76 protein-coding genes, 1 tRNA gene and 2 pseudogenes (1 of these 79 cut by a window edge) are annotated in these 82,068 nt (G+C 72.2%); 33 read left to right on the top strand and 46 right to left on the bottom strand.

Annotated elements, in window-relative coordinates; translation table 11 throughout:
* A pseudogene (locus AB0I83_RS21855) lies at positions 1 to 486 on the bottom strand (PucR family transcriptional regulator); the annotation flags it as partial.
* 90 nt (positions 487 to 576) lie between these two features.
* On the opposite strand from AB0I83_RS21855, the gene AB0I83_RS21850 reads away from it, so the two are divergent.
* Positions 577 to 1,248, top strand: coding sequence for a pirin family protein (locus AB0I83_RS21850; protein WP_125497615.1), 672 nt, complete (start codon positions 577 to 579; stop codon positions 1,246 to 1,248).
* A 4-nt stretch (positions 1,249 to 1,252) separates the two neighbouring features.
* Here AB0I83_RS21850 and AB0I83_RS21845 read toward each other — a convergent pair whose 3' ends face one another.
* From AB0I83_RS21845 to AB0I83_RS21825, 5 genes are all read right to left on the bottom strand, one after another.
* Complete coding sequence (locus tag AB0I83_RS21845; RefSeq protein WP_168131080.1) at positions 1,253 to 2,077, bottom strand: serine hydrolase domain-containing protein; 825 nt, start codon at positions 2,075 to 2,077, stop codon at positions 1,253 to 1,255.
* Between the two features lie 10 nt (positions 2,078 to 2,087).
* Entirely contained in the window at positions 2,088 to 2,567 is a 480-nt protein-coding gene (locus AB0I83_RS21840; RefSeq protein WP_356847015.1) for a GNAT family N-acetyltransferase, read from the bottom strand.
* 136 nt (positions 2,568 to 2,703) lie between these two features.
* Positions 2,704 to 3,627 carry a DUF4429 domain-containing protein gene (locus AB0I83_RS21835; RefSeq protein ID WP_363305804.1) on the bottom strand — a complete coding sequence of 308 codons (924 nt, stop codon included), beginning with the start codon at positions 3,625 to 3,627 and terminating at the stop codon, positions 2,704 to 2,706.
* Between the two features lie 97 nt (positions 3,628 to 3,724).
* On the bottom strand, positions 3,725 to 4,945 hold the full coding sequence (locus AB0I83_RS21830) for an alpha/beta hydrolase (RefSeq protein ID WP_363305803.1): 1,221 nt from the start codon (positions 4,943 to 4,945) through the stop codon (positions 3,725 to 3,727).
* 236 nt (positions 4,946 to 5,181) lie between these two features.
* A complete protein-coding gene (locus AB0I83_RS21825; protein WP_356533328.1) occupies positions 5,182 to 5,799 on the bottom strand; it encodes a TetR family transcriptional regulator in 618 nt (205 codons plus the stop codon).
* A 166-nt stretch (positions 5,800 to 5,965) separates the two neighbouring features.
* On the opposite strand from AB0I83_RS21825, the gene AB0I83_RS21820 reads away from it, so the two are divergent.
* Both AB0I83_RS21820 and AB0I83_RS21815 read left to right on the top strand, forming a co-directional pair.
* On the top strand, positions 5,966 to 7,576 hold the full coding sequence (locus tag AB0I83_RS21820) for an MFS transporter (RefSeq protein WP_363305802.1): 1,611 nt from the start codon (positions 5,966 to 5,968) through the stop codon (positions 7,574 to 7,576).
* Between the two features lie 208 nt (positions 7,577 to 7,784).
* Positions 7,785 to 8,213, top strand: coding sequence for a peptidase inhibitor family I36 protein (locus AB0I83_RS21815; RefSeq protein WP_363305801.1), 429 nt, complete (start codon positions 7,785 to 7,787; stop codon positions 8,211 to 8,213).
* A 141-nt stretch (positions 8,214 to 8,354) separates the two neighbouring features.
* On the opposite strand, the gene aceE is transcribed toward AB0I83_RS21815, so the two are convergent.
* Complete coding sequence (aceE, locus tag AB0I83_RS21810; protein WP_363305800.1) at positions 8,355 to 11,096, bottom strand: pyruvate dehydrogenase (acetyl-transferring), homodimeric type; 2,742 nt, start codon at positions 11,094 to 11,096, stop codon at positions 8,355 to 8,357.
* A gap of 481 nt (positions 11,097 to 11,577) precedes the next feature.
* On the opposite strand from aceE, the gene AB0I83_RS21805 reads away from it, so the two are divergent.
* The 6 genes from AB0I83_RS21805 (at position 11,578) to AB0I83_RS21780 (ending at position 16,252) form a co-directional block, all read left to right on the top strand.
* Positions 11,578 to 12,015 (top strand): DUF3052 domain-containing protein, encoded by a 438-nt coding sequence (locus tag AB0I83_RS21805; protein ID WP_031092598.1) that lies wholly within the window; start codon positions 11,578 to 11,580, stop codon positions 12,013 to 12,015.
* Between the two features lie 145 nt (positions 12,016 to 12,160).
* Complete coding sequence (locus AB0I83_RS21800) at positions 12,161 to 12,619, top strand: peroxiredoxin (RefSeq protein ID WP_356533321.1); 459 nt, start codon at positions 12,161 to 12,163, stop codon at positions 12,617 to 12,619.
* Between the two features lie 218 nt (positions 12,620 to 12,837).
* Complete coding sequence (locus tag AB0I83_RS21795) at positions 12,838 to 13,413, top strand: TerD family protein (RefSeq protein WP_356533320.1); 576 nt, start codon at positions 12,838 to 12,840, stop codon at positions 13,411 to 13,413.
* Positions 13,414 to 13,561: 148 nt separating this feature from the next.
* Entirely contained in the window at positions 13,562 to 14,137 is a 576-nt protein-coding gene (locus tag AB0I83_RS21790; protein ID WP_356533319.1) for a TerD family protein, read from the top strand.
* 71 nt (positions 14,138 to 14,208) lie between these two features.
* The gene (locus AB0I83_RS21785) at positions 14,209 to 15,357 is read left to right on the top strand and encodes a DUF475 domain-containing protein (protein ID WP_356840362.1); all 1,149 of its coding nucleotides are present in this window, start codon (positions 14,209 to 14,211) and stop codon (positions 15,355 to 15,357) included.
* Positions 15,358 to 15,517: 160 nt separating this feature from the next.
* Positions 15,518 to 16,252 (top strand): Tellurium resistance, encoded by a 735-nt coding sequence (locus AB0I83_RS21780; protein WP_356533316.1) that lies wholly within the window; start codon positions 15,518 to 15,520, stop codon positions 16,250 to 16,252.
* A gap of 33 nt (positions 16,253 to 16,285) precedes the next feature.
* Here the strand turns inward: AB0I83_RS21780 and AB0I83_RS21775 are convergent, their stop codons facing one another.
* A complete protein-coding gene (locus AB0I83_RS21775; RefSeq protein ID WP_363305799.1) occupies positions 16,286 to 17,206 on the bottom strand; it encodes a TerD family protein in 921 nt (306 codons plus the stop codon).
* Positions 17,207 to 17,416: 210 nt separating this feature from the next.
* Here AB0I83_RS21775 and AB0I83_RS21770 point away from each other — a divergent pair, with 210 nt between their 5' ends.
* Genes AB0I83_RS21770 through AB0I83_RS21760 form a run of 3 tightly spaced genes read left to right on the top strand, consistent with a single transcriptional unit; the run spans position 17,417 to position 22,007 of the window.
* Positions 17,417 to 18,577 carry an HpcH/HpaI aldolase/citrate lyase family protein gene (locus tag AB0I83_RS21770; RefSeq protein ID WP_356533314.1) on the top strand — a complete coding sequence of 387 codons (1,161 nt, stop codon included), beginning with the start codon at positions 17,417 to 17,419 and terminating at the stop codon, positions 18,575 to 18,577.
* Between the two features lie 56 nt (positions 18,578 to 18,633).
* On the top strand, positions 18,634 to 21,168 hold the full coding sequence (locus tag AB0I83_RS21765) for a phosphoribosyltransferase (RefSeq protein WP_363305812.1): 2,535 nt from the start codon (positions 18,634 to 18,636) through the stop codon (positions 21,166 to 21,168).
* Positions 21,169 to 21,194: 26 nt separating this feature from the next.
* Entirely contained in the window at positions 21,195 to 22,007 is an 813-nt protein-coding gene (locus tag AB0I83_RS21760; RefSeq protein WP_363305811.1) for an HAD family hydrolase, read from the top strand.
* A gap of 122 nt (positions 22,008 to 22,129) precedes the next feature.
* Here the strand turns inward: AB0I83_RS21760 and AB0I83_RS21755 are convergent, their stop codons facing one another.
* From AB0I83_RS21755 to AB0I83_RS21740, 4 genes are all read right to left on the bottom strand, one after another.
* Positions 22,130 to 22,348 carry a zinc ribbon domain-containing protein gene (locus AB0I83_RS21755; RefSeq protein WP_356533313.1) on the bottom strand — a complete coding sequence of 73 codons (219 nt, stop codon included), beginning with the start codon at positions 22,346 to 22,348 and terminating at the stop codon, positions 22,130 to 22,132.
* A 9-nt stretch (positions 22,349 to 22,357) separates the two neighbouring features.
* On the bottom strand, positions 22,358 to 22,930 hold the full coding sequence (locus tag AB0I83_RS21750) for a DUF4383 domain-containing protein (RefSeq protein ID WP_356533312.1): 573 nt from the start codon (positions 22,928 to 22,930) through the stop codon (positions 22,358 to 22,360).
* A gap of 280 nt (positions 22,931 to 23,210) precedes the next feature.
* Positions 23,211 to 24,578: a hypothetical protein gene (locus AB0I83_RS21745; RefSeq protein ID WP_363305798.1), complete on the bottom strand. Its 1,368-nt coding sequence runs from the start codon at positions 24,576 to 24,578 to the stop codon at positions 23,211 to 23,213.
* 70 nt (positions 24,579 to 24,648) lie between these two features.
* Positions 24,649 to 25,422: a DUF4097 family beta strand repeat-containing protein gene (locus AB0I83_RS21740; protein WP_363305797.1), complete on the bottom strand. Its 774-nt coding sequence runs from the start codon at positions 25,420 to 25,422 to the stop codon at positions 24,649 to 24,651.
* Positions 25,423 to 25,688: 266 nt separating this feature from the next.
* On the opposite strand from AB0I83_RS21740, the gene AB0I83_RS21735 reads away from it, so the two are divergent.
* Positions 25,689 to 25,763, top strand: a tRNA-Val gene (locus tag AB0I83_RS21735).
* Positions 25,764 to 25,820: 57 nt separating this feature from the next.
* Here the strand turns inward: AB0I83_RS21735 and AB0I83_RS21730 are convergent.
* The 5 genes from AB0I83_RS21730 to AB0I83_RS21710 form a co-directional block, all read right to left on the bottom strand.
* Positions 25,821 to 26,294, bottom strand: a complete 474-nt coding sequence (locus AB0I83_RS21730; protein WP_356840359.1) for a hypothetical protein — start codon at positions 26,292 to 26,294, stop codon at positions 25,821 to 25,823.
* Positions 26,291 to 26,662, bottom strand: a complete 372-nt coding sequence (locus AB0I83_RS21725; RefSeq protein WP_356840357.1) for a helix-turn-helix transcriptional regulator — start codon at positions 26,660 to 26,662, stop codon at positions 26,291 to 26,293. The genes AB0I83_RS21730 and AB0I83_RS21725 overlap by 4 nt, the downstream gene beginning before the upstream one ends.
* Before the next feature lie 54 nt (positions 26,663 to 26,716).
* Positions 26,717 to 27,097, bottom strand: a complete 381-nt coding sequence (locus tag AB0I83_RS21720; RefSeq protein ID WP_363305796.1) for a type II toxin-antitoxin system RelE/ParE family toxin — start codon at positions 27,095 to 27,097, stop codon at positions 26,717 to 26,719.
* A gap of 97 nt (positions 27,098 to 27,194) precedes the next feature.
* On the bottom strand, positions 27,195 to 27,707 hold the full coding sequence (locus tag AB0I83_RS21715; protein WP_363305795.1) for a hypothetical protein: 513 nt from the start codon (positions 27,705 to 27,707) through the stop codon (positions 27,195 to 27,197).
* A gap of 10 nt (positions 27,708 to 27,717) precedes the next feature.
* Positions 27,718 to 28,284 carry a flavoprotein gene (locus tag AB0I83_RS21710; RefSeq protein WP_363305794.1) on the bottom strand — a complete coding sequence of 189 codons (567 nt, stop codon included), beginning with the start codon at positions 28,282 to 28,284 and terminating at the stop codon, positions 27,718 to 27,720.
* 192 nt (positions 28,285 to 28,476) lie between these two features.
* On the opposite strand from AB0I83_RS21710, the gene AB0I83_RS21705 reads away from it, so the two are divergent.
* The 4 genes from AB0I83_RS21705 to AB0I83_RS21690 all read left to right on the top strand — a co-directional run bounded on the left by AB0I83_RS21705 (position 28,477) and on the right by AB0I83_RS21690 (position 31,106).
* Positions 28,477 to 29,718: an MFS transporter gene (locus AB0I83_RS21705; RefSeq protein WP_363305793.1), complete on the top strand. Its 1,242-nt coding sequence runs from the start codon at positions 28,477 to 28,479 to the stop codon at positions 29,716 to 29,718.
* A 55-nt stretch (positions 29,719 to 29,773) separates the two neighbouring features.
* The gene (locus AB0I83_RS21700) at positions 29,774 to 29,989 is read left to right on the top strand and encodes a hypothetical protein (protein WP_363305792.1); all 216 of its coding nucleotides are present in this window, start codon (positions 29,774 to 29,776) and stop codon (positions 29,987 to 29,989) included.
* A gap of 239 nt (positions 29,990 to 30,228) precedes the next feature.
* Positions 30,229 to 30,663 (top strand): hypothetical protein, encoded by a 435-nt coding sequence (locus AB0I83_RS21695; protein WP_356533295.1) that lies wholly within the window; start codon positions 30,229 to 30,231, stop codon positions 30,661 to 30,663.
* A 218-nt stretch (positions 30,664 to 30,881) separates the two neighbouring features.
* The gene (locus AB0I83_RS21690; RefSeq protein WP_363305791.1) at positions 30,882 to 31,106 is read left to right on the top strand and encodes a DUF2277 domain-containing protein; all 225 of its coding nucleotides are present in this window, start codon (positions 30,882 to 30,884) and stop codon (positions 31,104 to 31,106) included.
* Positions 31,107 to 31,167: 61 nt separating this feature from the next.
* Here the strand turns inward: AB0I83_RS21690 and AB0I83_RS21685 are convergent, their stop codons facing one another.
* The 4 genes from AB0I83_RS21685 to AB0I83_RS21670 form a co-directional block, all read right to left on the bottom strand.
* Entirely contained in the window at positions 31,168 to 31,830 is a 663-nt protein-coding gene (locus tag AB0I83_RS21685; protein WP_363305790.1) for a VTT domain-containing protein, read from the bottom strand.
* 240 nt (positions 31,831 to 32,070) lie between these two features.
* Positions 32,071 to 32,529, bottom strand: a complete 459-nt coding sequence (locus AB0I83_RS21680; RefSeq protein ID WP_356840343.1) for a DoxX family protein — start codon at positions 32,527 to 32,529, stop codon at positions 32,071 to 32,073.
* A 113-nt stretch (positions 32,530 to 32,642) separates the two neighbouring features.
* Positions 32,643 to 34,325, bottom strand: coding sequence for an alkaline phosphatase D family protein (locus tag AB0I83_RS21675; protein WP_363305789.1), 1,683 nt, complete (start codon positions 34,323 to 34,325; stop codon positions 32,643 to 32,645).
* A gap of 114 nt (positions 34,326 to 34,439) precedes the next feature.
* Positions 34,440 to 35,099: an HNH endonuclease family protein gene (locus AB0I83_RS21670; RefSeq protein WP_356533289.1), complete on the bottom strand. Its 660-nt coding sequence runs from the start codon at positions 35,097 to 35,099 to the stop codon at positions 34,440 to 34,442.
* Between the two features lie 238 nt (positions 35,100 to 35,337).
* On the opposite strand from AB0I83_RS21670, the pseudogene AB0I83_RS21665 reads away from it, so the two are divergent.
* Positions 35,338 to 36,132, top strand: a pseudogene (locus AB0I83_RS21665) (ABC transporter permease).
* Here AB0I83_RS21665 and AB0I83_RS21660 read toward each other — a convergent pair.
* Together AB0I83_RS21660 and AB0I83_RS21655 are read right to left on the bottom strand one after the other, a co-directional pair.
* Positions 36,116 to 36,778: an HAD-IA family hydrolase gene (locus tag AB0I83_RS21660; RefSeq protein ID WP_363305788.1), complete on the bottom strand. Its 663-nt coding sequence runs from the start codon at positions 36,776 to 36,778 to the stop codon at positions 36,116 to 36,118. The pseudogene AB0I83_RS21665 and the gene AB0I83_RS21660 overlap by 17 nt on opposite strands.
* Before the next feature lie 379 nt (positions 36,779 to 37,157).
* Positions 37,158 to 38,135, bottom strand: coding sequence for a peptidoglycan-binding domain-containing protein (locus AB0I83_RS21655; protein WP_363305787.1), 978 nt, complete (start codon positions 38,133 to 38,135; stop codon positions 37,158 to 37,160).
* Positions 38,136 to 38,274: 139 nt separating this feature from the next.
* Between AB0I83_RS21655 and AB0I83_RS21650 the strand changes: the two genes are divergently transcribed.
* Entirely contained in the window at positions 38,275 to 40,320 is a 2,046-nt protein-coding gene (locus AB0I83_RS21650) for an MDR family MFS transporter (protein WP_363305786.1), read from the top strand.
* 107 nt (positions 40,321 to 40,427) lie between these two features.
* On the opposite strand, the gene AB0I83_RS21645 is transcribed toward AB0I83_RS21650, so the two are convergent.
* A complete protein-coding gene (locus AB0I83_RS21645) occupies positions 40,428 to 40,904 on the bottom strand; it encodes a GNAT family N-acetyltransferase (RefSeq protein ID WP_363305785.1) in 477 nt (158 codons plus the stop codon).
* Positions 40,905 to 40,967: 63 nt separating this feature from the next.
* On the opposite strand from AB0I83_RS21645, the gene AB0I83_RS21640 reads away from it, so the two are divergent.
* Both AB0I83_RS21640 and AB0I83_RS21635 read left to right on the top strand, forming a co-directional pair.
* Positions 40,968 to 42,062, top strand: coding sequence for a serpin family protein (locus AB0I83_RS21640; RefSeq protein WP_363305810.1), 1,095 nt, complete (start codon positions 40,968 to 40,970; stop codon positions 42,060 to 42,062).
* A 213-nt stretch (positions 42,063 to 42,275) separates the two neighbouring features.
* A complete protein-coding gene (locus AB0I83_RS21635) occupies positions 42,276 to 44,324 on the top strand; it encodes a bifunctional glycosyltransferase 87/phosphatase PAP2 family protein (RefSeq protein WP_363305784.1) in 2,049 nt (682 codons plus the stop codon).
* Here AB0I83_RS21635 and AB0I83_RS21630 read toward each other — a convergent pair.
* Genes AB0I83_RS21630 through AB0I83_RS21610 form a run of 5 tightly spaced genes read right to left on the bottom strand, consistent with a single transcriptional unit; the run spans position 44,321 to position 49,986 of the window.
* Positions 44,321 to 45,202 (bottom strand): ECF transporter S component, encoded by an 882-nt coding sequence (locus AB0I83_RS21630; protein ID WP_363305783.1) that lies wholly within the window; start codon positions 45,200 to 45,202, stop codon positions 44,321 to 44,323. The genes AB0I83_RS21635 and AB0I83_RS21630 overlap by 4 nt on opposite strands.
* On the bottom strand, positions 45,199 to 46,911 hold the full coding sequence (locus AB0I83_RS21625) for an ATP-binding cassette domain-containing protein (protein WP_363305782.1): 1,713 nt from the start codon (positions 46,909 to 46,911) through the stop codon (positions 45,199 to 45,201). Before AB0I83_RS21625 ends, AB0I83_RS21630 begins: the two co-directional genes overlap by 4 nt.
* Positions 46,908 to 48,053: an energy-coupling factor transporter transmembrane protein EcfT gene (locus AB0I83_RS21620; protein WP_363305780.1), complete on the bottom strand. Its 1,146-nt coding sequence runs from the start codon at positions 48,051 to 48,053 to the stop codon at positions 46,908 to 46,910. The genes AB0I83_RS21625 and AB0I83_RS21620 overlap by 4 nt, the downstream gene beginning before the upstream one ends.
* Positions 48,050 to 48,730, bottom strand: coding sequence for an SCO2322 family protein (locus AB0I83_RS21615; protein ID WP_363305779.1), 681 nt, complete (start codon positions 48,728 to 48,730; stop codon positions 48,050 to 48,052). The genes AB0I83_RS21620 and AB0I83_RS21615 overlap by 4 nt, the downstream gene beginning before the upstream one ends.
* On the bottom strand, positions 48,727 to 49,986 hold the full coding sequence (locus AB0I83_RS21610; protein ID WP_363305778.1) for a prenyltransferase/squalene oxidase repeat-containing protein: 1,260 nt from the start codon (positions 49,984 to 49,986) through the stop codon (positions 48,727 to 48,729). The genes AB0I83_RS21615 and AB0I83_RS21610 overlap by 4 nt, the downstream gene beginning before the upstream one ends.
* Positions 49,987 to 50,246: 260 nt before the next feature.
* Here AB0I83_RS21610 and AB0I83_RS21605 point away from each other — a divergent pair, with 260 nt between their 5' ends.
* Positions 50,247 to 50,762, top strand: coding sequence for a hypothetical protein (locus AB0I83_RS21605; RefSeq protein WP_363305777.1), 516 nt, complete (start codon positions 50,247 to 50,249; stop codon positions 50,760 to 50,762).
* On the opposite strand, the gene AB0I83_RS21600 is transcribed toward AB0I83_RS21605, so the two are convergent.
* On the bottom strand, positions 50,744 to 52,240 hold the full coding sequence (locus tag AB0I83_RS21600; RefSeq protein WP_363305776.1) for a PHB depolymerase family esterase: 1,497 nt from the start codon (positions 52,238 to 52,240) through the stop codon (positions 50,744 to 50,746). The genes AB0I83_RS21605 and AB0I83_RS21600 overlap by 19 nt on opposite strands.
* A 273-nt stretch (positions 52,241 to 52,513) precedes the next feature.
* Here AB0I83_RS21600 and AB0I83_RS21595 point away from each other — a divergent pair, with 273 nt between their 5' ends.
* Positions 52,514 to 53,299 (top strand): 3-hydroxybutyrate dehydrogenase, encoded by a 786-nt coding sequence (locus AB0I83_RS21595; RefSeq protein ID WP_363305775.1) that lies wholly within the window; start codon positions 52,514 to 52,516, stop codon positions 53,297 to 53,299.
* A gap of 41 nt (positions 53,300 to 53,340) precedes the next feature.
* A complete protein-coding gene (locus AB0I83_RS21590) occupies positions 53,341 to 55,329 on the top strand; it encodes a GAF domain-containing protein (protein ID WP_363305774.1) in 1,989 nt (662 codons plus the stop codon).
* A 51-nt stretch (positions 55,330 to 55,380) separates the two neighbouring features.
* Here the strand turns inward: AB0I83_RS21590 and AB0I83_RS21585 are convergent, their stop codons facing one another.
* The 7 genes from AB0I83_RS21585 to AB0I83_RS21555 all read right to left on the bottom strand — a co-directional run bounded on the left by AB0I83_RS21585 (position 55,381) and on the right by AB0I83_RS21555 (position 61,768).
* Positions 55,381 to 56,271, bottom strand: coding sequence for an alpha/beta hydrolase (locus tag AB0I83_RS21585; RefSeq protein ID WP_363305773.1), 891 nt, complete (start codon positions 56,269 to 56,271; stop codon positions 55,381 to 55,383).
* Entirely contained in the window at positions 56,268 to 57,362 is a 1,095-nt protein-coding gene (locus AB0I83_RS21580; protein ID WP_356840317.1) for a branched-chain amino acid ABC transporter permease, read from the bottom strand. Before AB0I83_RS21580 ends, AB0I83_RS21585 begins: the two co-directional genes overlap by 4 nt.
* Positions 57,359 to 58,246 carry a branched-chain amino acid ABC transporter permease gene (locus AB0I83_RS21575; RefSeq protein WP_363305772.1) on the bottom strand — a complete coding sequence of 296 codons (888 nt, stop codon included), beginning with the start codon at positions 58,244 to 58,246 and terminating at the stop codon, positions 57,359 to 57,361. Before AB0I83_RS21575 ends, AB0I83_RS21580 begins: the two co-directional genes overlap by 4 nt.
* Positions 58,246 to 59,007 carry an ABC transporter ATP-binding protein gene (locus tag AB0I83_RS21570; RefSeq protein WP_356840315.1) on the bottom strand — a complete coding sequence of 254 codons (762 nt, stop codon included), beginning with the start codon at positions 59,005 to 59,007 and terminating at the stop codon, positions 58,246 to 58,248. The genes AB0I83_RS21575 and AB0I83_RS21570 overlap by 1 nt, the downstream gene beginning before the upstream one ends.
* On the bottom strand, positions 59,004 to 59,795 hold the full coding sequence (locus tag AB0I83_RS21565; RefSeq protein WP_363305771.1) for an ABC transporter ATP-binding protein: 792 nt from the start codon (positions 59,793 to 59,795) through the stop codon (positions 59,004 to 59,006). Before AB0I83_RS21565 ends, AB0I83_RS21570 begins: the two co-directional genes overlap by 4 nt.
* A gap of 3 nt (positions 59,796 to 59,798) precedes the next feature.
* On the bottom strand, positions 59,799 to 61,034 hold the full coding sequence (locus AB0I83_RS21560) for a substrate-binding domain-containing protein (RefSeq protein WP_363305770.1): 1,236 nt from the start codon (positions 61,032 to 61,034) through the stop codon (positions 59,799 to 59,801).
* A 128-nt stretch (positions 61,035 to 61,162) separates the two neighbouring features.
* Positions 61,163 to 61,768: a TetR family transcriptional regulator gene (locus AB0I83_RS21555; RefSeq protein ID WP_356533250.1), complete on the bottom strand. Its 606-nt coding sequence runs from the start codon at positions 61,766 to 61,768 to the stop codon at positions 61,163 to 61,165.
* A gap of 230 nt (positions 61,769 to 61,998) precedes the next feature.
* On the opposite strand from AB0I83_RS21555, the gene AB0I83_RS21550 reads away from it, so the two are divergent.
* The 3 genes from AB0I83_RS21550 to AB0I83_RS21540 are packed head-to-tail and all read left to right on the top strand — an operon-like array spanning position 61,999 to position 65,175.
* The gene (locus tag AB0I83_RS21550) at positions 61,999 to 63,312 is read left to right on the top strand and encodes a glycosyltransferase family 4 protein (RefSeq protein WP_363305769.1); all 1,314 of its coding nucleotides are present in this window, start codon (positions 61,999 to 62,001) and stop codon (positions 63,310 to 63,312) included.
* Positions 63,313 to 63,364: 52 nt separating this feature from the next.
* Positions 63,365 to 64,096 (top strand): methyltransferase domain-containing protein, encoded by a 732-nt coding sequence (locus AB0I83_RS21545; RefSeq protein WP_363305768.1) that lies wholly within the window; start codon positions 63,365 to 63,367, stop codon positions 64,094 to 64,096.
* Positions 64,093 to 65,175: a prenyltransferase gene (locus AB0I83_RS21540; RefSeq protein ID WP_363305767.1), complete on the top strand. Its 1,083-nt coding sequence runs from the start codon at positions 64,093 to 64,095 to the stop codon at positions 65,173 to 65,175. Before AB0I83_RS21545 ends, AB0I83_RS21540 begins: the two co-directional genes overlap by 4 nt.
* 138 nt (positions 65,176 to 65,313) lie before the next feature.
* On the opposite strand, the gene AB0I83_RS21535 is transcribed toward AB0I83_RS21540, so the two are convergent.
* From AB0I83_RS21535 to AB0I83_RS21505, 7 genes are all read right to left on the bottom strand, one after another.
* On the bottom strand, positions 65,314 to 65,604 hold the full coding sequence (locus AB0I83_RS21535; protein ID WP_356533243.1) for a hypothetical protein: 291 nt from the start codon (positions 65,602 to 65,604) through the stop codon (positions 65,314 to 65,316).
* Positions 65,605 to 65,837: 233 nt separating this feature from the next.
* Entirely contained in the window at positions 65,838 to 66,665 is an 828-nt protein-coding gene (locus AB0I83_RS21530; protein WP_363305766.1) for a DUF5336 domain-containing protein, read from the bottom strand.
* A gap of 186 nt (positions 66,666 to 66,851) precedes the next feature.
* Positions 66,852 to 67,694, bottom strand: a complete 843-nt coding sequence (locus AB0I83_RS21525) for an N-acetylmuramoyl-L-alanine amidase (protein WP_363305809.1) — start codon at positions 67,692 to 67,694, stop codon at positions 66,852 to 66,854.
* A gap of 52 nt (positions 67,695 to 67,746) precedes the next feature.
* The gene (locus tag AB0I83_RS21520) at positions 67,747 to 68,403 is read right to left on the bottom strand and encodes a class I SAM-dependent methyltransferase (RefSeq protein WP_363305765.1); all 657 of its coding nucleotides are present in this window, start codon (positions 68,401 to 68,403) and stop codon (positions 67,747 to 67,749) included.
* Between the two features lie 117 nt (positions 68,404 to 68,520).
* A complete protein-coding gene (locus tag AB0I83_RS21515) occupies positions 68,521 to 69,828 on the bottom strand; it encodes a M20/M25/M40 family metallo-hydrolase (protein ID WP_356533238.1) in 1,308 nt (435 codons plus the stop codon).
* Entirely contained in the window at positions 69,825 to 71,219 is a 1,395-nt protein-coding gene (locus tag AB0I83_RS21510) for a cytosine permease (RefSeq protein WP_363305764.1), read from the bottom strand. Before AB0I83_RS21510 ends, AB0I83_RS21515 begins: the two co-directional genes overlap by 4 nt.
* On the bottom strand, positions 71,219 to 72,172 hold the full coding sequence (locus AB0I83_RS21505) for a DUF1177 domain-containing protein (protein WP_363305763.1): 954 nt from the start codon (positions 72,170 to 72,172) through the stop codon (positions 71,219 to 71,221). The genes AB0I83_RS21510 and AB0I83_RS21505 overlap by 1 nt, the downstream gene beginning before the upstream one ends.
* A gap of 147 nt (positions 72,173 to 72,319) precedes the next feature.
* On the opposite strand from AB0I83_RS21505, the gene AB0I83_RS21500 reads away from it, so the two are divergent.
* Positions 72,320 to 73,234 (top strand): IclR family transcriptional regulator, encoded by a 915-nt coding sequence (locus AB0I83_RS21500; RefSeq protein ID WP_363305762.1) that lies wholly within the window; start codon positions 72,320 to 72,322, stop codon positions 73,232 to 73,234.
* Positions 73,231 to 73,959, top strand: coding sequence for a dipeptidase PepE (gene pepE / locus AB0I83_RS21495; protein ID WP_363305761.1), 729 nt, complete (start codon positions 73,231 to 73,233; stop codon positions 73,957 to 73,959). The genes AB0I83_RS21500 and pepE overlap by 4 nt, the downstream gene beginning before the upstream one ends.
* 24 nt (positions 73,960 to 73,983) lie before the next feature.
* Here pepE and AB0I83_RS21490 read toward each other — a convergent pair whose 3' ends face one another.
* A complete protein-coding gene (locus AB0I83_RS21490; protein WP_363305760.1) occupies positions 73,984 to 75,519 on the bottom strand; it encodes an MFS transporter in 1,536 nt (511 codons plus the stop codon).
* A gap of 231 nt (positions 75,520 to 75,750) precedes the next feature.
* Here AB0I83_RS21490 and AB0I83_RS21485 point away from each other — a divergent pair, with 231 nt between their 5' ends.
* Positions 75,751 to 77,289 (top strand): MFS transporter, encoded by a 1,539-nt coding sequence (locus AB0I83_RS21485; RefSeq protein ID WP_363305759.1) that lies wholly within the window; start codon positions 75,751 to 75,753, stop codon positions 77,287 to 77,289.
* A gap of 359 nt (positions 77,290 to 77,648) precedes the next feature.
* On the opposite strand, the gene AB0I83_RS21480 is transcribed toward AB0I83_RS21485, so the two are convergent.
* Positions 77,649 to 79,145, bottom strand: coding sequence for a hypothetical protein (locus tag AB0I83_RS21480; RefSeq protein ID WP_363305758.1), 1,497 nt, complete (start codon positions 79,143 to 79,145; stop codon positions 77,649 to 77,651).
* Positions 79,146 to 79,495: 350 nt separating this feature from the next.
* Between AB0I83_RS21480 and AB0I83_RS21475 the strand changes: the two genes are divergently transcribed.
* The 3 genes in view from AB0I83_RS21475 to AB0I83_RS21465 are tightly spaced (each overlapping or abutting the next) and all read left to right on the top strand, a layout consistent with a single transcriptional unit that may run on beyond the window.
* Positions 79,496 to 80,332, top strand: coding sequence for a Nif3-like dinuclear metal center hexameric protein (locus AB0I83_RS21475; protein ID WP_363305757.1), 837 nt, complete (start codon positions 79,496 to 79,498; stop codon positions 80,330 to 80,332).
* On the top strand, positions 80,329 to 81,072 hold the full coding sequence (locus AB0I83_RS21470; RefSeq protein WP_363305808.1) for a C4-type zinc ribbon domain-containing protein: 744 nt from the start codon (positions 80,329 to 80,331) through the stop codon (positions 81,070 to 81,072). Before AB0I83_RS21475 ends, AB0I83_RS21470 begins: the two co-directional genes overlap by 4 nt.
* Positions 81,072 to 82,068 carry the 5' portion of a bifunctional RNase H/acid phosphatase gene (locus AB0I83_RS21465; RefSeq protein WP_363305756.1) on the top strand. 233 nt of this gene lie beyond the right edge of the window, so the window shows 997 of its 1,230 coding nt (coding positions 1–997); it begins with the start codon at positions 81,072 to 81,074; the stop codon falls past the right edge of the window. The genes AB0I83_RS21470 and AB0I83_RS21465 overlap by 1 nt, the downstream gene beginning before the upstream one ends.

Genomic DNA, 82,068 nt, shown 5'->3' with positions numbered 1-82,068 from the left:
CGCGTCCCAGGCACCGCGTGCCTCCGCGGCCTGGGCGTACACCTGGGCGGTGGCGAAGGCGATCTCGCGGGCGTAGACCAGCAGCGCCTCGCGCAGCACGGCCTCGTCCCCCGGCGCCGCCACCTCGTCGATGGCGGACTCCATCACCTCGATGGTGGTGCGCACCATCTCCACGGTCTGGCGCAGGGTGATCGCGCGGGTCAGCTCGCGCGGCGCCGTGCCGAACACGTCGGTGGAGATGGCCTGGGGCGCGTCCGGATGCCGGAACCACTCGGTGAAGGCGGCGATACCGGCCTGGGCCACCAGCCCGATCCACGAACGGTTCTCCGGGGGCATGGCCCGGTACCACGGCAGCGTCTCGTCCATCCGTGCGATGGCCTGGGCGGCCAGTGAGCCGGAGGACTTCTCCAGTCGTTTCAGGGTCGCGGCGTGCGGATGGAGGCCGTGCGCTGAGGGGTCGGGGGTACGGGATTCGGGTTCGGGCACGGGGACAAGACTGCCTTATCCGGACTCCCGTGCGTGCCGCCGGGTCGGTGCTGGGCGTCCCGAGCAGGCATTACGGTGGTCGGCGTGACGATCGACGTACGACGCGCCACGGAGCGCTACCAGGGCGGCGACGCCGCCGCGGGGATCACCACCCGGCACGCCTTCTCCTTCGGCCCGCACTACGACCCGGACAACGTCCGCTTCGGCGCGCTGATCGCCTGCAACGAGGAGCACCTGGCCGCCGGCGCCGGATTCGACGAGCACCCGCACCGCCACACCGAGATCGTCACCTGGGTCGTCGAGGGCGAACTGACCCACCGCGACTCCGCCGGGCACGAGACGGTGCTCCGCCCCGGAGACCTCCAGCACCTCAGCGCGGCCGGAGGTGTCCGGCACGTCGAACGCAACGACGCCTCCGGGCCGCTGACCTTCGTCCAGATGTGGCTGACCCCGCGGGAGTCCGGCGGCGAGCCGTCCTACGAGGTGGTCCGCGCCCTGCCGGACGCCGCCCCGTACCCGGTTCGGCGGGCCGGCGCGGTGCTCCAGGTGCGTCGGCTCGCGCCCGACGGGCGTGCCGTGCTGCCGTCCGCCCCGTACGTGTACGTCCATGTGGTGCGCGGCCGCGTCCTGCTGGACGCCACGCACCTGGACCCGGGCGACGCGGCCCGGATCACGGGCGTGGACGAGCCCCTCCGGGCCGTGGCGCTGACGGAGGCGGAGCTGCTGGTGTGGCAGATGGAGGGGGAACCCGTCCTCGGCTGACCGCTCAGGCGCCGCGCAGCTCGGCCAGGACCGCGTCGGTGAAGGGCGGCCACGCCTCGATCGCCCACGGCCCGAAGGCACGGTCGGTCAGCGCCACGCAGGCCGCGCCCGCGTCCGGGTCGACCCACAGGAACGTGCCGGACTGACCGAAGTGGCCGACGGTGCGCGGCGAGGAGGAAGCGCCCGTCCAGTGCGGGGACTTGGTGCCGCGGATCTCGAAGCCGAGGCCCCAGTCGTTGGGGTTCTGGTGGCCGTAGCCGGGCAGCACGCCCTTGGTCCCCGGGTACTGGACCGTCATCGCCTCGGCGACCGTGCGCGGGTCGAGCAGGCGGGGCGCCTGCAGCTCGGCCGCGAAGCGCAGCAGGTCGTCCACCGTGGAGACGCCGTCCTTGGCGGGGGAGCCCTCCAGGGTGGTCCGTGTCATGCCCAGCGGCTCCAGCACGGCCTGGCGCAGATACTCGGCGAAGGGGATGTCGGTCGCCTTCGCCACGTGGTCGCCGAGCTGCTCGAACCCGGCGTTGGAGTACAGACGCCGCTCACCGGGTGCGGCCATGACCCGGTGCTCGTCGAACGCCAGGCCCGCGGTGTGGGCGAGCAGATGGCGGACCGTGGCGCCGGGCGGACCGGCCGGCTCGTCCAGCTCGATCGCGCCCTCCTCGAAGGCCACGAGCACCGCGTAGGCGGCCAGCGGCTTGGTGACCGAGGCCAGCGGGAACCGCTGCCCGGCCGGGCCGTGGGTGCCGGCGATGGTGCCGTCCGCGCGGACCACGCCCGCGGCGGCCGTGGAAACCGGCCAGTTCTCGATCGACGCCAGGCTCTTCAACGACATGGGGCCGAGCCTATGCGCCGGGCGACGTCAGCCGCATGGAGGGGGTCGTCTTGCGCACGAAACCCAGCGAGGCGTACAGCGGCTCGGCCTCGGCGGACGCGCTGAGGTCGACCTGCGGCATGTCCCGGCGGCGGAACCAGTCCAGCAGCGCCTCCACGCAGGCGCGGGCGTACCCGCGGCGCCGGGCGTCCGGGTCGGTCGCGACGCTGAAGACGTGGCCGACCCGCCCGTGCGGGTTCTCCGCCCGTCCGATGCGGTACTCGATCGTCCCGGCCGCCAGGGAGGCCAGCGCCCCGGGCCGGCCGGGGTGGTCCACGACGAACGCCGCGAAGTCGCCGTCCGGTTCGGCGAGCCGGCCCTTGAGCGTGGGCAGGGACAGGGCCTGCCAGTCGGTGGAGGGGGCGGCGCCCTCCATCGAATCGATCATCACCTGGCGCAGCCGCAGCACTTCCTCCGCGTCGGCCACGCCGGCCCGTCTCACGAGAGTCATGCCGGGCACGGTAGCCATCCGCGCGCGCCCGCGGCATGTGTTGTCCCGGCACCGGCGGGCCCGGGGCAGGTGTGCGGGCCTGTGGGGCCACCGCCGGGGTGCGCGGTGCGGCGAGCCGGGGCACGGAGCCCCGGGCTCACAGCTCCGCGAGCAGTTCCGCCTTCTTCGCGCTGTACTCGGCGTCCGTCACCAGGCCCGCCTGGTGCAGGTCCCCGAGGTGGCGTATCCGCTCGGCGATGTCCGCCGGGTCGCGGCGCCCACCCACCGGGACGGGCGCCGTCGCCACCGGCACCGACTGCGTCCGGCGGACCGACTCCAGGACCGCCGCGGCGAACGGCAGCGACTCGTGGACCGGCCCGTACCCCAGGCCGAAGACCACCGAGGCGGGGTCCTCGTCCGGCTGGGCCCGGCCGGCAGGCGGCTGCCCCGCGCCGGGCACCGGCTCCGTTCCGGGGCCGCTCGCTTCGGCTTCCGTGACGGTGCCCCGTGGCACCAGCCGCAGATAGCCCTCGAAGGCCTCCGGCGAACGCCACTCGATCCCGCCCAGGTCCGCCACGGGGAACGTCTGGTCGCCCGCCTTCCACTTGGCGCTCGACGCACCGGTCCAGAACCACCGGAAGGAGACCAGGGCCCCGTCGAAGCCTGCCCGGCCGTCGTACGCCTTGAAGTGCATCGGCGCCTCGGGAGCCGTCACCATGAAGCGCTCGGCGGGCAGCGACGCCTCCGGCCCGAGCACGGCGCGCAGCTCGTCGGCGTAGTACTCGGCGAGCGTCTCGCGCTCGGCGGGCAGCACCAGGCGGTAGGGGTCGCACCCCTCCTTGAGCTGCCCGGCCGCCGCCTCCAGCAATGGATCGGCACCTGGTCTCGGCACCGCGCGCAGGACCACCGTGCCCCGCTTGCCCGGGGTCAGCGCCACCGACGACAACGCCGCGTACGGAACGCGGCGTTCACTCAGGCTCTGGAAGAGCCTCGGCGTGCGGATTCCCCGTTCGAAGCGGATGAGCACGGCGTCGGTGTCGAACTCCCAGGTGGCATGAATTCCGGCCAGCACATCACCCATGTGCCTCATCGTATGTGGCACGGCCCCGCACGTCCCCCCTCGGTACCGGCGAAATCGGGCAGGCCGTTCGCCTTCTCTACGCGCGTCCGACGTCCTTCTACGCGCGTCGGTCCTCCGGATCCCCGGAGATCTCGCGGTGGCACGCCAGATCGGTGTTCGCGCAACTGACCGAGTCGTACGCGCCCACGCCGATCGCGGCGAAGTTGTCGAGACTCTCCGTACCCGGCTCGAAGTAACCGCTGTGTCCGACCGCGCCGCTCGCCGACACGATCCGCGCCCCGAAGTCCGGCTCGACCGGGTCGGCGCCGTGGCCGAGCCCGCCGACCGCCATGTTCGGCACGTCCGCGATCCAGTCGTCGCTGTCCCGCATCGCCCACACCCTGGCGCGGGTGTGCAGCGCGTCCGCGCTGTCCGCCCGCATCCCCGGGCTGCCCGCGACCGCGATGTCGGACACCCTGGACGGCAGCTCGTGGGCTGCCACTCCGCACAGCACGGAGCCGTAGCTGTGGCAGAACAGCGAGACGTCGGATCTGCCGGGCAGTGCCCCCACCAGCGCTTCGAGGCGCTTCGCGCCCTCTTCGGCGAGTCCGCCCAGCGCCGCGTCCATGCCGATACCGGCGGGAGCGGTGTAGTCGGCCCACGCGATGACAGCCGTACGGGAACCGGGGCGCGCCGCGTGCTCCGCGTCGTAGAGCGACCGCGCCATCCCGACGGGCGCCGCGTTCCTCTTGAGGCCGGTGCGCTCCAGAGTCAGCAGACTGGTGTCCACCCCGGGTACGACGACGGAGATCCGGTCGGCCCGGTCGAGATCGCCGAAGACCTCGGCGGCCCGGCCCCGCCCCGACGGGTCGAAGGCGAGGATCTGCCGGTCGCCCGCGAGGAGCGAGCGGAAGCGTTCGAGCCGTCGTACGGACTGCTCCAGTCCGTCCGGTGAGAGTCCCACGTCCTTCGCCCGCCGCTGTTCCGCCGTTTCGGCCTGCACCAGCGCGTGCCGGTTCGCCCGGTAGCGCAGGGCGACCGGCGCGCCGTCCAGATTGCCCACGACGAGCGGGTACTTGTCGGCGAGGGCGACCTGCTGGCCTGCGGTGAGCGTGGCGAAGAAGTGGCCCAGCCGGTAGGCGGGGGCTCCGACGTCCGGCAGCGCGTGACCGGCTATGCGGTCCTTCGCCCAGGAGGCGAGCGCGATCTCGCGCGGCGCGGCTGAGTGCTGATGACGCACGGCGGTCCAGCCGGTGGTCGCCAGCATCACGAACACGACCGCGATGGCGAGCAGAGCGCGCCATGCGGTGAGCGTGGGGGACGAGTCGAAGGAAGTCACTGCGCCCCACCCTAGGAGACGGTTACGCGAGCCCGTCGCAGGGGTGATGCGGATCACTCCAGCGCGGGGAATTGATCACTCCATTCTCACGCTCCGTGCGCACCGGCCCCACACTCCGACGCGTCGCAGGCCCGCCTGATGCCCGAAATGTCGCGCTGGGTCGAGGTGTTGTGAGTTCGGCCATTCCGCGACGGTGAGGTGTGTGGCACATCTGTGCGGTCCGGATAAGCGTGTCGCTATGCGGCGCGCCACTTCTCCGAGAGTGCAGGTCCGAGCGCGTCCAGGTGGAGTTCGGCCAGTTCCCTGAGCGATTCCACGCCCGCGTCCTGTCTGTCGCTCCACAGCTGTCCGGTCAGCCGCATCACCCCGGAGAACGCCGCGACGGCCACCAGCGGGCGGGGATCGGTCTCGGGCGCGATTCCCTCACGCTCCGCGATCAGCAGAGCGGCCTGCCGCTCCAGGCCGACGCTCCGCCGCATGTGGGCCGCGAGCAGTGCGGGGGTCGATTCGATCATGCGGTAGGTGCGGATCCGGAGTTCGACGGTGGCGTCGTTTCCGGCCGACTCCGCGATGCTGCTCCAGGCGTTCAGGAACGATCGGCGCATAGCCTCGAAAGGGGTCTCCGCGGCGGGCCGTTGACGCAACTCGGCGAGGAAGCGTGCCTCGATCGCGTCCTGGACGGCGAAGGCGGCGGCCTCCTTGCCGGCGAAGTAGCGGAAGAAGGTGCGCTGGGAGACCTCGACGGCGTCGGTGATCTCGTCGATGGTGGTCCGCTCGTATCCCTGGGTGGTGAAGAGCGTGAGTGCGGCGTGCAGCAGGGCCTCGCGGGTGCGCTGCTTCTTGCGCTCGCGCAAGCCGGACGGGGCCTCTGGCGAGGGACCCCCGGATGTCTGCCCGCCTGCCACGTGCTGGACCCCTTTCCGCCGCTTCGCCCCGATCAGCCTATCTGTGAGCTACCTGACAGTTACCTTCCGGTGAATTGCTTCGTCAACTGTCAGTCGCTGACATAATCTCCTGCCCATGACTAGTCAGACCACTGTCGAGAAGGCACCGCGGGAGCCTGAAGACACACTCGTTCCCGCACCGACGAAAGGGCTGCGCGGCCACCCCTGGCTGACGCTCTTCGCCGTCGCCATCGGCGTGATGATGGTGGCGCTGGACGGCACGATCGTCGCGATCGCCAACCCCGCCATCCAGCAGGACCTCGGCGCCTCGCTCGCCGACGTCCAGTGGATCACCAACGGTTACATGCTCGCTCTCGCGGTCTCCCTGATCACCGCGGGAAAGCTCGGTGACCGCTTCGGCCACCGCCAGACGTTCCTGATAGGGATCGCCGGGTTCGCCGCGGCCTCGGCGGCCATCGGCCTCTCCGGCAGCGTGTCCCTGGTGATCCTCTTCCGGGTGCTGCAAGGCCTGTTCGGCGCACTGCTGATGCCCGCGGCGCTCGGTCTGCTGCGCGCAACCTTCCCGGCCGAGAAGCTGAACATGGCGATCGGCATCTGGGGCATGGTGATCGGCGCCTCGACCGCGGGCGGCCCCATCCTCGGCGGCGTACTCGTGGAGCACGTCAGCTGGCAGTCCGTGTTCTTCATCAACGTGCCCGTCGGTGTGATCGCGCTGCTCTTCGGTCTCGTGATCCTTCGCGACCACCGCGCGGCCAACGCGCCGAGGTCCTTCGACATCGGCGGCATCGTGCTGCTCTCCCAGGCGATGTTCTGCCTGATCTGGTCGCTGATCAAGGGCTCCGAATGGGGCTGGGGCGACCCGAGGACGCTCGGCTTCCTGGGTGCCGCGCTCGTCCTGTTCGTCGTGTTCGCGCTCTCCCAGAAGAACGTCCGCGAACCCCTCATCCCGCTGGCCATGTTCCGCTCCGTGCCGCTCTCCGCCGGTGTGGTCCTGATGGTGCTGATGGCGTTCGCCTTCATGGGCGGCCTGTTCTTCGTCACCTTCTACCTCCAGAACGTCCACGGCATGAGCCCGGTCGACAGCGGTCTGCACCTGCTGCCGCTGACCGGGATGATGATCGTCGGCTCGCCGCTGGCCGGCGCCGCCATCACCCGGTTCGGCCCGCGCGTGCCGCTGGTCGGGGGGATGGTGTCCGTCGCCGTCGCCATGTTCGGCATGTCGCAGCTGACCGTCGGCACCGGCACCCTGACCATGTCGCTCTGGTTCGCGATGCTCGGCTTCGGCCTCGCGCCGGTCATGGTCGGTGCCACCGAGGTCATCGTCGGCAACGCCCCGATGGAGCTCTCCGGCGTCGCCGGGGGACTCCAGCAGGCGGCCATGCAGGTCGGCGGCAGTCTCGGTACGGCGGTCCTGGGTGCCGTCATGGCCGCCCAGGTCGACGCGAAGCTCGGCGACAACTGGGATGCGGCGGGCCTCCCGCCCGTCGACGACGCCCAGCTGGACCAGGCTTCGTCCGCCATCAAGGTCGGCATGCCGCCTGTCGCCCCGGGCACCCCGCCGGAGATCGCGGCGAAGATATCGGACGTCGCCCATGACACGTTCGTGTCGGGTATGAGTTCCGCCTTCATGGTCGCCGGCATCGTCGCCGTGGTCGCGGCCCTGGTCGCCACGCTCACCAAGCGCGGCGCGAACGCCGAGGCCGGCGCGGGCGCGGCCCACATCTGACCCGTCCCCGGGCCCCGGCCCGGCCCGGCCGGACCCGCACCCCCAGGCGTCAACACGGCGCATCCCGCAGCCCCGCCGGACTGTTCCGGCGGGGCTGTCGCCTATCAGGGTGGTCCACTGCCAGGCCCCTTCCCCGCCCGAGGTCCCGCAGGTCAGAGTGCGGACATGGCGAGCCGTCCGGTTCGCTCGACCACGGGGGAGATCCACCATGCGCAAGACCGTTCTCGCCGCCGCCCTGGCGGCCACCGCACTCGTCCCGGCCACGGCCCCGGCCTCCGGCGCCGCGCCCGCCGTCCACCACGGGTCCACCGGGCCGGGGCACTCCCGCAGCGCCCCGCACACCGCGCCCACCGGCCTCGCGCCGTGCGGTGCGGGACAGCTCTGCCTCTGGGCCGCGCCCGACTTCTCGGGAGCCGCGCAGGTCCACGAACTGTCCACCGTCGACATCGAGAGCTGTGTCCCGCTCCCGGTCGGCCGGACCGCCCAGGCGCTCGTCAACCGAACCGGGCGCCCCGTCACCACCTACCAGTCGGCCGAGTGCGCGGAGACCGGCGAGTTCGAGACGTACCCGGGCGGCGGCACCTGGGTGCCCCGGTCGCCGTACACGGTGAGGGCCTTCAAGATCTGGGAGAGCTGAGGGCACGGCGGGCGGACGAACCGCCGACGGCCCGTCCGCGTCCGCCCGCCGACGCACTCGGGGAACGCCGGAGGGCGCCGGGAACGCCGGAGGGCGGCGGGGTCGTGAAACCCCGCCGCCCTCCGGTCCCTGCCAGGGGTGCTACGCGTCGCCACCGGCCGGGCCGGGGCCCGCGGCGGCCACGTCCAGCAGTTCGTAGCGGTCCAGCGCCGTCTTCAGCGCCGACCGGTCGACCTTGCCTTCCTTGGCCAGTTCGGTGAGCACCGCCAGCACGATCGACTGCGCGTCGATGTGGAAGTAGCGGCGGGCCGCCCCCCGGGTGTCGGCGAAGCCGAAGCCGTCCGCACCCAGCGACTGGTACGCGCCGGGCACCCAGCGCGCGATCTGGTCGGGCACGGAACGCATCCAGTCCGAGACCGCCACGAACGGGCCCTCGGAGCCGGAGAGCTTCTGCGTCACGTAGGGGACGCGCTGCTCCTCCTCGGGGTGGAGCAGGTTGTGGCGCTCCACATCGACGGCGTCGCGGCGCAGCTCGTTCCACGAGGTCGCCGACCAGACGTCCGCCTTCACGTCCCACTCGTCGGCGAGGATGCGCTGCGCCTCGACCGCCCACGGGACCGCCACGCCGGACGCCAGGATCTGGGCCGGGATCCGGCCCTTGTCGCCGCCGCGGTAGCGGTGCACGCCCTTGAGGATGCCCTCGACATCCACGTCGGCGGGCTCGGCCGGGTGCTGGATCGGCTCGTTGTAGACGGTGAGGTAGTAGAAGACGTCCTCGTTCTCCTCGGGCGTCCCGCCGTACATCCGCCGCAGACCGTCCTTGACGATGTGCGCGATCTCGTACCCGAACGCCGGGTCGTACGAGACACAGGCCGGGTTCGTCGAGGCGAGCAGCTGGGAGTGGCCGTCCGCGTGCTGGAGGCCCTCACCGGTCAGCGTCGTACGGCCGGCCGTCGCACCCAGCACGAAGCCGCGCGAGAGCTGGTCGGCCATCTGCCAGAACTGGTCACCCGTGCGCTGGAAACCGAACATCGAGTAGAAGACGTACACCGGGATCAGCGGCTCGCCGTGCGTGGCGTACGCCGAACCCGCTGCGATCAGCGAGGCCGTGCAGCCGGCCTCGGAGATGCCGTCGTGCAGCATCTGACCGGTCGGTGACTCCTTGTACGCGAGCAGCAGCTCGCGGTCCACCGACTCGTACTGCTGGCCGAGCGGGTTGTAGATCTTCGCACTCGGGAAGAACGCGTCCATACCGAAGGTGCGGTACTCGTCGGGCGCGATCAACACGAAACGCTTGCCGATCTCCTTGTCCCGCATGAGGTCCTTCAGGACACGGACGAACGCCATGGTCGTGGCGATCGACTGCTGGCCCGAGCCCTTCTTCGCGGACGCGTACGCCTTCTCGTCCGGAAGGGGCAGCGGCTTCGCACGCACCACGCGCGTCGGGACGTAGCCGCCCAGACCCTGGCGGCGGTCGTGCATGTACTGGATCTCCTCCGAGTCGCGGCCCGGGTGGTAGTACGGCGGGTTGCCGTCCTCCAGCTGCTTGTCCGCGATCGGGATGTGCAGGCGGTCACGGAAGCGCTTGAGGTCGTCCGCCGTGAGCTTCTTCATCTGGTGGGTCGCGTTGCGGCCCTCGAAGTTCGGCCCGAGGGTCCAGCCCTTGACCGTCTGCGCCAGGATCACGGTCGGCTGGCCCTTGTGTGCCTTGGCCGCCGCGTACGCCGCGTACACCTTGCGGTGGTCGTGACCGCCGCGCCCCAGGTGCAGGATCTGCTGGTCGGACATGTCCTTGACCATGTCGCGCAGCCGCGGGTCGTCACCGAAGAAGTGGTCCCGGATGTACGCGCCGGTCTCGGTGGCGTACGTCTGGAACTGGCCGTCCGGGGTCGTGTTCAGCTTGTTGACCAGGATGCCCGTGCGGTCCTGCGCGAGCAGCGGGTCCCAGCTGCGGTCCCAGACCAGCTTGATGACGTTCCAGCCGGCTCCGCGGAACTGTGACTCCAGCTCCTGGATGATCTTGCCGTTGCCGCGCACCGGGCCGTCGAGGCGCTGCAGGTTGCAGTTGACCACGAAGGTGAGGTTGTCCAGCCCCTCACGGGCGGCGATGGAGAGCTGGCCGAGCGACTCCGGCTCGTCCATCTCTCCGTCACCGAGATAGGCCCAGACGTGCGACGCGGAGGTGTCGGCGATGCCGCGCGCCTCCATGTAGCGGTTCATCCGCGCCTGGTAGATCGCGCCGAGCGGGCCGAGGCCCATCGAGACGGTCGGGAACTCCCAGAAGTCCGGCATCGACCGCGGGTGCGGGTAGCTGGAAAGCGCGTGCCCTTCCTTCGACTTCTCCTGGCGGAAGCCGTCGAGCTGCGCCTCACTGAGCCTGTCGAGCAGGAACGCTCGGGCGTAGATGCCCGGGGAGGCGTGCCCCTGGAAGAAGATCTGGTCGCCGCCGCGGCCGTCGTCCTTGCCGCGGAAGAAGTGGTTGAAGCCGACGTCGTACAGCGAGGCCGACGAGGCGAAGGTGGCGATGTGGCCGCCGACGCCGATCCCGGGACGCTGCGCGCGGGAGACCATCACCGCGGCGTTCCAACGGGTCGCGTTGAGGACCTTGCGCTCGATCTCCTCGTCGCCGGGGAAGAACGGCTCGTCCTTCGTGGCGATCGTGTTGATGTAGTCGGTGCTGCGCATCTCCGGCACGGCGACACGCTTCTCGCGCGCGCGCTCGATGAGCCGGAGCATCAGATAGCGGGCCCGCTCACGGCCTCGCTCGTCGACGGCGGCGTCGAGTGAGTCGAGCCATTCCTGGGTCTCTTCTGGATCGAAGTCCGGGACCTGGCTCGGAAGGCCGCCAATGATGATCGGGTTGCGATCTGATCCGGAAGCCACGCTGTTCCTTCGCTGTTCGGTGGTGCTCTTCAGGGCCTGGTTGCGGGGAACGTACCCCCGTGGTGGCGGCTGTACGCCGCCTCCATCGTGTACCGCGAGGACCTAAACGTCATCTCTACTGTGGGGTAACACAAGGTTCCCGGACGACGTGTCCGGGCACGGTTACCAGCACTGCGAGGACGGTCCGGCCCAAACCGCAACCATACGCCCGACCCGGCCAAGCGTTCCCAAAGCCCGTTCGAATCCGAATGGCGGAGCGAAACGGCATAAGCTGAGGAAGGACGCAAAGGGTCCGGACGCCATTTCCGGCCCCGCAGGAGACATGCCGGACACGGCGGCGACGTGGCATGGAACGTCACCGTTTAGGCGGTCTCGGACGCCGGGTACTTGCGCGATTCGCCGAGCCCGTGTGGACTACGGCCAATGCCCCGCGCACGCGCGTGGCTGAAGCATTTTCCGAAACATGATCAGGAGGCAACCCGTGAGCGCGACCGCGGACCACGCGGAGGAACGGACCAACACGGCCGCAAGGCTTGGGTTCGAACCCGGACAGGTGGTCCAGGAGATCGGCTACGACGACGACGTCGAGCAGGAGCTCCGTGAGGGCATTGAGGCCACAATCGGCCAGGAACTCGTCGACGAGGACTACGACGACGTCGCCGACGTCGTCCTGCTCTGGTTCCGCGACGAGGACGGCGACCTTACGGACGCGCTGGTGGATGCCATTGGTCTGATCGAGGACGGTGGGGCGGTCTGGCTGTTGACGCCCAAGACCGGCCGAGACGGATACGTCGAGCCGAGCGACATCAACGAGGCTGCCCAGACAGCTGGTCTCGCCCAGACCAAGAGCATCAGCGCGGGCAAGGACTGGACGGGCAGCCGTCTGGTGACCCCCAAGGGGGCCCCCGCCAAGCGCTGAGCTTCCCAACACCATGAAGGCCCCCGACGGCACCACGCCGCCCGGGGGCCTTCGTACGCGCCGGTGGGGGCGGGCCCTTTAGGGTGGTGTCACCCGGACGGCCCAGGCCGGGGAAGTGGTGACGTCGGTGAAGGGATGCGTTTACATGGCGATCGAGGTCGGGCAGAAGGCTCCGGATTTCGAGCTGAAGGACAACCACGGGCGGACCGTGAAGCTCTCGGACTTCCGTGGCGAGAAGAACGTGGTGCTGCTCTTCTACCCGTTCGCGTTCACCGGGGTGTGCACGGGCGAGCTCTGCGCGCTCCGCGACGAGCTGCCGAGGTTCGAGAACGACGACACCCAGCTGCTCGCCGTCTCCAACGACTCGATCCACACCCTGCGGGTCTTCGCGGAGCAGGAGGGTCTGGAGTACCCGTTGCTCTCGGACTTCTGGCCGCACGGCGCGGCCTCGCGGGCGTACGGCGTGTTCGACGAGGAGAAGGGCTGCGCGGTGCGCGGCACGTTCGTCATCGACAAGGAGGGCGTGGTCCGCTGGACCGTCGTGAACGGCCTGCCGGACGCGCGTGACCTGAACGACTACATCAAGGCGCTGGACTCGATCTGACCCGAACGGCCCCGGGGCCGGCGCGCAGCCGGACCCGGGGCCGCGGAGTGCCGGATCCGGGGTGTTCGACGCCTCGGATCCGGGGGTCCCGCGGCGGCGCCCGGCCAAAAGCCTGTTTTGGCAGGGAACCGGTCACTAGGATCCAATCGTTGATCCGATGCCAACGCACGACGGGGGTGCTGGCGTCTGCCGGCCCTCTCAAAACTTTTGGAGGACTCGTGGGAGTCAGCCTCAGCAAGGGCGGCAACGTCTCGCTGACCAAGGCCGCGCCGAACCTGACCGCGGTCATCGTCGGTCTGGGCTGGGATGCCCGGACGACCACCGGTGGTGATTTCGACCTCGACGCCAGCGCTCTGCTGACGAACGCCGAGGGCAAGGTCGGCAGCGACGGGAATTTCGTCTTCTTCAACAACCTCAAGAGCCCCGACGGATCCGTCGAGCACACCGGTGACAACACCACCGGTGAGGGCGAGGGCGACGACGAGGTCATCAAGGTCAACCTGGCCGGTGTCCCGGCCGACGTCGACAAGATCGTCTTCCCGGTCTCGATCTACGAGGCCGAGACCCGCCAGCAGAGCTTCGGCCAGGTGCGCAACGCCTACATCCGCGTGGTGAACCAGGCGGACAACAGCGAACTCGCGCGTTACGACCTGAGCGAGGACGCCTCGACGGAGACCGCCATGGTCTTCGGCGAGCTCTACCGCAACGGCGCGGAGTGGAAGTTCCGTGCCATCGGTCAGGGCTACGCCTCGGGCCTGCGCGGTATCGCGCAGGACTTCGGGGTCAACGTCTGACCAGGTCCGGAGGATCCTCCGGACCCTTCGGCTCCACCGCGTCCGGCGCCGCACCCGTGCGGCGCCGGACGCGCTCGGCGGTGCGCCCCGCGTCCGGCAGGCGCCGTGCCGCGAGAAAGACCGTCCACAGACTCGGGGAGGACACACCATGGGCGTCACGCTCGCCAAGGGAGGCAACGTCTCCCTCTCCAAGGCCGCACCCGATCTCACTCAGGTGCTGGTCGGGCTCGGCTGGGACGCACGATCCACGACGGGAGCCGACTTCGACCTCGACGCCAGCGCGCTGCTGTGCCAGTCGGGCCGGGTACTCGGCGACGAGTGGTTCGTGTTCTACAACAACCTCACCAGCCCTGACGGATCCGTCGAGCACACCGGTGACAACCTCACCGGTGAGGGCGAAGGCGACGACGAGTCCGTCATCGTCAATCTCACGCAGGTGCCGGCGCACTGCGACAAGATTCTTTTCCCGGTCTCGATCCATGACGCCGACAATCGCGGGCAGACCTTCGGGCAGGTCAGCAATGCCTTCATCCGTGTGGTCAACCAGGCGGACGGCCAGGAACTGGCGCGTTACGACCTCACCGAGGACGCTTCGACAGAGACGGCGATGATCTTCGGTGAGCTCTACCGCTACGGCGGGGAGTGGAAGTTCCGTGCAGTCGGGCAGGGGTACGCGTCCGGACTTCGGGGCATCGCTCTAGACTTCGGGGTCAACGTTTCGTAAAGCCGCGCACGGCGCGGGGGAGCCCCGTACTCAACCGGGGGAGACCCGTTACATACACGATGGGGTAGCCAGTGCTTCTGAAAACCTTCGGCTGGTCGTTCGCGGTTACCGCGCTCGGCCTGGTCGCAGCGGTGTTCTACGGGGGGTGGCAGGCATTCGGCATCGTCGCGATCCTGTCGATCCTGGAGATCTCGCTGTCCTTCGACAACGCGGTGATCAACGCCGGAATCCTGAAGAAGATGAATGCCTTCTGGCAGAAGATCTTCCTCACCGTCGGCGTGCTCATCGCGGTCTTCGGTATGCGGCTGGTCTTCCCCGTCGTGATCGTGGCCATCAGCGCCCAACTGGGGCCGATCGAGGCCATCGACCTCTCGTTCAACGACCCCGACCGGTACAAGGAACTCGTGACGGACGCCCATCCGTCCATCGCCGCCTTCGGTGGGATGTTCCTCCTCATGATCTTCCTCGACTTCATCTTCGAGGAGCGTGACATCCAGTGGCTGCGCTGGATCGAGCGCCCGCTGGCCAAGCTCGGCAAGGTCGACATGCTGTCGGTCTGCGTCGCGCTGATCGTCCTGCTTATCTCCGCCATGACGTTCGCGACCCACGCGCACCAGCACGGTGGCGGCCATGCCGACAAGGCGTCGACCGTCCTGCTCTCCGGTATCGCCGGCCTCATCACGTACCTCGTGGTCGGCGGTCTCTCCGGATTCTTCGAGAACAAGCTCGAGGAGGAGGAGGAGCGCGAGCACGAGGCCGAGGAAGAGGCCAGGAAGGCCGGGAAGCCGGTCTCCTCGGTGGTGCTCGCGGGCAAGGCCGCGTTCTTCATGTTCCTCTACCTCGAGGTCCTCGACGCGTCCTTCTCCTTCGACGGCGTCATCGGCGCCTTCGCCATCACCAACGAGATCGTGCTGATGGCCCTCGGCCTCGGTATCGGCGCCATGTACGTCCGTTCGCTCACCGTGTACCTGGTCCGCCAGGGCACCCTGGACGACTACGTCTTCCTGGAGCACGGCGCCCACTACGCGATCGGTGCCCTGTCGGTCATCCTGCTCGTCACCATCCAGTACGAGATCAACGAGATCATCACCGGTCTCGTCGGCGTCGTACTGATCGGCTGGTCCTTCTGGTCCTCGGTGCGGCGCAACAAGGCGATCGAGGCGGCCGGCGGCGAGGGCGGCGGCTCCGATTCCAAGGCCGAAGTCTCCTCCGGGGTGTGACCCGGTAGGGATTGAGGAACGCTCTCTCTGCGGGGCGGTCATGTCGGCGGTTCCGGGAACACCCGGAACCGGCCCGCCGGCCGCCCCGCAGTGACGTGCGGGGGCGTGTGGGCCGTAAGCGCGGGGTCGGGAAGTACTACGGATACATGTGGGGGTTGGGATGGCCTTCTGGGACGGCCTGTTTCCTGGACGGGCGGCGCAGTTCGAGTCGGGCAACTCGGCGACGAACTCCATCGTCCTCTCCAGGCGCAACGCGACGGTCTCGCTGACCAAGCAGGGCGCGCTGTCGGGCAACCTGCGCGTCAACCTGTCGTGGCGGATGCGGACTTCGGACATCGGGGGCAGGTCGCGGCAGGGCGGACGCCTGCTGCGCCCGCTGAAGCTCTTCAAGCCCGACGTCGTCCAGGCCCACACCCAGGGCATGGTCAACGTCGACCTGGACCTGGGCTGCATGTACGAACTCGCGGACGGTACGAAAGGTGTGGTGCAGCCGCTCGGCAACCTCATCGGGGACCTGAACGCGGCGCCGTACATCCGGCTCAGCGGGGACGACCGCTTCGGGGCGCCGTCGGGCGAGACCGTCTACGTCAACCTCGACAAGCGCGAAGAGATCAAGCGCCTGCTGTTCTTCGTCTACATCTACGACCAGACCCCGGCCTTCGACCGCACCCACGCCAAGGTGACGCTCTACCCCGGCAACGGCCCGCGCATCGAGATCGAGCTGGACGAGCGGGCCCCGCAGGCCCGGTCCTGCGCGGTGTTCACCGTGGACAACACGAAGGGCGAGCTGGTCGTCCGGCGCGAGGTGAAGTTCGTGTACGGCTTCCAGTCGGAGCTGGACCGCCTGTACGGCTTCGGCATGCAGTGGGGGCGCGGCTACAAGACACGGGCCTGAGTGCGCACCGTCGAGGGCGGCCGCGGCGCCGGTTCAGGACCTGAGGAACTGCGGGCCCTGCGGGGGGAGCACGAAGTTCGGGTCCGCGGCGTGTGCCGCCGCTGCCGCGGGCTGCGGATAGCCGTAGGCGGGCTGAGCGGCCGGCTGAGGATAGCCGTACGCGGGCTGCGGGGACGTGGCGGGCTGCGGGTATCCGTAGGAGGGCTGCGGAGCGGCAGACGGCTGGGGATAGCCGTAGGCGGGCTGGGGCGCCGCGGAAGGCTGCGGATAGCCGTAGGCGGGCTGCTGGTGGTGGACCGTGGCCTGGTTGTCGGGCGAGAGGGCGCCGGTCCCGGCCATGGCCCCCTCGGCCGCGGCACAGGTCTCGGGCGTCGCCGCCGGGCCCGGCTCGGAGGCTGCCTCCGCCTCGTCCACCGAGATCCCGAAGGCGGTGGCGAGACCGACCAGGCCCGTCGGGTACCCCTGGCCCACCGCGCGGAACTTCCAGCCCTCGCCGCGCCGGTACAGCTCCCCGCAGATGACGGCGGTCTCCTCGCCGGTCTCCGCTCGCACGTCGAAGACCGCCAGCGGCTCGCCGTCGGCCGAGGCCGCGTCGTACAGCGATATGCGCAGATCCCGTACGTGTTCGAACGCGGCCTCGTCGCAGGACGCCGCGATGACCACCTGTTCGACGGACGGGTCGAGCGCGGAGAGGTCCGCCTCGATCGTGTCCGTGAGACCGTCGGGAGAGCTGCGCTTGGGCAGCCGGCGCACCAGGCCCGACGGATGCCTCGGCTGGTTGTAGAAGACGAAGTCCTCGTCCGAACGCACTCGACCGGAGGAACCGAGCACAAGCGCGGAGGCGTCCACGTCCGGAACACCGGTGCCCGGGGTCCAGCGCAGCACGGCCCGTACGGCCATGGCGTCGAGAGGGACGTTCGAGCCCTTCAGCATCGCGTGCGTCATGGCGTTCATCCTGCCTGCTGGTGGGGCACCCGGACAACGCGGGGTGCGAACCAGTAGGCCAGGACCTGCTCGCACGCGGCACGACGGCGCGCCGCGCCAGACGTGGGATACGCCGGGGTTACCCGAAGTTCATATGCGAGGGGAACCACCGACACCCGTCCGAACGTACTATTACCGGCCAAACGTTGTCCGGTCTATCTGGCAGTAAGGGGGAAACACATGCGTCATTTCGGGCACATCCTGCCCGCTGTACGGGCGGGCCTGTTCTTCAGGGAGCCTTGCGCGTTCACCGCGGACTCCTCCTCCCAGGTGCTGTCCGCGGCCCTGGGCGCCACTCTCTACAGCCCCGCGACGCGGCCAAGGCTGGCCGACGACGTCATCAAGCAGGTGGGCAGGGGCGTCGTCTCCATGGTGCTCTGCCTGGAGGATTCCATCGACGACGCCGAGGTGACCGGAGCCGAGGCCAACCTCGTCCGGCAGTTCGCGGACCTGGAGGCGCGGGACACCGACGTGCCGCTGCTCTTCATCAGGGTCCGTGAGCCCGAGCAGATCTCCGACCTCGTGCGGCGGCTGGGCAGCTCCGTCCGATTGTTGTCCGGATTCGTACTTCCGAAATTCACGGAAGAGCGTGGCGAGCTGTTCATGGAGGCCCTCACCGCTGCCGAGTCCGACAGCGGTCACCGGCTGTTCGCGATGCCCGTACTCGAATCGCCCGAGCTGCTGCACCTGGAGACCAGGGGCGAGACACTGCGGGGAATCGCCCGCACCGTCGACAAGTACCGCGAGCGGGTCCTGGCGCTGCGGCTCGGTGTCACCGACTTCTGCTCCGCCTACGGTCTGCGCCGCGCCCCCGACATGACGGCGTACGACGTCCAGATCGTCGGCGCGGTCATCGGGGACGTCGTCAACGTCCTGGGCCGGGCCGACGGCACCGGCTTCACCATCACCGGACCGGTGTGGGAGTACTTCCGACTCCAGGAGCGGATGTTCAAGCCCCAGCTGCGCCGCAGCCCCTTCATGGGCCAGGCCGAGGAACTGCGCACCGCCCTCATCGAGCACGACCTCGACGGGCTGCTGCGCGAGATCGAGCTGGACCGGGCCAACGGCCTGCTGGGCAAGACCTGCATCCACCCCTCCCACGTCCTGCCCGTGCACGCGCTGTCCGTCGTCAGCCACGAGGAGTACAGCGACGCGCAGGACATCCTGAGGCCCGAGCGCGGCGGCGGCGGGGTGCTGCGCTCCGCCTACACGAACAAGATGAACGAGGTGAAGCCGCACCGCGCCTGGGCGGAACGGACCCTCCAGCGGGCCGAGGTCTTCGGTGTCGCACGGGAGGACGTCGGCTTCGTGGAGCTGCTGGCCGCAGGAGTGACGGACTGAACGCGGACATGACCGAGCGCACCGCCGCCGGCATGACCGAACGAGTTGCCGCGGACATGTCCGGGCGCACACCGGACGGAGCCGAGCACATACCGGAAGAAGAGGCAGTGGACGTGGAGTGGTCGGGTAACTGGGTCGCGGAGCGGCTCGGAGTAGAGCTCGTCGGCGACGGGGAACTCCGGGAGCTGCTGGGCCTCGCCCTGCGCCGCAACCCGAAGCGGGCCCATCTGCTCGTGTCGAACATCCTGGGCAAGCACGTGCCCCAGCGGCCGTCCGTCGTGCACGGGGCGGGTCACGAGCTCGGCGAACGCGTACGGGACCTGCTCGGCGAGGCGGCAGCCCGCCGGGCCGTCGTCCTCGGGTACGCCGAAACGGCGACCGGCCTCGGCCACGCCGTCGCCGACGGGCTCGGGGTGGCCCCGTACCTCCACTCGACCCGGCGCCCCGTCGCCGGTGTCGCACAGGCCGGCGGATTCGAGGAGTCGCACTCGCACGCCACCTCCCACCTGCTGCTGCCCGAGAACCCCGACCTGCTCAGGACGGGCGCCGACGATGCGCCCCTGGTCCTGGTCGACGACGAGTTCTCCACGGGCAACACCGTGCTCAACACCATCCGGGCCCTCCACGCGCGCTACCCCCGCGACCGCTACGTCGTCGTGGCGCTGGTGGACATGCGCTCCGAGGCCGACCAGGGCCGGCTCGCCGAGTTCGCCGCCGAGATCGGCGCCCGCGTCGACCTGGTCGCCCGCGCCCGCGGCACCGTGCTCCTCCCGGACGACGTCCTGGAGAAGGGCCGAGCCCTGGTCGCCGCGCACGAGTCCGACGACACCCTGGACGTACCCCCCGCACCCGAGGCGCACCCCGCACCGAGGACCCCGCCCGTCCGCGTCGGCCTCGACTGGCCGGCCGGAGTGCCTGACGGCGGGCGCCACGGCTTCACCCCCGCCCACCGGGCGGCCCTGGAAGCCGCCCTCCCGGCCATGGCGGGCCGTATCGCCGACGCGCTGGGAGACGCCCGCCGGGTGCTCGTCCTCGGCTTCGAGGAGCTGATGTACGCGCCGCTGCGCCTCGGCACCGCGCTGGAGGACGCCACCACCGCCGAAGTGCGCTACTCCACCACCACCCGCTCGCCCGTCCTCGCCGTCGACGACCCGGGCTACGCGATACGCAGCCGCCTCGTCTTCCCGGCCCACGACGATCCCGCCGACGGCCCCGGCGACCGGTACGCGTACAACGTCGCGGGCGGCGGATTCGACGCCGTCGTCGCCGTCGTCGACTCCACGGCCGACACCCCGGCCCTGCACGCCCCCGACGGACTGCTGGCCACGCTCGCCGCACACACCGACCAGGTGCTTCTCGCCGTCGTCCCCTCGTACGTCCCGCCGCAGACCTCCCACAGGCAGGAAGCCGCCATGCTGCCCGAACCCCTCCGGGGCCCCGCCTTCTCCTCCTACGCCGCCGAGGACGTCGGCTGGCTGCTCCAGGACCTCTCGGACACGCCCCTTGAGGCCCCGACCGAGGAACGCGAGGAGGCCATCCAGAGCGGTGGCGCGCACTACGCAGAGTCGCTGCCCGTCGAGTACCAGCCCACCGAGCAGTACCAGGAGCTCTTCAAGGCCGCCCTGGACACCTCGGCCGCCCGTATCGCCCGGGCCGTCGGCACGGTCACCGAGACGATCCTCGCCGAACTGCCCCACTCCCCGCTCCACCCGGGCGGGGACACCTCCGCCCGGCGCCCCGTCCTCGTCTCCCTCGCCCGGGCCGGCACGCCCGTCGGGGTCCTGATGCGCCGTTGGGCCCTGCACCGGCACGGACTCGACCTGCCGCACTACGCCGTCTCGATCGTCCGGGGCCGGGGCATCGACGCCAACGCACTGCGCTGGCTGGCCGCCCACCACGACCCGGCGGACGTCGTCTTCGTCGACGGCTGGACGGGAAAGGGCGCCATCACACGTGAACTCGCGGCGGCCCTGGAGGAGTTCGGCGGCTTCAACCCGGAGATCGCCGTACTGGCCGACCCGGGTGGCTGCGTACGGACCTACGGAACGCGCGAGGACTTCCTCATCCCGTCCGCCTGCCTCAACTCCACCGTGTCCGGGCTGATCTCCCGTACCGTCCTGCGTTCCGACCTGGTCGGCCCGCACGACTTCCACGGCGCGAAGTTCTACCGCGAACTCGCGGAGTCCGACGTCTCCGGACTGTTCCTCGACACGGTCGCAGCCCGCTTCGACGAGGTCACCGACGCGGTGGACGCCGAGGTCAAGGAGCTCCTCGCCGCGGACCGCACGCCCACCTGGGAGGGCTGGGCCGCCGTCGAACGGATCAGTGAGGAGTACGGCATCCACGACGTGAACCTGGTCAAGCCCGGCGTCGGCGAGACGACCCGGGTACTGCTGCGCCGGGTCCCCTGGAAGATCCTCGCCAACCGCGGTGCGGGTGCCGACCTCGACCACGTACGCCTGCTCGCCGAACAGCGCGGCGTACCGGTCGAAGAGGTCGACGGACTCCCGTACACCTGCGTCGGGTTGATCCATCCCAAGTACACGCGGGGCGCCACCGGCGCGGACGGCACGGCGGTGACGGCGAAGTGACCGGATCCGCGAAGGCACCCGTGACGATGGTCGCCAGCGACCTCGACCGCACCCTCATCTACTCGGCGGCAGCGCTCCAGCTGACCATGCCGGACGAGCGCGCGCCGCGCCTGCTCTGCGTGGAGGTCTACGACCGGGCGCCCCTCTCCTACATGACCGAGACGGCAGCCGCCCTGCTCGACGAACTGGCCCGCACCACGGTGTTCGTACCGACCACCACCCGGACCCGCGAACAGTACGCCCGTATCCACCTGCCCGGCCCGGCCCCCCGGTACGCGATCTGCGCCAACGGCGGACACCTCCTCGTCGACGGCGTCTCCGACCCCGAGTGGCACGAGGGGGTGACCCGCAGGCTCGCCGAGGAGTGCGCCCCCCTCGACGAGGTCCGCGCCCACCTCCGGGCCACGAGCGACCCGTCCTGGCTGCTCAAGGAACGAGTCGCCGAAGACCTCTTCGCGTACCTCGTCGTCGACCGGACCGCGCTGCCCGAGGGCTGGGTGAAGGAGCTGTCCGCCTGGGCCGGCCCCAGGGGCTGGACCGTCTCCCTCCAGGGCCGCAAGATCTACGCCGTACCCCAGCCACTGACCAAGAGCGCCGCGATGCACGAGGCGGCACGCCGCTGCGGCGCCACGAGGACGCTCGCCGCCGGTGACTCGCTCCTCGACGCCGACCTGCTCCTCGCGGCCGACCTGGCATGGCGCCCGGGCCACGGCGAGCTGGCCGACAGCGGCTGGGGCGCGCCGCACACCGAGGTGCTCAGGGAGCGGGGCGCCGCAGCGGGCGAGGAGATCCTGCGCCGTTTCCTCCGCGCCTCCGACCCGGTACGCGCGGGTCGCTGAGCGACCCCCCGGCCCGGCCGCTCAGGGTACGTGCGGTCGCTGAGCCCTCCCCGGCCCTGCGCTCAGAGGGAACTACTACAGGGGCGACCGGCGCGGGCCCGCCGATCGCCCCTCGCGCGCGCTCAGCCGCAGCAGCCTCCGCCGCAGCACCCGCCACCACCGCCGCCCGACGGGGCGGGAGCCGCGGACGCGGCGGAGCCGCCCACGGCCACGGTGGAGAGCAGCTTCACGGTGTCCTCGTGCCCGGCGGGGCATGAGGCCGGGTCGGAGGACTCGGCCATCGGACGGCTGACTTCGAACGTCTCGCCGCAGGGGCGGCAGCGGTACTCGTAGCGAGGCATGGCCCCAGATTAGAGCCTCTTCCCGTTCGTGACCTCGGGCATCGGGGTACGTTCGCGGCGCTGCTCCGCCGCGACCTGCTCGGGGTGCCGGGCCTGCCAGTACGGATTGTCGTGGGGCAGGCCGCCGCTGACCCTTCCGTACATGCCGAACATCATCAGCAACAGCCCGACCACGAAGCTGAACAGCACGTTCGGCATCTCGAAGGCCAGGAAGTTCAGCCCGGTGTCCAGCAGCGCCAGATTCACGAAACCGCTGAGGACGAAGGCGACGCCCAGGACCATGTTCAGGGTCGAGGCGAAGTTCCCGCCGATGACCATCCCGATGAAGAGCAGCGCCCCGACGCAGATGGACAGGATGCTCAGCGCGCCGTTGGTGTTGAGGCCCGCCACCGTGTCACCGCCGGTGTCGAAGACTCCGATACGGTCGATGAGCCCGAAGATGCCGAAGATGACGAGCACCAGGCCCATGAAACCGGCCCCTGCCCGGTAGAACCGGCTGAGCTTGTGATCGACGGGCAGGTGCTCGTCGAGCCGGGTGGCCTTGCGGCGCCGGCCGGTGGGGCGCAGAACATGTGTGGCCATGACGACCTCCTCCGGCCGCGTGCGGCCACCGGGACGCGTCAGCGGAAGCCGCTGCGTATCTACAGCATCGGCGCACCTGCGGCCGGGGACAAATCGGGCAGGGCGGGCTGGTCCGCGTTCGGGGGATGCTCGGTGAGGCACGTCTGCCGGGTCAGGCGCGGTCTCAAAGGTCAGGGTCCTCAAAGGTCAGGGCGGCCTCAGAGGGCCGACACCGCCTCCCGGGTCAGGCGCCGCCGCACAGGCCGGACACTGACTCCCAGCTCCGACACCGACTCCCAGGTCAGGCGCCGCCGCCCAGCTCCTCGCGGATCGCCGAGACCACCCGGGTCGCCGTCTGCCGCACCGCCTCGGTCTCGGTCAGGAAGTGCCAGTAGTCGGGGTGGCGCCCTTCCAGGCCGGTGATCGCCCGCTCCAGCCGTGCCACGGCGTCGTCCAGCGGACGGGCATGGCGCGGATCCGGGGTGTTGCGCCCGGTCATGGCGAGGCGCTGGGCGTCCCTGAGGGCGAACCGGGTGCGGTCGATCTCGGCCTGCGGACTCTTTGCCACCGCGTCGAGCCTCTGCAGTCGGTCACCGGCGGCGGACACCGCCTCGTCCGTCGTGTTGAGCAGCGCCCGGACCGTACTCAGCCGGGACGTCGCGTCGGCCCAGCGCTGCTCCGACCGTGCCTCGGCGGCCTCCTTCAGCTTCGCCTCGGCCTGCCGGACATTGACGGCCGCCTGCTCGGGAACGGGCTGCAGATCCTGCCAACAGGCGGCGGAGAAGCGGCGGCGGAGCTCGCTGAGCACCGGCTCGACCTGCCCGGCCCTGGTTGTCAGCGCCTGGGCGCGGGTGCGCAAGGAGACGAGCCTCCGGTCGATCTCGGCCGCGCGCTCAGGGAGACGGTCCGCCTCGGCCCGCACCGCCTCGGCATCGCGCAGCACCTGGTCCGCGCGCTGCAGCGTCTCGGCTACGCCGTGCCGTCCGGCGCCCTGGTTGAGCTTGGTCAGCTCCGGGGCGAGAGCAGCGAGGCGGGCCGCGAGATCATCCGCGCGCAGCCCGGAGGCGCGTACGGAGTCCAGTGCGTTACTCGCCGCGATCAGCGCCTGACGGGCCCGCTCCACCGCGGGAGCCAGCCGCGCGAGCTGGGTCTCCGCGCTGTTGAGCAGCGTCCCGAGGCCCTCGGCGAACCGGTCCAGCTCGCCCTTCACCCGCACGAGCTCGTCCTTGGCCCCGGTCAGCTGGGTCTTCGCCCCGGCCGCGGCCGAGGGCTCCAGATCGTCCCGGTCCAGGTCGTGTGCGTCGACCGCGGCGATATAGGTGTGGCTGACCTCGTCGATCCGCCGGCCCAGCGCCGCGAAGTCCTCCGCGACCTTGCGGGCACGGGGGGAGCTGTCGACGGCGGTGATCGTCTCGATCGAGATCTGAAGATCGCGCTGAGCGGTGTCCAGCTCGTAGAAGGCCGAGGCCGCCGCGTCCTTCGCCGCCTGGGCGTCGGCCCGCTGATTCTCCCCACGGCCCCCGAACCAGCGCCGCGTACCCCCGCCGGCGAAGGCGCCGGGCAGGGCCGCGACGAGCAGCGGCACCGGGAGCAGCATCAGCACCAGGACGTCCCTGACGGCGGAGCCAGCACCCGCTTTCGCCTGCGGCCGCGTGTGTGTCGCCGTCACATCCCTCTCCCGTGCCGATTCGCCCTGCCCGGTTCATTCTCGCACCAGTTAGGACGAACGCACGGGCCGGTTAGTTCGCACTTCGGACAGTGACTTCACCGTTGTCGCTGCGCGCCTTCACCACGTGCTCGCTGCTGTCGCTCCGGGGCACGTCGACGGAGACGTTTCCGTTGTCGGCCTCGGCGGACACCGCGTACGTGTCCTGCCCCGGAGGGAGGCCGATGTCGATTCGCCCGTTGTCACTGACGGTGTCCACCAGCGCGGGGACCCGGGTGAACCCGAGCCGGATCTCCCCGTTGGCGGAGCGCGCGACCACGGAACTCCCCGATACCCGCTCGGCCACGACGGAGCCGTTGTCGCTCCGCAGCTCCAGGGGCCCGGAGGCGTCCCGCACGCTGATGCCGCCGTTGTCGGCGGAGATCTTCAGCCGGGTGGTGAAACCCGCCGCGGTCACCTTCCCGTTGTCGCCCTCCACGGACAGAGCCACCCCGCGCGGCACCTTGACCTCGTGCCGCGCCTCACAGTTGCTGATCATCGCGCTGCACTTCACGCCGAGCGTCAGCTTGTCCCCTTCGAGCTTCCACACGGGGTCGGGTCCGTTGCCCAGGAACACCCACCCGTCCACGCGGCGGGTGACCTCGATCCGCTCCACGTCGGCGGGCACGAGTTCCAGGGCCGAGTTCTCGGCATCGATGGTGAGGGACTTCCTGCCGAAGGCGAACGACTTGTGCTCGGTGGGCGCGCCCTCCGCGTTCGCACTGCCGCAGCCGCTCAGCGCCGCGACGAGAAGTACGGTCCCGGCGGCGGCCACGAGTGCCTCGGTGCGTCGTGTACGGATGGTCATGGTCGAGTCCCCCTGAGAGCGCTGCCGATGTGGCTCCACCGTAAGGAAGCACCGCCCCGGGGACGATCCGGACGGCTACCGTTTCCGGGGTAGGGCTAACCCCCCGTGCCGCTGTGGCTACCGCGCGGGCGCGCGGTCGGTGCGGGCCCGCACCACCGAGCCGGCGCGCGCAGAGCGATCCCGGGCCCCGCCGATGCCGATGAGCGGGGCGCAGAACCGGATTGCCGCCGGGGGGCGTGGGCCATGTAACCTGTTGGCTCATCCACGGGTGCGTAGCTCAGGGGTAGAGCGCTGCTCTTACAAAGCAGATGTCGGCGGTTCGAAACCGCCCGCGCCCACCAGTGCAAAGGCCCCCAACCGATCATGGTTGGGGGCCTTCGACGTCCACTGCGTGCTGTTCACGCAGGCTTAGGCTCAGTTGCTAGTGGCAGTAGTCCGACGTCCTCAAGATCCAGAACAGAGAGAAGCGGGGCTGCGATACCCACCTTTACGGCAGATTGATGGATGGCTTCCCGCAGGTAGGGCCGCGTCACCGGAGTCGCGATGATCTCGGCGAAACGCTTCGCGACGGCCGCCGGAATACTGATGGGCTCCGGCGTCCTGAAGACTGCTGCCACGTCCGCAACCATCCGGCCTTCTGAGGTCACGACCATGGCCCGCATGCGGACAGCCAGCTGATTGCCCTCCATCCGCTGCATGAGCTGGATCTCTGCCTGATCGCCGCTGCGTTCCTCTTCGGAGTCGTCACGGAGCTGGTCGAAACCATCGGCCCTGCGTGCACTCACCTCGTAGTAGACGATGTCAATCAACTCGGCGAGCTGCTGCAGCTCCTCCAGGGATGACACCTCTCGCAGCAGCGACTCGGTGCTCATGCAGCACCACGTCGGCCACCAGCCACCGGGACGGGCTCAGCGCTCTGCGCCAACGGCTCCCAGCTGTCCGTACTCAGGGCCGGTTCGCCGACAACGTGTGGCCTGATTGCCACGGCCATCCCCACTGCCCGGGCATACCGCATGAGCGTGGACAGTCGGGGGTCCCCACCCAGTCGCTCCAGATCGGAAACCGCAGACTGAGTGGTTTCCATGGCCTGCGCCACCTGCCTCTGGGTGATGCGGCACGCTTTACGATGCTTTACCAGGGTCTCCACGAGCATCATGACCGCATCGACGTCGCTGGCGGCAGCACTCGTCTGCGCGTCGTCGAGGTCAAGACCAAGCAGCCCTGCGAGGTGCTCGTCCATAGCACTCCTTCCCTGACTGCCGAGTATCGCTCAGGACCGATATCACTTCAACGCCTACGCAGCGCCACCGTCACTGCTTGGCCTGTTTTGCCACTCAGATAGCCGTTTGCGCGCCGTATCAATATCGACCGGGTCCGTTTTCGTCCCCTGTGTGGACTTCTTGTTAACGAATCTGAGCGCGAGGAGCACCGGGCTCTCTCCCTCGACCAAGCTGTAGAAGAGCCTGAAGATCCGCTCCCCGCAGTTCAACCGCAGCTCCCACAAGCCGTCACCTAGGAACTTGCGATCTTTGGGTAGCAGCTCCTCGTTGGCCGCGCGCCCCATGATCTTCCCTAGGCGGAGGCGTTCGTGCTGCTTCAGCTGGCACTTGGCGATCTCCTTCTGGACCACATCGGCGTCCAGCGCTGACCTATAGAACTGCCATGTCTTGGTCATCCGCCCCCGCCTCCGCACCTCGCGCGGCGTCGACCTTACCGCGCGAGCCTCAGTCGTAACAGACGGTGAACCGAAGCCGTCCGCTCTCGTCACGTGATCAGTCGGCCACGCCCAGGTCTTCGCGCATGATCCGGCGCATCGCGGTGAGTGCCGGTTCCGCCGCCTTCAGGTCGAGGAGAGCCTGTTCCGCGCTCTCGCCGTCGCGGGCCAGACCGCGATCAAGTCGCTTGGCGGCGGCGTCTGTCGCGGCAAGGACGACGTTCACCTCACGGGATGCCACGAGCACCGCCTCGGGGACGATCAGCTGGGACTCGGCGTATCGGTCGCGATAGTCCCGGCGGGCGTCCTCCACCCCGGTGCGGTCGTCGTCGGTGTAGACACCGTCGCGCAGCCGGTGGAGGGCGTCCTTCAGCATGGTGTGGAAGTGGCGGGACGCCCGGTTCATCGCGGTGTAGGCCGCGCGCCGTTCCTCGAAGAGCCGCCGTGTCGACTCGACTTGACCGTCCTCAGCTCGCTGACGCCGCGTCACCCATGTGGTGACCAACGGTGCCGAGAGTGTCCCCAGGACTCCGACGACGGCGGTGACCATGGTGGCTGTGACGGTTCCCATGGCCAGGACCCTAACTCCGTGTCAGGCGCGTGACGGAGGCCAGGACGGTGTCCCAGGGGAGCTCCCGTACCGCCGGTCCCTCGCGTGGCTCGTGCAGAGGCCAGACGTCGGGACCCTCTACGATCTCCACCTCGGCCTTCCGCAGCGCCGCGACATGTCCCGCCCACGCCGGGTGCCGTACATGCGCCGCGTTGACCCGGGGGAACACCACGACGGGTACGCCGATGGTGCCCAGAGCCTCGCCCACCAGCGTCAGTGCCTGGTTGTCCGCGATGCCCGTCGCGAGCTTGGCGACGTAGTTGGCGCTCGCCGGGGCTACGACGAGGCAGTGGGCGACCGGGTGGGGGCGGGGCTCGGCCGGCAGGCGGGAAGCGTCCCGTACCGGCAGGCCGGTCAGTCGCTCCAGGCGGTCGGCCTCGCCGTTCGACCGCAGCCACCGGCCGGCGTTCGGGGTCAGGGTCACGGCCACCTGCCAGCCCATCGCCATGGCAGGCTCGACCAAGCCGGTGCGCAGCACCTCGACCCCGTCCGTCGCCGTACCCACGACACCCAGCACTCCGCGACTTCCTGCGCTCACGGTCTCACCGCCCCGAATCCGTCCGTCCTGGCCGGCACGCAGTACGGCGGGTAGGTCCGCGACTGTCACTGCCCGCCCTTACCGTGTCAGAGGAACCGGGCCGTTCGGAACCGGGCAGTTCGAACCGGGCCGTAGGGCCGCCGGCGTTCCCGAATGCCGCCTGGCGTGCGTCTGTCGTGAAGCGGAGATCCTTTGAGCGAGCGCCAGCGGCTCGGCCGGCCGTTCGGATGGCTGTGGTCGGCGTATGCCGCCAGCACCCTCGGGACCTGGCTGGGCTTCGGGGCGCTGCCCCTCATCGCCCTCCAGGTGCTGCACGTCGGACCCGCGGCGGTGTCCGCTCTGGCCGCCGTCGGGCAGGCGGTGGGCGCGCTGCTCGCCCTGCCGCTGGGCCCCTGGGTCGAGCGCCGGCGGAAGAAGCCCGTGATGGTGGCGGCCGACCTCGTCCGCTCGGTCGCGCTGTGCGCCATTCCGGTCGCCTACGCCCTGGGGGCGCTGACGTACACGTACCTGCTGGTCGTGTCCGTGGTCTCCGCCGCCGCCAACATCGCCTTCCGGTCGGCGAGCGGTGCCTATCTCAAGATGCTCGTGCGGCCCGGGCAACTGCTCGTCGCCAACGGCCGCTTCGAGTCGACCACCTGGACCGCGACCGCCTTGGGCCCCACCCTGGGCGGCGCCGCCATCAGTCTCCTCGGCGCGGTGGTGACCGTGATCGCGAACGCCGTCGGCTTCCTGCTCTCCGCTGCCGCCCTCCTCGCCATCCGCGCACGCGAGCCGAAGCCGGAGCGGGCGGGCTCCGCGCGTCTGCGGGGGGCCGACCTGTTCGAGGGCTGGCGCTTCATCCTGGCCGATCCGGAACTGCGGCCGCTGTTCCTCAACACCGTCGCCGTGAACGCCTTGATCATGGCCACGCAGCCGCTGCTCGCCGTGCTCCTCCTCAGGGACCTCGGCTGGGAGGCGTGGCAGTACGGGCTCGCCTTCGGGCTGCCGTGCGTCGGAGGCTTCCTCGGTGCCCAGGCCGCTCCGCGTCTGGAGGCCCGTTACGGCCGCAGGCCCGTGCTGCTGTGGTCGGGCGCACTGCGTTCGGCGTGGCTGACAGGCCTGGTCCTCGTCACGCCCGGAGCCGGTGGCGTGGCGCTGGTGGTCCTGGTCGAGTTCGGGCTCATCGCGTGCATGGGCGTCTTCAATCCCCTCTACGCCACGCAGCGGCTCCAGCACGTACCGGACGATCGCGTCGCGCGCGTGCTCACCGCGTGGAGCGTCACGAGTACGGGGGCGATCGCGGCGCTCACCGCACTGTGGGGGGTGCTGGCCGCCGTGGTCGGGGCGCGAGCGGCCATCGCCGCCGCCGCGCTCCTGCTGGCCGCCACGCCGGTCCTGCTGCGCCGTCGGCCGCCTGTCGTGGCCGTCGTCGAGGAGCCCGCTCGGGGTGCTTGACCTGCCCTGACCGTGCCGGGATGCGAGGGGGCGGGGGCCGGGGGACCGTGGAGGCATGTCCGGACATCCGCCCGTGATCGTCTACCCGCCCTCGTCGACCGGAGGGCGGCGGGTCACTGTCCACGGGCAGATCGTCGGACTTGCGCACGGACGCGGAGAGGTCGCCTCGTTCCTGCGGAACGCCGGACTCGCCCTCGGCGCCGAGGAGATCGACCTCGACCGGCCCGAGTTGATCGAGTGGCGGGGCGGAGACCTCGACACCTGGAGGTGAGGGCCGTGAACCGCCGCCAGGCGCCGCGTGCGTGAGCCCCGTGAACCGCCATGTTCCGCACGCCTCGCGCACGGCTCCCGCACCGTCGACGCCCCGGGCCGTCAGCTTCCGTGGCGCCTGAGCGGGGACACGGCATCACCCGGACGGGTGCGCCCGGGTCGTCGTGGGGGAGGTCGTCGCGGAGGGTCGGACCTGCCCGTCGACGCGCCGGGCCGTCCGTCTTCCCAGGGAGGATTCCCATGGCCCAGTCAGCACCCACCCCCGGCAGTCCCCGGCACACCGGCACCGCGAGCGGCGGCGCCTGGGCCGCCGGCGGGACGATGTTCGCCGGTGTCCTGCTGCTCGTCGACGGTGTCCTCTCCATCTTCAAGGGCATCGCGGGCATCGCCACCGACGACGTCTACGCGAACGTCAACAACTACACCTTCGCGTTCAACGTGACGTCCTGGGGCTGGATCCACCTGATCCTCGGCGTCGTCCTCGTGCTCGTGGGCGTCGGCATCCTGAAGGGCGCGGCGTGGGCCCGTGGCGTGGGTGTCGGTCTCGCGGCCCTGAGCATCATCGCCAACTTCGTCTGGCTGCCGTACCAGCCGGTGTGGGCCGTCGTCTCCATCGCGATCGACGCCTTCGTGATCTGGGCCCTGTGCACGGACCGTCCCAGGGAAGCCCACTGAACGGGTACGAACCCGTCCACGCGCGCACCCGCCAGGACTCCGGGCGGACCGGTTGTTCGGCGCGCTGTGTGCCACGGTCCCGGGGCGGCCCGCCGGTGCCCATGGCTGTGCGCTGCGTTGCGCGAGGCCGCCACCGGGGCGTGGGTGCTGGGCGCGCCGGTCCCGCGTACGCCCCGAGGCGCGTTGGCGTTGTCAGTGGCGCGTCGCACACTTGAGTCATGTGCCGCAGTATCAAGACGCTTCGACCGCCCGCCATCGCCGAAGAGGCCACCGAGGAGGAGATGAGAGCCGCCGCCCTGCAGTACGTGCGCAAGGTGTCGGGCTTCCGCGCGCCCGCCGCGCACAACCAGGAGGTCTTCGACCGGGCGGTGGCCGAGATCGCCGAGTCGACCCGGCGGCTGCTCGACGGCCTGGAAGTGAGGGGCAGCGCCGCGCGGGTCTGACCGCTCGCCGGACTCCGCCGTTGGTGCGGCTTCCGCCATGCCCGGCTGCCCGCGTGGTTCCTCAGGTACCGGCCGGGGTTCCTGCGGCCGGTACCACTGCCGGGTGGTGTGCCGGGCGGCGGACTACGACCGCCGCCAGAGAGCCCGCCAGGAACAGGGCCAGGACCGAGACCGCCGTACCCAGCCAGCCCGCGCCCAGCCACTGGCCGCCGAAGTAGCCGAGGCCGACGCTGTAGAACGCCCAGGCGAAGCCCGCCACGGCGGACCAGGGCAGGAACTCCTTCACCTTGCGGTGTGCGGCGCCTGCCCCCAGGGAGACGACGGAGCGGCCTGCGGGCGCGAACCGCGCTATGACGACGAGGAGCCCTCCGCCACGGCTCAGCGCCGCACCCAGACGCTCCTGGGCGGAGGTGAGGCGGCGGGAGCGGGCGATGGCGCGGTCGAGGCGGTCGCCACCGCGCCAGGCGAGGCGGTAGGCGACGAGGTCGCCGAGCACCGAGGCGGTGGCGGCGGAGATGACCAGGATCAGGAGCGACGGCACGTGCCGGGTGGCCTCGCCCGCCGCCGCGGTGACGGTCGTCGTGCTCGCGGCGGCGGCCGTGGCCGCGGTGATCACCAGCACACCGCTCGGAAGTACGGGCAGGAAGACGTCCAGGAGCACCGAGAGGGCGACCACCACGTAGATCCATGGGCTGCCTGTCAGCGCGCCCACACTCTCCAGCACTTCGTACTCCCCGTCCCCGTGTTCCCGTGCGAAGCCGCGACGTCGCGGGGGAGCGGCATGAGCGGCAGGCTCAGCTGTACAGCGTACGCCTGCCGTTCACCCGCCGTTCGCCGGTGTGCGGATGACGTCGCGGAGGCTCTTGTGAGCCCCTGACCCTCCTGGCCGCGTGCGTATCCGCACTCCGACGGCCGCGCCCCCGGCGCCCTCGGGGGAGGGGTCGGGGGCGCGGCGGAGAGGGGGTCAGACCGATACGGCCCGGGCCTTCTCGGGGGCGGGTTCGCTCCGGCGGACGGAGTCGTCGCGTGAGGAGAAGAGCCGGTCCACGGCCACGGCGCCGGGGCCCGTGAAGACCAGCAGGAGGAAGGCCCAGCAGAAGACCGCGGAGGCCTCGCCGCCGTTCTGCAGGGGGAACAGCGACTCGGGCTGGTGCACCTTGAAGTACGCGTAGGCCATCGATCCGGAGGCCACCAGCGCGGCGACGCGGGTGCCGAGGCCCAGTGCGACGAGGGTGCCGCCGACGAGCTGGATCACCGCCGCGTACCAGCCGGGCCAGGTGCCGGCGGGGACGGTGCCGCCGCCCATGGAGCCGCCGAGGACTCCGAACAGCGAGGCGGCGCCGTGGCAGGCGAACAGGAAGCCGATGACCGCGCGGAAGAGGCCGAGCGCGTAGGGCTGGGCCTGGTTCAGACGTATGGACATGGGGGGTGGGCTCCTTCGGTTTGGGGACGTGAACCGAGCGGGGCCCATCAGGTTAGGGTGGCCTCACCATTGCTTGCAAGTTCAACATTTGGTCGTTTGGCTGAAAGTAGAGGTCACTCTTCCGGGGTAAGAGTGAGCTCCAGGGCTGTCTCCAGCTGGGCTCCAGTGGGCCTGGCTTTGGCCTGAACCAATGTCAGTGCAGCTTTCCGGCCATGCAGGGTAAGGGTCATCAGCTGATTGCCGAACCAGGGTCCGCCCGTCCTGCGCCAGCGCGTCGGTGGCGCTCCCGTCCGCCCGTGGAGCAGCAGTCCGCGCCCGAGCCGGCGGCCCGCACGGCTCCAGCCGAAACGGAAGCCGAGGCGGATCCACCCGGGAACGGAATTGTGCACGGGGGAGCAGGTCAGCTGCAGGACGCGTGCGGTGGGGGTGTCGCCGGGGGCGGAACCCGACCACTGGGGCTCGGCGATGTACGCATGGTGCACATCGCCCGACAGCACGCAGACGGTCGCCGGGGCGCCGGTTCCGCTGCCCACCTCCCTCAGCAGCTCCGACAGCCGGCGGAAGGACTCCGGGAAGGCCGCCCAGTGCTCCAGGTCACCGGCGCGGCGCACCTTCTCCCCGATGCGCGCCCACCGTTCCCCGCGCGAGCCGCGGCACAGTGCCGCGTTCCAGGTCTCCGCGTCGTGTACGAGGTGCGGCAGCAGCCACGGCAGCGAGGTGCCGATCAGCAGATGGTCACAGGACTCGCGGTCGGCGAGCACCTCCTCGCGCAGCCACCGGGCCTCCTCGTCGCCGAGTATCGACCGCCGCTGTTCGTCGAGGACCCGGGCCGCCCGGGTGTCGACCATGAGCAGCCGCACCCGGCCGAAGTCACGCCGGTAGCTCCAGCGGGTCAGGGCGGGGTCGGCGTCGGCCGCCGCCGCGTGTTCGCGCAGGGTCTCCGTGCCGTCGGGTGCGGCGCGTACGGCGGCGTAGACCGGATCGGCCTCCAGGGCGTCCGGGGAGAGGTTGCCGAGGTGCTGGTAGACCCAGTACGACATGAGGCCGCTGACGATCCGCTCGTGCCACCACGGTGTGCCGCGTATGTCCCGCAGCCAGGCGGCGCTGGTGTTCCAGTCGTCTATGACGTCGTGGTCGTCGAAGATCATGCAGCTGGGCACCGTGGAGAGCAGCCACCGCACGTCCGGGTCGCGCCAGGACTCGTCGTAGAGGAGGGTGTACTCCTCGTAGTCCGCGACCTCCGTGCCCGGCGCCTCCGCCAGGTCCCTGCGGGCGGCCAGCCGCCGCTGGGTGGCCTGCGAGGTCTCGTCCGCGTACACCTGGTCGCCGAGCAGCAGCAGTACGTCCGGGCGTACGGCCTCCGGGTCGGCGGCGAGGCTGCTCGCCAGTGTGTCCAGCGCGTCGGGGCCGATCGGATCGTGGCCGTGTCCGTCGGCGGGAGGGGCGGCCCAGCGGCAGGAGCCGAAGGCGACCCTGACCGGGCCGGCTTCGTCCGGCTGCGGCACGGCGGGGGTGGAGATGGTGCTCGGCGGGAAGGCCGACTCCTCGGGCGGCCAGGCGCGCCGGCCGTCCAGCAGCACCTCGTACTCCGTGGCCGAGCCGGGTGTCAGGCCGGTCACCACCACCAGGGCGTAGTGGTGTCCCTGCACGGCGAAGGTGGGGGACGTGCCGCCCGCCCCGTCCGCGCAGCGGACCTCCGCCGTGCAGGGCCTGGTCGTCTCCACCCAGACCGTCGCCCGGGAGCCGGTCTCCCAGTCGACGTACCGCAGCAGTGGTCCCAGGCGTAGCCCGGCCATGTGTGCCCTCCTCGCGTCGCCGTGACCGATGGCTCCGAAGGGTACGGAACGACGGCGGCGGGCGGGTACCCCCGCCCCGGAGGGTCCGGGGCGGGGGTGACCGGCGGGGGAGGGTCAGCAGCCGTTCAGCACGGACTGCAGTGAGCTCTTCTCGGTGGAGTCGACGCTGAGGCCGTAGTAGTGCTTCACGTGCACCCAGGCGCGTGCGTAGGTGCAGCGGTAGGCCGTGCGCGACGGCAGCCACTCGCCCGGGTCCTGGTCGCTCTTGGACTGGTTGACGTTGTCCGTGACCGCGATGAGCTGAGGGCGGGTCAGGTCGTTGGCGAAGGACTGGCGCTGGGCGGTGGTCCAGCTGCTCGCCCCGGAGCGCCAGGCCTCGGCGAGCGGGACCATGTGGTCGATGTCCAGGTCGGAGGCGGCGGTCCAGGTGGCGCCGTCGTACTCCGAGTACCAACTGCCGCTGGTGGCGGCGCAGGCGGAGTCCTGCACGACGCCGGTGCCGTCACGTTTCAGCACCACCTCGCGGGTGTTGCAGGCTCCGGACTGGGTGATCCAGTGCGGGAACTTGTCGCGGCTGTAGCCGGTCGACGAGCCCTCGGTGGAGACCGTGAGCTCGCCCAGGTAGGTGCGGGCGGTCGAGGCGCTGACCGGGGTGGGCATCGCGGCCTGGGCGGCCGGGGCGGTGAGGAGCCCGGTCGAGGCGGCGAGGGCGGCCGAGGCGACGACGACGGCTATGCGGCGGCCGTGGCTGCGACGCGCGTAGATACCGGACATGCGAACTCCCTTGATGTGGGGGAACCTTGGGCGGCGACCTGTGGGGCCGGACCATCGTGGCGGCGCCGGGTTTCGGTGGGGTGGTCGCCAGGTAACAGAGTGGCGACATGCGCACGTCACATCAAGAGGTAGGACGATCGATCTGGCGTCCCGCCCGAAGTATGTTCGGGTCGGATGCCTGACTGAGCGACAGATGGGCTTCGCGCCTGTGGAGTTCGCGGCACCCTAAAGTGGCCGCGTGCTGCTTCCGGTCACCCCCACGCTCGGCGCCGTGCTCGCCGTGCTGCTGGTGTTCGCCGCCGCCGTCGCCGCGTGGGCCTCGCTCGGGAGGTCCCGTGAGATCGCGGTGGCGGGGCTGCGGGCCGCGGTGCAACTCGCGGTCGTATCCCTGCTCATCGGCTGGGTGGTGCACTCCATCGGACCGCTCCTCGGCTTCCTGGCACTGATGTTCGCCGTCGCGGTGCGCACCGCGGGGAGGCGGATCACCGGCAACCGCACCTGGTGGTGGGCCGCGCTGCCGATCGGGGCGGGCGTCGTGCCCGTGGTGCTGGCTCTGCTGCTGACCGGGCTCGTCCCCGTGCGCGGCATCGCGCTGATCCCGGTCACCGGAATCCTCGTCGGGGGCGCGCTCACCGCGACGGTGCTCGGCGGGCGGCGGGCCCTGGACGAGCTCGGGACGCGGTGAGGTGAGGTCGAGGCCGGGATGGCGCTCGGTCTGCCCGACCGGGACGCCCGGCTGGAGATCGCCCGGCCGGCGGCGTCGGACGCGCTGCTGCCGGGGCTGGATCAGACCAGGACCGTCGGGCTGGTCACCCTGCCCGGAGCCTTCGTGGGCATGCTGCTGGGCGGCGCCTCACCGGTCGAGGCGGGCGCCGTGCAGCTGTTCGTACTGGTCGCGCTGATGGCGGTCCAGGCTGTCGCGGTCGCCCTGGTGCTGGAGCTGGTCGCGCGGGGGTGGCTGCACCGGGACCGAGGCGCCGCCCGGACACGGGCGGAACCGGTGGCGGGGCCGGAGGCTAACGGGCGTCGATGAGCAGACGGATCGATCCGTCCGCGCCCGCTTCCACCCGCAGTCGTGTCAGGTCGTCCACGTGGGCGTCGGGTGAGAGCGCGGCCGCGCGCGGGCCGACGCCCACGACGCGCATACCGGCCGCCCGGCCCGCCGCGATGCCTGCCTCGGAGTCCTCGAAGACGACGCAGTCCGCCGGGGCGAAGCCCAGTTCGGCCGCGCCCTTGAGGAAGCCCTCGGGGTCCGGCTTGCTGGCGCCGACCAGCTCCGCCGTGACCCGGGTCTCCGGCATCGGCAAAGCCGCGGCGGTCATCCTGGCCTGGGCGAGGGCCTCGTCGGCCGAGGTCACGAGTGCGTGCGGGAGTCCGGCGATCGACGTCATGAAGGCCGGGGCTCCGCCGATGGGTACGACGCCCTCGGTGTCCGCGGTCTCCTCCGCCAGCATGATCCGGTTCTCCGCGAAGTTCTGCTCCATCGGGCGGTCCGGCAGCAGGGCGGCCATCGTGGCGTAGCCCTGGCGGCCGTGCACCACCTTGAGCGCCTCCACGGGGTCGAGGCCCTGCGCGATCGCCCAGCGCCGCCAGCAGCGCTCGACCACCGCGTCGGAGTTCACGAGGGTGCCGTCCATGTCCAACAGGAGGGCGCGGGCTTCGAGGACGGTGGCCGGCATCGGCATGCTCCAGAGCGCGGGGGAACAGCTCGCAGCTGCATATGGGGAGGATCGGTGGCTGAGGGAAGACAAGTAGCCCCGCCCGCCGGTCAGGGAGAACGGGCGGAGGCTACTTTGTTCCACCACGATACAAAAAGGCGCGGTGAAACGCCAATCCTGGTGGCGGGGCCGGTTCGGAAGGGCTCCGCCGCGGAACCGGGAAGCCCGTGAACCCCCGGGTTCGTCACGGCGGTTCGGGAGTGCCGGAGGCCCCGGGTCGGATCCGTCGGGAGTACCGGGCCCCGGGTCGGGTCCGTCATGGTTCGGGCGTACTCGCCGCCCGCGGGCGGCGAGGCCCGGGCGGACCGGGGCCCCGCGTCCGGTGCGGCTCCGGCGCCGCTCAGGACCGGCGTCCGTCCCCTGTCGTCCGCGCCTCCAGGGCCTGGCGGGTCTCCGGCCCGTACACGCCCGAGGGGTCGCTGCCGGCCGACACCCACCGCTGGAACTCGGCGACGGCCTGCTCCACCTGGCCCGAGTACCGGGAGTCCTCGGGCCCCCGGTAGACCCAGATCTCCTGCAGGCGGCGCTGGAGCTCGGCGACCTCCGCACCGCTGTCCCCGCGCCGCAGCGTGGCGACAGCCACCTCGGCCGGCGGCGCCGCCGCGGTCGTCGTGGGCGTGTCCGTCACGGACGCCGAGTGTGAGGGCGTCTTCGACGCGACGGCGGAACGGGACGCCGAAGGGCTCCTCGACGGGGTGGCGGACGCCGAGGGCGACACGGACGCCGCCGACCGGGACGCTGCCGCCGAGGGCGAGGCCGACGGGGACGGGGACTCCGACACGGACGCGGCCGGTGCTCCCGTGGCGTCCTGCACGCTCGCCGTGGTCTCGGGCAGGGCGGTGTCCTCGCCGTCGGCGGCGTCGAACAGGCCGCCCGCGAACGCGGCCGTGCCCACCACCGCCGCCACGGCCGCACCCACGGCGACCACCGCGAACGGCCCCCGACGGCGCGGCTGCACGGGATCGGGACCACTGCCCGCGTAGGCGGCGGCGCTGCGCCGGCGGCTCTCGTCCACCACGACCGCGTCGGGCAGCGGGCCCGCCGGCCGGTGCGGCGGCGCGGCCTGCGCGTCGTCCAGGAACAGCGGCGTGGTCGTGCCGACGGCGGGAGCGTCGTCGTCCGTGTCGTCACTGTTCAGCGTCACGTACGGCCGGATCCGCAGCGGGTCGAAGTCCTCGGCCGCCGCCGACTCCGCCGAACGGGCGGCCCGCACGGCCTCCCCGCCCGGCCGGGAGGCCGTGCGGTCGGCGCAGGCGCACGCCGCTCCGGGGCTCGCGCCCTGCTCGTCGCCGCACTCCGGGCATATATGTCCGGTCATCGTGGGTTCCCCTCCCCTTTGAACTGCCTGCGATTATGCAGGCCGCCGCGGGTGGCCCCAACGCCCCTACCGCTGCTCGGCAGGCCATAACGGCGCGTACCGGCCAGGATGGGGTCAAGCGGACCCGAGGAGATGCCCCATGGCCCAGCAGCTGAGCCCGCCGCCCCTTGCCCCCGGTGAGGGGCGGTCACGGCGGAGTGTCCTCGTGGCCATCGGCGCCCTGCTGCTCGGCATGCTGCTCGCCGCACTCGACCAGACCATCGTCTCCACGGCCCTGCCGACGATCGTCAGCGAGCTGGGCGGTCTCGACCACCTGTCGTGGGTGGTCACCGCCTACATGCTGGCGGCGACCGCGGCCACACCGCTCTGGGGCAAGCTCGGCGACCAGTACGGCCGCAAGAAGCTCTTCCAGACGGCCATCGTCATCTTCCTCATCGGCTCCGCGCTCTGCGGCGTCGCCCAGAACATGCCGCAGCTGATCGGCTTCCGCGCGCTCCAGGGCCTGGGGGGCGGCGGGCTGATGGTGCTGTCGATGGCGATCGTCGGCGACATCGTCACGCCGCGCGAACGGGGCAAGTACCAGGGCCTGTTCGGGGCCGTGTTCGGTGTGACCAGTGTGCTGGGCCCGTTGCTCGGCGGCTTCTTCACCGAGCACCTCAGCTGGCGCTGGGTCTTCTACATCAACCTGCCGATCGGCGTCGTGGCCCTGCTCGTCATCGCCGCCGTCCTGCACATCCCGGTCCGCCGCACCAAGCACACCATCGACTACCTGGGCACCTTCCTCATCGCCTCGGTCGCCACCTGCCTGGTCCTCGTCGCCTCGCTCGGCGGCACCACCTGGCGCTGGGGCTCCGTCCAGATCGTCGCCCTCGCGGTCCTGGCCGTGGTGCTGCTGGTGGCCTTCGTCGCGGTCGAGCGCAGGGCGGTCGAACCCGTGCTGCCGCTGAAGCTGTTCCGGATCAGGACCTTCAGCCTGGTCGCCGTCATCAGCTTCGTCATCGGCTTCGCGATGTTCGGCGCCATGACGTATCTGCCGACCTTCCTCCAGATCGTGCACGGCATCAGCCCGACCCTCTCGGGTGTGCACATGCTGCCGATGGTCTTCGGGCTGCTGCTCACCTCGACCGGCTCCGGCCAGATCGTCAGCCGGACCGGCCGGTGGAAGATCTTCCCGATCGCCGGAACCGCCCTCACCGCGGTGGGCCTGCTGCTGCTCCACACCCTCTCCGAGACCAGCTCCACCTGGACGATGAGCCTCTGCTTCTTCGTCTTCGGCGCCGGGCTCGGCCTGGTGATGCAGGTGCTGGTCCTGGTCGTGCAGAACTCCGTCGGATACGAGGACCTCGGCGTCGCCACATCCGGTGCGACCTTCTTCCGGTCCATCGGCGCCTCGTTCGGCGTGGCCGTCTTCGGCACCATCTTCACCAACCGGCTGACCGGCAAACTCGAAGCGGCGCTCACCGGCCGATCGCTCCCGCCCGGTACGGACGCCGGGGCACTCGCCGCCGACCCCCGGGCCATCGGGCGGCTTCCCGCGGACCTGCGCCCCTCGGTCCTCAGCGCGTACTCGACCTCGATCACCGACGTCTTCCTCTACGCCGTCCCCGTCGTCGTGATCGCGTTCGTCTTCGCCTGGTTCCTCAAGGAGGAGCCCCTGCGCGGCTCGGTGACGGCCCCCGACAGCAGCGAGACCCTGGCCACCAACCCCGTCCAGCGTTCCTCTTACGACGAGTGCGCCCGCGCCCTCTCCGTGCTCGCCACCCGTGAGGGGCGCCGGGAGATCTACGAGAAGATCACCGCCAAGGCCGGATACGACCTCCAGCCCGCCGCGAGCTGGCTGCTGCTGCGGATCAAGCGGCACGGGACCGTCGAGCCCGGCCGGCTCGCCGAGGTCGCGCCGGTCCCGCTGAGGGTGATCACCTCCGCGGCCCGGCAGGTCGAGGAGCGCGGCCTGGCCCGGCGCGAGGGCATGCAACTGGTCCTCACCGAGCCGGGCGCGGAGGCCGTGGTCCGGCTGTCGCACGCCCGCGAGGAGTCCTTGGCCGAGCTGCTCGGCGACTGGTGGGGCCCGGACCGGCCCACCGACCTGGTCCGCCTCGTGACGGAGCTGACGGCCGAGGTGAGCGGTTCGAGCGCGGAGCGGCCGCACATGCCCGAACCGCGCCGCGACCACTGGGCCGGCTGACCGGGCCGAACCGCGCCGCGACCACCGGGCGGGCTGACCGGCCGGGCCCGGAACCCCGTCCGGCCCGCCCGGAACCCCGGAGGTACGCGCGCCGAACGGCCTCGGTCTCACAGCTCCTTGGCGAACCAGTGCTCCGCGTACTCGCCCTGGTTGAAGGCCGGGACCTCCCGGTACCCGTGCTTCGCGTACAGCCCGCGGGCCTCCACCAGGTCGTTGCGGGTGTCGAGCCGGATCCGCCGCACCCCGAACGCCCGCGCGGCGCTCTCGATGCCGGCGAGCAGCAGTGCGCCGCCGCCGGTCGAGCGGAACCCGGGGCGTACGTACACGCGGGTCAGCTCCGCCGTCTCCGCGTCGATCAGCAGCAGACCGGCACAGCTCGCGGGCTTGCCGTCGTACCGGCCGACCAGGAACTCCCCGGTGGGCGGGGTGAGCAGGCCGACGCCGTCGTTCGTCAGCCCCTCGTCGATCTCCGCCCCGGTCGCCGGGCGCTTCCAGTAGCGGCTCGCCACCTCGTCGTAGTAGTCACGCCGAAGCAGGAGCGCGTCGGGGGTGGCGAAGTGTTCGGGAGTCACGGTCCAGGTCATTGGGCCATTCTGGCGGTGGGTACGACCTGATGACGAACCACTCACACACAGGGGGCCGTGACGATGCGGGAGACGACCGGGGCCGCGGCGGTACAGGGGCTCGGCGAGCGGTGGCTGCGGGAGCTGGAGCGTACCGGCGGGGCCGAGGGCTTCGTGTGCTCGCCGGCCGGACTGTGGCTGGCCCTGACGGCCGTCGCCGCCGGGGCCCGTACGGCGACCGCCGACGAACTGCGGGACCTGCTCGGGGTCGCGGGCCGGGAGGCGGCGGACGCCGTTACGGAGGCGGCCCGGGACTGGGGGCGCACCGACGCGCTGAGCGTGGCGACGCGGGTGGTGGCCCGGGTCCCGCTGCACCCGGAGTACGAACAGGCCCTGCCCGACGTCGGGTTCGGGCCGGTCGGCCCCGCCGGGATGGACGCCTGGGTGTGCGAGCGGACCGGTGGCCTCATCGAACGCCTGCCGCTGGAGCTCACCGACGACGTCGCGCTCGCCCTGGTCAACGTGCTGGCGCTGAAGGCGCTCTGGGCGTCCCCCTTCGACCCGGGCCGCACCCGCGACGTGCCCTTCACAGATGCGGCCGGCACGGTCCGGCCGGTGGCGACGATGCACGCGTCCGCCGCGCGGCGGGACGTGTGGACGGCGTCCGGCGCGTACGTCGTCGAGCTGCGCTGCCACGCGGAGCCGGACGGCGCGGCCCCCGCCCGGGTCAGGTTCGTCCTGGGCGAGCCGGGGGCGGGTCCCGCACAGGTCCTGGCGGCGGGGTGGGCGGCGCGGGAATCGTGTACCCCGCTGGACGCCGACGCGGTGACCGTCGCGGTGCCGCGCTTCACCCTGCGGACGGATGTCCTGGTCACCGGGCAGCTGCCGGCACTCGGTGTGCGGCTGGCGACCGATCCCGCGGCGGCGGACCTCTCCGGTCTCTCGCCCGTACCTCTGCACATCTCCGCGGTGGTGCAGGAGGCGGTCGTGAAGATCGCCGAGGAGGGCGTGGAAGCTGCGGCCGTCACGGTCGTGGCGGCGCGGTCCGCGGCCCGCCCGCCGCGGGCGGTGCGGCACATCGCGTTCGACCGTCCGTTCGGAGTCGTCGTCCTGGACGGCACCTCGGACGTCCCCCTCTTCACCGGCTGGCAGGCCGCAGCCCCCGAGTACGAGGACTGACGCCCCCGGACACCCACCCGCCGCCCGGTTCCGCCGCGCGCCTGGCGTTCCGGGCGCCCGGCGGACCTTCTTCGTGCATTCTTTCGGCAAATCGATGGTGACAGTCAGGCGAAGAGGGGGTTGATTGTGTCTACCTCATAGGGCAATGCAAGGCTTCATCCGCACATACCCGGGTCGAGGGGACAGTGCACAAAACGGGAGGGTCGGCGCAGCGTGACTGATGCTGAGCGCAGTGTGCGGGGGAACGTGGCCGTGGATCCGGGGGCGAGGGCGAGGGCGGCGACGGCGAGGGCCGTCCTCTGGCTGCTCGTCGCCGCCCTGGCGGTGCGGCAGATCGCGGTGGTGCTGCGCAGGCCGCCGGGCGAGCGCCTCACCGACCTGGAGACCTGGACCGGCGCGACCGGGGTCCTGCACATGGCGGGTTCCCTCTACGACCCCGGCCGGTTCACCGGGACGCCGTTCGCCGGGCTGGTGCTGAAGCCGCTGACGGTCTCGGCCGAGGAGGCCCTCGGCGTCGTGTGGACCTTCGGTTCCCTGCTGCTCGTCGTCGCGCTCGGGTTCGTCGCCGCCCGCGCCCTGCCCGCCCCGGTGAGCCGGCGCACCGCGTTCCTGGCGGCGCCCTTCGCGATCACCCTGCTCATGGTGTCGCTGCCCGTCCGCAACACCCTGTTCCTCGGCCAGACCAGCATCCTGCCGGTCCTGCTCGTGCTCCTCGCCTGCTTCGTGGCACGGGGCGAGCGGCTTCCGGGCGTACTGACCGGGATCGCGGCGGCCCTCCAGCCCGCCGTCCTGATCTTCGCCGTGCTGTTCTGGTTCACCGGCAGACGCCGGGCCGCGGTCACGGGGGGCGCCACGTTCGCCCTCTGTACCGCGCTGGCCTGGGCGGTGATGCCGCACGACTCGTGGGCGTACTGGGTGCACCACCTCGCGGGTGCCGGGCTCGGCGAGCGGCCGGACAGCCTGGCCAACCAGTCCCTGCACGGCGCACTGCTCCGCTTCGGCCTCCAGGGGCCGCTGGAGATCGTGCTGTTCCTGGTGCTGGCCGCCGCCGTCACCTTCCTCGGGCTGCGCCGCGCGGTGGGCTACGCACGGGACGGGCAGCTGCTCCTGGCCGTCGCCGTCACGGGCTGCGTCGCCGTCGCGGTGTCGCCGACGGCCTGGCAGCACCAACTGCTCTGGGTGCTGCTCGCCGTCGTGGGGCGGGTCGGGACGAAGGCCTCCGACCGGCTCGTGTGGCCGGCCGTGGTGGTGCTGGTGCTCACCCTGCCGGGGAAGATGCTGCTGCCGAACGTCGGAGTGCTCCTTCCCGTACGCGACAACGTGCTGCTCGTCGTGGCGCTCGGCGCGGCCTGTGCGGCGCCCTTCCTGTCCCGTACCTCGCCCCACTGGCAGCATCCGATCCCCACGGACCACGCCCGGCCGGTGGGGTCGCGCCTCGCGTGGGTGCCCCTGCTGCCGTTCTGGCGCCGGGTGCTCAGCCGCCCCAACCTGCTGCTGGAACTCCTGCTCATCCGGGTCGTCTACTCCGCATACGCCCAGGTCCGGCTGGCCGCCACCGCCGGGCGCCCCACGGCGGAGGCGCACGGCCGGCAGGTCCACGCCGCCGAGCAGTGGCTGCACATCGACATCGAGCACTGGGCCAACCACGCGGTCGTCGGCATCCCGTGGCTGCGCGACTTCTTCGACTACTACTACTCGACGTTCCACTTCATCGTGCCGCTCACGATCCTCGGTGTGCTGTACGTGCGGCGGCCCTCGGACTACCGCTGGGTGCGCAGCTCCATCGGCTTCGCCACGATCCTCGCCCTGTTCGGCTTCTGGCTCTACCCGCTGGCACCCCCACGGCTCATGCCGGGACTCGGCTTCATCGACACGGTCCACGGCGCGCAGGACCTCGACAGTCCCGATTTCGGGGCGCTGACCGCGGTGACCAACCAGTACGCGGCCATGCCGTCGCTCCACTTCGGCTGGTCGCTCTGGTGCGGGGTGGTGATCCTGCTGCTCGCCCCGAAGGCGTGGATGAAGGCACTGGGCCTGCTGCACCCGCTGTTCACGGTCTCCGCCATCGTCGCCACCGGCAACCACTGGGTGCTGGACGCGGTCGGCGGTGCGGCGGTGGTCGCGGCGGGCTTCGGCCTGACCTACGTCCTGTGCGGGCCCCGGCGGCTGGAGGCCGCCGCGGGCACACCCGAGCGACCCGGCCGGGACACCCCGGACACCGCCGGGGCGCCGGTCCCCGAACCGGCCGGCAGCAAGGTCTAGCGGCTTCCCCGGTCCTCGAAGGCGGCGCGGTCCTCGACGACGGCCCGGTCCTCGACGACGGCCTCGGCCTCGTGCTCGAAGGCGGCCCGCGCGTCGAAGGCCGCGCGGCGGGTCGCCCGGCGCAGGGCGCGCAGCAGCGCGGGGCCGACGGCGAGGGTCAGGGCCACGGTGAGGACGGCCCGGCCCAGGTCCCAGCCCAGCGAGGTGGCGGTGCAGTAGGCGAGGAAGCGGACCAGGTTCTCGTGCAGCGCGCCACCCGCGACGAAGGAGATCCCCGAACCGAGCCCCGGCACGATCGTCCACCCGTACAGGTTCATCACCGTGCCGTAGGCGAACGCCGCCACGAAGCCGTACGCCCCGAGCATCAGCAGCTCGCCCCGGCCGCGCAGCCGGTCGGGGCCGGGCAGCAGGCCCGCGCCCATCGTGAACCAGCCCATCGACAGCATCTGGAACGGCATCCACGGCCCGACCCCGCCCGTGAGCAGCGCCGAGGCGAACATCGTCACCGAGCCGAGCACGAAGCCGAAGCCAGGGCCCAGCACCCGCCCGCTCAGCACCATCAGGAAGAACATCGGCTCCAGACCGGCCGTCCCCGCGCCCAGCGGACGCAGCGCCGCACCCACCGCCGCCAGGACGCCGAGCATCGCGACGGCCTTGGCGTCCAGGCCCGAGTCGGCGATCGTCGCCACGACCACTCCGACGAGCAGCACGAGCAGCACGGCGAAGAGCCACGGCGCGTCCTCGGCGTGGGCGAGACCCGAACCCGCCCCGGCCAGCAGCGGCCAGCCGAACGCGACCAGCCCGGCCGCACTGGTCAGCACGAGCGCCGCGACGGCACGGGGGCCGAGCCGGACCGCGCGCACGGACCGGGCGGTCACGACGGGCCGTCCAGGGCCGCGCGCACCTGTGCCACGGTCAGCCACGCCTGGGGCGCCAGGATCTTCGAGGTCTGCGGGGCGAACGCGGGGGAGGAGACCACGACCTGCCGGGTCGGGCCGTCCGCGACGACCTCGCCGTCGGCGAGTATCACCACCCGGTGCGCCAGATCGGCGGCGAGCTCCACGTCATGGGTGGCCAGGACGATGGTGTGGCCCTCGGCCGTCAGCCGGCGCAGCACGCCGACCAGCCGGGCCTTCGCCGCGTAGTCGAGGCCGCGCGTCGGCTCGTCCAGGAGGAGCAGCGGAGGCCTGGCGGTCAGCACCAGCGCGAGGGCCAGGGCCAGCCGCTGCCCCTCGGAGAGATCACGGGGGTGGACGCCGTCCGGCACACCGGGCAGCAGCTCGGAGACCAGGGCCCGGCAACTGCCCCGGGGCGCGCCCGCGTCGGAGTCGGCCGCCGCGCACTCGGCCGCGACCGTGTCCGCGTACAGCAGATCGCGTGGTTCCTGCGGTACGAGCCCGACGCGGCGCACCATGTCGCGTGGCGGGGTGCGGGACGGGCGCACACCGCCGACGAGGACCGAGCCCGCGGTCGGCTCGGTCATCCCGACGAGGGTGGTCAGCAGTGTGGACTTGCCCGCGCCGTTGCGGCCCATCAGCGCCACCGCCTCGCCGGGTGCGAAGGACAGCGTCACCCCGCGCAGTGCCTCGACCCGTCCGCGCCGTACCCCGAGCCCCTCGACCCGGGTGACGCCGCCGGGGGGAGGCCCGGCGGGTGCCTCGCGCGCCGGACGACCGAGCAGGCGGCCCAGCAGCCCGGGGCGGGAGGCGGCGGCAGCGGCCGGCGGTACCACCGGGGGGTCCGCCGCGGTGTGGGGCGACGGCGGTTCGGTCCCGGCCAGCCGCTCGCGCAGCTCGGCCGCCCTGCGCCGCGCGTCACGCACCGAAAGGGGCAGCGGGTCCCAGCCCACCAGCCGGCCCAGGGCCACCACCGGCGGCCGGACGGGCGAGAGCGCCATGATCTCGGCGGGCGGCCCCATCAGCGGGGCGGCGCCCGGGGCGGGCAGCAGGAGGACCTGGTCGGCGTACTGGACGACACGTTCGAGCCGGTGCTCGGCCATCAGCACCGTCGTGCCCAGGTCGTGCACCAGCCGCTGGAGCACCGCGAGCACGTCCTCCGCGGCGGCCGGGTCCAGGGCGGACGTCGGCTCGTCCAGGACCAGCACCCTCGGGTGCGGGGTGAGGACCGAGCCGATCGCGACCCGTTGCCGCTGGCCTCCGGAGAGCGTGGCGATCGGCCGGTCGCGGAGCTCGGCGAGGCCCAGCAGGTCCAGCGTCTCCTCGACCCGCCGCCGCATGACGTCGGGGGCCAGACCGAGCGACTCCATGCCGTACGCCAGCTCGTCCTCGACGGTGTCCGTGACGAAGTGGGCGAGCGGGTCCTGGCCCACCGTGCCGACGAGATCGGCGAGTTCACGCGGCTTGTGGGTACGGGTGTCACGGCCGCCCACCGTGACCCGGCCCGTCAGCACGCCGCCCGTGAAGTGCGGTACGAGACCGGACACCGCGCCCAGCAGAGTCGACTTGCCGACTCCGGACGGGCCGACGACCAGCACCAGTTCGCCCTCCGGGACCGTGAGGTCCACCCCGGAGAGGGTGGGGCGTGCGGAACCCTCGTACCGCACCGAGACCTGCTCGAACCGGATCACGCGCTCTCCTTGGAGTCCGAGGGGGAGACGGGCAGCGGTGCCACCACGGCGGGCAGCAGCCCGCTCAGCACCGCGACGGCGGGCCACAGCGGGAGCACGGGAGCCGCCAGCGGCACGACACCGGGACGCAGGGCGTCCGGATCGGCGGCGCCCGCCCAGACCATCGCCGCCGCGACGACGGCACCCGAGCCCGCGACGAGCCAGGCCCGAACGCCCCAGCGGTCGGGCCGGTAGCGGGTGCGTACCGAGCGGCGCCCGCCGAGCCTCAGCCCGGCCAGCGCCGCCACCAGCCCGGCCAGCAGCAGGGGCAGGCCGTACACGGCGCCCTGCGCGGCCAGCAGCCCGTACGTACCCGCGCACACCCCGAGCAGCCCGCCGAGGGTGAGCACGTGCGTGGTGCGCCGGACGGCGGGCGGGACCTGGGCGGTGCGCCCGTACCCCCGCGCGTCCATCGACGCCGCCACGGCCACCGACCGCTCCAGCGCGCCCTCCAGCACCGGCAGTCCGATCTGGAGCACCGCCCCGATCCCACCGGTCGGACGGCCGCGCAGCCGGCGGGCCGTCCGCAGCCGGGCCACGTCGGCGACCATGTTCGGCGCGAACGTCATCGCGACGACCACGGCCACCCCGACCTCGTACAGGGCGCCCGGCAGCGACTTCAGCAGCCTGGCCGGGTTGGCCAGCGAGTTCGCCGCGCCGATACAGATCAGCAGGGTGGCCAGCTTCGCCCCGTCGTACAGGGCGAACACCAGCTGTTCGGCGGTGACCCGGCCACCGATCCTGACCCCCTGCGCCCAGCCGGGCAGCGGCACCTCGGGCAGCGCGAACAGCGTGTGCGTGCCGGGCACCGGGGAGCCGAGGAGTACGGAGAAGACCAGCCGCACCGCGACGACGAACAGCCCCAGCCGGATGAAGGCACCGTACGAACGGGCCCACGGCGCGTCCGTACGCCGGGCCGCGACCACGTAACCCGCGACGCCAACCAGCAGACCGAGCAGCAGCGGGTTTGACGTGCGGGACGCGGCGGTCGCCAGCCCCAGCGCCCACAGCCACCAGGCCCCCGCGGGAAGGGCGTTGCCGCGCGTGGCGCTCGGGGCGCGCAGGGCATGGTGGAGCCGGGCGGGGCCGGTGGAGCGGGTCATCGGCGGCGTCGGGCCCGCAGCAGCGCGGCGACACCCAGGACGAGTACCGCGCCGATCCCGGTGAGCACTCCGGCCGACGGGCCGCCGCCGCTGTCGTCCGCACGGTTTCCGTCCCCGGAACCCGCGGTGTCCGCGGCGCTGTCGGTGGCCTTCTCCGACCCGCCGTCCGCGACCTGTTCACCGCAGCCGGAGCGCGGATAGCCCGAGATCGCGCAGAGCATCGCGGCACTGTCGTACCGCAGGGGCTTCGCCACCGAGGCGAGCGCCTCCGCCGTGCTCGCGTCCGGAGCCACCCGTGCGCAGGCGGTGCGCGGGGCCGGGGGCTCCTCGCCGTCCGGCGCGTCCGCCGCCGTACCCGGGTCGATGACCAGGGCGACCCGCTTGCTGCCGTCCTTCGCCGGGGTGCCCGCGCAGACCGCGCCGAAGTCCGGGGCGCGGCGCGGCCGGGCGGAGTCCTGGGAGTCCTCGCTCACCGAGAAGCGGAAGCCCTGGACCGTGCCGTCGTCCGGCCGGACGAGGGACGGGCCCTGGGTGGCGTAGGTCCAGCCCTTGCCGCCGTCGCCCTCCCAGAACGACCAGTAGCGGTAGCCGGCGGCCTGCGCACCGCCCGCGCCGAGCACGGCCGACACGGCGGCGACGGCCAGGAGCAGCGCCGCCGTGACCAGCCGGCGCCTCACAGCTGCTGGTTCTTCCGGCGTCCGCTGAGCAGGAAGCCGACGCCCGCGCCGAAGGCGAGGCCGATGCCGATGATCCACCAGAGGCCGAGCCCCTCGTCGTCGCTGCTCGTGTCCGCCGGCTTCTCGGGCGCCGTCGAGGTCGGCGAGGGCGCGGCGGTGGCGGCGGGCGCGGGTCCCGTCGCGTTGAGCTGCTTCACGAGGTCGACGCCGCCGAAGTCACGGGCGTCGGTGCCGGTCGCGTGGGCGGCGAGCACCAGCTGGGCGGTGGCGGCGGGGCCGCCTTCCTCGGCCCAGCCCTGCGCGTTCTTCTCCAGGTAGGCGACCGCACCCGCGGCCTTGTCCTTGTGGCCGGACGCGGCCAGCGCCACGACCGCGTCGGCCGTGTTGCCGAAGTCCGGCTGCGGCGCGGAATCCTCGGCACCCGGCATGGGCGGCAGGTCCAGGTGGCCGGACCCGGAGAGTGCGGTCGCTAGGTAGTGGGCGCCGTTCTGCGCGGACTGCTCGACGGTGAGGCCGGTGCCCTCGGTACAGACGGGGGCCTTCACCGCGTTGGAGTTGCCCGCGGCCATGCCCTTGCCCATGGCGCCGAGCACCGCGGCCGCCGTGGCGTCCGCGTTGGCCGTGAGCTTGCCGTTCTTGTCCGGCTGGTAGGCGAACGCCCCGCCGCCCTCGCCGCCGCAGGGCAGCGCGAAGCCCTGCAGCGCGGTGTACGGCGTCTTCCCGCCGGGCTTGGTGATGTCGGCCAGCGGCACACCCGCCCGTCCCAGCGCCCCGGTCACCACGGCGGTGGAGTTGGCGTCGCTCGGGCTGCCGGGGTTGTAGCCCCAGCCGCCGTCGTCGTTCTGTACGGACTTCAGCCAGCTGACCCCGTTGTCCACGACCTCGCGGTGCACGGCCAGCTCCACCATGGCCTGGACCGCGGCCGCCGTCGCGTTGGTGTCCGCCACCGTCTTCGCGTCGCAGGGCTTCGAGGCGTCGCGGTACGCGGCGAACGCCCCGCTCGCGCACTGCTGGCCCACGAGCCAGTCCACCGACTTCGTGGCAGGCGTGACGAGCTCGATCCGCTGGGCGAGGAAGGCGAGCGACTGGCGCCACACCCCGTCGTACGTCGGGTCCTTGGTCCCGTACAGACCGGCCGGCAGGGCGGGCGCGGAGGAGGACGGGGACGGACTCGGTGCGGCGAGCGCCGCCGGGGCGGCCGCTCCACAGAGCACGGCGGTGATCGCGAGCGCTGCCGCGCGGCGGCGTACGGACATGACGGGCTGGGCCTCTCGAATGGGACTTCCCCTGCTCGAGCGCGCGGGGAAGGGGCTGTGCCGGATTCGCACCGGCTTCCCCCCGTAAGGGCAGGATGACGAGTCACTCACTCTACCGGGGCAGCCCCGACCCCCTCCGGGCGGACGGCCGCATCCGCTCGCCGCAAGGGCTTCCCAGCAGGTCAGAGCCCGTGCGAGACTCCGGCGAGGTCACATGGGCGCCCGCCCGTGGGAAGGCACGACCGGGGTGGGAAGCACCAGTGCGCAGAAGAGGTACGGCGGCTGCCGCCGTCGCGGTGGCCGTATTCACGACGACGGCGGGCTGCGGCCTCGTCGGCGACAGCGAGAGCGCGACCGCGCCGGCGTCGTCCCCGGATCCAGTCGTCCCGTACACCAGGGAGACGGCGGCGGGCGAGATCACGTCCCTCGCCCTGGCCGGCGGACTCCCGGCCGGCGACATGGCCATGTCCGGCCTGCCGAAGGGCGGTTGGCGGAACTGTGTCGCGCCCTGGACGACCGAAGCGCCGGCGGCCGGGGCCGCCGACGCGTTCGAGGCGACGGTGATGCGGTTGCGGCAGCACGACTGGGAGATCGTCTCCAGCCACGCCGAGAAGGACATCACCTACCGCACCCTGGCCAAGCGCGGCTGGAAGATCTACGCCAGGTACTACGCCATGGAGGGCTTCGGCCCCGACCGGATCGTCTCCCTGACGGCCGTCGAGGACGGCTGCGCGCTGCCCGGGCGGATCAGGGGCGACTACGAGGACCCGGCCTGACAGCCGGAGTCCGCGATCACGAAGTGGCCGGCCGGTGACTCCCGGAGCGTGTGGGTGACGAACACGTTGTACAGACCCATGTCCTGGTTCGAGCCGTTCGCGTAGGCGTGGCCGCCCGAGGTGTGCGCACGGCCGGCCGTGACGTGCGCGTAGTTCGTCGCCGTGAAGCACCGGGCGGGCGTCGCCCCGCCCGACGTCGTCGCGGTCAGGGCGGCGGAGGCGGCCCCCGCGGTGCCCGCCGAGTCGGCCGCCGCCACGGTGTAGCGGTAGGCGGTGCCGGCGGCCAGACCGGTGTCGGTGTACGACGACGAGGTGGTCGTGGCGACCTTCGCACCGTCGCGGTACACCAGGTAGGAGCCCGCCGACCCGACCGTGTTCCAGGCCAGCGAGGCGCTGTTGTCCGTGACGCCGGTGACCTTCAGGCCGGTGGGGGCGGGCAGCCCGTTCCCACCGCCGGGCGCCCCCTTGTCCAGCCCCCAGAACACACCCGTGTGGTACGACGAGCAGACGGTGTTCAGGAAGTACGCGGCCGTCGACCCGCACTGCTCCGTGCCCGACCCGGGCCCCACCGGCAGACCGTGCCCCATGCCGGAGACCAGGAACGTCTCCACCGCCGGCTGCCCGGACGCGTCTGCGTAGACGCTCCTGGTGGTGTTGCCCGGCAGGCTCTGGGTGCTGGACGGGGTCTGGCCGATGCCCCAGACGTCCGTCCACTGGTCGCGCAGCGCCGTGGCGTTGGCGGGGTAGACCGTGTAGTCGGACGTGCCCTGCCAGATCGCGACCCTGGGCCAGGGGCCGGTCCAGCCCGGGTGGGAACCCCGCACCTTGTCACCCCACTGGGCGGGGGACAGCGCCGGCGGCCCCGTCTGGCAGCCGGAGGCGGCGGCCTGGCTGGTGGCGCACTGGGCGGGCAGCCCGGAGGCAACGGACCCGCCCGCGAAGACGTCCGGGTAGGCGGCCAGCAGATCGGCGGTCATCCCGCCGCCCGCCGAGAGCCCCGTGACGTACACCCGGCGGCCGTCCGAGCCGTACGTCTGCTTCGCGTACTCGACCATCTGCACGACCGACGCCGCCTCGCCCTTGCCCCTGGTGCTGTCGGCAGGATCGAACCAGCCGAAGCACGACAGCGGGTTGTTCGCCGACGTGGTCTGCGGGAAGACCACGTCGAAGCCCCACAGGTCGGCGTACTTCGGCCAGCCCGAGTTGGTGTAGTAGGCGTTCGCCGTCTGGGTGCAGCCGTGCAGGGCGACGACCAGCGGGGCGCCGGCGGGCACGTCGTCGGGTGTGTACGCGAACATCTGGAGGTTTCCGGGGTTCGAGCCGAAGCCGGTGACCTGCTGGAGCCCGGCGGCAGCCGGGGCGGCGGGAGCGGCGAAGGCGCCGGCCGGGTTCGTGGCGAGCAGCGCCAGGACGGCGACGGACGCGACGCGGCGGAGCAGGCGTCGCAGGATCGGTGGGCGGGGCGTCGGTGGGCGCACGGTGGGGCCTCCCTGGTCGGACGTGCGGATGCTGCCGGAACCTATGAGCCCGGGACACCGCCGCCCATGTGGCAGGCGGACACCCGCCGCGCACCGGTGTGTGCGGCGCTCCTCTTGCGCGGCCCGAGGCCCCCGCCGGCCCGGCGCCGAGCACCCGGCCGTACGCCGCGGACCCGGCCGGGCGCACCATGTACGCCGCCACCATGCCCCTGCCCCGGGGTGTGTGAACCGACCCCGTGTGATGCGGGCGGGGACGTCCTTACGGTGACGCCCATGCAGACTTCCCGGACCCCGCAGCACGAACCTCCCGCCCCCGCCTCCCTCGCCGGGCGTACCGCCCTGGTCACCGGGGCCGCGAGCGGCATCGGACTGGCCTGCGCGCAGGCACTCGCCGCCGCGGGCGCGCACGTCCACGTGGTGGACAAGGAGGGCGACGCCGCCAGGAGCCTGGCCGAACGGATCGGCGGCACGGCCTGGGTCGCCGACCTGTCCGTGGCGGAGGCGGTGGACGCGCTGCCCGACGACGCGGACATCGTCGTCAACAACGCGGGGCTCCAGCACGTGGCACCCGTGCACGAGTTCCCGCCGGACCGCTTCACGCTGATCCACCGCGTCATGGTGGAAGCCCCGTTCCGCATCTTGCGCCGTACGCTCCCGGGGATGTACGAACGCGGCTGGGGCCGCGTGGTCAACATCTCGTCCGTGCACGGGCTGCGCGCCAGCCCCTACAAGTCGGCCTACGTCTCGGCCAAGCACGCACTGGAGGGGCTCAGCAAAGTGGTCGCACTCGAAGCGGCGGCGCACGGCGTGACGAGCAACTGCGTCAACCCCGGCTACGTCCGCACACCGCTGGTCGAGAACCAGATCGCCGACCAGGCACGCAGCCACGGCATCTCCGAGCAGGAGGTGGTAGACCGGGTGCTGCTGGAACGCAGCGCACTCAAGTCCCTGATCGAGCCCGCCGACGTCGCCGGGGCGGTCCTGTGGCTGTGCGGCCCTGGCACGGCGCACATCACCGGAAGCTCCCTCGCCATGGACGGCGGCTGGACCGCCAACTGACACCCGACCGTCCCCGGAAGCCGGAAGAACGATGTCCGCCCATGTCTGAGCCCTCCCCCTCCTCCGCGGCCCTGATGGCCCGCCTCCTCGATCTGCTGGCCGACGACGCCCCGGCCGAGGAGCTGGGTGCCGTCACCTCCCGGGCGCGGGCCGCCGGCGTGCCCGCCGCCGAGCTGGCCGAGGTGGAACGGGCGGCGGCCACCGCCCTGCGGATCAGGGGTGCGCTGCGCCAGCACCGGCGCCGGGAGCTCCAGCTCACCGCCCTGTTCGACACGGCCGGCGACCTGGCCGCCTCCAGGGACCTGGGCGACGTGCTCAAGGCGATCGTGCGGCGGGCCAGGATGCTGCTGGGTACCGACACCGCCTATCTCACCCTCCCCGACGAGGAGGCGGGGGACACCTACATGCGGGTCACCGACGGGTCGGTGTCCGTGCTGTTCCAGCGGCTCCGGCTCGAACTGGGCGAAGGGCTCGGCGGGCTCGTGGCACAGACCGCGAGCCCCTACGCGACCCCCGACTACCGCACCGACGAGCGCTTCCGCCACACCCGCAACATCAACGCCGGTGTGCTGGACGAAGGACTGGTCGCGATCCTGGGCGTTCCCCTGCTGCTCGGCTCCAGCCGGGGCGGCACGGGAAAGGTCATCGGGGTCCTCTTCGCGGCCGACCGCGCCGCCCGGGTCTTCAGCCCCGACGAGGTCGCCCTGCTCTGCTCCCTCGCCGCGCACGCCGCGATCGCCATCGACACCGCCCGGGCCCTGGACGACACCAGGACCGCCCTCGCCGAACTGGCCGGTGCGAACGCCGAACTGGCCGACGCCAACGCCGCCGTACGCGCGCACTCGGCCGCCATGCAGCGCGCCGAGGAGGCCCACGACCGGCTCACCGACCTGGTACTGCGCGGCGGCGACGTCAGGGACGTCGCCGCTTCGGTCGCCGGGCTGCTGGAGAGCCCCCTGACCATCCACGACCCGGGCGGGCGCCCGCTGGCCGCGGTGCGGCCCGACGGCTCCGCGTTCGCCGTCGACAGCATGGACGCCGACTGGCTCGAAGGGGCCGCCGAGGAGTCCCGCCGCGGGGCCCGCGCCGTGCACCGCGACGGCCGGTGGATCTGCGCCGTACTCGCGGGCCAGGAGCTGCTCGCCGGCCTCGTACTGCACCGGCCGGACCGGCTCGACGACTCCGACCGCCGGCTCTTCGAACGCGCCGCCGTCGTCACCGGCCTGCTCCTGCTGCTGCGCCGCACGGTCGCCGAGACCGAGAACCGCGTCCGGGGCGAGCTGATCAGCGACCTGCTGGGCGACCCGGAACGCGACCCGGCCGGGCTGGCGGAGCGCGGCCGGAGGCTCGGCATAGACCTGGACCGGCCGCACCTGCTGCTGGTGGCGGAGGCCGCGCCCCGGGAGAAGCTCGGCGGCGCCGCGATGCGCTACCTGTTCGGCGGCGACATCCACGGGGTGAGCGCCGAACACGCCGGCACGGTCGTGCTGCTGCTCGACTGCGACGCCCGCTCCCAGGCCTCCTCCTCCGCGGCCGGCGACGCCGCACGCGCGGCGGCGGCACAGCTCGGACACCTCGTCCAGGCGCCCGTCACCGTCGCGGGGACGGGACCGGCGGGCGGTGTCCGCGAACTCGCGGCCGCCTACGCGGAGGCCGCCCGCTGCCTGCGCGCCATGCGGGTGCTGGGGCGGGAGGGCGAGGGCGCCTGCGTGGACGAACTCGGCTTCCTGGGCGTCGTACTGGGCAACGCCAAGGACGTGGACGGCTTCGTGACCGCCGTGCTGGGCCCGCTGCTGCGTTACGACGAGCGGCGCGGCACACATCTCGTACGGACGCTCAGGGCGTACTTCGGCGCCGGGGGCAGCCTGATCCGGGCCAAGGACGAACTGCACGTGCACGTCAACACGGTGGTGCAGCGCCTCGACCGGATCCAGGTGCTGCTGGGCCGCGACTGGAACGAGCCCGACCGTGCGCTGGAACTCCAACTGGCCCTGCGGCTGCACCTGCTGTCGGGCGGCCGGGACGGCTGAGCCGCCGGTCCTGACCCTCCGGTACGGCCTGGGGGAGGGCCCGGTCCGGCCTCAGCGCGGGAGCGACGCCCGCAGCAGGGCGCCGGCGACCTCGGAGGCCCCCTTGTCGCCCGTCAGCACCGTGTAGTGGTTGACGTCCTCGACGCGCACCGCCTCGACGATCGTGCCCGGCAGGCCCGCCGCCGCGAGCCGGGACTCGTCGTACAGCCCCTGCTCCTCGTCCATCAGGCCCCGCTGCGCCCACAACAGCACTGCGGGGTGCGGTAGTTCGCGTACCGCCGAGAGCACCTCGCCCTGGAACAGCCCCACCCCGTCCGTGCGCACGGCCTCCAGCCGGCAGCCCGAGCGCATCGAGGGCTCCTCGCCCGTCAGGTCCCGCTGGATGTAGGCGTCCACCTCGGGGGACCAGGCGTCGCCGCCGAACGCGGGGTGGGCCCGCCAGAACTCGCGGTAGGCGTCCCGGTCGGCGAACGTCATCGACAGGCGGTCCATGGCCGGGCCGATCACCGCCCTCACCAGCTCGTCCGCCGACAGGTGGGTGGGTGCGGGGAAGCCGAACCCGCCGTCCACCAGCACCAGTTCGCCGAAGCGCTCCCGGTGGCGCACGGCCGCCAGCGCCGCGACGAAGGCACCCATCGAGTGGCCGGCCAGCGTCACCCGGTCCAGGCCGAGGGCTTCGGCCAGGGCGGCGGCGTCGTCCGCGTGCGCGGCGATGCCGTACGGCCCCGGAAGTCCGGCGCTGGCCGCCCGGCCGCGCAGGTCCGGGGCGATCAGGGTGACCCGGCCGGCCAGGTGGCGGGCGACCGTGCCCCAGGACAGCGCGTTGGCGGTGATGCCGTGCAGCGCCATGACCACGGGCGCCCCCGGGTCGGGGGCCGGCCAGCGCAGCGCGGCCAGTCCACCGCCTGCGACGGGGACGCGTATCTCCTCGTACGGGGTCATCGGTTCTCCTCACGGGGCCGGCGCAGACGGGACGGCAGACGGGCCAGACCGCCCGGCAGCAGGTGTACCACGGCCACGAACAGCACCCCGAGCAGGAACAGCGGCTGGGAGAGCGGCACGCGCAGGACCGCGGGCAGGTCGGCGACGGCACCCGAACCGGCCAGGTCACCGAGCCGGTGGTCGGCCCAGGTGTAGAGGACACCGCCGACCATCGGGCCCCAGCGGGTGCCCGATCCGCCCAGCACCACCATGACGAGCAGCGACAGGGTGAAGTCCGAGGTCGTGGTCTGGGGGGTGGAACCGCCGGTCAGCAGCAGATGCACGAGCCCGCCGACCGCCGCCAGGGCTCCGGCCAGCACGAACGCCGTCAGCTTGAAGCCGTACGGTCTCAGGCCCAGCACCTCGACCCGGCGTTCGTTCTCCTTGATGCCCTCCCAGACCCGGCCTGTGGGGGAGCGCACCGCCCACCGGACCACCCCGAGGGTGAGGACGAGGTAGGCGAGGGCGATCCAGTAGAGGTTCGCGGTGTTGTCGATGCCCACCAGCCAGGACGGCAGGAGTTCCGCCGGGGCCGCCCGGCCCTCCTCGCCGCCGGTGAGACCGCCGGGGTCGCGGGAGACCAGGATCGAGCCGGCCTGGGCGAAGGCGAGCGTCACCATGGAGAAGCCGATGCCGGTGACCCGCAGGCTCACCGAGCCCAGCACCAGGGCGAGCACGATGCCGGAGCACAGCCCCAGCACGGCGGCGAGGGCGAACGGAAGCCCCGCCTCCAGCAGGAACGTGTTCGTGGCGTAGCTGCCCGTCGCGAAGTACAGGGCGTGCCCGAAGGAGAGCAGCCCCGTCCGGCCGAGCAGCAGGTCGTATCCGGTGGCGAGGGCGCCGAACAGCAGGCAGGTCGCCAGGAGTTGGAGGCTCCCGGGGCTGCCGAGCGGGCCGTCGAGCAGCCCCGGCACGGGGAGCGCGCTCCAGGGCGCGGAGACCAGCAGCGCGAGGACCGCGGCCGGCCACCAGCGCAGCAGCCGGACTCCCGGGCGCTCCGGCGCGGTGCCGACCGGAGTGGGTGCGGGTGCGGATGTGGTGGCGGTGCTCACGCGAGCCTCCCGGTCAGTCCGCGCGGCCGGACGAGCAGCAGCGCGGCGAGCAGGACGACGACGGCCAGGTCGCCGAGACCCGCTGCGGTGTAGTAGTTGGCGAACTGCTGGACCAGGCCGATGACGACGGCCGCCACGGCGGCGCCGGTCACCGAGCCCATCCCGCCGGTGACCACGACGACGAACGCGAAGATCAGCAGCGAGGTGCCCTGCCGGGGGTCGACCGAGCCGAAGTACAGCCCCCCGAGTGCCCCGCCGAGCGCCGCGACGCAGCCGCCGATCGCGAAGACCAGGGTGAACGCCTTGCGGACGTCGATGCCCAGCGCCGTCACCATCGCCCGGTCCTCGACCCCGGCCCGTACGACGAGACCGTGCCTGGTGCGGCCGAGGAAGACCCGCAGCGCGGCGAGGACGAGGGCCGCCGCCGCGATCAGCACCAGCCGATTGACCGGGACTTCGGCGCCCAGCAGCCCGAAGGTGCCGGACAGGGCCTCGGGCCCGGGGAAGGTCCGGGCGTCCGGACCCCAGATGCCGGACAGCAGGGCGGGCACGGCGAGGCCGACACCGACCGTGGCGAGCACCTGCTCGCGCGGCCGGGTGTAGAGCGGGCGCACGACTGCCAGTTCCAGGAAGACGGCGGCCAGCGTGCCCGTCGCCGTACCGAAGAGGACCGCCAGGGCGAAGCCCCAGCCGCCCGGACCGGCGCCGGGCAGGTTGCCGGACGCGGCCCACCAGGTGCCGTACGCGCCGACGGAGAGCAGTGCTCCGTGGGCGAAGTTGAGCACGTCCATCAGGCCGAAGATCAGCGAGAGCCCCGACGCGATGAGGAAGTAGAGCGCTCCCAGGCCGAGTCCGGTCATGGTGAGCAGCACGACGGTGGACATCAGGAATCCGCCTCCGCGGTGTGTGTGGCGAGCGGGTCCCGGCCGACGCCGAGCAGCCGCCGGGTGGCCTCCGCGTCGCCCAGCAGTGCGGCCGCGTCCCCCCGGTGGGCGGTACGGCCGTCGGAGAGCACCACGCAGTGCCGGGCGAGCCGGCGCACGACGGCGAGGTTCTGTTCGACCAGGAGCACCGGCACCGCCTCGGCGGCGCGTTCCAGGACCTGGGCCACCTCGGTGACCACCTTGGGCGCCAGGCCCTTGGTGGGCTCGTCGGCGATGATCAGCCGGTTGTCGTTGAGCAGGGTCCGCCCGATGGCCACCATCTGCTGCTGCCCCCCGGACAGGGTTCCCGCCAACTGGCCTCTCCTGCGCTTGAGTTCGGGGAAGAGCTCATGGACCAGGCCGTACGCGGGGCTGCCCGCGCCGCGGCGCTCCGCCAGGCGCAGGTTCTCCGCGACGGTGAGGCCCGCGAAGACCCCCCGGTCCTCGGGGGCGTAACCGACGCCCCGGCGGACCAGGGTGTGGGTGGGCAGTCCCACGGTCTCCTCGCCGTCCAGAAGCACGCTCCCGGCGCGCGGCACGAGTCCGAGGACGGCGCGCACGGTCGTGGTTTTGCCCGCCCCGTTGCGGCCGAGCAGCGCGGTCACGCCGTGGCGGGCCACGTCCAGGTCCACGCCGTGCAGGATGTGCCGGCCGCCGATGAGCACGCGCAGGTCCCGCACGGCGAGCAGGGCGGGCGCCGTGGCCCCGGGGGGCGCGGTCACAGTCCCTCCCCGAGGTAGGCCCGCTGCACGACCGGGTCCGCCGTGACGGCGGCGGGCGTGTCCAGGGCGAGCAGGCGGCCGTGGTGCATCACGGCGAGCCGGTCCGCGAGACCCAGCAGGACGTCCATGTGGTGCTCGACCATCAGCACGGTGCGGCCCTCCTCGCGGTGCAGGGTGCGGATCAGCTCGGTGAGTGCCGGGACCTCCTCGGCGCTCACCCCTGCCATCGGTTCGTCGAGCAGCATGAGCCGGGGCTCGCCCACCAGCAGCACCGCGAGCTCCAGCTTGCGTTTCTCACCGTGGGAGAGTTCGGCCGCCGTGGCCCCGGCGCGGTGGCCGAGGCCCGTGCGCTCCAGTACGCCGTCCACCTCGGCCGGGTAGGGCCGGGCGCGCCGCCACAGCCGGTGCGAACCGCCGTGCACGGCCTGCGCGGCCAGCCGGACGTGCTCGGCCACCGTCATCCCCGGCCAGAGGCTGGAGGTCTGGAACGTCCGGCCGATCCCGCGCCGCGCCCGGGTGTGCACGGACAGGCGGGTCAGGTCCGAGCCGTCCAGCGTGATGGTGCCCGCGGTCGGCCGGACGATCCCGCTGATCAGGTTGAACAGGGAGGTCTTGCCCGCCCCGTTGGGCCCGATGAAGGCGAGGAACTCGCCCTCGCGTACACCGAGGGTGACGTCCTCGACGATGGTCGCGCCACCGATCCGCCAACCCAGGCCGTCCAGTCGAAGCACCGGGGCGCCCGCGAGCGCCCCCTCGTCCCGCGCGGTGGCGGAGCCGGTCGCCGTCACGGGTCAGCCCGCCGAGGGCTTCGCGGGCGGGGCCACCTCGTCCATCGGCAGCGTGCTCACCAGTTCGGGCTTCGCGGCGGCTCCCGTGCCGTTCAGTCTGGCCACGAACATCGGCTGGACCAGAGCGTGGTCCTCGGCCCGGATCAGCTCCTTGCCCTTCACCCCGTCGAAGCTCCAGCCCTCCAGGGCCTTCACCATGGCGGCGGTGTCGGTGGCGCTGCCCTCCTCGACGGCCCGCACGACCATCTGCGCCGCGGTGAAACCGTCGGGGGTGAACAGGTCGGGGGTCCCGCCCGCCTTCTCGACCCCGGCCAGCATGGCCTTCTCCACGGCGTTGCCGCCGCCCGCGCCGGGGAAGTAGTGCGCGAGGAAGGAGACCTTCGCGCCGGCCTTCCCGAAGACCGGGTACGACGCCGTCCCGGCCAGCCCGGTGACGACCTTGCCGGCGTTCAGCACGCCCTGCTGGTCGAGCGCCGTCCACAGGGCGGGGGCGGTCGCACCGGCCCAGGCGACGAAGACGAGATCGGGCGAGCCCGCCTTGACCTGCCGGGCGAAGGGGGTCAGGTCCGTGGCGCTGGGCGGGGCCAGGACCGAGCCGACCGACGCCCCCTCGGCGCCGAGGACCGCCTTGACGGCCGCGACGTTGGCCTGCCCGAAGGTGGAGTCCTGCGCGAGGACGGTGACCTTCTTGCCCTTGGGGTCCCCGAGCATGGTGCCCGCGGTGAGGATGTCCTGGTAGGACTGCCGGCCCGAGCGGAAGGTGTACTCGTTGACGCCGGTCAGGGCATCGGTGGCGGCCGGGCCGTTGACGTAGAGCACCTTGTTCTGGGCGGCCAGCGGGGCCATCTGGAGGGCCACGCCGGAGTCGGTGGTGCCGGCCAGCACCTTGCAGCCCTTGCCGATCAGGTTCTTCGCCGCGGACACCGCCTTGCCTGGGTCACCCGCGTCGTCCTGCTCGGTGACCTCGATCCGGTGGCCGCCCGCCTTGCCGGTGCCCTTCGTGGCGTGGTCGAGGCCCGCCATGAACCCGTCGCGGTACTGCTTGCCGTACGCGGCGAGCAGCCCCGTACGGGAGTACACCAGGCCCACCTTGACGGCCTCGTCGTCGCCCGAGCCGCTCCCGGATCCGCCGCCCGCCCGGCCGGCGGCGGTGCAGCCCACCATGAGCAGACCCGCGGCGCCGAGGGCGGCCGCGGTCAGGGTTCTTCTCCGGACGGTGCCTACAGTTCTGCGACGCATGGGGACCGGCTCCTCGGCGTGGTTCGGGTGATGACGGCCGAACCGTACGAACACCTGGGCGCCGTCGACATGTTGCAGGAAACCCCACCTGGGCGGGTGCCGGTGTGCGTACCGCACATGGGCATGGCTCAGGGGGTGTCGGCCGACCGGCCGATCAGCCCGCACACCGTCTCGATGTCCCGCCTCACCTGCGCCACCGACTCACGGCCCGACAACCAGGTGATCAGCGCCGAGTGCCAGGTGTGCTCGATGACGCGGACCACGGACAACTGCTCCTGCGTCGGCTCCTCCAACTCCATCGCGTCCAGCACGATCGCGGTGGTCAGCCGGGACACGGCGTCGACCTCGGCGCTCACCCCCCGGTCGGCGAAGGTCAGCGCCCGCACCATGGCGTCGGCCAGGTGCGGATGGCGCTGGAGGGCGCGGAAGGCGCGCATCAGGGTCTCGGCCACGCGCTCGGCGGCGTCGTCGCCCGCCGGCGGCTTCCTGCGCAGGGTGGTCTGCATCTGCTGGAGCTGGTCCTGCATCACCGCGACCAGCAGGTGGACCTTGGAGGGGAAGTAGCGGTACAGCGTGCCCAGGGCCACCCCGGCGGCGTCCGCCACCTCGCGCATCTGCACCGCCTCGAAGCCGCCCCGCCCGGCGAGCTGGGCGCCGGCCCGCAGGATGCGGCGGCGGCGGGCCTCCTGGCGTGCCGTCAGAGGGCCCGCTGCCGGCCTGGCTTCCGCTGTCATCTGCCCCATCCAAAAAGGGAGAACCGGTTACCTGTCCGGTCGGTGCCGGTTTCCGGGCACACGCAGCCGGCCAGAGCGTCCGTCGTGGCGTGAATCACCTGTTCCGGCCGTCACGCGGACGCTACCTGCCGGTAGATTCGATACGTATTGAACGAACGAGTCTGAAACTTGTTCTAGATTAGCGCGACCGGTTACGCTCCGGCGAAAACGCAGTGAGAAGGGTGCCGAGTGTGACCGCTGAGGCCATAGAGACAGGCCCCTTCGCGGGCGGTGGCGTGTCGGACACCGACGGTGACCGGCCGTTGCGCATCGCACTCCTGACCTACAAGGGCAACCCCTTCTGCGGCGGCCAGGGAGTCTACGTCCGCCACCTCGGCCGCGAGCTCGCCCGGCTGGGCCACAGCGTCGAGGTCATCGGCGCCCAGCCCTACCCCGTGCTCGACGAGGGCGTCCCCCTCACCGAACTGCCGAGCCTCGACCTCTACCGCCAGCCCGACCCGTTCCGCACCCCCGGGTTCGGTGAGTACCGCGACTGGATCGACCTCGCCGAGGTCGCCACCATGTGGACCGGCGGCTTCCCCGAGCCCCTCACCTTCAGCCTGCGGGCGCGGCGCCATCTCGTGTCCAGGCGCGGCGACTTCGACATCGTGCACGACAACCAGACGCTCGGTTACGGCCTGCTCGGCGATCTCGGCGCCCCTCTCGTCACCACGATCCACCACCCCATCACCGTGGACCGCCGACTGGACCTGGACGCCGCCGAATCCGGACGACGGCGCCTCTCCGTGCGCCGCTGGTACGCCTTCACCCGCATGCAGAAGCGTGTCGCCCGCCGGCTGCCGTCCGTCCTCACCGTCTCCGGCTCCTCCCAGCAGGAGATCGTCGAGCACCTCGGGGTGCGCCCCGACCGCGTCCACGTCGTCCACATCGGGGCCGACACCGACCTCTGGTCGCCCGACCCCTCGGTCGCCGAGGTCCCCGGCCGGATCGTCACCACCTCCAGCGCCGACGTACCGCTCAAGGGCCTCGTCCACCTCGTCGAAGCCCTGGCCGAACTCCGCACCGAGAACCCGCGGGCGCACCTCGTGGTCGTGGGCAAGCGCGCCGAGGACGGGCCCGTGGCGCAGGCCATCGAGCGGTACGGACTCCAGGACGCCGTCGAGTTCGTCAAGGGCATCAGCGACGCCGAACTCGTCGACCTGGTCCGCAGCGCCCAGATCTCCTGCGTCCCCTCGCTCTACGAGGGCTTCTCGCTGCCCGCCGCCGAGGCCATGGCCACCGGCACCCCGCTGGTGGCCACCACCGGCGGCGCCATCCCCGAGGTCGCGGGGCCCGACGGTGAGAGCTGCCTCGCCGTCCCGCCCGGTGACGCCGGGGCCCTTGCCGCCGCTCTCGGCCGACTCCTCGGCGACCGCGAGCTCCGCGCCCGCCTCGGCGGGGCCGGCCGCGCCCGGGTGCTGGCCAACTTCACCTGGGCGCGTGCCGCCCTAGGCACCGTCGAGCTCTACCGTCAGTCGATCGCCGCCCGGGGAGCCCGCAGGTGAGCGCCCCCACGGCTCCCGGAACCCGTACCTCCGACCTCGAAGGCAGGCCCTCGTGCTGACCGTCGACTTCACCCGCTTCCCGCTCGCCGCAGGCGACCGGGTGCTCGATCTGGGCTGCGGCGCCGGCCGGCACGCCTTCGAGTGCTACCGGCGCGGCGCCCAGGTGGTGGCCCTCGACCAGAACGCCGAGGAGATCCGCGAGGTCGCCAAGTGGTTCGCCGCCATGAAGGAGGCTGGCGAGGCCCCCGAAGGCGCGACCGCCACCGCGATGGAGGGCGACGCGCTCAACCTGCCGTTCCCCGACGAGTCCTTCGACGTCGTCATCATCTCCGAGGTCATGGAGCACATCCCGGACGACAAGGGCGTCCTCGCCGAGATGGTCCGCGTGCTGAAGCCCGGCGGCCGGATCGCGGTCACCGTGCCCCGCTACGGCCCCGAGAAGATCTGCTGGGCCCTCTCCGACGCCTACCACGAGGTCGAGGGCGGCCACATCCGGATCTACCGCGCCGAGGAGCTGCTCGGCAGGATCCGCGAGGCCGGGCTCAAGCCCTACGGCACCCACCACGCCCATGCCCTGCACAGCCCGTACTGGTGGCTGAAGTGCGCCTTCGGGGTGGACAACCAGAAGGCGCTGCCGGTACGCGCCTATCACAAGCTGCTGGTCTGGGACATCATGAAGAAGCCCCTGGCCACCCGGGTCGCCGAGCAGCTGCTCAACCCGGTCGTCGGCAAGAGCTTCGTGGCGTACGCGACCAAGCCGCACCTGCCCAGGGCCGAGGCGTGAGTACGCCCGAGCAGACGGAACACCTCGTCCTGCCGGGTGTCCTCACCGCCGAGCAGGCCGCGGAGACCGTGGCCGCGCTGCTCGCCGTGCAGCGGGAGGACGGGGCACTGCCCTGGTTCCGCGGCCACCACCTCGACCCCTGGGACCACACCGAGGCCGCGATGGCCCTGGACGCGGCCGGTGAGCACGAGGCCGCCGCCCGCGCCTACGCCTGGCTGGCCCGGCACCAGAACGACGACGGGTCCTGGTACGCCGCCTACCACGACGGCGACGCCGACCGGCCCACCGACCTCGGACGCGAGAGCAACTTCTGCGCCTACGTGGCCGTCGGCGTCTGGCACCACTACCTGGCCACCGGCGACGACGCGTTCGTCGACCGCATGTGGCCGACGGTCTACGCGGCGATCGAGTTCGTGCTGGGGCTCCAGCAGCCCGGCGGCCACATCGGCTGGAAGCGCGAGCCCGACGGCACCCCCGTCACCGACGCGCTGCTGACCGGCTCCTCCTCCGTCCACCAGGCACTGCGCTGCGCACTCGCCCTGGCAGAGGACCGCGAGGAACCCCAGCCGGACTGGGAGTTGGCGACCGGCGCGCTCGGCCACGCGATCCGCAGCCACCCGGAGCGCTTCCTGGACAAGAGCCGCTACTCGATGGACTGGTACTACCCGGTGCTCGGCGGCGCGCTCACCGGACCCGCCGCGACACGGCGGATCGGGGAGGGCTGGGACCGCTTCGTCGTCCCCGGCCTCGGAGTGCGCTGCGTGCTGCCCAACCCCTGGGTGACGGGCGGCGAGAGCTGCGAACTGGCCCTCGCCCTCTGGGTGACGGGGGAGTCCGACCGGGCGCTGGAGATCCTCCAGTCCGTCCAGCACCTTCGGGCCGAGGGCGGTCTGTACTGGACGGGATACGTCTTCGAGGGCGAGAAGGCCTTCTGGCCGGAGGAGCTCACGACCTGGACGGCCGGCTCACTGCTGCTCGCGGTGGCCGCGCTCGGGGGCGACGAGGCGACCACGGCGGTCTTCAGCGGTGAGCGGCTGCCGACGGGACTCGAACCCGACTGCTGCCGCGAGCCCGTCTGACCCGGACCGAAGAAGTACCCCGCCCCGCGAACGTACGGCGGGACGGGGCGCGGGACATGGACCGTGGCCCCGGTCGGGAGCGGGAGGGGGCGCCCCGGTCCGTACCGGGGCCACGGGCGTGGACAGCGGGCAGGCGGGTCAGCGGCGGACCCGGCCGGCCACGGCGTGCCCGATGAAGAGGTAGACGACAGCGGCCAGACCGTAGCCGGCGACGACACGCGCCCAGGCCTTGTCGAAGGTGAACAGGTCGTACGACCAGCCGGCCAGCCAGTTGGCCGAGTCGTGGACGAACTGCACCAGCTCGTTGCCCCGGTTGGCGTCGAGCAGGTACATCAGGATCCACAGGACGAGGATGAACGCCATGATGTCCGCGACGATGGCTATGACCCGCGCGGCGGTGCTGCTTCCTGAGCCTCTTCTTGTTGACATGCACTCCAGATTGCCGCTTTGCCGTGGCTGAAACCCGTACGGCGGGCACCGACTGGCGGACGGCTCCCGCACGGGCGAGCCTGAGGCGGGCGCCGAGGTGACGGACAAGGTGCCGTCCACCTCCCAGTTGGGCCGGTAGCCTCCCGTCGGCGCACCCGGGAGACGGCAACACCCCGGCCGGGAACGGCAGTGGCCCCCGCCCTGGAGGGCGGGGGCCACTTGCCGGGGATCAGTCAGCCGCGCTGGATGCCCGTGGTGTCCTGGAGCACGCCACGACGGCCGTCCTGCGTCTGGGCGATGAGCCCGGGACCACGCTGCTCGACCGCGAGGTACCAGGTGCCGGGGGCGAGCTCGGCGATCGGGTTGGGCGCGCCGTCCTCGCCGTACAGCGGGCGCGCGACCGGAACCGCGAACCAGAACGGTGTGAAGTCACCGGCCGGTGCAGCACCGCCCTGGGGCGCCTGCTGGGCCGCCGCCGCCTGCTGTTGCTGCGGCTGGCCGGGCTGGCCCTGCTGCGCACCGTACGGCTGCTGCTGGCCCTGCTGCGCGCCGAACTGCTGCTGGCCGCCGGGGTAGCCGTAACCCTGGCCGGGCTGCTGGCCGTAGGCCGGCTGGACGCTCTGAGCCGGACGCGGAGCACCCATGAGCGGGGCCTTGAGCGCGGGCACCAGCGGTGTGGCGACCGCAGCGCCGGCGAGCACGATGGTGGCCAGCAGTCCGAGGATCAGACCGGCACCGGCGTCACCGGCGTCGATGATCGTCCAGAACATGGTCCACAGCGAGTACACGGTGAACGCGACGCCGAACGGGCCGAGTTCGAGTCCGGCCACCTTGCGGCCCGGCAGGGCGCGGCTGACGATCAGCAGCGCGGCGCCGATGATGCCGGCCAGGTAGATGCCCATCAGGACGGAGAGCGAGTCCCAGGCGTTCGCGCTGTAGCCGGAGCAGTCCACGCCCGAGGGGCAGTCGTAGCCGGAGAGGTCGAGGAAGGAGGCGATGAACAGCACGACCGCTGCTCCGATCACCACGCCGTCGCCTCGGGAGAGGGAGCGGATATTCACGTGAAGGTCCTTAGTCGGTCGTCTCGTCGGGGCGGTCGTCGATGCCGCCGGAACGGCGGGCAGGGCGCGAAGCTCGGGGGCGGCCCCCCATCGTACGGATGAATCTATCGTCTGCCCGTGCGGGTCGTGCGGCTGCCCGGACCCCGGACCGGCAGTCCACCAGATGTCACCACGATCACCGCAGAACTACCGCTTCAGATAGCCGCCGATGCCCTCGGCGATGCCGAGAGCGGCTTTCTGACGCCAGTCCGCACCGGTGAGCAGGGTGGCATCCTCTGGATCACGCATGTTGCCGCATTCGATGAACACTTTGGGCACGGTCGACAGATTCAGGCCGCCGAGGTCCTCGCGGGTGTCCAGCCCGGTGTCCCCTCCGACGTAGTTGGAAGGGGTGCTCCCGGTGACGCGGACGAAAGCCCCCGCTATCCGTTCGCCCAGGTCGCGCGAGGGGGCGACGATCTTCGAGGTGTCCGCGCCGCCGCCTTGCACCGCCGCGGGGAGGATCACGTGGAAGCCCCGGTTGCCCCGCGCCGAACCGTCCGCGTGCACCGAGACGACCGCGTCCGCCCCGGCCTTGTTGCCGATCCGGGCGCGCTCGTCGACGCACGGGCCGAACGGGCGGTCGCCGTCCTGGGTGAGGACGACCTTCGCGCCCTGCTTCTCCAGCAGTGCGCGCAGCCTGCGCGAGACGTCGAGGGTGAACCGGGCCTCCGGGTAACCCGCGTCGGTGGCCGTTCCGGTGGTGTCGCACTCCTTGCGCCCGGTGCCCATGTCCACCTGGCGGGCGATCTCCCGGGTGTGCTCCCGGTTGCCCGGATTGTGCCCCGGGTCGATGACCACGGTGCGTCCGGCGAGCGGCCGCTGCGGAGGCTCCGAGGACGGGGTCGGGGCCGGCGTCCGCTCCGGGGCCGAGGCGGGGTCGCCGCCGGGTGCCGTCCCCCCGTCACCCCCGCATCCCGAGGCGGTCAGGCAGGCGCAGCCGAGCGCCGCGGCGGCGAACACGGTCCTGCGGCGCGCGCTCGCGCGCAGGGCGGGGGGTGTGAAGTCGTCGTGGTGCACGTCGAGATGCTATCCGTGCCCCTCAGATCCCCGCCCCGGTACGCCGCAGGACCCGCAGCGAGTCCAGGGCCGAGATCTGGGTGAACGCCCCTGATTCCAGGGCGCGTCGGTGCACACGGTGGGGGGCCTGGCCGCCGTCCGCCGGGTCGGGGAACACGTCGTGGATCACGAGCAGCCCGCCGTCGGCGACCTTCGGGGCCCAGCCCTCGTAGTCGCCGTTCGCGTGCTCGTCGGTGTGCCCGCCGTCGATGAACACGAGACCGAGCGTCCCGCCCCACACGGCCGCCACCTGAGGGGAGCGGCCGACGAGCGCCACCACGTGCTCCTCGAGGCCCGCCGAGTGCAGGGTGCGGCGGAAGGACGGCAGCGTGTCCATCAGGCCGATGACGGGATCGACCACCGACGGGTCGTGGTACTCCCAGCCGGGCTGCTGCTCCTCGCTGCCCCGGTGGTGGTCGACGGTGAGAGCCGTGACCCCGGCGGCGCGGGCCGCCGCGGCGAGCAGGATCGTCGACCGCCCGCAGTAGGTACCGACCTCCAGGAGCGGGAGGCCGAGAGCGGCGGCCCGCACGGCCGCGGTGTACAGGGCGAGGCCCTCGTGGACCGGCATGAAGCCCTTGGCGGCCTCGAAGGCGGCGAGAACCTCCGGCTCGGGACGGACGGCGGACTCGGCGGCCACGGGGTTCCTCCTGGTGGGGCGGGGTGCGTAGGACGGCGTCCCATCGTGCCGTACACCCCCGCGACGCGGATCGGCGGGGGCGCGGGGGTGTACGGAGGGCCCGGCTGACGGGGCCGGTCAGCAGCTCTGCCAGAGCCGGGTCATGACGCGGACGCCGAAGCGCAGGCCCTCCAGCGGGACGCGCTCGTCCACGCCGTGGAAGAGCCGGCCGTAGTCCAGGTCGTGCGGGAGCTTCAGGCCCTTGAAGCCGAAGCAGCGGATGCCCAGGTGGTCGAACGCCTTGGCGTCCGTGCCACCGGGGTTGCAGTAGGGGACGGGGTGGCCGTCCGGGTCCTCCGCGCGGACGGCCGCGCACATCGCGTCGACCAGCGGGCCGTCGAACGTGGTCTCCATCGCGATGTCGTGGTTGACCCACTTCCGGGTGACCGAGGGCAGCAGCAGCCGGTCGACGGCGTCGACCAGTTCCTGCTCGTGGCCCGGAAGGAACCGGCCGTCGACACGTGCGGTGGCCGTCCCGGGGATCACGTTGGTCTGGTAACCCGCGGTGAACATGGTGGGGTTGGCGGAGTTGCGCAGCACCACCTGCATGAAGTCCGCGACCGGGCCCAGCCGGGACAGCGTCCCCTCGATGTCCTCCTCGTCGAACTCCACTCCGTACAGCCGGGCGGCCTCCCGCAGCAGGGCGCGGACCGGTTCGATCAACCGGATCGGAAAGGTCGCCCGGCCGATCCGGGTGAGCGACTCGGCGAGGTCGGTGACCGCGTTCTCGTCGTTGGGCGACGAGCCGTGGCCGGCGCGCCCCGTGGCGGTGAGCTCCATCCAGGCCATGCCGCGCTGGGCGTTCTCGATCGGGTACAGCCGCCGTGTGTCGTCGATCGCGAACGAGAAGCCGCCGCCCTCGCCGATCGCCTCGGTCACTCCGGCGAACAGCTCCGGACGGTGCTCGACCAGCCAGTGGGCGCCGAACCTGCCGCCCGCCTCCTCGTCGGCGAGGAAGGCGAGGACCAGATCGCGGGCGGGCCGCGTACCGGTACGGGCGAAGTGCCGGGCGGTGGCCAGCATGACCGCGACCGTGTCCTTCATGTCGATCGCGCCGCGCCCCCAGAGGTACCCGTCGCGGATCTCCCCGGAGAAGGGCGGCACCTGCCATTCGGAGGCCTCTGCAGGTACGACGTCGAGGTGGCCGTGCACCAGCAGGGCGCCCCGGGAGGAGTCGGCACCCTCGACGCGAGCGACGACGTTGGCCCTGCCAGGTGCGGACTCGACCAGCTCGGAGGCGATACCCACCTCGGCGAGGCGGGCCGTCACCCAGTCCGCCGCCGCGCGTTCGTCGCTGGTGGGGTTGGAGGTGTCGAAGCGGATCAGCTCGGCACAGAGACCGATGACCTCTTCCTGGGCCTCCTCGGACGCGGGGACGGTACTCATGCCGCTCCTGACGTGGTGGTGGTGACGGGGGCGGCGGCAGCGGGGGTGTGCGCGTCGTCGTCCAGGGTGGAGGTGCCGTAGGGCCTGACCCAGCCCAGCAGGCCGAGCGCGCAGTACAGCAGGAAGGCGGTGGCCAGGGAGTTGAGGGCCGGGATACCGCCGTCGAAGAACTTGCCGACGCAGAAGGCCGTGATCCAGATGGCCAGTGACATCGGTACCCAGGTGGGGGAGGTCCGGGGGAGCGTCTGCGCCTCCCGGGTCTCGTCGAGGGGCCGGCGCATCCGCTTCACCACCCAGTACTCCGCGACGATGATCCCGCCGATCGGCGGGATCATCACGCCCAGCAGGGACAGGAACTCCGTGAAGTGGGTCATGATGCCGACCGCCGAGAGGAGCGTGCCGGCGGCGCCGAGGGCGACGGTGACCACCCCGCGGTGCAGTCGCTTGCCGAAGACCACCTGGAAGAAGTTGACGACGCCGAGCGAGGATCCGTACAGGTTCCAGTCGTTGATCTTGGCGGTGGACATCAGGACCACGATCACACCGAACGCGCCGGAGGTGGAGAGCACGATGTGCGAGACCTCGCTGGACTTCACCAGGTGGCCGAGGAGCACGCCGACCATGCCGACGATGTACTCGGAGAGGATCATGGAGGAGGCGCTCTGCACGAAGACGTGCGAGCCCTTCCTGTTGTAGCGGGTCATCTCCGGGGAGACGATGGCGCCCGTCATGTAGCCGCCGGCGATGGCGGTGGCGGCGACGGCCAGCGGGATCGTCTCACCGGGCGGTGGCGAGCTGATCAGGTCGCTGAGCGAGTGGTCCTTCAGCGTCGTGACGACGGACCAGGCGACCATGGCGAAGAAGAGCGGGGTGACGATCTTCGCGAACATGGCCATGTACCTGAAGCCGAAGATCACCAGAGCGGTGATGGCGATCCCGGCGAAGACGCACCACATCCAGGACGGGCCGCCGACGAGGGCGGAGACGCTGTTGCCGAAGATCGTGTTCTGTACGCCGAACCAGCCGACCAGGCTGACCGCGATGACGAAGCTGACCAGCGCCGAACCGTTGCGGCCGAAGCCCACCCAGCGGGTCAGCATCGGGGTGGCGAGGCCCTCGCGCATCCCGGCCAGGCCGATCGCGAAGATCACTATCTCCAGGATCACCGCGCCGAGGGTGAAGGCCAGGAACGCGTTCCCGAAGGTCATTCCGACGCCGATGGTGGCGCCGAGCGTGAACTGCGAGATGGATCCGGACTGGGCGAGCCACTGCAGGAGCATCGACCAGAAGCCGAAGCGCCTGTTGCGCGGCACCCGTGAGAGCGAGTAGTCGTCGCTGCCGATGCTCTTGGCCTCAGGGGCCGTGGCGACGGCCCGGCTGTCGGATGCCATCAGGACTCCTGGGGTGTGCGGCCGAAGGTCTGCAGGTGAGCGAGCGACCCGTAGCGGTTGACGAGGTTGTCGAACTCCACCGCGTCGTGGAAGTCCAGGGTTCCGGCGCCGAAGGCCTTGGCGACCTCGACGGCGTACCGGGCGGCGGACGCGATGTCCGCCTCGTGGCTGGCGCCCGTCTGGCAGCCCGGCACCGCGGCGGCCGAGGTGATCGCGAGGCCGGCCACGGGGACGGCGGTCGCGGTGGAGGGCTGCAGGATCGAATTGATGTGGTGTGCACCATTACCGTACGGGGTGATGTCCTGTGTGGTCACCGGATAAGTGACCAACGGCTCACCGGTCACCACGGCGAGCAGTTCGCCGAGCTGCTCGGAGACCCGGAGCACCCAGCCCTCCTTGACGGTGGGCGAGAGGGCCAGGCCCTTGTGGTTGATGATCCGGTTGCCCTTGGTGGTGTCGATCGAGAGCACCGCCTCCATCTCGCCGGTGACCTCGTGCCGGTTCATCGTGGCGATGTCCACCGGGGACCCCATGAAGGGCACGGGGTCGTGCGGCTCGGTCGGCGCGCTCGGACAGACGTGAGTGGCGATGACCACGTCGCCGGGCAGTACGTCGCCCCGGCGGCGCATGTCCAGCAGCTTGGCGGCCGTGGCGAGGGCCGAGACCGCGCCGTCGGCGTCGGACACGAGTCCGGTCACCTCCGGCCGTGCGCCGACACCGCCGAGCCGGCCGACCACACCGAGCGTCCGGGCGGTGCCGCCGGAAAGGCGTCCCCGGGTGCCGGGGATGCGGACGAGCACGAAATCCGTCGACCCCCGCTCGCCGGTCACGGTGGTGACCTGCGCGGACGCGCCCTCGGCCCCGGCGACGGAGTCGAGGTGCCCGGCGACGGACCTGCCGCTGACCTGCGGGTCGTCCAACAACTCGACGATGTCCAGTACGTACTTGAGCATGGGGGGCCTTTCTCCGGTGCGGGACACCCGTCCGGCGCTCCCGAGGTGGGGCGCGGGGCGGGGTCTGGAGCAACATTCGGGATCGGCTACCGTGGAACGCAACAGTTTCCCGTTATCTGCAATTCAGGTCTGAATGGTGAGATGCTGATGGCCGACTTCGATCTCGACCGGAACACCCCCACCGGCGCGCTCCAAACCGTCGACCGGGCGCTCCTGGTGCTCCTCGCCTTCGAGCGCACGAGGCCCGACTGGGGTGTCACCGAGGTCGCCGAGGAGTTCGGCTGGGACACCTCGGTCGCCCAGCGCCTGCTGGCCACCCTCGCCGGCCGCGGATTCCTGGTCTCCGATCCGGTGACCCGCCGCTACCGCATCGGTCCCGCCGTGCTGCGGCTCGGGCGTCTCTGGGAGCGCTCGGGATCGCTGGAGCTGCTGGCCGCACCGGTGCTGGAGGACCTGCGCCGGACCACCGGCGACACAGTCCTGTTCTGCCTGCCCGACAGCTTCCACATGCGGTGCGTGGCCGCCGAGGAGGGCGAGTCCGGGCCGCTGCGCTACTACCCGCTGGTGGGTGAGCTCTATCCCGCGCACGCCGGCGCCACCAGCAAGTCCTTCTACGCCTGCCTGCCCGACGATCAGCGCAACCGACTGTTCCGGGGCCGCCCCATGGCGCGTTTCACCGACCGGACCGTCACCGACCCGGACCTGCTGGAGAAGGAGTTCCTGAAGATCCGCGCCCAGGGGTACGCGTGGACGGTCGGCGAGTACGACACCGGGATCGCGACCGTCGCCGTGCCGGTGTTCCTGGGGCGCGAACCCTACGGAAGCCTCAGCCTCGGCGGGAGCGAGGGCCGGTTCGGGGGAGCGCCCGAGGACCGGCTCGACGCGCTCCGGCACGCCGCCCGCCTCCTGGAGCGGCGGCTCACCCACCCGCCCCAGCGGCCCAAGTCCCGCGCGGGCCGCCCTCGTACCGCCCGAAACCCGGCCGGGAGCCGACCGCCCGTCCCCGCACCGACCGGCCGCCCCGCCGGCAGCCGGTCCCGTCCCCACGAGGAACCACCGTGAATCTGCTGCTTCTCTCCAACTCCACCCAGTACGGACTCGGTTACCTGGAGCACGCCCTGGACACCGTCGCCGCCTTCCTGCCGCAACGCGCGCGGCTCGCCTTCGTGCCGTACGCCCTCGCCGACCACGACGGGTACACCGCGCGGGTCCGCGCCGCTCTGGAGCCGTCCGGGGTCAGCGTGCGAGGCGTCCACGAGAGCGCCGACCCGGTGGCCGAACTCGACGCGGCGGAAGCAGTGTTCATCGGAGGGGGCAACTCCTTCCGGCTCCTCGACGCCCTGTACCGCACCGGCCTCCGCGAGGCGGTGCGGGACGCCGCACGGAACGGACTGCCGTACATGGGCGCCAGCGCGGGGACCAACATGGCCGCGCCGACACTCCGCACCTCCAACGACATGCCCATCGTCCAGCCGCCGTCCTTCGACGCGCTGGGGCTGGTCCCGTTCCAGATCAACCCGCACTACCTGGACCCGCGTCCGGCCGACACCCACAAGGGCGAGACCCGTGAGGAGCGGCTCACCGAGTTCCTCGAGGAGAACGACGTGCCCGTGCTCGGGCTGCGCGAGGGCTCCTGGCTCCGTGTCCACCGACACGCGGCACACCTCGGCGGTGCCGGACCCGCCCGGCTGTTCACCCGAGGCAACCCGCCGCAGGAGCTCCCGGCCGGGTCGGACCTGTCCCGGCTGCTGACCACGGAGCCGAGGTTCGACTCTCCGGGGCGCTGACCGCCGCCGGGGCGGGCCCTCCGGCTACGGCGCCGAGGTCCGGGGTCCCGCCGCGGCGACCGGTGCCGCCACGGGGCCGACCCCGGCGGACTCCGCGGCGGCGAGCGCGTCGCCCGCGCTGCTGGCCAGCAGCACCGGCCGCGCGGGCCGCTGCGCGGGCAGGAACGCGGCCAGTACGAGACCGATCAGCACCGCCCCCGTGGCGATCATGAACGAGGTGCGGAAGCCCTCCATGCTGGGAACGTCCACCGCCCCCATCCGCACCGAGGTGTTGGCCAGCACCATTCCGATGACCGCACTCGACAGCGAGGTGCCGATCGACCTCATGAGCGTGTTCAGGCCGTTCGCCGCACCGGTCTCGGACGCGTCGACGGCACCGATGATCAAGGCAGGCAGCGAGGAGTACGCGAGCCCGATCCCGGCGCCGAGCACCACCGCGATCACCACGGTCTGCCAGGCCGCGCTCATCAGCCCGAGCCCCGCGCCGTAGCCGATCGCGATGATCAGCATGCCGAGCATCAGGGAGGTCTTGGGTCCCCGGCGGGCGGAGATCCTGGCGTACAGCGGGGCCACGAACATCATCGTGAGCCCCAGCGGCGCCACGCAGAGCCCGGCGACGACCATCGACTGCCCCAGCCCGTAGCCGGTCGACGCGGGCAGCTGGAGCAGCTGCGGCAGGACCAGCGAGACGGCGTAGAAGGCCACCCCGACCATGATCGAGACGAGGTTGGTGAGCAGCACCTCACGGCGGGCGCTGGTACGCAGATCGACCAGCGGCGCCGGGCTGCGCAGTTCGAAGAGACCCCACAGCACCAGGATCACCAGGGCCGCCGCGATCAGCCCGAGGGTCAGGGGCGAGGTCCAGCCCCAGTCACTGCCCTTGGTGACGGGGAGCAGCAGGCTGACCAGGCCCAGGGAGAGCCCCAATGCGCCGACCACGTCGAAGCGGCCGGGCGCGCGCAGCGGGGGCTCCGGCACGACGAAGGCGGTCAGCGTCATGGCCAGCACCCCGAGCGCGGCCGAGCCGAGGAAGAGCGCGTGCCAGTCGGCGTGCTGCGCCATGAGCGCGGCGGCGGGGAGGGCGAGTCCGCCGCCCACGCCTATGGAAGAGCTCATCAGGGCCATGGCGGAGCCGAGCTTCTCGCGCGGCAGCACGTCGCGCATGATGCCGATCCCCAGCGGGATGGCACCCATGGCGAAGCCCTGGAGCGCCCGGCCCGCGATCATCACCACCAGGTCGTCGGTGGACGCGCAGACCAGCGAACCGACCACCATCACGGCGAGGCTGGCGAGCAGCATCCGCCGCTTGCCGTTCAGGTCACCGAGCCGCCCCATGATCGGGGTGGCGACGGCACCGGCGAGCAGGGTCGCCGTCATCACCCAGGTCGCGTTGGCGGGATCTGTGTGGAGAAGGGTCGGGAGGTCCTTGATGACGGGGACGAGCAGGGTCTGCATCACGGCGACGGTGATCCCCGCGAACGCGAGTACGGGAACGACGCCGCCGCCCCGGCGCGGGCCGCGGAGCTTCCCGCCTTGCTGTTCGTTCGTCGTCCGTCGCATACGTGTGGCCTCCGGGCAGGGGAGTCGGAAAAAGGCAGGGTGGAGCGTGCGGGAGTGCGCCGACGGGCAGCACCGACCGCCAAGTGTGTGCATGGTGAACGCTTCCGTATGCCCGGGGTATTCCGGTGAACGCGGCGTAAAATCAGCGCAGTCGGTGAGGGTCCTACGTCCTCCGGCCGGGACCGGAGCGGGACCCCGAACCGATGTACGGGGCACGCACGGCCTGCGAGTATGACACCCATGGCTCACGACTCCCCACCCGCACGACTGCCCGCCCCGTCGAGAACCCGTACCTGGGCCGTGGTCGCGGCCGCCTGCACCGGTCAGTTCCTCGTCGTCCTCGACGTGTCGGTCGTCAATGTGGCGCTGCCGTCCATGCGCACCGACCTGGGGCTGAGCGGTCCCGGACTGCAGTGGGTCGTCAACGCCTACTCGATCGCGTTCGCCGGATTCATGCTGCTCGGCGGGCGGGCCGCGGACATCTACGGCCGCAAGCGGATGTTCATGACCGGGCTCGGCCTCTTCACCGCGGCCTCGCTGGCCGGCGGGTTCGCACAGGAGGGCTGGCAACTGCTCGCCGCCCGCGCGGCGCAGGGCCTCGGCGCCGCGGTGCTCTCCCCGGCGACGCTCACGCTCCTCACCGCGGCGGTCCCCGAGGGCCCCGCGCGGACCCGGGCGATAGGCACCTGGATGGCGGTCGGCGCGGGCGGCGGAGCGGCCGGCGGGCTGGTCGGGGGCGTCCTCACCGACGCCCTGTCCTGGCGGTGGGTCCTGCTCATCAACGTGCCGATCGGCGCGCTCGTGCTGGCCGGCGCGGCGGTGTGGCTCGCCGAGGGCCGGGCGGGCGACCGGCGCCGGGTCGACCTGCTGGGCGCTGTGCTCGTCACGGCGGGGCTGGCGACGACGGCGTACGGCATCGTGCAGACCGAGGCGGCGGGCTGGTCCGACGCGGGCACCCTGGTGCCGCTCCTCGGCGGGCTCGCGCTGCTCGGAGTCTTCGTCCTGGTGGAGGCGACCGCCGCGGCGCCGCTGATGCCGCTGCGGGTGCTCGGAGTGCGGGCCGTCTCGGCGGCGAACGTGTCGATGCTGCTGCTGGGTTCGGCGACTTTCGGTATGTGGTATTTCATGACCGTCTACGCCCAGAACGTGCTGGGCTACACACCTCTGCAGGCCGGGTTCGCCCTCGTGCCGAGCTCGGCCGCCGTCTTCGTCGGCGCGAAGGCCGCTCCCCGGATCATGGCGCGGACCGGTGCCAAGCCCCTGGCGGTGGCGGGCGTCCTGGTCGCGGCCTCCGGTTTCGGCTGGCAGTGCACCATGGGCGAGCACGGGTCCTACCTCACCGCGGTCTGCCTCCCCGGCATGCTGATGATGGCCGGCTCCGGCCTGGCCTCCACCCCGCTGGCCTCGCTCGCCACCTCCGGCGCGGCGCCCGGCGACGCCGGACTCGTCTCCGGCCTGATCAACACCTCCCGCACGATGGGCGGTGCGCTGGGCCTCGCCGTGCTGTCCACGGTCGCCGCGGCCCGCACCGCCGGGTCCGGCGCCGCGGGCGAGATCACGGCCGGATACGCCCTGGCCTTCCGCACCTCCGCGGTGGTGCTCGTGGCCGGAGCGGTGATGATGCTGCTCTGGCTGCCGGGGCACCCCGGAAGGCGCGGAGCCGGCGCCGCAGGCGTGCCCGGCCGGAAGCCGGCGGACGAGCCCGTCGCGGGGACGAACGGGGCGACGACCACCGACGGGACGGCCGGGAAGACCGCCGAGCGGGCCTGAGGGCCCGAATGCGCGCGGAGGACCGCCCCTTGCCGGGACGGCCCTCCGCGTCTCGTGCCCCGCGGTCTCAGACCGCCGCGCTGTCACCCCCTCCGGCCGGACGACGGTGCCGGCCGTGCGGCCGCACGGCCGCGCTCTCCGCCGACGCGCCACCCCGGTGCCTTCCGGAGCCGTCGTCGCGTTCCGCCTCCGGCCCCGGCGGACGCGTCTGGGTCGTGTCGGTTCTGGCCTCGGACATCTGGGAACTCACCCCGTAACAAATCGCCTGCATGTGCGTTGCGGGACCCGCCGCCCCCCGGTCCTCCGGCCGCGCGTACCGCTGCGCGGCCGGAGTTCACGTACGCCCTCGCGCCTGACCGTCAGCCGGCCGCCGTGCTGCCCGCGAGCGGAGCCTGGCCGAGCGGCACGGGCCTGCACACTCCAGGAGTCACCTGCGCCGCGGACGGTTGCGCTCCGGTGGTGTGCGGCGCGCGGGCCTCCTCCGCCGGCGCCTCCATCACCGCCACGGCACAGGGCGCACCGGGTCGCGCGTACGGCAGGTGCAGAGTGCCCTCCCGGCTCCAGAACCCTGCCCCGCACAGCCAGCCCTCCGGGGCCGCGACCTGGTGCAGCCGCCGTCCCGACGGACGCCACAGCCCCACCCAGCTGCCGGCCGGCCCGTCGATCCGCAGGGCGACCGCGCAGCTCTCCGGCGTCAGCATCTGGCCCGGCTGTACGGCGACGGGCGTCACGGACACGCCGGCCGGGTGGAGGCACTCGGGGAAGCGCACCGGCAGGAAGCTGCCCAGCACCCCCCAGCCGAGGCGGTCGTGGCCGGGGGCGTCGGAGCGGATCAGCAGCAGCCCGCTGTCGGCGTCGGCCAGCAGCAGCCGGTCGTCGCTGCCCGGCGCGATCTGCAGCAGCGGCGTCACCTCGCCGCCCCGCCCCAGGTCCACGGCGACGGCCTTCACCGGCCCACCGCCGGGCCACTGCCGGTCCAGCGCCAGGAGCCGTCCCTCACGGTCCAGCCACGCGCCGCCCGAACAGTGCCCCGCCACGTCCGCGACGTGTTCGGGACCGAAGGTGCCGCCCGCCACCAGCCAGACACCGGTGGAGCGCTCACCGGGGACCAGGGCGTAGGCGCTCATGCCGTCCGGGGGCGGGGGGAGCAGCGTGAGGTCCGTGCATTCGAGCGCGCCCAGGGGGAGTTCGCCGGTTCCCGGACCCGTCGGGTAGAGCAGCGAGAAGGCGTGCCGGTCCGCCACCCGGCGGCGGATGAGCACCCGTCCGTCCGAGAGGGGCAGGACGTCCGAATCCGCCTCCTCCGGCTGGTCCAGGGGGAGGGGTACGGCGTAGGGCTCGGGACCGTCCAGGGTCCATCGCTCGGGGAACCAGGCCGGATCGGCCGCCCCCGTGTCGGCCGCCGTGAGCCGGGCGGCGTACGAGTGGTCGGCGGCGATGGTGAGCACCGAGGGGGTGACGCGTGCCGGGGCCTCGCCGGCGGCGGCACCGCCCGGCGGTCCGGGCGGGAAGGGCGGCGGTGGGGGTACGGGGGGAAGGGGCGGGACGGCCGCCTCCGCGAACGCCGCACCGGGCCCCGGCCCGGCGGACCGTTCGGAGGCGCCAGGCCTCCGGGGCTCGGCGGAACCGGCGGGACCGCCGCGACCGGCATCCGCTCCGGGAGCACCCGCGTCTCCCCGATCGGGGCCGGACGCCTCCACTCTGAGCGGATCCGAGCCCTCGTCGGACGTACCCGCGGCGCGGGGTTTCTCCGGTTCGGCCGGTCCGACCGCTTCCACGGGCCCGGGGGCGGGCTCCGCCGTCGCGGCGGCCCCGGCGGCCCCCGCGGTGTTGTTCTCGATGGCACAGGCAGTCATGGTTCGGTCACCTCCGGCAACCGAAGCTAGGTTTCGGACTCCCCACCGGACAACATGCGCCACGGCACTTCACACATAAGGGTGCCGATGTCCGGATTCGCCTGCGGAGGCGAGGACGGCTGTGCTGCGGCTCGGGCGAACGCTCCGCCCGTCCGTGCCGATCGGGCGCCGCGGGTCCGTCCTCGCCGGTCCGGCCGTCCCGGGAACTCCCCGGCACGCCCGCGAGTGGCCGGGGGCCCCGGCGGCGGGACCGGCTCGTCGCGTAACGATTCATGACGTGCCGCCCGTCCGCCCCCGCAGCCCCGGCGGCCAGGGGCGGCGGGGCACGGCGGACAGGTAGCCTTTCCCCCGTGCCCCGTCTGTCTGAAGTCATCGCCGAGCTCGACGCCCTCTGGCCACCCGGGCGCGCCGAGGGATGGGACGCGGTGGGCACGGTCTGCGGCGAGCCGGAGGCTGAGATCGACCGGGTCCTCTTCGCCGTCGACCCCGTCCAGCCGATCGCCGACGAGGCCCGCACCCTCGGCGCCCAGCTGATCGTCACCCACCACCCGCTGTACCTGCGCGGTACGACGACGGTCGCGGCCTCCACCTTCAAGGGCCGGGTCGTGCACGACCTCATCAAGCACGGCATCGCCCTGCACGTGGCGCACACCAACGCCGACACCGCGGACCCCGGGGTGTCGGACGCCCTCGCCGGTGCGCTGGACCTGAGGGTCACCGGCCCGCTCGTGCCGGATCCCACCGACCCCGCGGGCCGCCGCGGCCTCGGCCGGATCTGCGAGCTCGATCCCCCCGCGACCCTCCGTGACTTCGCCGCCCGCGCCGCCTCCCGGCTCCCCGCCACCGCGCAGGGCATCCGGCTGGCCGGCGACCCCGACGCCGTCGTACGGCGGGTCGCGGTGAGCGGCGGCTCCGGCGACAGCCTCTTCGACGCCGTACGCGCGGCCGACGTGGACGCCTTCCTCACGGCGGACCTCCGCCACCACCCGGCCTCCGAGGCCGTCCAGCACTCGCCGCTCGGCCTCGTCGACGCCGCACACTGGGCCACCGAGTGGCCCTGGTGCGAGCAGGCCGCCGCGCAGCTCGACGCACTTTCCGACCGCCACGGATGGGACCTGCGGGTCCACGTCTCGAAGCTGGTCACCGACCCCTGGACCACCCACCACTCTTCTGGAGCCCCCAACTGAACGCCGCGCCCGCCGACCAGATCCGACTCCTCGAAGTCCAGGCCCTCGACGTACGTCTGTCGCAGCTCTCCCACAAGCGCACGTCCCTGCCCGAGCACGCGGAGATCGAGTCGCTCGACAACGACCTCGCCCACCTGCGCGACCTGCTGGTCGCCTCGCAGACCGAGGAGAGCGACACCACCCGCGAGCAGACCAAGGCGGAGCAGGACGTCGACCAGGTGCGCCAGCGCGCCGCCCGCGACCAGCAGCGGCTCGACTCCGGCGCGGTCTCCTCGCCCAAGGACCTGGAGAGCCTCCAGCGCGAGATCACCTCGCTGGCCAAGCGCCAGGGCGACCTGGAGGACGTCGTCCTCGAGATCATGGAGCGCCGCGAGGGCGCCCAGGAGCGCGTCGCGGAACTGACCGAGCGGGTCGGCGCGGTGCAGGCGAAGGTGGACGACGCGACCGCGCGCAGGGAGGCGTCGACGCGGGAGATCGACGCCGACACCGCCTCGGTCGCCAAGGACCGTGAGGTCGTCGCGGGTGCCGTCCCCGCCGACCTGCTCAAGCTGTACGACAAGCTGCGCGCCCAGCAGGGCGGTGTCGGCGCCGCCCGGCTCTACCAGCGCCGCTGCGAGGGCTGCCGGCTGGAGCTGAACATCACCGAGGTCAACGACGTCAAGGCTGCGTCCCCCGACACGGTGCTGCGCTGCGAGAACTGCCACCGCATCCTGGTCCGTACGTCGGAGTCGGGTCTGTAATGGCCGCACCCCGCCAGCTGGTCGTCGAGGCCGACGGGGGCTCCCGGGGCAACCCGGGGCCCGCCGGTTACGGCGCGGTCGTCATCGATCCGGTCTCCGGCGGCACACTCGCCGAGGCCGCGGAGTACATCGGCGTCGCGACGAACAACGTCGCCGAGTACAAGGGGCTCATCGCCGGTCTGAAGGCGGCGAGGGCCCTGTTCCCGGACGGCGATGTGCGGGTGCGCGTCCGGATGGACTCCAAGCTGGTGGTCGAGCAGATGTCGGGCCGCTGGAAGATCAAGCACCCCGACATGAAGCCGCTCGCGGCGGAGGCCGCGGGAATCCTCCCCGTCTCCTCCGTCACGTACGAGTGGATTCCGCGCGCCGAGAACAAGCACGCCGACCGGCTCGCCAACGAGGCGATGGACGCGGGCAAGCGGGGTGAGCGGTGGGACCGGGCGTCCTCGACGGCCGACCTGGACACCACGCGCGCACCGGCTGCTCCCGAGCCGCCGGCCGGCCCGCCCGGCGACCCGGTCGCGGGCGCGGCGAAGGTCCGCGCGGCGATGGCCGCCGCCCGCCCGGCCACTCCGCAGACGGGTTGGGGGAGTGCCCCCGACCTGGGTGCGCCCGCCACCTTCATCCTGCTCAGGCACGGCGAGACGGCCCTCACCCCGGAGAAGCGGTTCTCCGGCAGCGGAGGCAGCGACCCGGAGCTCTCGGCCACCGGTCGCCACCAGGCCGCCTGCGCGGCCGCTGCCTTCGCCGCCCGGGGCACGGTCCAGGACATCATCAGTTCGCCGATGCGCCGCTGCCGGGAGACGGCCGCCGCCGTGGCGGACCGGCTCGGCCTGGAGGTCCGCATCGAGGAGGGCCTGCGCGAGACGGACTTCGGCGCCTGGGAGGGGCTCACCTTCGCCGAGGTGCGGGAGCGCCACGGCTCCGACCTGACCGCCTGGCTCGCATCCTCCGACGCGGCGCCCACGGGCGGCGGCGAGAGCTTCGCCGAGGTCA

This window comes from Streptomyces sp. NPDC049970, assembly GCF_040660235.1.
Taxonomy (GTDB): Bacteria; Actinomycetota; Actinomycetes; order Streptomycetales; family Streptomycetaceae; genus Streptomyces.
Note: the sequence above shows the minus strand (reverse complement) of the source record. Positions and strands in the feature narration are given on the sequence as shown.

What these genes read in the sequence shown, in the direction of transcription:
- AB0I83_RS21845 (WP_168131080.1), bottom strand. Translation starts at nt 2,077, where the DNA reads ATGTCGTTGAAGAGCCTGGCGTCGATCGAGAACTGGCCGGTTTCCACG.
- AB0I83_RS21840 (WP_356847015.1), bottom strand. Translation starts at nt 2,567, where the DNA reads ATGACTCTCGTGAGACGGGCCGGCGTGGCCGACGCGGAGGAAGTGCTG.
- AB0I83_RS21835 (WP_363305804.1), bottom strand. Translation starts at nt 3,627, where the DNA reads ATGGGTGATGTGCTGGCCGGAATTCATGCCACCTGGGAGTTCGACACC.
- AB0I83_RS21820 (WP_363305802.1), top strand. Translation starts at nt 5,966, where the DNA reads ATGACTAGTCAGACCACTGTCGAGAAGGCACCGCGGGAGCCTGAAGAC.
- AB0I83_RS21815 (WP_363305801.1), top strand. Translation starts at nt 7,785, where the DNA reads ATGCGCAAGACCGTTCTCGCCGCCGCCCTGGCGGCCACCGCACTCGTC.
- AB0I83_RS21800 (WP_356533321.1), top strand. Translation starts at nt 12,161, where the DNA reads ATGGCGATCGAGGTCGGGCAGAAGGCTCCGGATTTCGAGCTGAAGGAC.
- AB0I83_RS21790 (WP_356533319.1), top strand. Translation starts at nt 13,562, where the DNA reads ATGGGCGTCACGCTCGCCAAGGGAGGCAACGTCTCCCTCTCCAAGGCC.
- AB0I83_RS21780 (WP_356533316.1), top strand. Translation starts at nt 15,518, where the DNA reads ATGGCCTTCTGGGACGGCCTGTTTCCTGGACGGGCGGCGCAGTTCGAG.
- AB0I83_RS21775 (WP_363305799.1), bottom strand. Translation starts at nt 17,206, where the DNA reads ATGAACGCCATGACGCACGCGATGCTGAAGGGCTCGAACGTCCCTCTC.
- AB0I83_RS21770 (WP_356533314.1), top strand. Translation starts at nt 17,417, where the DNA reads ATGCGTCATTTCGGGCACATCCTGCCCGCTGTACGGGCGGGCCTGTTC.
- AB0I83_RS21765 (WP_363305812.1), top strand. Translation starts at nt 18,634, where the DNA reads ATGTCCGGGCGCACACCGGACGGAGCCGAGCACATACCGGAAGAAGAG.
- AB0I83_RS21760 (WP_363305811.1), top strand. Translation starts at nt 21,195, where the DNA reads ATGGTCGCCAGCGACCTCGACCGCACCCTCATCTACTCGGCGGCAGCG.
- AB0I83_RS21755 (WP_356533313.1), bottom strand. Translation starts at nt 22,348, where the DNA reads ATGCCTCGCTACGAGTACCGCTGCCGCCCCTGCGGCGAGACGTTCGAA.
- AB0I83_RS21750 (WP_356533312.1), bottom strand. Translation starts at nt 22,930, where the DNA reads ATGGCCACACATGTTCTGCGCCCCACCGGCCGGCGCCGCAAGGCCACC.
- AB0I83_RS21740 (WP_363305797.1), bottom strand. Translation starts at nt 25,422, where the DNA reads ATGACCATCCGTACACGACGCACCGAGGCACTCGTGGCCGCCGCCGGG.
- AB0I83_RS21730 (WP_356840359.1), bottom strand. Translation starts at nt 26,294, where the DNA reads ATGAGCACCGAGTCGCTGCTGCGAGAGGTGTCATCCCTGGAGGAGCTG.
- AB0I83_RS21725 (WP_356840357.1), bottom strand. Translation starts at nt 26,662, where the DNA reads ATGGACGAGCACCTCGCAGGGCTGCTTGGTCTTGACCTCGACGACGCG.
- AB0I83_RS21720 (WP_363305796.1), bottom strand. Translation starts at nt 27,097, where the DNA reads ATGACCAAGACATGGCAGTTCTATAGGTCAGCGCTGGACGCCGATGTG.
- AB0I83_RS21715 (WP_363305795.1), bottom strand. Translation starts at nt 27,707, where the DNA reads ATGGGAACCGTCACAGCCACCATGGTCACCGCCGTCGTCGGAGTCCTG.
- AB0I83_RS21700 (WP_363305792.1), top strand. Translation starts at nt 29,774, where the DNA reads ATGTCCGGACATCCGCCCGTGATCGTCTACCCGCCCTCGTCGACCGGA.
- AB0I83_RS21695 (WP_356533295.1), top strand. Translation starts at nt 30,229, where the DNA reads ATGGCCCAGTCAGCACCCACCCCCGGCAGTCCCCGGCACACCGGCACC.
- AB0I83_RS21690 (WP_363305791.1), top strand. Translation starts at nt 30,882, where the DNA reads ATGTGCCGCAGTATCAAGACGCTTCGACCGCCCGCCATCGCCGAAGAG.
- AB0I83_RS21680 (WP_356840343.1), bottom strand. Translation starts at nt 32,529, where the DNA reads ATGTCCATACGTCTGAACCAGGCCCAGCCCTACGCGCTCGGCCTCTTC.
- AB0I83_RS21675 (WP_363305789.1), bottom strand. Translation starts at nt 34,325, where the DNA reads ATGGCCGGGCTACGCCTGGGACCACTGCTGCGGTACGTCGACTGGGAG.
- AB0I83_RS21670 (WP_356533289.1), bottom strand. Translation starts at nt 35,099, where the DNA reads ATGTCCGGTATCTACGCGCGTCGCAGCCACGGCCGCCGCATAGCCGTC.
- AB0I83_RS21660 (WP_363305788.1), bottom strand. Translation starts at nt 36,778, where the DNA reads ATGCCGGCCACCGTCCTCGAAGCCCGCGCCCTCCTGTTGGACATGGAC.
- AB0I83_RS21655 (WP_363305787.1), bottom strand. Translation starts at nt 38,135, where the DNA reads ATGACCGGACATATATGCCCGGAGTGCGGCGACGAGCAGGGCGCGAGC.
- AB0I83_RS21650 (WP_363305786.1), top strand. Translation starts at nt 38,275, where the DNA reads ATGGCCCAGCAGCTGAGCCCGCCGCCCCTTGCCCCCGGTGAGGGGCGG.
- AB0I83_RS21645 (WP_363305785.1), bottom strand. Translation starts at nt 40,904, where the DNA reads ATGACCTGGACCGTGACTCCCGAACACTTCGCCACCCCCGACGCGCTC.
- AB0I83_RS21640 (WP_363305810.1), top strand. Translation starts at nt 40,968, where the DNA reads ATGCGGGAGACGACCGGGGCCGCGGCGGTACAGGGGCTCGGCGAGCGG.
- AB0I83_RS21620 (WP_363305780.1), bottom strand. Translation starts at nt 48,053, where the DNA reads ATGACCCGCTCCACCGGCCCCGCCCGGCTCCACCATGCCCTGCGCGCC.
- AB0I83_RS21610 (WP_363305778.1), bottom strand. Translation starts at nt 49,986, where the DNA reads ATGTCCGTACGCCGCCGCGCGGCAGCGCTCGCGATCACCGCCGTGCTC.
- AB0I83_RS21595 (WP_363305775.1), top strand. Translation starts at nt 52,514, where the DNA reads ATGCAGACTTCCCGGACCCCGCAGCACGAACCTCCCGCCCCCGCCTCC.
- AB0I83_RS21590 (WP_363305774.1), top strand. Translation starts at nt 53,341, where the DNA reads ATGTCTGAGCCCTCCCCCTCCTCCGCGGCCCTGATGGCCCGCCTCCTC.
- AB0I83_RS21585 (WP_363305773.1), bottom strand. Translation starts at nt 56,271, where the DNA reads ATGACCCCGTACGAGGAGATACGCGTCCCCGTCGCAGGCGGTGGACTG.
- AB0I83_RS21575 (WP_363305772.1), bottom strand. Translation starts at nt 58,246, where the DNA reads ATGTCCACCGTCGTGCTGCTCACCATGACCGGACTCGGCCTGGGAGCG.
- AB0I83_RS21560 (WP_363305770.1), bottom strand. Translation starts at nt 61,034, where the DNA reads ATGCGTCGCAGAACTGTAGGCACCGTCCGGAGAAGAACCCTGACCGCG.
- AB0I83_RS21555 (WP_356533250.1), bottom strand. Translation starts at nt 61,768, where the DNA reads ATGACAGCGGAAGCCAGGCCGGCAGCGGGCCCTCTGACGGCACGCCAG.
- AB0I83_RS21535 (WP_356533243.1), bottom strand. Translation starts at nt 65,604, where the DNA reads ATGTCAACAAGAAGAGGCTCAGGAAGCAGCACCGCCGCGCGGGTCATA.
- AB0I83_RS21515 (WP_356533238.1), bottom strand. Translation starts at nt 69,828, where the DNA reads ATGAGTACCGTCCCCGCGTCCGAGGAGGCCCAGGAAGAGGTCATCGGT.
- AB0I83_RS21510 (WP_363305764.1), bottom strand. Translation starts at nt 71,219, where the DNA reads ATGGCATCCGACAGCCGGGCCGTCGCCACGGCCCCTGAGGCCAAGAGC.
- AB0I83_RS21505 (WP_363305763.1), bottom strand. Translation starts at nt 72,172, where the DNA reads ATGCTCAAGTACGTACTGGACATCGTCGAGTTGTTGGACGACCCGCAG.
- AB0I83_RS21500 (WP_363305762.1), top strand. Translation starts at nt 72,320, where the DNA reads ATGGCCGACTTCGATCTCGACCGGAACACCCCCACCGGCGCGCTCCAA.
- AB0I83_RS21490 (WP_363305760.1), bottom strand. Translation starts at nt 75,519, where the DNA reads ATGCGACGGACGACGAACGAACAGCAAGGCGGGAAGCTCCGCGGCCCG.
- AB0I83_RS21485 (WP_363305759.1), top strand. Translation starts at nt 75,751, where the DNA reads ATGACACCCATGGCTCACGACTCCCCACCCGCACGACTGCCCGCCCCG.
- AB0I83_RS21480 (WP_363305758.1), bottom strand. Translation starts at nt 79,145, where the DNA reads ATGACTGCCTGTGCCATCGAGAACAACACCGCGGGGGCCGCCGGGGCC.